Here is a 115,343-nt window from a genome sequence, read left to right on the forward strand (position 1 = left end):
CGGATCGAGCAGCTCCCGCCTCTCGACCCACGTCTGATCCAACGGCGACGGGCGGATGTACCGGCACGGCCCCGACCCACCCACCGGACGGCACCCGGAAACGCGAGCGCACCCGCACCCGCACCACCCGCAACGCCCGGCGCGCAGCCGCCCGCAGACGGACCAATCGTCGGTTTCCGGGGTGATCCACCCTTAAATGGTCCGGTGACCACGCCCGCCGAAGACCCCGCACCCGCTCCACCCCGGCGCGCGGCCCTGCTCACGGGACTAGCGCTCACCGCAGGAACGCTCACCGCAGGAACCCTCACCGCAGGCTGCGCCGCCCCGGCGACCCCCGACGCCGCACGGGGCCGGCCCCACACGACGCCCCCCACACCCCCCGCCGCGCCGAGCGCGCCCGTCGTACCCCCCGCCCCCGCCCCCCGCCGGTTCCCCGCCCAGCCCTCCGAGATCACCCACGGCCCCCGCACGAACCCCCCGAAAGTCGCCCTCACCTTCCACGGCCAGGGCGACCCCGCCGTCGCCACGTCGGTGCTCGGCGAGGCCGAGAAGGCCGGCGTCCGCGTCACCGTCCTCGCCGTGGGCACCTGGCTCGACGAGCACCCCGGCATGGCCCGCCGCATCCTCGACGGCGGTCACGACCTCGGCAACCACACACTCCACCACCTCGACATCAACGCGATGTCGCAGACGGAGGCGGCCGCCGAGATCCGTGGCTGCGCGGACCGGCTGAAGCGGCTGACCGGCTCGATCGGCACCTGGTTCCGGCCCTCCCGCAGCCCGCGGGCCTCCGCCCTGGTCCAGCGCCTCGCGCAGGACGCCGGCTACCCGCACACCCTCTCCTACGACGTCGACTCCCTCGACTTCACGTCGCCGGGGGCCGCCGCGGTCACCCGGAACGTCCTGGCGACGGTCCGCCCCGGCTCCGTGGTGAGCCTGCACTTCGGCTACGCCGACACGGTCGCCGCCCTCCCCGACCTCCTGCACGAGCTCGACCGGCGCGGCCTGCGCCCGGTCACCACAACGGAGTTGCTGAGCTGATGCTGACGACGCCCCCCTCCCTCCCGCGCTCCCCCCTGCGCGCCCCCGTGCACTCCTCCCTGCGGGGCGTGCTGGCCGCCGGTGCCGCCCTCGCCGCGCTGGCCGCCCTCGCGGGCTGCGGCGCCTCCGGCGGGAAGCACGCCGACGAGGCCCTCGGCACGAAGGCCGCCGTCCAGCCCGCCCCGGTGAAGAAGAAGACGCCCGAGGGCCTGCCCGGCATGCCCCCGCTGCTGGACCCGACGGACGTCTACGCGGCGGACCGCCCGGGCCGGCTCTCCCCGGTGGTCAAGGACTTCCCGTCCCGGGTGTACGTGCCGAACACCGAGTCCAACACGGTCACGGTCATCGACCCCAAGACGTACGAGGTCATCGAGACGATCAAGGTCGGGGTCCAGCCCCAACACGTCGTCCCCTCCTGGGACATGAAGACCCTGTGGGTCAACAACGACAAGGGCAACAGCCTCACGCCCATCGACCCGAAGACGGGGAAGGCCGGCAAGCCGGTCGACGTGCACGACCCGTACAACCTGTACTTCACGCCCAACGGCAAGTACGCCATCGTGATGGCCTCGCTCGACCGCGAGCTGGTGTTCCGCGACGCGCACACGATGAAGCGCGTCAAGACGGAGCCGGTCAGCTGCTACGGCGTCAACCACGCCGACTTCTCCCCGGACGGCAGGTACTTCATCGTGTCCTGCGAGTTCAGCGGCGAACTGCTGAAGGTCGACACCGAGAAGATGAAGGTGGTCGCCCAGCAGAAGCTGCCGTTCCAGGGGGCGATGCCGCAGGACGTGAAGATCTCCCCCGACGGCAAGAAGTTCTACATCGCCGACATGATGGCCGACGGGGTCTGGGTCCTGGACGGCGACAAGTTCACCGAGCCGACGCTGCTGCACACCGGCAAGGGTGCCCACGGTCTCTACGTCAGCCGCGACTCCCGCGAGATGTACATCTCCAACCGCGGTGAGGGCACCATCTCGATCTTCGACTTCACCCAGAACCGGCTCACCAAGAAGTGGCGCCTGCCGGACGGCGGCAGCCCGGACATGGGCGGCGTCTCGGCGGACGGCAAGGTCCTGTGGCTCTCCGGCCGCTACAACGCCGAGGTGTACGCGATCGACACCCGCACCGGTGTGCAGCTCGCCCGCATCCCCGTCGGCAGCGGCCCGCACGGACTCGCCGTGTACCCCCAGCCCGGCCGCTACTCGCTCGGCCACACCGGCATCTTCCGCTAGAACGGCACCTGTTGATCCGCTTGAGCTGACACGCCGTCGTACGGGTGACGGTCCACGGCCCGCCCCCGCGGAACGGAGATCGTGCTCCCCATGATCATCCATCGCCCGCGGCGGCGGGCCGCCGCCGTCGTCCTGTCCCTCGGAGCCGTCCTCGCGACGACCGCCGCGACGCCCGCCGCCCCCGCCACCCGGGCCGCGGCCCCGAGCTGTCCCCAGTTCGCCGACCCGGTCAAGGCCGCCGCCGACCGGCGGGTGGACGTCGGGCGCATCACGCCGGAGCCGGTCTGGCGCAGGACCTGCGACACCCTGTACCGCAGCGACTCCCGGGGCCCGGCGACCGTCTTCGAGCAGGGCTTCTATCCGAAGGACGTCGTCGGCGGCCAGTACGACATCGAGCAGTACGCCCGCGCCGACCAGCCCTCGCCGTACGTGGCGGCGACGTACGACCACGATCTCTACAAGGCCGGGACCACGGCCGTCTTCAACTACTACATCGACGCTCCCGGCGGCGTCGACGTGAACAAGACCATCGGCGACACCCATCGCCGGGCCGGCCAGGACGAGGTGGCCTTCCCCGGCGGTATCGCCCGCCAGTACGTCGTCGGTGCCTGCCCGGTCGACAGGAGGACCCGGACCGAGATCATGAGCGACTGCCAGAGCAATCCGTACTACGAGCCCTGGCACTGACCCACGTCGTTCGGCACCGCCGGAACCGGCGCCCCCGCCCGGGTGCCCGCTCAGACCGCGGTGAGCAGGGCCTCCGCCCCGACGGGACGGAAACCGGCCGCCTGGAACGCCCGCAGACTGCGGGCGTTCCCTGCCGCCACCTGCGCCCACACCGGCTCGCCGGCGAGGTGCCGCGCCGCCGTCGCGAGCGCCCGCCCGAGCCCCCGGTGCCGTACGTCCTCGGCCACCTCGACCGAGGCCTCCAGACGGCCCCCGACGCCGTGTCCGAGGACGACCGTCCCACCGTCCGCCGCCCAGGCCCGCACGCCGTCCCTCCGTCCGAGCGCGGCGGCGACCCGTGGATGGCCGGAAGCAGACAGTTCCGTGAGGACGAGGGGCGGCGGGCCGGGCAGCGGGGCGGCGACGGACATCACGTCGACGGTGTCGTGCGCGCGTCCGGTCCGCTCCATGAACGCGGCGAGGAACCGGGGGTTCATGGCCGCGGCGAGCGGATCGCAGCCGACGGCGGCCAGCGTCGCGCGCACCCAGCCCTCGTCCTCGTCCGTGAAGACCACGGAGTGCGCGGTGAAGGCGAGCACCCCGGCGTCGCGCGCGCACTGCTGCCGTACGACCGTGACGGAGCCGTCGGGCGGTGGGAAGATCCCCCGTGCCGCGGCGTCCACGACGGTCCCCAGCCTGTGTGCGGTGCCGGCCACGACCGCCCCCTCGACGCTTGAGTCTCCACCCACTGGAAGGCCCAGACTCGCAGACATGACCGACGACGGCACCGGCCTTCTCACCATCGGCGCACTGTCCCGGAGCACGGGCCTGTCCGTCCGGACCATCCGCTACTGGTCGGACGAGGGCGCGCTGCCCCCGGTGGCCCGCTCCTCCGGCGGCTACCGGCTCTACGACGCCGGCTCCGTGGCCCGGCTGGAGCTGGTCCGCACCCTGCGCGAGCTCGGGCTCGGCCTGGACGACGTGCGGGCGGTGCTGGCCGGCGGGACCACGGTGGCGGAGGTGGCGGCCGCGCACGTGGCCGCGCTGGACGCGCAGATCAGGTCCCTGAAGGTGACCCGGGCGGTGCTGTCGACCGTGGCACGACGCGGCTCGACCGCGGAGGAGACGACACTCATGAACCGACTGGCCCGGCTCTCGGCCGCCGAACGCGGACGCATCGTGGACGACTTCATGGAGGAGACCTTCGGAGGCCTGGACACCGCGGACCCCGACATCAGGACCCGGCTGCGGTTCAGCGTCGGCGACCTGCCCGACGACCCCACGCCCGAGCAGGTGGACGCCTGGGTGGAGCTGGCGGAACTGATCCAGTCCCCGGCCTTTCGCGCCAGGATGCGCGAGACGGTCGAGTTCAACGCGGCCGACCGGGGCCCGGACGTGGCGCCGGGCACGTCCCTGTGGTTCATGAGCCGGCTCGTGCAGCTCGCGGGCGAGGCACGGGAGCGCGGTGTCGACCCCGCGTCCCCGGAGGCGGACGAGGTGCTCGGCGGGCTGCTCGGTGACGCGGACGGAGCCGTGCTGCTGGCCCGCGTCGAGTCCGCGGCGCACGCCGAGCTGGCCCGGTTCCGTGAGTTGTGCGCCCGGGTCCGCGGCCTGGAACCGCTGTCGGCGCACCGGGCGGAGTTCGCCTGGGTGGTCGCCGCACTACGGGCCCGCGCGGACCGTTAATCTGACCTCCGTACACAACGCAGTGACGCACGCAGTGATGCACGACGAAGGGGCGGACCGGGTGGCCGACATCGAGGAAGCACGCAAGCAGTTCGAGCGGATCGACACGGACAGTGATGGATTCATCACGGCGGCCGAGTTCAAGACCGCGCTCGCCCAGGGCGGCGACTGGAACGTCACCGAGTCGGTGGCCGAGGTCATCATCGCGGCCCGCGACCTCAACGGCGACAAGCTCCTCTCGTTCGACGAGTTCTGGGTCCACCTGAACAAGTGACGCTCCCCGAAGGGGCGCCCGCCGGTCGTCCCGGCGGGCGCCCCTTCGGCGTCACCCGCCCCGGCGGGCCGTCCTCCGGGCGGCCCGAAGCAGCCGGAGAGCGTGGTGTTCTCGGCCTCTTCACCCGGATGCCGCACAGCCCGGAATAGGGCATCCGTCCCCGGGGTTGCTGATCCCCATCAGGAGCATCAACTCCGGAAGGGTCTGTCTCTCATGAAGATCGGCATCATCGGCGCGGGCAACATCGGCGGCAACCTCACCCGGCGGTTCACCGCCGCCGGGCACGACGTCTCCGTCGCCAACTCCCGCGGCCCCCAGACGCTCACCGCGCTCGCCGAGGAGACCGGGGCGACCCCCGTCACGGTCGAGGAGGCGGCGCGCGACGCCGAGATCGTCGTCGTCACCGTTCCGCTCAAGGCGGTCCCCGACCTGCCCGACGGCATCCTGGACGGAGCCGCCGAGGGCGTCGCCGTCATCGACACGGGCAACTACTACCCCCAGCAGCGCGACGGCCGGATCGACGCGATCGAGGACGACGGTCTCACCGAGAGCCGCTGGACCGCGCAGCAGATCGGCCACACGGTCGTGAAGGCCTTCAACGGCACCTACGCCCAGGACATCCTGGACCGTGCCCGCCCGGCGGGCGCACCGGACCGCTTGGCGCTCCCGGTGGCCGGGGACGACGCCGCGGCCAAGCAGCGGGTGCGCGACCTGATCGACGAGATCGGCTTCGACACCGTCGACGCGGGCGGCCTGGACGACTCCTGGCGCCAGCAGCCCGGCACGCCCGTCTACGGCCTCCAGGAGGGCGTCGACGCCGTCACGAAGGCCCTGGCCGAGGCGCCCCGGGAGCGTCCGGCGGACTTCCGCGGCTGACCCGCGCCACGGCACGGCCCGGAGGTCAGACGATCTCCAGGGGCCGGTGCGGCCCGACCGGCAGCTCCACCGTCACGGAGTCGCCGGGCCGCACCGGCCCGCCGGTGAGGACGACGCTCATGATCCCCGCCTTGAAGCGGACCGTCCCGTCCTCGTCCCGCCCGACGACCTGCTTCATGAGGCCCTTTCGGAAGGTGTCGATCTGGGCGCAGGGATTGCGCAGCCCCGTCACTTCGACGACGGCCTCCGCCCCCAGGTGCAGCCGCGTTCCGGTGGGCAGGTTCAGCAGGTCGACGCCTCTGGTGGTGACGTTCTCCCCGAGCTGACCGGCGGTGACCTCGAAGCCCGCCGCGCGCACCTCGTCGAACAGCTCCTCGTGGATGAGGTGCACCTGGCGGAGGTTCACCTGCGACGGGTCCTTCAGCATCCGGAACCGGTGCTTGACCGTCGTCCCGGCGTGCACGTCGCCCTCCACGCCCAGCCCGGCGAGGAGCGTGACGCCCGTCCGGTTCGGCTTGGTGAAGGAATACGTCCCGTTGCTGCTGACCGCAGCGACCGTCCCGCCCATGTGTCCGCTCTTTCCTTCCGCTCGGCTACGCCCCGCCGGCCCAGGTGCGCAGCGCGGTCCTGCTCGCGAAGTCCGCCACATTCTTGTCCACCGGGTCGGACGTGTACTGGTGGAAGCGCCACTTCGCCTTGATACGGGGCTTTCCCGCGGAGACGTAGTCGGCGATCCAGAGACCGTCGCCGGCGTACGAGGTGGTGTCGATGTTCAGCCAGAAGTTCCGGTTCGTGTAGAGCACCACCCGGTGGTGCGGGCGCAGCTCCTTGACCTTGCGGATGAAGCGGTCCTTCTCCGCGTTGCTCGCGTGGGTGCCCTCGCCGGTGGTCTCCCAGTCGACGGCGAGCAGGTCGCCCGCCTTCTCGGGGGCCTTGCCGACGAAGTACTCGGCCTGGGCGGTGATGTCGCCGGGCCACAGGAAGTGGTAGAAGCCCACGACGCACCCGGCGTCGCGGGCCGTCTTCACCTGGGCGGCGAGCTTCGGGTTGACGTACGAGCGGCCTTCGGTCGCCTTGATGAAGACGAACGACAGTCCGTCGGTTCCGTACGCGGACGACTGGTAGGCGCTGACGTCGATGCCTCGCAGCATGGGGGGAGCCTCCGTGCAGGGGGCGGGCCACACAGAGTGGTGCCCGGGTTTCGTGGGGAACAACTGCCTTTCGAGTTCCCCGACTTCACCCGTGTCACCCTCGTACGGAGGAGCGACCCGCACCCGGCGTACGCGATCAGCACTCGATGATGTTCACCGCGAGGCCGCCCCGGGCCGTCTCCTTGTACTTCACGCTCATGTCGGCGCCGGTCTCCTTCATGGTCTTGATGACCTTGTCGAGGGAGACCTTGTGGGATCCGTCGCCGCGCATCGCCATCTTCGCGGCCGTCACGGCCTTCACGGCGGCCATGCCGTTGCGCTCGATGCAGGGGATCTGCACCAGACCGCCGACCGGGTCGCAGGTCAGGCCGAGGTTGTGCTCCATGCCGATCTCGGCCGCGTTCTCCACCTGCTCGGGGCTGCCGCCGAGCACCTCGGCGAGCGCGCCGGCCGCCATCGAGCAGGCCGAGCCGACCTCGCCCTGGCAGCCGACCTCGGCGCCGGAGATGGACGCGTTCTCCTTGAAGAGCATGCCGATGGCACCGGCCGCGAGGAGGAACCGCACGACGCCCTCCTCGTCCGCGCCCGGCACGAAGTTGATGTAGTAGTGCAGCACCGCCGGGATGATCCCGGCCGCGCCGTTGGTCGGGGCGGTCACCACCCGGCCGCCCGCGGCGTTCTCCTCGTTGACCGCCATCGCGTAGAGGGTGATCCACTCCATCGCGTGGGCCAGCGGATCGCCCTCGGCGCGCAGCTGGCGGGCCGAGTTGGCGGCGCGCCGGCGGACCTTGAGGCCGCCCGGCAGGATGCCCTCGCGGGCCATGCCGCGCGAGACGCACGCCTGCATCACGCGCCAGATGGCGAGGAGCCCCTCGCGGATCTCCTCCTCGGTGCGCCAGGCCCGCTCGTTCTCCAGCATCAGCGCGGAGATCGACAGGCCGGTCTCCTTCGTCAGCCGCAGCAGCTCGTCACCCGTGCGGAACGGGTACTTCAGGACGGTGTCGTCGAGCTTGATGCGGTCCTCGCCGACGGCGTCCTCGTCGACCACGAAGCCGCCGCCCACCGAGTAGTACGTCTTCTCCAGGACGAGGTCGCCCGCGGCGTCGTGGGCGAAGATCGTCATGCCGTTCGCGTGGTACGGCAGGGCCTTGCGGCGGTGCAGGATCAGGTCGTCGTCGAAGGAGAAGTCGATCTCGTGCTCGCCGAGCAGGCTGAGCCGGCCGGACGCCTTGATCTGCTCCACGCGGTCGTCGGCGCCCTCCACGTCGACCGTACGCGGCGAGGCGCCCTCCAGACCGAGCAGCACCGCCTTGGGGGTGCCGTGCCCGTGGCCGGTCGCGCCCAGCGAGCCGTACAGCTCGGCGCGTATCGAGGCCACCGGGGCCAGCAGCTCCTCGTTGCGCAGCCGCCGGGCGAACATGCGTGCGGCGCGCATCGGGCCCACCGTGTGGGAGCTGGACGGGCCGATACCGATCGAGAACAGGTCGAAGACCGAGATGGCCACGGGGAACTCCTTGGTGGTTTCGCCGGACGCCGTTGTCCGGCGGGGGTGGTGCGGGACTGCATGGGACGGGGCACCGCGCTGCTTCCAGTGTGCGCGGTGCCCCGGACGCTCGTACGGAACGAACCGTACGAACAAAAACCGTACGCCGTGAAAACGTACGAACAAAAACGTACGGCCTGAAGCGTACGAAACTACTTCAGGCCGGGGTACAGCGGGTGCTTGTCGGCCAGAGCGGACACCCGGGCCTTGAGGGCCTCGGCGTCGTAGGCCGGCTTCAGCGCCTCGGCGATGATGTCGGCGACCTCGGTGAAGTCCTCGGTCGTGAACCCGCGGGTGGCGAGCGCCGGCGTGCCGATGCGCAGGCCGGAGGTGACCATCGGGGGGCGCGGGTCGTTCGGGACGGCGTTGCGGTTGACCGTGATGCCGACCTCGTGGAGCCGGTCCTCGGCCTGCTGCCCGTCCAGCGCGGAGTTGCGCAGGTCGACGAGGACCAGGTGCACGTCGGTGCCGCCGGACAGCACGTCCACGCCCACGGCCTTCGCGTCGTCCTGGACCAGGCGCTCGGCCAGGATGCGCGCGCCGTCCAGCGTGCGCTGCTGGCGCTCCTTGAAGTCGTCGGTGGCGGCGACCTTGAAGGAGACGGCCTTGGCCGCGATCACGTGCTCCAGCGGACCGCCCTGCTGACCCGGGAAGACCGCGGAGTTGATCTTCTTGGCCAGCTCGGCCGTCGAGAGGATCACGCCGCCGCGGGGGCCGCCGAGGGTCTTGTGGGTGGTCGTCGTGACGACGTGGGCGTGCGGCACCGGGTTCGGGTGCAGGCCCGCGGCCACCAGACCCGCGAAGTGCGCCATGTCGACCATGAGGTACGCGCCGACCTCGTCGGCGATCCGGCGGAACTCCGCGAAGTCGAGCTGACGCGGGTACGCGGACCAGCCCGCGACGATCAGCTTCGGACGCGACTCCTTGGCGAGGCGCTCGACCTCGGCCATGTCGACCTGGCCGGTCTCGTCGTCCACGTGGTACGCGACCACGTCGTAGAGCTTGCCGGAGAAGTTGATCTTCATGCCGTGGGTGAGGTGCCCGCCGTGCGCGAGGTTCAGACCCATGATCGTGTCGCCCGGCTTGAGCAGCGCGAACATCGCCGCCGCGTTGGCCTGGGCGCCCGAGTGCGGCTGCACGTTGGCGTGCTCGGCGCCGAACAGCGCCTTCACCCGGTCGATGGCGATCTGCTCGACCACGTCGACGTGCTCGCAGCCACCGTAGTAGCGGCGGCCGGGATAGCCCTCGGCGTACTTGTTGGTCAGGACCGAGCCCTGGGCCTCCATGACCGCGACCGGAGCGAAGTTCTCCGAGGCGATCATCTCCAGGGTGGACTGCTGGCGGTGCAGTTCGGCGTCGACGGCGGCCGCGACGTCCGGGTCCAGCTCGTGCAGGGGGGTGTTCAGAAGCGACATGCGGTGACTCCTCAGCCGGCGGTGAAGGCGGCGTACTCGTCGGCGGACATCAGGTCCTCGGGCTCGTCGGCGACGCGGACCTTGAACAGCCAGCCACCCTCGAAGGGGGCCGAGTTCACCAGCGACGGGTCGTCCACCACGTCCTGGTTGGCCTCGACGACCTCGCCGCCCACGGGGGAGTACAGGTCGCTGACCGACTTGGTCGACTCCAGCTCGCCGCAGGACTCGCCCGCGGTCACCGTGTCACCGACCTCGGGAAGCTGGGCGTAGACGACATCGCCGAGCGCGTTGGCCGCGAACTCGGTGATGCCCACGGTCGCGACGCCGTCCTCGGCGACGGACAGCCACTCGTGCTCCTTGCTGTAGCGGAGCTGCTGGGGGTTGCTCATGGCCTGAATTCTCCTGTACGCGGGGGAGTGCTGATGAAAGGGGGAGTCCGTCACCCGGACGAGCCCGTCCGGGGGTGCCGTCCGGCGCCGCGGAGAGTCGCGGCGCCCGTGGTCCGTGCGGGCCGGTGTCACGGCCTGCCGGTGCGGACCAGTGTCACTTCCGGCGCTTGTAGAAGGGCAGCGCCACGACCTCGTAGGGCTCGTGGGTGCCCCGGATGTCCACACCGACACCGGTGGTGCCCGGCGCGGCGTGCGCGGCGTCGACGTACGCCATCGCGATCGGCTTGCCCAGCGTGGGCGACGGGGCGCCCGAGGTGATCTCTCCGACGACCTGGCCGCCGGAGACCACCGGGTACCCGGCGCGCGGCACGCGACGCCCCTCGGCGACGAGGCCGACCAGGACCCGCGGCGGGTTCTGCTCGGCGCGCTCGGCGGCCTCCTGGAGCGCGGCGCGCCCCACGAAGTCGCCCTCCTTCTCGAACTTCACGACCCGCCCGAGACCGGCGTCGAAGGGGGTCAGCGAGGTCGTCAGCTCGTGCCCGTACAGCGGCATGCCCGCCTCCAGGCGCAGCGTGTCGCGGCAGGACAGGCCGCACGGGATCAGCCCGACGGGGGTGCCCGCGTCGGTCAGTGCCTGCCACACCTTCTCGGCGTCGGCGGGCGCGACGAACAGTTCGAAACCGTCCTCGCCCGTGTAGCCGGTGCGGGCGATCAGCGCCGGCACGCCGGCGACGGTGCCCGGCAGTCCCGCGTAGTACTTCAGGCCGTCCAGGTCCGCGTCGGTGAGCGACGCGAGGATGCCGGGGGACTCGGGTCCCTGCACGGCGATCAGGGCGTACGCGTCACGGTCGTCGCGCACGACCGCGTCGAAACCGGCGGCGCGTGCGGTCAGCGCGTCCAGCACCACCTGCGCGTTGGAGGCGTTCGCCACGACCATGAACTCGTGCTCGGCGAGCCGGTAGACGATCAGGTCGTCCAGGATGCCGCCGTCCTCCTGGCAGATCATCGTGTAGCGGGCACGGCCGACGCCCACGGTGGCGATGTTGCCGACCAGTGCGAAGGCGAGGAGGTCGGCGGCCTGTGGGCCGGTGACGGTGATCTCGCCCATGTGCGAGAGGTCGAAGAGGCCGGCCTTCGTGCGGACGGCGAGGTGCTCGTCGCGCTCCGAGCCGTAGCGCAGCGGCATGTCCCAGCCGGCGAAGTCGGTCATCGTCGCGCCCAGCGAGCGGTGCAGGGCGTCGAGCGCGGTGAGGCGGGGGGTGGTGCTGCTCATCGGTGGGGCTCCCAAGGCATGACGGCGAGGTCGTTCCTCCCCATCTGTCATCGGAACCTGAGAGGTTCATCACGACCCCGCGAAACGGTGGTCCTGATTTGCACCTTGGGTGGAGCCACGGAGAGCGGCCCGCTTTTCAGATGTGCCTCGCCCGCGCGGTAACGGGGCCTGAGAGATTCAAGGGAGGGACTTGCTCCTTCGGCGCCCGGGTACACGTACCCAGGACTCTCCCGCGCGGATTCAAGCGGCCGGTATGCAGTTGGCGCGGCCATCATTGCACGCCCCGTCCGATCAGGGCAGTCCGCATCTGTAACCGTGCTGTGGCAGTCCGCGCACCGAAACGGGAAGCGCCGCGCATTACCTTCTCTTTACACTCGACGGGGATGGGACTCCACATCCAAGGGGAGGACGGCCACGGTGAACAGGACCACGGTGTACGCGACGACCTCGGGTCTCGCGCTGCCCGAGCAGACCGGCGCACCGGCCCGGGAGGCGTGCGGCCCGCTCCCGGCGGCCGTCGTCCGTGACCTGAGGGACCGTGCCGGGCACAGCCCGCACGGTCTGCGCTTCGGCAGCCGCGACCTCGTCGTGGTCACCGGACTGCCGGGCAGCGGCAAGTCGACCCTCATGCGGCGGGCGGTCGAGGGCACGCGCGTCGACTCGCAGGACACCCGCGACCGTTGGGACGGCCGGATGGCCCGCCTGCTGCCGTACGCGGTCTACCGCCCCCTGGTCCGCCTCGCGCACTACGCGGGCCTGCGCCGGGCACTGCGCGGCGACGGCGGAGTCGTCGTGCACGACTGCGGCACCCAGGCCTGGGTGCGCCGCTGGCTCGGCCGCGCGGCACGCCGCCGGGGCGGCGCCCTGCACCTGCTGCTGCTCGACGTCACGCCGGACACCGCGCTGGACGGCCAGCGCGAGCGCGGCCGGGGCGTCTCGCGCTACGCGTTCGCCCGCCACCGCGGCGCGGTCGCCCGGCTGCTGCGCTCCGTGGAGCGCGGCGACGTGCCCGAGGGGTGCGGTTCCGCGGTCCTCATCGACCGGGAGGCGGCGGACGTGCTGCGCAGGATCGACTTCGGCCACTGACCGGCCGTGTCGCCCCATTAACCTTTCCAGCCGGAACAGTGGTTCGAAGCAGGCGGTAGAGACAGATGGACTTCCCGGCACAGGCACACCCCCACCCGCACGGCGGCTGGCCCGGCAACGAGCTGGAGGAGGTGCTGTCCGCGGCCCTCGGCATGGGCGGAGCCGCCTCGGCGGGCGCCCGCATCGTCGAGGTGCTCGGCCGCAGCTTCGTCTGGGTGCCGCTGCCCAGCGGCGGCGGCCCCGACAGCGGCCCGCTCGACCTGCCCACGATGGAGCTCGAAGGCCAGGTGTACGTGCCCGTCTTCAGCTCGGAGGAGCAGTTCCGGCAGGTCACCGGCGGCCACATGTCGTTCACCATCGCGCCCGCCGCGGAGTTCGCCCGCGGACTCCCGCCGCAGGTCGGCATCGCGGTGAACCCGGACGGCGTGGTCGGCGTGCCCCTGCCGCCGATCGCCGTCGCCGAACTCTGCCGGGCCGGGCGGACCCCGCTGGACGGACCGGCGAGCGGCGGCCGGGTGCGGCTGTTCGAACCGGACTGGCAGGAGGACCCGGTGGACTTCCTCGCCGCGGCCTCCGCCGAGTTCGCCGGCACCGGCGTCGTGCTGAGCGCCCGCCGCTGCCTGGCCAGCATCGAGGGCGACGCCCCGGTCATGTTCATCGGCGTCGAACTCTCCCTGTGGGAGGGCGAGGCCCGCACCCTCCCCCTCGACGCCCTCGGCCGGGCCCTCGGCCGCGTCCCGATGAACATCCCGGTGAACCTGGTCCTCCTCGACGTGACCCAGGACCCGGTGGGCGACTGGATGCGCGCCCAGGTCCGGCCCTTCTACCAGGCAGGTCACTGAACGGCCGGCCGTCGTGACGGAAAGGAGCACGCGACGGCGTCCCCCGGCGGAGGACGTTCGCCGCATAAGCTGGTTTCATGGCCCGGTCGAGGTGTTGACGCACGTTCTCACCGACGCCTGAGGCGTATTGGATGAGTTCGTCGTGATTTGTTCGCGAAGGGGCGGTTGAAGGGTGAGCGCGTCGGGCACGGCCGCGGCCGGGCAGGTCGAGCACATGCTGCGCCAGGTGACGCCCGGGCGTTACGACGCCTACGAGGCGCTCCTTCGCGCGCTCGCGACCCCCTCGTCCGGCCAGGTGTGGATGCTCCTCTGGCACGGCCAGTCCGGCTCCCCGGACGCCCAGTACGGCAACATGCAGGTGGACGGCTTCGGTTACGCCCCCTGCGTCACCTCCGCCCAGGAGCTGTCGGCCAGCGGCTGGAACCGCTCGTACGAGGTCGTCGACGGCCTGGACGTGGCCCGCACCCTGTACCCCGACCACTTCGGTCTCTGGCTGAATCCGCACGCTCCCGGCGGCGGCCTCGGCATCCCCTGGCTCGACCTGCGCCGGATCGCCACCGGCCTGGAACGCCAGCCCGCGGGCCCGCTCCGGCTCTCCGAACCCGGCATCGAGATCCCGCAGTTCTACGCCCTGATCACCCAGAACGCGCATCTCACCCCGGCCGTGCGCTCGCTGCGCCGGGCCTGGGTGCAGCCCGCGCTCGGGGCGCCGTACCTCGCCATCGGCCTCGACGTGTACGACACCTCGCCGCCCGCCGTCGACTCGGTGCGGGCGATGATGCAGCAGTCGATCGGGGCCGTCCCCGAGGGGCTGCCCGTCTCGACGGTCGCGATGTCCGACGCGTTCGACCCGGTCGCGATGTGGCTGCGCGCCAACGCCCGGCCGTTCTACGACCGCGAGGCCCACGCGGCCCCCGCGCAGGCCCCGGTGGCGGGCGGCTACGGCTATCCGCCGGCCCGCGGCGGCTACTGAGACCGTCCCGCATCGCGGACCGGTCGTACGATCGTGCGAGTGCTGCTGGCATCATGACCTCGCGCACGGCCTTCCATTGCCGTACGCACGATGGTGCTGACCTGCGGGGGAGCAGGCGCATGGGGTGGTTGTCCCGGTTCGGGACCGTTTGAGGCCAAAAGGATCAGCGTGGACCCTTCACGCCCAACTGCCCCTCGTCCGGCTCGCGTTACCCACTGTTCGGATAACGGAATCCCCCTACAAGCATCACGGTTGCGCATACTTTCTCCATGAGACCTGGCACGTGATCGTGGCGGCACTGAAGACTCGCCCATCAGACACGGGGTCATCGATTCCGTGAGCGAGTGCAAGTCGAACGATCAGCCGGGTCATCGGGCCGCATCATCTGCGGCCGGCTTCCCGGCGAGCAAGTGAACCAAGCCGCAGACAGCGGCAGGCGTAGGCCGGTCACCACCGGCGAGAAGGGTCGGGTCACTGTGACCGCACCGATCGAGACCACCGGGGCGGCGACGGAAGTTCAGCCAGAGGCTGTACTCGCCGGAGTCGACAAGGGGCAGATCGAGGGTCGTTCCCTGGGACAGATCGCCTGGACGCGCTTCAAGCGCGACAGAGTGGCGGTCGCCGGCGGTGTCATCGTCGTGCTGCTCATCCTGCTGGCCGTGCTCGCCCGGCCCGTCCAGGCGATGTTCGGGCTGGACCCGAACGCCTTCCACCAGGACCTGATCGACCCCAACACCTCGCTGCCCAAGGGCGGGTTCGGCGGAATGAGCTGGGATCACCCGCTCGGCGTCGACCCGAAGTTCGGGCGCGACATCGCCACCCGTGTCCTCGAGGGCTCCTGGGTCTCCCTGGTGGTCGCCTTCGGCGCCACCATCCTGTCGAACGTGATCGGCGCGATCCTCGGCGTCGTCGCGGGCTACTACGGCGGGCGCGTCGACGCGGTCATCAGCCGCCTGATGGACACGTTCCTCGCCTTCCCCCTCCTGCTCTTCGCGATCGCCATCTCCGCCACCCTGCAGGGCGGCGCGTTCGGCCTCGAAGGGCTCCCGCTCCACCTGAGCGTGCTGATCTTCGTGATCGGCTTCTTCAACTGGCCCTACCTGGGCCGTATCGTCCGAGGCCAGACGCTCGCCCTGCGTGAGCGGGAGTTCGTGGACGCCTCCCGGGGCATGGGGGCCAGGGGCCCGTACATCCTGTTCCGGGAACTGCTGCCCAACCTGGTCGGCCCGATCATCGTCTACTCGACGCTGCTCATCCCGACCAACATCCTCTTCGAGGCGTCCCTGAGCTTCCTCGGGGTCGGCATCCAGCCCCCGCAGGCGTCCTGGGGCGGCATGCTCCGTGAAGCGGTCACCTATTACGAGGTCGACCCGCAGTTCATGATCGTGCCCGGCCTCGCCATCTTCGTGACCGTCCTCGCCTTCAACCTGCTGGGCGACGGTCTCCGCGACGCTCTCGACCCGCGCAGTCGCTGATGCCTGACGCGCACCGAGAGATCCACAAGTTTCCGACAATGGAGGGGAACCCGCCCATCATGCGAAGGTCAGCGCTGGCCGCAATTGCGGCCATCGGCTCCGCGAGTCTGCTCGTTGCAGGCTGCAGCAAGGCCGATGACAACAAGAACAACGACAACACGAAGTCAGCTGGGGCCAACGCAGCGACCACGGACGTCGTCAACGCCTCCACCCAGAAGGGGGGCACGGTCACGTACGAGTACTCCGACGTGCCGGACTCCTTCGACCCGGGCAACACGTACTACGCGTACATGTACAACCTCTCGCGTCTGTACGCCCGTCCGCTGATGACGTTCCAGCCCGGCGCCGGCGAGAAGGGCAACACCCTTGTCCCCGACCTCGCCGCGAGCAAGGGTGTCCCGAGCGACGGCGGCAAGACCTGGACGTACAAGCTGCGTTCGGGCCTGAAGTACCAGGACGGCACCGCCATCACGTCCAAGGACGTGAAGTACGCCGTCGAGCGCTCGAACTTCGCGCGTGACGTCCTCTCCCTCGGCCCGAACTACTTCCAGCAGTTCCTCGTGGGCGGCGACAAGTACAAGGGTCCCTACAAGGACAAGAGCGGCAAGGGTCTCTCCTCCATCGAGACCCCGGACGACACCACCGTCGTCTTCCACCTGAAGACCGCGTTCCAGGAGTTCGACTACCTGGTCGCCTCGCCGCAGACCGCTCCGGTCCCGCAGGCGAAGGACAACGGCGTCGACTACGTCAAGAACATCGTGTCCTCGGGCTCGTACAAGTTCCAGAGCTACTCGGACGGCAAGCAGGCCGTCCTCGTGCGCAACGAGAACTGGGACGCGAAGACCGACCCGCTGCGCAAGCAGTACCCCGAGAAGATCGTCGTCAACCTGAAGGTCAACGCCGAGACGATCGACAAGGACGTCCTCGCGGGCGACGCGATCGACCTCGGTGGCGGTGGCGTCCAGGCCGCGACCCAGGCGCAGCTGCTCAGCTCGGCCGACAAGAAGGCCGGCACGGACAACACCTACGGTGGCCGACTCGTCTACATGGCGATCAACACCAAGGTGAAGCCGTTCGACAAGGTCGAGTGCCGCAAGGCCGTGCAGTTCGCGATCGACAAGGTCTCGGTGCAGACCGCCGAGGGCGGCCCGGTCCGTGGCGACATCGCCTCCACGGTCCTTCCGCCGGACATCCCGGGCTACAGCAAGTCGGACGTCTACGCGTCCGCGGGCAACAAGGGTGACGCGGCCAAGGCCAAGGACCAGCTCAAGGCCTGTGGCAAGACGTCGATCAACACGAACATCTCCGCGCGCAGCGACCGCCCGCAGGAGATCGACGCGGCCACCGCGATCATCAACTCGCTGAAGAAGGTCGGCATCAACGCCAGCCTGAAGCAGTACCCGTCGGGCAAGTACTTCACCGACTACGCGGGTGTCCCGAAGTTCACCGAGAAGAACAACATCGGTCTGATCATGATGCAGTGGGGTGCCGACTGGCCCTCCGGCTACGGCTTCCAGCAGCAGATCCTGAACGGCAGCGCGATCGGCGCCTCGGGTAACACCAACCTGTCGCAGTACGACAACAAGGACGTCAACGCGCTGCTCGAGAAGGCCATCGGCACGCAGGACGACACCGCGCGCAACAGCATCTACACCGAGATCGACAAGAAGACCATGGACGACGCCGTCCTCGTCCCGCTGACGTACTTCAAGGTGCTCCTGGCCCGCCCGAAGTACGCCACGAACCTGGTCTCCACGGCTGCCTTCAGCGGCCAGTACGACTACCTCAACATCGGCACCACGAAGAAGTAGTAGCCCCGGAAGGCAGGTGAAGGCATTGGTGCCCGCGGGCTCAGCCCGCGGGCACCAGCGCCGATCCCCGTGATCTCGTACATCCTCCGTCGGACGGCAGCGGCAGCGATCCTGCTCCTGGTCGTCTCCGCGGTCACCTTCGCCATCTTCTTCCTGCTCCCCAGACTGGCCGGTCAGACCCCCGACCAGCTGGCTCAGCAGTACATCGGGAAGAGCCCGTCGAAGGCCGACATTCTCGCGGTCAAGCACAACCTCGGTCTGGACCAGCCCGTCTACGTCCAGTACTGGCACTTCATCAAGGGGATCGTCAGCGGCGCTACCTATGACCTCGGCCCCACCACGGCACACTGCAGCGCGCCGTGCTTCGGGTACTCCTTCAAGACCCACCAGGCGGTCTGGCCGGAGCTGACCTCCCGCCTTCCGATCACGCTTTCCCTCGCCGGCGGCGCCGCGGTGCTGTGGCTGGTGTCCGGTGTGGCCATCGGCGTGATCTCCGCGCTGAAGCCCCGCTCGATCTTCGACCGCACCTTCATGGGCGTCGCGCTCGCCGGTGTCTCGCTGCCCATGTTCTTCACGGGCAACCTGGCGCTGCTGCTCTTCGCCTACCAGTGGCCGATCTTCGGCACCACGTACGTGCCGCTCACCGAGAACCCGGCGCAGTGGGCCAACACCCTCTTCCCGGCGTGGTGTTCACTCGCTCTGCTGTACTCCGCCATCTACGCCCGGCTCACCCGCTCGGGCATGCTGGAGACGATGAACGAGGACTTCATCCGCACGGCCCGTGCCAAGGGTCTGCGCGAGGGCAGGGTCGTGGTCCGGCACGGACTGCGCGCCGCCCTCACCCCGATCATCACCGTCTTCGGCATGGACCTCGGTCTGCTGCTCGGCGGTGCCGTGATCACCGAGACCGTGTTCTCGCTGCACGGTGTCGGGCAGTACGCGGTGCAGGGCATCACCGACAACGACCTGCCGAAGATCCTCGGCGTGACGCTCCTCGCCGCCTTCTTCGTCGTCATTGCAAATCTCCTGGTGGACCTGCTGTACGCAGCCGCCGACCCGCGGGTGAGGCTCTCGTGACCGAACTGTCCAAGACCGGCGCCGCGGTCGGCGAGCCCGTCTCCTCCCCCTCGAACGCCCCGCGCTCCTTCCTCGAAGTGCGCGACCTCAAGGTGCACTTCCCGACCGACGACGGTCTGGTCAAGTCCGTCGACGGCCTGACCTTCTCGGTGGAGAAGGGCAAGACCCTCTCCATCGTGGGCGAGTCCGGCTCCGGCAAGTCCGTCACCTCGCTGGCGATCATGGGCCTGCACCGGCTCGGCGCACGCGGCAAGAACGTCCAGATGTCCGGCGAGATCTGGCTGGACGGCAAGGAACTGGTCAACGCCGACCCGGACGAGGTGCGCAAGCTCCGCGGCCGCGAGATGGCGATGATCTTCCAGGACCCGCTGTCCGCGATGCACCCGTACTACACGATCGGCAACCAGATCGTGGAGGCGTACCGCGTCCACCACAAGGTCGACAAGAAGACCGCCCGCAGGCGGGCGATCGAGATGCTCGACCGCGTGGGCATCCCCGAGCCGGCCAAGCGCGCCGACAGCTACCCGCACGAGTTCTCCGGCGGTATGCGGCAGCGCGCGATGATCGCCATGGCGCTCGTCAACAACCCCGAGCTGCTCATAGCGGACGAGCCGACGACCGCCCTCGACGTCACCGTCCAGGCGCAGATCCTCGACCTCATCCGCGATCTGCAGAAGGAGTTCGGCTCCGCGGTCGTCCTCATCACCCACGACCTCGGCGTGGTCGCCGAGATCGCCGACGAGGTGCTGGTGATGTACGGCGGCCGCTGCGTGGAGCGCGGCACCGTCGAGCGGATCTTCGAGCAGCCGCAGCACCCCTACACCTGGGGTCTGCTCGGCTCGATGCCGCGGATCGACCGCGAGACCTCCGACCGGCTCATCCCGGTCAAGGGCCAGCCGCCGAGCCTCATCAACGTCCCGTCGGGCTGCGCCTTCCACCCGCGCTGCCCGTACGCGGACCTGCCCAAGGGCGATGTCACCCGTACCGTGCGCCCCGAACTGCAGCTGATCGGCAGCGGCCACTACACCGCCTGCCACCTCTCGCAGGAGGACCGCACGCGGATCTGGACCGAAGAGATTGCGCCGAAGCTGTGAGTGAGACGAAGAAGACGGACGCCGCCGACGCGGTGATCCCGCAGCAGGCAGCGGCGTCCGACGACCGCGCGGCCTCCGCGAAGTCGCTGGACGACCGCGAGGTCCTGCTGCGGGTCCAGGGCCTGAAGAAGCACTTCCCCATCCGCAAGGGTGTTCTTCAGCGCCAGGTCGCCGCGGTCAAGGCGGTCGACGGCATCGACTTCGAGGTCCGCAAGGGCGAGACGCTCGGCGTCGTCGGCGAGTCCGGCTGCGGCAAGTCGACCATGGGCCGGGTCATCACCCGCCTCCAGGACCCGACCGGCGGCAGCATCGAGTTCGAGGGCCAGGACATCACCCGGCTCAAGGCCTCGGGGATGCGTCCGCTGCGCCGCGACATCCAGATGATCTTCCAGGACCCGTACGGGTCGCTGAACCCCCGCCACACCATCGGCTCGATCGTCTCGGCGCCCTTCCGGCTGCAGAGCGTCACGCCCGAGGGCGGTGTGAAGCGCGAGGTCCAGCGGCTCCTGGAGCTGGTGGGTCTGAGTCCCGAGCACTACAACCGCTACCCGCACGAGTTCTCCGGCGGCCAGCGCCAGCGCATCGGCATCGCCCGCGCGCTCGCCCTGAAGCCGAAGCTGGTCGTGGCGGACGAGCCGGTCTCGGCCCTCGACGTGTCGATCCAGGCGCAGGTCGTGAACCTGATGGACGACCTGCAGTCCGAGCTCGGTCTCACGTACGTGATCATCGCGCACGACCTCTCCGTCGTCCGCCATGTCTCGGACCGCATCGCGGTGATGTACCTGGGCAAGATCGTGGAACTCGCCGACCGCACCTCGCTGTACGAGGCGCCGATGCACCCGTACACCAAGGCCCTGATGTCGGCCGTGCCGGTGCCGGACCCCAAGCGCCGGGGCGCCAAGAGCGAGCGGATCCTGCTCAAGGGCGACGTTCCCTCGCCGATCTCGCCGCCGAGCGGCTGCCGCTTCCACACCCGGTGCTGGAAGGCCACGGAGATCTGCAAGACGACCGAGCCGCCGCTCATCGAGCTGAAGCCCGGTCAGCAGGTCGCCTGCCACCACCCGGAGAACTTCGAGGACCAGGCTCCTCAGGACACCGTGCTGCTGTCGGCGGCGCGGGAGGCTGTCGAGCTCGTGGGCGAGGCGGTGCTCGGGGAGCAGGCCGCGGCGCCCGTCGCCGTGGCGGAGCCCGAGCCCGTGGTGGAGCCCGAGCCCGTGGTGGAGCCCGAGCCCGTGGCGGTCCCCGCCGCGACGTCCGTGAAGCCCGCGCAGGACGACACGGTCACCGAGGCGCCCGAGGCGGCTGCGGTGTCCGAGCCGGCCGACGCGGCGGAGGACGACAAGAAGTAGCGTCCTCGGCTGTCAGGAGTCACGGGCCCCCAGCCCGTGACGACTTGGCAAAGTCATGAACATGCCCGAACGGGAGAGTGCAGAGTCCTGCGTGTCCGTCTGATCGAATCTGATCGGCACACGTACGAAAGGGACGCGAAATGGCACTCTCCCGTTCGGCACGTTTAGGGGCCCTCGCCACCGCGGCGGCCTCCTTCTTCCTCGTCGCCGCCTCCTCCGCCCCCACCCCGGGCGCCGACGGCATCGGCGACACCTACTTCCCCCAGCTCGGCAACGGCGGTTTCGACGCCCGCCACTACGCCCTCGACGTGGCGTACGACCCGGCCACCGACCGCCTCGACGGCCGGACCACCCTCACCGCCCGCGCCACCCAGAACCTCTCCTCCTTCGACCTCGACCTCCAGAAGCTGGACGTCACCAAGGTCGAGGTGAACGGCAGACGCGCCCACTTCACGCGGTCGGGCGACGAGATCCGCGTCACCCCGCGCGGCCCGCTGGCCAAGGGCCGGACCTTCACGGTCACCGTCACCTACGGCGGAGTCCCCGAGGCGCTCAGCGGCCCGATCGTGTTCGGGTCCGACTACGGGTGGATGAAGACCCCCGACGGTGTCTTCGTCGCCTGCGAACCCAACGCCGCCTCCACCTGGTTCCCCTCCAGCGACCACCCGTCCGACAAGGCGACCTACGACATACGCATCACCGCGCCCAAGGGCCTGACCGGCGTCTCCAACGGACGTCTGGTCTCGACCCGCGACCGGGGCGGCCGCACGGTCACGCACTGGCGCGAGAGCCGGCCCATGGCCACCTACCTGGCGACCGCGACCATCGGGAAGTTCGACGTGCGGACGGGCAGGACGCCCGCCGGCACACCGATCTACGTCGCCATCGACCCGGTCCTCGCGAACAGCAACAGCGTCGACGTGTACGCCGTCACCGCAGCGGCCACCGACTACTGGTCCCAGGTCTTCGGCCCGTACCCGTTCGAGGAGACCGGCGCGATCGTCGACGACATGCCGCAGGCCGGGTTCTCGCTGGAGGTCCAGTCGAAGCCCGCGTACTCGGCGGTGCGCTCCGAGTCGACGATCGTGCACGAGCTGGCCCACCAGTGGTTCGGCGACTCCGTCTCGGTCGCCCACTGGAAGGACATCTGGCTGAACGAGGGCTTCGCCACCTACGCGCAGTGGCTGTGGTCGGAGCACCAGGGCGTCCGCTCCGCGCACGACTCGTTCGTCGCCGGCTACGACTCCCGGCCCGCGGACTCCTCCTTCTGGCAGACCACCGTCGGCGACCCGCAGCGGGACACGATGTTCGCCTCCGCCGTCTACCAGCGGGGCGCGATGACCCTCCAGATGCTGCGCGAACGCATCGGCGACACCGCGTTCTTCAAGCTGCTGCCCGCGTGGACGAAGCTGCACCGCTACGGCAACGCGAGCACCGCCGACTTCATCTCCCTCGCGGAGCGGATCTCCGGCCGGCAGCTCGACGACCTCTTCCAGACCTGGCTCTTCACCTCAGGCAAGCCCGCCGTCTAGACCTTTCTACGTAAGGCGCACACCCCGCGACAGGTGAGAATGTGGGGGTGCTCCTGCAACTCTTCAGCCCCTCCGTCCAGCACACGCTCGACCTGATCGGCATTTTCGTCTTCGCGATCTCCGGCGCGCTGCTGGCCGTCCGCAAGAACTTCGACGTCTTCGGCATAGCCGTTCTCGCGGAGATCACCGCGCTGGGCGGAGGGCTGCTGCGCGACATCGTCATCGGCGCCGTGCCCCCGGCCGCCTTCACCGACCTGGGGTACTTCACCACGCCACTGGTCGCCGCCCTGCTCGTGTTCTTCCTGCACCCCCAGGTGGAGCGCATCCAGGTCGGCGTGAACGTCTTCGACGCGGCCGGACTCGGACTGTTCTGCGTCACCGGCACCGTGAAGGCGTACGACTACGGGCTCGGCCTCACGGCCTCGGCCGCCCTCGGCCTCGGGACCGCGGTCGGCGGCGGTGTGCTGCGCGACGTCCTCGCCAACGAGGTGCCCTCACTGCTGCGCTGGGACCGCGACCTCTACGCCGTTCCCGCGATCGTCGGCGCCACGATGGTGGCGCTCTGCATCCGCTACGACGCGCTCACCCCCTTCACCAGCGGCCTCGCCGTCGTCACGGCCTTCGTGCTGCGGCTCCTCGCGATGCGGTTCCACTGGCGTGCTCCGCGGGCCTGGAACCGCCGGTCGACGGTCAGCGAGGACGAGACCCCCTGACCCGGCCGACCCCGACGACGTCCAGGGAACGCCCCGTGTCGCCGGTCTCCACCAGGGTGCCGGTGCCGCCGGGGCCGCGCACCCCGTCCCCGCCCGCCGCCCCGGGAGCGCCCGGCGCGACGGCGGTCCGCGCCCGGAAGCGGTCCGTCAGCCAGCGGAACACCTCCGGCAGCTGCGGCCGCCACAGGCCCATGTCGTGGCCGCCCGCGCTCCGCGGCAGCAGCACCACGTCCACCCGTGTCGGCGCCTTCGCGATCCGCTGGATCGCCGCGCCCGCCTCGTAGCCGTCGCCGGACTCGCCGGAGAAGTAGAGCGCGACCGGCGGCGGGACACGGTCGGCACGGAGCCGGACGGAGGGGTCGTTCCGCAGCCGCAGCTCCGGGTTGCGGCCGGCGAGCGAACTGCGTTCCTCGCGCGGGTCGTTGTACCCGGACATGCTCACCGCGGCCCGGTAGCGGTCGGGGTGGGCGACGGCCAGCTTGGTCGCGCAGTGCGCCCCTGCCGAGTACCCGGCGGTCGCCCAGCCGTCCGGCGCGGCCTCGGCGCGGAAGTTGTCCCTGACCATCCTCGGCACGTCGACACTGAGCCAGCTCTCCGCGTTGACCGTGCCGGGGACGTTCGCGCAGCCCGTGTCCGCCCTGGCCAGCAGATTGGTACGCGGCGCGACGAGGATGAAGGGCGCCACGCGTCCGTCGCGCATCAGCGGCTCCAGCTGCCGGTGCACCTTCAGCGAACCGAACCAGGCCCGCGCGGAGCCCGGATAGCCCGGCAGCAGCTCCACGACGGGGAACGAGTGGCGGCGGAAGGCGGGTTCGTCGTACTGCGGCGGCAGCCAGACGTAGACCTCGGCGTTCACACCGGAGACCCGTCCGCGCAGCTCGGTGACGCGTACCCCGCCCGCCTCGCGCATGCCCGGCCCGACGGCCCGCTCGAAGGTCTGCCGCACCCGGGGAAGGCTCTCCGGCGCGATCCCGCCGGTGCCGTCCGCGCCGAGGTCGGCGGCCCGTGCGACGTGGTCGCCGGTACCGAGGAGGTCGGCCCAGTCGTCGTACAGGCTGTTGGCGTCGTTCACCAGGACGAAGACCACGCTGATCGCGGTGGCCTGCGCGAACAGCAGCATCAGCAGCCGCGCCGTGCCGCGCACCGGTCCCGGTCCGGGAACCCGGGACCACAGGGCCAGCGGCAGCACGAGGGCGACGGCACACAGCGCGATCGTCGTCAGGAGGAACGGCGTCCCGGTGAGACTCATGTCCTGTCAGAGGAGCACCCGGACCGATCGGTCACGGGTGATTCCGGACACATGCCGAGAAAATGGCGAAGGAATCACCCACCTGGTCGGGTTGTACGGGCGGCCGCCGGCCCGGGACGGCCGGGGCGGCCCGTGACCGGGAGGGGGCGGGTCCTGGCCGTCGCGTGTTCATCCTCGCGCAACAATAAAAGCTACCGCTTAGTAATTTCCTGTTGTACCGTTCAGGCATGCCAGAAGCAGCTTCGGTACAGGCCGCACGGGCCACGATCGGCGACAGCGAGTTCGACCGCGACACCGCGGTCACCCGGCGCGCCCCCGGCGTCTACGACGTGGACCTCTCCGCCGGGTGGACGATCATCACCGCCGTCAACGGCGGCTATCTGCTGGCCGTCCTCGGCCGCGCGCTCGCCGACGCCCTGCCGCACTCCGACCCCTTCACGGTCTCCGCGCACTACCTCACCGCGTCCCAGCCGGGCCCCGCCGTCGTCCGTACGGACGTCGTCCGCACCGGCCGGACCCTGTCGACGGGCCAGGCGTCGCTCTTCCAGTACGACGACGAGGGCCGCGAGGTCGAGCGGATCCGCGTCCTCGCCTCGTACGGCGACCTGGACGCGCTGCCCGACGACGTCCGGACGACCGCGCGGCCCCCCGCGATCCCGCCCCTGGACCAGTGTTTCGGCCCTCAGGACGCGCCCGCGCCGATCCCCGGCAGCTCGGCGATCACCGACCGGCTGTTCCTCAAGCTCGATCCCGCGACCCTCGGCTGGGCGCTCGGCGCCCCCTCCGGGAAGGGCGAGATGCGGGCGTGGTTCGGGCTCGCCGACGGCCGCGACGCGGACCCGCTCTCGCTGCTCCTCGCCGTCGACGCGCTGCCGCCGACCGCGTTCGAGATCGGGCTGTCCGGCTGGGTGCCGACCGTCGAACTCACCGTGCACGTGCGCTGCCGTCCGGCCCCCGGCCCGCTGCGGGTGTCGATCACCACCCGCAACCTCGCCGGCGGCTTCCTGGAGGAGGACGCGGAGGTGTGGGACAGCGCGGACCGGCTGGTCGCCCAGTCCCGCCAGCTCGCGCGCGCACGGCTCGGCTGACCGGGACTTCCGTCGGGGGGACGACCCGGCCGAGCCGGGCCCCGGTCGGGGGGCCCGGCTCGACCGTTCCCGGTCGCCGGCGGGGCGAGCCGGACGGAGCGACGGCGGTCTCAGTGCGGGAGCCCGGGCTCGGCCGGGTGCCCCGACCGGCGCCCGCTGTCGTCGCCGGCGACCGCTTCCGGTGTGCGCGGCCCCCGGGGCCCGTTCGGGTTCCGGTTCGGTGGCGTGCGTCCCCCTCGGGACAGGTCCCGTGACGCGCGGCCTTCCAGCGGTCCGTCCGGTCGCGTGTGACGTCGGGCCGGGCGGTACGGCTCCGCCCGGTCCGGCGTCCGGTCACGCGGTGACGAACGCCCGGCGGCCCGTCCAGGCCGCCAGCCGGCCGTAGGCGTCGGCCCCCTCGGGGGCCGGGAGGGCCGGGCCGAACGGCAGCTCGGGGTCCTCACGCCCCTCCTCGGGCAGCACCCGACCGGCGATCATGAGCGCGAACTCGGCGAGTTCGGGGTCGAGTTCGAGCGGCCGGCCGAGCGCCTCGGACAGGTCCCAGGTGTGGACGACGGCCTCCATGACATACCCGGCGAGAGCCTGGCGCCCGGGAGCCTCGCCCCACGGCACGCGCACGAGCGCGTCCAGGCGGGCGTCGTCGGCCCACGCCGCCCGTACCTCCGCCCGGGCCTCGTCGTACGCGGCGACCCAGCCGTCGTCCGGGACGCCGTCGACGAACGGCCGTACCGCGAGCCCGTCACCACCCGCCCCGATCACCGCGATCCGCCGGGCGCCTCCGGCCAGGTGCGACAGCAGCACGCGGACGTCGAAGCCGGCGCACGGAGTGGCGCCGGAGAGCTGATCCGGCCGGACGGTGCCGATGAGTTCGGCGATCCGGCCGGCGGCGCGCGTGTACAGGGGGCGGGGGTCCATGGCGTTCATGAGCGACCTCTTCCGTGTCTCGGTGTGCCCTCACTGTCGACGCATAACCTGACAGCCCCCGTCAGCATTTGCCGAGTGCTCCGGTGAGCGCGATCCTGGGCCCGTGAAGTCCGACCGCCTGCTCTCGATCCTGCTGCTGCTCCAGACCCGGGGCCGGGTTCCGGCCCATGAACTCGCCGACCGCCTGGAGGTGTCGGTGCGCACCATCTACCGGGACGTCGAGGCACTCTCCACCTCCGGCGTCCCGGTCTACGCCGAACGCGGCCGGCACGGCGGGATCGAACTGCTCGCGGGATTCCGTACGGACGTCACCGGACTGACCGCCGACGAGTCCCGTGCGCTGTTCGTCCTGGCCGCGCAGGGCGCGCACGCCGCGCTCGGTCTGGACGCGGCACTCGACTCCGCGCTGCGCAAGGTGATGGCCGCGCTGCCCGCGCCGTTCCGCCCGGCCGCCGAGGTCACCGGCAGACGCATCCTCGTCGACGCCACGCGGTGGAAGGGCGGGGCCCAACGAGCCGTCGACCTGGACGTGTTGCAGGACGCCGTGTTCACCGACCGAAGGCTGCGGCTGCGCTACCGGCACGGCGGGGAGGCCGAACCCCGGACGTACACCGTCGACCCGTACGGGCTCGTCTCCAAGGCCGGTGTCTGGTACCTCGTCGCCGACCGGCGCGGCGCCCCGCGGCTGTTCCGCGCGGACCGGATCGGCGCGGCCACGCTCCTTCCGGACCCGGTCCGCCGCCGCCCCGGAGTGGAACTCGCCCACGCCTGGGAGGTGTTGCGCCGCCAGGTCGAGGAGCGGCCGGGAGACGTCGAGGTCACGGTCAGGGTGCGCCGCTCGCACCTGGACATGTTCGTGCGCCTCAACGCCGCCGTCCTCGCCGAACCTCCCGAGGACGACGGCACCGACGAGTGGGTGATCGCGCGGCTCTCCCACGGTTCCGTGCGCGAGGCCCGGACCCTGCTGGCCTTCGGGGACGCGGTGGAGGTCCTCGCCCCGGCCGCGGCCCGTGCGGAGCTGGCCGCGACGGCCTCGGCCATCGGCGCGCTGTACGCGGGGGATTAGCGCGTCCAACCCGCTGCGAGGCGTGTCCGGCGACCCTTCCCGCATGCCGGGGGGCGCCCCCCGAGGGCGGCGGGGCGGGGGTCAGCCGAGCCAGTGGCGGCGGCCGATGCTGATCAGGCGCATCTGGCGGCTCGCCACCCGGGCCACCCGCTCACGCTCCGTCTCGGGGGCGTCCAGCGCCTCCAGGAACGCCGAGGCCGCCATCAGCATGTGGTCGACGTAGAGACCCGCCAGCATGAGCAGGTCGTCGTCGCTCCACCCCCGTGACTCGGGGTGTTCGGCGAGCGCGTCCCGCACCTCCTCGGCGAACCGGGCCAGTTGCTCGCGGATCGCGTCCCGCACCGGCTGCACCCCGCCGTGCCGCTCGCGGGCGATGAAGCGGACGTGTGCAGGGTGGGCCTCGACATGATGGGCGATCAGTTCCACGGCGCGGGCGATGCGTTCGTCGCTGTCCCCGGCCGCGGAGACCGTGTCCTCGATCATCGGGTGCAGGCTGCCCAGCGCCTCCTCGACCAGGGCCACCCCGAGATCCGCCGTCGAGCGGAAGTGCCGGTAGAAGGCGGTCGGAGCGACTCCCACGGCACGGGTGACCTCGCGCAGACCCAGGCTGCTCAGGCTCTGGTCCTCCAGCAGCAGCAACGCGGCGTCCAGGAGCGCCTGCCGGGTCTTCTGCTTCTGCGCCTGCCGGATGCCGAGAGTGTGACTCATGCCATGCAGTTAACAACTGTTCTCTGGAATTTCAAAGCCCTCGGGCGCGCTAGACTCAAGAGTCAGTGAACAAGTGTTACTACAACCGTTCACTGAGCCGTCAAGTCCCGGAAACAATCGGGCCTCACCGTCGAGGCACGGGTGGTCCGGGACCGGACCACGAGACTTCTTCGAGAGGCATCCCATGCTGTTCCTCGTCGCCGCACTCCTGCTGCTCGGCGTCGTCATGGGCACCGTGGCGCACGCGCCGCTGCCCGTCACCCTGGTCGCCGCGGCCGTCATCGGCATCTGGCTGGTCGTCTTCGCGCTGCGTGAGCGCGGCGCCCGCCGCCGGCACACCACCGCCGGCTGACCCCCCACCCTCGCCGACCGGCCCGTGGTCCCCTTCCTTCACCAACCGACCGTTGGGAGCTGACGTACGTCATGGCCCTCACCACTCACACCGCCGGCACCACCCGATCCGCCGGCGCCACCAGCAGCGCCGACACCACCCGCGGCGCCGACACCGACGTTGACACCGCTCACGGCACCGAGCCGGCCCGCGGCACGGACGCCGCCCCCGGCGCGCGGACCGTGCGCACCGAGAGCGACGCCCGCCCCACCGAACCCGTCCGCCCGGCGACGACCGCGCGCACCGCCCTCGGGCGCCGCGTCCGGGACGCCGACGGCATGGCCGTGGCCGCCTTCATCCTCGGGCTGGTGGGCCTCCTGGTCCTCAACGTCTTCCTCGGCCCCATCGCCGTCGTCCTCGCCTCCGTCGCCCTGTGGCGCGGGACCACCCGCCGCGGACGCGCGTTCCTCGGTCTCGGCCTGGGCATCGCCGACCTGGTCGTCCTGATCGCCTTCATGCACGTCGACAGCACGGTGTCCTGGAGCTTCTGACGGGGGCCCGCTGAGCGGCGCACGGCGAACGGAGTCCGCTGAAGCGCCCGTTCCGGTCCGGGGAGGACGCCTCGGCCGGTCCGCGCGCGGTCCGCGGCGACGGCCGAGCCGGTGGGGGCAGCGTCGGGGGAACGAAGGGCCCGTAGAATCGGGCCCACCATGGCTTACCTCGACCACGCCGCGACCACCCCCATGCTCCCCGAGGCGGTAGAGGCACTGACCGCCCAGCTGAGCGTCACGGGCAACGCCTCCTCCCTCCACGCCGCCGGCCGCCGCGCCCGCAGGACGGTCGAGGAGTCCCGCGAGACCCTGGCGGACGCCCTCGGCGCCCGTCCCAGCGAGGTGGTCCTCACCTCCGGCGGCACCGAGGCCGACAACCTCGCGGTGAAGGGCCTCTACTGGTCCCGCCGCGACGCCGACCCCGCCCGCACCCGCGTCCTGTCGAGCCCGGTCGAGCACCATGCCGTCCTCGACGCGGTCCACTGGCTCGGCGAGCACGAGGGCGCCACGGTCGAGTACCTGCCCGTCGACGCGTACGGCCGGGTCCACCCCGACGCCCTGCGCGAGGCCATCGCCCGCAACCCCGACGACGTGGCCCTCGCCACGGTCATGTGGGCCAACAACGAGATCGGCACGCTCATGCCGGTCCGTGAACTGGCCGACGTGGCCGCAGAGTTCGGCATCCCGCTGCACGCCGACGCCGTCCAGGCCTTCGGTCAGGTCCCCGTCGACTTCGGCACGTCCGGCCTCGCCGCGATGACGGTCTCCGGCCACAAGATCGGCGGCCCGTACGGGATCGGCGCGCTGCTGCTGGGCCGCGAGCACACCCCCGTGCCCGTGCTGCACGGCGGCGGCCAGGAGCGGCACGTGCGCTCCGGCACCCTCGACGTGCCCGCCATCGCCTCCTTCGCGGTCGCCGGGCGGCTGGCCGCCGAGCAGCGCGAGTGGTTCGCCCGCGAGATCGGCACCCTGCGCGACGACCTCGTCGACGCCGTCCGCAAGGCGGTGCCCGACGCGATCCTCGGCGGCGACCCCGCTCCCGGCGGCCGGCTGCCCGCCAACGCCCACTTCACCTTCCCGGGCTGCGAGGGCGACTCGCTGCTCCTGCTGCTCGACGCGCAGGGCATCGAGTGCTCCACCGGCTCCGCCTGCACGGCGGGCGTGGCCCAGCCCAGCCACGTCCTCCTCGCCACCGGCACCGACCCGGACCTCGCGCGCGGCACCCTCCGCTTCTCGCTCGGCCACACCTCCACGGAGGCCGACGTCGCCGCGGTGGCCCGGGCGATCGCCCCCGCCGTGGAACGAGCGCGCACCGCCGGCCTCACCTGACGGCCCGGCCCGGCCCGGAGCGCGCCCTGGGCCCGCGTCCCGGCCCGAGGCCTGCCCCCGGGGGCGACCGGCCTTCAGGCCGCGCTCACACCGCCGCCGTCCGTGCCCGCCGTACGAGGCGCAGGTACCGGTCCCAGTCCCAGTACCGCCCGGGGTCGGTGTGGTCGGTGCCCGGCACCTCCACGTGGCCGATGATGTGCTCGCGGTCCACCGGGATGTCGTACCGCCCGCATATCCCGGCCGTCAGACGCGCCGACGCCTCGTACATCGCGTCCGTGAACGACGACGCGCGGTCCACGAAGCCCTCGTGCTCGATGCCGACACTGCGCTCGTTGTACGCGCGGTTGCCCGCGTGGAACGCCACGTCCAGCTCGCGGATCATCTGGGTGACGTGACCGTCCTTACGGACGATGTAGTGCGCCGCCGCCCCGTGCCCCGGGTCCTGGAAGACCCGCACCGCGCTCGCGAAGCTGCCCTGGGTGACATGGATGACCACCCGGTCTATCGAGTAGTCGTCGGGACGGTCCGCCCGCCGCCAGTTCGCCGTCGACGCCGCCACCCACTGCGCGCCCCGGGAGTCCACCGCTCCCACGACCCGCTCCTTCTCGACGCCGGGCAGCCGCCACCACAGATGCGTCAGCACGTCCCGGGCGATCGCGGCCGTGCCCACCGCGGCCGCCACACCGCCGACGAGCAGCACCCGGCGACCGACCGCCGCGTCCGCGTCCTTGGCCGCCGCCTTGCCGCCGCGGCCCTTCGGCTTCCCCTTTTTCTCCCCCATGCGATCTTCAACGGATACTCGCGGGATCCGGTTCCCGTCGCCCCGTACTCTGGAGGGGTTATGACTGACACCTCGCAGCGCCCCCTCCGCGTCCTCGCCGCCATGTCGGGCGGCGTTGACTCCGCCGTAGCCGCCGCCCGTGCCGCCGAGGCCGGGCACGACGTGACGGGCGTGCACCTCGCCCTCTCGGCGAATCCCCAATCGTTCCGGACCGGCGCGCGGGGCTGCTGCACCATCGAGGACTCGCGCGACGCCCGCCGCGCGGCCGACGTCATCGGCATCCCCTTCTACGTCTGGGACCTCGCCGAGCGGTTCCGCGAGGACGTGGTCGAGGACTTCGTCGCCGAGTACGAGGCCGGCCGCACCCCGAACCCCTGCCTGCGCTGCAACGAGAAGATCAAGTTCGCCGCCCTCCTCGACAAGGCGCTCGCGCTGGGCTTCGACGCGGTCTGCACCGGTCACTACGCGCAGGTGATCGTCCGCGAGGACGGCACGCGCGAGCTGCACCGCGCCTCCGACATGGCCAAGGACCAGTCCTACGTCCTCGGGGTCCTCGACGACCGCCAGCTCGCCCACGCCCTGTTCCCGCTCGGCGACACCGTCACCACCAAGGACGAGATCCGGGCCGAGGCCGAGCGCCGGGGACTCGCCGTCGCCAAGAAGCCGGACTCGCACGACATCTGCTTCATCGCCGACGGAGACACCCAGGGCTTCCTGGCGAACCGCCTGGGCAAGGCGGAGGGCGACATCGTGGACGAGGCCGGAGCGGTCGTCGGATCCCACGACGGCGCGTTCGGCTTCACGATCGGCCAGCGCAAGGGACTGCGCATCGGCACCCCGGCCCCGGACGGCAAGCCGCGCTACGTCCTCGACATCTCGCCGGTGGACAACACGGTGACGGTGGGCCCGGCCGCGTCCCTGGACGTGTCCGCGCTGACCGCCCTCAAGCCCCGCTGGTGCGGCGCCGCCCCCACCGGCCCCGGCACGTACACCGCCCAGCTGCGCGCCCACGGCGGCGAGACGGAGGTGGCGGCCGAGCTGGTCGACGGCTCCCTCCGTGTCACCTTCACCGAGCCGGTCCGCGGGGTCGCCCCCGGCCAGGCGATCGTCCTGTACGACGGCACACGCGTGGTGGGCTCGGCGACGATCGCGACGACCACGCGCGCGACGGCCGGCGTCTGACCCGACGGCCGCCTCGCGCGGCCGTGCACGGCGACGCCGGACCGGGCGCGACAGCGGTCCGGGGCGGCTAGCGCCGGTCGTCCGGGTCGAAGAACTGGGCCAGCACCGGGGCGAGCACGGCGGAGTCGACCATGTGGGTCTGACCCTCCAGGGTGCGGTACGAGCCGGTGGGCGCCGTGTCCGCGACGACACGGGCCGCCTCGCGCATCCAGCCCGGGCTGGCGTCGCCCGCGATCGACAGCAGCGGCACGGACACGGCGGCGAGGCGTTCGCGGGGCACCGTCCCGTCGCCGAGCGCGGCGTTGTCGTACGCCAGGGTCGGAGCGATGGCCTCCATGCCGGCCCACGCGTGGGACAGACGGATACCGGCGATCGTCTCCGGCGGCGTGCCGACCCGGGACAGGAACAGTTCGACGGCGTCCCCCCGACGGTCCCGCGCGAGCAGTTCCGTCAGCCGCTCGGTGTACTCCGCCCGCTCCTTGCCGCCGCGGTCGTCGAGGGCGAAGGGCGTCTCGTAGACCGCGACTTCGCGCACGGGCAGCCCGCTCGCCACCGCCCTGAGGGCGAGCGCGCCGCCCGACGAGATGCCGTAGAGCGCCGCGCTGCCCCCGGACGCCTCGATCAGCGCCGCGATGTCCTCGACCTCACGATCGACCGCGAAGGGCCCGGTGTCACCGCTTCCACCGCGGCCCCGGCGGTCGTAGGTGACGGCCCCGAAACGGTCGGACAGGGCCTCGGCGAGGGGCGCCAGTGTGGCGCCCGTGCACATGGCCCCGCCGACCAGGACGACCGCCGGGCCGTCACCGAAACGCTGGTACGCGATGGGGGTCCCGTCGCGCGAGATGGTCTTCTTGTCCATGCCTGGGAAGACTGCCCGGCGGCCCGGAACTCATCGAGTCGCCACGCCCGCGTGGACGGTCAGGACACGTCCTGCTCGTAGAAGCAGAGGTGGTCCTTGATCCCGGCGACGTCGGGCTTGGGGTCGGGGTAGGCCCACACGAGGTCCGCCGCGTCCGGGCGCGACCAGTACGACGCGGTGCCCTTGAAGGGGCAGTACGTGTGGGTGTCGGAGGGCGTCAGCAGGTCGAGACGGACGTCCTCGGGCGGGAGGTAATAGCGCACCGGACAGCCGGTCTCGCGCAGCACCAGGGGGCGGTCGCTCTCCGCCAGGACCTGGTCGCCGTGCACGACGCGGACGTGCTGGGTGCCCTGCTCGATGGTGATCGTGTGTCCTTCAGCCATACCCGGAAAGCGCTCACGGGCCCCGATTCGTTCCCGCGTACCGTGAAGACATGAACATCTGCGTCTTCCTCTCCGCCGCCGACCTCGACGACCGCTACACACGCCCCGCGCGGGAGTTCGCCGAACTCCTCGGCAAGGGCGGCCACACGCTGGTGTGGGGCGGCTCCGACGTCGGGCTGATGAAGGTCGTCGCCGACGGTGTCCAGGAGGCGGGCGGACGGCTCGTCGGCGTCTCCGTGGACTTCCTGGCCGCCAAGGCCCGCCCCGGCGCCGACGAGATGGTCGTCGCCCGTGACCTGGCCGAGCGCAAGGCGCTCCTCCTGGCGAAGGCGGACGCAGTCGTCGTCATGGTCGGCGGCACCGGAACCCTCGACGAGGCGACGGAGATCCTGGAGCTGAAGAAGCACGGCAAGACCGAGAAGCCGGTGGTCCTGCTCAACACGGCCGGGTTCTACGACGGCCTCAAGGAGCAGTTCCGCCGCATGGACGCCGAAGGCTTCCTGCCCCGCCCGCTGACCGACCTGGTCTTCTTCGCGGAGGAGCCCGTGGGCGCCGTCGCCTACCTGGAGGAGAGCCTCGGCACCCAGTGAGGTGCGCTCCGCGGCCGGGACGCCGGCACGCGGCGACGTGCGCCCTGCCGCGTATCCGGACCTGGTGCGGGACCGGCGGCCGGTGATGCGAGCATGGCGTCCATGGCTACACATGTGATCACCGGGGCCGGTTCCGGCATCGGCGCGGCCGTCGCCCGCCGTCTGCACGCGCGCGGGGACGACCTCGTGCTCCACGCGCGCGACGCGGGCCGCGCGAAGGAACTCGCCGCCGCGTACCCCGGGGCGAAGACCCTGGTCGGCGACCTGGCGGACCCCGACAAGCTCTCCTGGGCGTTCTCCCACCAGACCCTCCCCGACAGCGTCGACTCCCTGCTGCACATCGCCGGCGTCGTCGACCTCGGCCCGGTCGGCGACCTGACCCCGAAGTCCTGGCGCCACCAGCTCAACGTCAACCTCATCGCCCCCGCCGAGCTGACCCGCCACTTCCTGCCCCAGCTCCGCGTCGCCCAGGGGCACGTGCTGTTCGTGAACTCGGGCGCGGGCCTCAGCGCGCACGCCGACTGGTCGGCCTACGCCGCCTCCAAGCACGGCCTGAAGGCCCTCGCGGACTCCCTGCGCCACGAGGAGCACGCCGCCGGCGTCCGGGTGACCTCCGTCTACCCCGGCCGCACCGCCAGCCCCATGCAGGCGAAGGTCCACCAGCAGGAGGGCAAGGACTACGACGCCGCACGCTGGATCGACCCCGAATCGGTCGCGACCACCATCGTCATGGCACTCGACCTGCCGCGCGACGCCGAGGTGAACGACCTGACGGTGCGCCCGGGGCGCTGACCTCCCCCCGGCATTCCGTACGCTTCCGGGGTGAGCGAAAACAGCGTGTTCAGCTTCGGTGCGGCCACCGGGGTCGGGTCCATGCCGGGCGGCGACGCCCGGGAGGCCGCGAAGACCGTCACCGGTTCCGTGGAGGACTTCCCCCACCTCGCCGAACTCCCCGCGCGCGGGCCGGGCGCCGACATGATCGGCCGGACCGCCGGGATGCTCGTCGAGCTGTACGCGCGCGTGGAACCCAGCGGCTGGCGGATCGGCGACCGGCCGGGCCGGGACACCAGACGGGCCCGGTCCTGGCTGGGGGAGGACCTCGACGCCCTGGAGGAGTTCACCCAGGGCTACACGGGCCCGCTGAAGGTGCAGGCGGTCGGCCCCTGGACGCTGGCCGCCGCCCTGGAGCTGCGGAACGGCGAGTCGGCCCTGTCCGACCCGGGCGCCTGCCGCGACCTGGCCGGCTCGCTCGCGGAGGGACTGCGCGTCCACCTCGCCGACGTACACGCCCGGATCCCCGGCGCCCAGATCGTCCTCCAGCTCGACGAACCCTCCCTCATCTCCGTGCTGCGCGGACAGGTACGCACCGCCAGCGGCTACCGCACCCACCGCGCCGTGGACCGCCAACTCGTCGAGGGCACCCTCCGCGACGTCCTCGGCGCCCACGCGGGCGGACCCGTCGTGGTCCACTCCTGCGCCCCGGACGTCCCCTTCGCCCTGCTCCGCCGGGCGGGCGCGACGGCGATCTCCTTCGACTTCTCGCTGCTCACCGAGCGTGACGACGACGCGATCGGAGAAGCCGCCGAGAGCGGGACACGTCTGTTCGCCGGTGTCGTCCCCGGCGTGGACGGTCCGTTGTCGGACCCTGCCGGTAGCGTCATGGGTGTCAGGACGCTGTGGCGCAGGCTGGGGCTGCGGCCGGGGCTGCTCGCGGAGGCCGTCACGCTCACTCCGTCGTGCGGACTCGCGGGGGCTTCCCCCGAGTACGCGCGCAAGGCGCTCGCCCACTGCGTCCGGGCGGCGAGATCCCTCGCGGACAACCCTGAGTAACGGGAGGACACAACGGTGGCCGGCGAAAAGCACGCAGAGCCCACATCGGTACCCGCCGAGGCACGGGAGAAGCACGCGCAGCTCGCTGAGCAGATCGAGGAGCACCGCTTCCGGTACTACGTGAACGACGCGCCGGTCGTCAGCGACGCCGAGTTCGACAAGCTGCTGCGCTCCCTGGAAGCCCTGGAGGAGGAGCACCCCGAGCTGCGCACCCCCGACTCGCCGACCCAGAAGGTCGCGGGCGCGTACGCCACGGAGTTCACCTCGGTCCAGCACCGCCAGCGGATGCTCTCCCTGGACAACGCCTTCTCCGACCTGGAGCTGGCCGCCTGGGCCGAGCGCGTCGCCAAGGACGTGGGCACCACCGACCACCACTTCCTGTGCGAGCTGAAGGTGGACGGCCTCGCGGTCAACCTGACGTACGAGCGGGGCCGCCTCACGCGCGCGGCGACCCGCGGCGACGGCCGGACCGGCGAGGACATCACGCCCAACGTCCGCACGATCGCGGAGATCCCCGACCGCCTGACCGGCGACCGCGTCCCGGACCTCGTGGAGATCCGCGGCGAGGTCTACTTCCCGATGGAGAAGTTCGAGGAGCTCAACGCCCGTCTGGTGGAGGCCGGCGACAAGCCCTTCGCCAACCCGCGCAACGCGGCGGCCGGTTCACTGCGCCAGAAGGACCCGCGCGTCACCGCGACCCGCCCGCTGCACATGGTCGTCCACGGCATCGGCGCCCTGGAGGGCTTCGACGGCCTCGGCCGCCTGTCCGAGGCCTACGACCTGCTGCACTCGTGGGGCCTGCCCACCACGCGGTACGCCAAGGTGGTCGACGACCTCGACGGCGTACGGGAGTTCATCGCGTACTACGGGGAGAACCGCCACTCCGTGGAGCACGAGATCGACGGCGTGGTCGTCAAGCTCGACGAGATCCCCCTCCAGGGACGGCTCGGCTCCACCTCGCGGGCGCCGCGCTGGGCGATCGCCTGGAAGTACGCGCCCGAGGAGGTCAACACCAAGCTCCTCAACATCCGCGTGGGCGTGGGCCGCACAGGCCGCGTCACTCCGTACGCGCAGGTCGAGCCGGTCACGGTCGCGGGCTCCGAGGTCGAGTTCGCCACCCTGCACAACCAGGACGTGGTCAAGGCCAAGGGCGTCCTGATCGGGGACACGGTGGTGCTGCGCAAGGCCGGTGACGTCATCCCGGAGATCCTCGGCCCGGTCGCCGACCTGCGGGACGGCAGCGAGCGGGAGTTCGTGATGCCGGCCGAGTGCCCCGAGTGCGGTACGCCGCTGCGCCCCATGAAGGAGGCCGACGTCGACCTGCGCTGCCCGAACGCACGCAGCTGCCCGGCCCAGTTGCGCGAGCGGCTGTTCTACCTCGCGGGCCGCAAGGCCCTGGACATCGACCACTTCGGGTACGTCGCCGCCACCGCCCTCACCAGGCCGCTGGAACCGGCCGAGCCGCCGCTGACCGACGAGGGCGACCTCTTCGACCTCACCATCGACCGGCTGCTGCCCATCAAGGCGTACGTCCTCGACCAGGACAGCGGGCTGCCCAAGCGCGACCCGAAGAGCGGCGAGGAGAAGATCGCCACGGTCTTCGCCAACCAGCAGGGCGAGCCCAGGAAGAACGCGCTTGCCATGCTCGACACCATCGCCGCCGCCAAGGACCGCCCGCTTGCCCGCGTCCTCACGGGCCTGTCGATCCGTCACGTCGGCCCCGTCGCGGCCGAGGCGCTGGCCCGCGAGTTCCGCTCCGTCGACCGGATCGAGCAGGCGACCGAGGAGGAGCTGGCCATCACCGACGGGGTGGGGCCGATCATCGCCGCCTCGCTCAAGGAGTGGTTCGCCGAGGACTGGCACCGCGAGATCATCCGCAAGTGGCGGGCCGCCGGGGTCCGGATGGAGGACGAGGGTGCGGGCGAGGACCAGGGACCGCGCCCGCTCGAAGGCCTCACCGTCGTCGTCACCGGCACGCTGGAGCACCACACGCGGGACGGCGCCAAGGAGCAACTCCAGAGCCGCGGAGCGAAAGTGACCGGTTCTGTTTCGAAGAAGACGTCATTCGTCGTGGTCGGTGACAATCCTGGTTCGAAGTACGACAAGGCGATGCAGTTGAAGGTTCCGGTTCTGAACGAGGACGGCTTCGCGGTCCTGCTCGAACAAGGACCCGAAGCGGCGGCGGACGTCGCACTTCCGATCGAGGAGTAGCGGTTGAAGGCCACCCGTTCGGCGCATATCAGATGCATACGGGTGGCCGGGTCGCATTCGGGCAACCGTAGACGACCGCTGCCCGTGGAAGCCCTCCGCGGCCTACTGTTGACGTGTGCGCCCACCGTGCCCAGTTGCGGCCGGCGCACCCCCTGTTCCTCGGGAGCCGGGGGAAGGGTTTTCCGACGTGGCTCCGTTGGCAGTTGTCGCCGGCGACGGACCGCGTGGCGTGGGCACCGCCGGCTGTGAGAGGGACGGGAATGGAACCGACCGAGAGCGCCGCCCCGGACTCCCGGCTGCGACTGAGCCGGATGACCGGCGCGTGGCTGGCGGGAATGCGGACCGGACGGTCCGCGCAGCGTCCCGCGCCCAGCGGCCTCGGTGCCGCACCGCTCGGCGCTTCCGCCCCGTCCGGCGCCGGCCCGCACACCCCCGGCCGCGGCACCGGTCTGCCCGGCCAGGACCCCGAACGCCGCGCGGCCTGGCCCGCACTGCCCGCGGCGGTCGTCGGCGCGGCCGGCATCGTCCTGGGCGCCGGTTTCTACCGGGCGTTCAGCGACCACCACGCGCTCTTCCCGTGCGGCACCGTCGGCTGGGCCCTCGCCCTGCTGACCGGCATCATCGTCGGCCACCTCGTCGCCCTCGGCCGCGCCCGCTGGTGGGGCGGCACCGGCTCCGGCGGGGCGCTCATCCTCGCGGTCCTGCTGCTCCACGGCTGGGTCCCGGCCGCCATGGTCAGCCTCACCGTCGTCGTCCTGGTCGGCACGGCCCGCCGCAACCGCTGGCGCCAAGGCGTGCTGCACGGCGCGGTCGACATCCTCGGCATCGGGGCCGGAGCGCTCGTCCTCGCCGCGTTCGGGCGGTTCCCGAGCGTCGAGACCCCCTGGAACGCCACGACCTGGACGCTGTACGCGGCTCCCCAGGTGGTCCTGGTCGCGTGCACCTACCTGGCCGTCACCCGGGGCCTGCTCTGGTGTCTGCACGCCCGGCGAGGCGGCGGACTGCGTACCGTCGCCCGGACGGCCCTGGTCAGACAGGGACTCGTCGCCGTCGCCGTGCTCGGTATCGCGCCGCTCGTGTGCGTCGTCGCGATGTCCCAGCCGATGCTGCTGCCCCTCTTCTCGATCCCGCTGATCGCCCTCGACTCCACCCTCTGGATAGCCCGCGCGCGGGCCGAGGAACAGCTCCGTGACCCGCTCACCGGACTGCCCAACCGACAGTGGCTGCTGGAGCGCACCTGGACGGCCCTGGACGACGCCGAGCGCATCGGCGCACGGTCCGCGCTCATGCTGATCGACCTCGACCGGTTCCGGTCGGTGAACGACACGTTGGGGCACCTCGCCGGTGACCGGCTCCTCCTCCAGATCGCCGACCGGCTACGGCTCGCCCTGCCGCGCGGGGCGGAGGCCGCACGACTCGGCGGGGACGAGTTCGCCGTGTTACTGCCCGTCGCGGATTCCACCACGTCGGCCACCCGCGTCGCCCGCAACCTCGTCGCCGCTCTCGGCTCGCCGCTCGACCTCGACGGACTCACCCTCGTCCTGGAGGCCAGCGCCGGGCTCGCCGTCTTCCCCGACCACGCCCTCGACGCCGAGGGGCTGCTGCGCCGGGCTGACGTCGCGATGTACCAGGCCAAGCGCGACCGCACCGGCGTCGAGGTCTACGAGTCCAAGCGGGACTCCAACACCCCCGACCGACTCGGCCTGCTGGGCGACCTGCGCCGCGCGCTGGACGCCGGTGACGTCGAACTGCACTATCAGCCCAAGGTCCGCTTCGACGGCCAGGTGGCCGGCCTGGAGGCGCTCGTCCGCTGGGTGCACCCCGAGCGGGGCAAGGTGCCGCCGGACGAGTTCATCGCGATCGCCGAGTCGTCCGGGCTGATGCCCCACCTCACCGAGTACGTCCTGGAGACCGCCCTCGCGCAGGTCGCCCGCTGGCGCGTCCAGGGCCTGTTCGTACCCGTCGCGGTCAACGTCTCGCCCCGCGACGTCCACACCCCCGGCTTCGCCGGCTCCGTCGCCGCGCGCCTCGCCCGGCACGGCGTCCCCGCGGGAGCGCTCCAACTGGAGATCACCGAGCACGTGCTCCTGGAGGATCCGCAGCGGGCCGCCGACACCCTGGCGGCGCTCACCGGGCACGGCGTGAAGATGTCGCTGGACGACTTCGGCACCGGGTACTCCTCCCTCGTGCATCTGCGCAGGCTCCCCGTCAGCGAGCTGAAGATCGACCGGTCGTTCGTCGCGCGGCTCGCCGTCGACACCGAGGACGCCGAGATCGTGCGCTGCACCGTCGATCTCGCGCACTCGCTCGGACTGCTCGTCGTCGCGGAGGGCGTCGAGGACGACGAGACGTGGGAGCGGTTGCGGGATCTGGGGTGCGACGCGGTGCAGGGGTGGCTGGTGGCGGCGGCGATGCCTCCGGAGGAGGCCACGGCGTGGTTGCTGGCGCGGGGGTCTCGGGGGTGGCAGCGGCCCCGCGCCGCGTTGCCCGCGGCGGAGTAGTCCCCCTTTCCGGGTGGGATCCTGCCCACCCCGCACGCCCGTGACTGCCTCCCGAGAGGCTGGTCTCGCCGGTGGTGTCTCGTCGCCGTGGGCGTCTGCCTGCCGGGGGTGGTGGTTTTCCCACCCCGCACGCCCGTGACCGCTTCCCGAGAGGCTGGTCTCGCCGGTGGTGTCTCGTCGCCGTGGGCGTCTGCTCGTCGTGGGGTGGTGGTTTTCCCACCCGCGCACCGCCCGTTGGGGGTCTTCCGAGAAGCTGGGCTCGCCCCCGGCGCCTGCTCGCCGTCGGCGTCCGCCCGCTGCTGGGCGGGTCTCCCGCCCAGCAGCGGGCGGACGCGAGGTGGGCGGAGGGGCGGACGCCGACGGCGGGAAAGCCGTGCGGGAGGGCTGGGCCTGGTGGTTGGGGGTCATGGGCGGTGCGTGGGTGGGGGAGTTTCCGGCCGGAGGCCGGTCTCCGGTGGGGTGGGCGCCGACGGTGGGAGGCCCGTGGGGGAGGGCTGTGCTTGGTGGCTGAGGGTTATGGGTGGTGCGGGGGCGGGGGATCGTCCGGCCGGAGGCCGGCGGGGGCCGACCGCCGAGGGGAGAGAGCGGCGCGGGAGATTGCGGGCTCCGGCCGGAGGTCCGGGAGTCGTCCGTGGCAAACCCGGGCGCGGGCACTGGCGCGGGACCCATAGGATTGGGCCAAACCACACACACTCACCCCAGAGGATCGCTGCATGCCTGGCATCACGCGCGAGGAGGTCGCCCACCTCGCACGGCTGGCGCGTCTGGAGCTGAAGGGCGAAGAGCTCGACCACTTCGCCGGCCAGCTCGACGACATCATCGGCGCGGTCGCCCGCGTCAGCGAGGTCGCCGACCAAGACGTACCGCCGACCTCTCATCCGCTGCCGCTGACGAACGTCATGCGCGCGGACGAGGTCCGTCCGTCGCTCACCCCCGAGCAGGCGCTCTCCGGCGCCCCGGCCCAGGAGCAGCAGCGTTTCAAGGTGCCGCAGATCCTGGGGGAGGACTAATCACCATGACGGACACCAACGTCAACATCATCAAGCTCACCGCCGCCGAGATCGCCGAGAAGATCGCGGCGGGCGAGCTGACGGCCGTCGAGGTCACCGAGGCCCACCTCGCCCGGATCGGCGCCGTCGACGAGAAGGTGCACGCCTTCCTGCACGTCGACCGCGAGGGCGCCCTCGCGCAGGCCCGCGCCGTGGACGCCAAGCGCGCCGCCGGCGAGAAGCTCGGCCCGCTCGCCGGTGTGCCGCTCGCGCTGAAGGACATCTTCACCACCGAGGGCATCCCGACCACGGTCGGTTCCAAGATCCTCGAAGGCTGGATCCCGCCGTACGACGCGACCCTCACCAAGCGGCTGAAGGCCGCCGACGTCATCATCCTCGGCAAGACCAACATGGACGAGTTCGCCATGGGGTCCTCCACCGAGAACAGCGCGTACGGCCCGACCGGCAACCCGTGGGACCTCACCCGCATCCCCGGCGGCTCCGGCGGCGGCTCGTCCGCGGCCCTCGCCTCCTACCAGGCGCCGCTCGCGATCGGCACCGACACCGGCGGTTCCATCCGCCAGCCCGCCGCCGTCACCGGCACGGTCGGCGTCAAGCCGACGTACGGCGCCGTGTCGCGGTACGGCATGGTCGCCTTCTCCAGCTCCCTCGACCAGGGCGGCCCCTGTGCCCGTACGGTCCTGGACGCGGCCCTGCTCCACGAGGTCATCGCCGGCCACGACCCGATGGACTCGACGTCCATCGACGCGCCGGTCCCGCCGGTCGTCGAGGCCGCCCGCAACGGCAGTGTCGCCGGCATGCGCGTCGGCGTCGTCAAGCAGTTCCGCGGCGAGGGCTACCAGGCCGGCGTGGTGCAGCGCTTCGACGAGGCCGTCACCATGCTCAAGGAGCTGGGCGCCGAGATCGTCGAGCTGGACTGCCCGTCCTTCGACCTGGCGCTCTCCGCGTACTACCTGATCGCCCCCTCCGAGTGTTCGAGCAACCTCGCCCGCTTCGACGGCCTCCGCTACGGCGCGCGCGTCGGCGACGACGGCACCCACTCCGCCGAGGAGGTCACCGCCCTCACCCGTGAGGCCGGCTTCGGCCCCGAGGTGAAGCGCCGCATCATGCTCGGCACGTACGCGCTCAGCTCCGGCTACTACGACGCGTACTACGGCAGCGCCCAGAAGGTCCGTACGCTCATCACGCGTGACTTCGAGAAGGCGTTCGAGCAGGTCGACGTGATCGTCTCCCCGACCACGCCCACCACCGCCTTCCCGATCGGCGAGCGCGCCGACGACCCGATGGCGATGTACCTCGCGGACCTTTGCACCATTCCGACCAACCTGGCCGGCAACTCCGCCATGTCGCTGCCCTGCGGTCTCGCGCCGGAAGACAATCTCCCGGTCGGTCTGCAGATCATCGCCCCCGCTCTCAAGGACGACCGGCTGTACAAGGTCGGCGCCGCCGTCGAGGCCGCCTTCGTGGAAAAGTGGGGGCACCCGCTGCTTGAGGAGGCTCCGTCGCTGTGAGCAAGGCAATGTCCAAGGCCAAGGGTTTCAAGAAGTCCAAGTCCGGCACGTACCTGTCCATGGCCGGCACGGCCTTCGGTGCGCTCGGTGTCGCCAAGCAGGTCAAGAAGGCCCGCTCGGAGAACGACACGCTGCGCCTGCTCGACGCGGCCGTGTCCGCCGCCGCCATCGTCACCGGCCTCGCCATCCTCTACCGGGAGCTCAAGCGCCTGGGCGACGACGACGTCCTGCTGGGCTGAGAGGGAAGTTTTCACCGTGACCACCACGACCGACGAGTTGGTGTCGTACGAGGACGCCCTGGCGACCTACGACCCCGTCATGGGCCTCGAGGTCCATGTCGAACTCGGCACCAAGACGAAGATGTTCTGCGGCTGTTCGACCGAGCTGGGCGCCGAGCCCAACGCGCAGACGTGCCCGACCTGCCTCGGCATGCCCGGCGCGCTGCCGGTCGTCAACGCGATCGGCGTCGAGTCCGCCATCAAGATCGGCCTCGCGCTGCACTGCGAGATCGCCGAGTGGTGCCGCTTCGCCCGGAAGAACTACTTCTATCCGGACATGCCGAAGAACTTCCAGACCTCCCAGTACGACGAGCCGATCGCCTTCAACGGCTATCTGGACGTCCAGCTGGAGGACGGCGAGGTCTTCCGCGTGCAGATCGAGCGCGCCCACATGGAGGAGGACACCGGCAAGTCGCTGCACGTCGGCGGTGCCACCGGCCGCATCCACGGCGCCTCGCACTCGCTGCTCGACTACAACCGCGCGGGCATCCCCCTCATCGAGATCGTCACCAAGCCGATCGAGGGCGCGGGCGAGCGTGCACCGGAGGTCGCCAAGGCGTACGTCGCCGAGCTGCGCGAGCTCATCAAGGCGCTCGGTGTCTCCGAGGCCCGGATGGAGCAGGGCCAGATGCGCTGCGACGTGAACCTCTCGCTGCGCCCGCACGGCCGCGAGAAGTTCGGCACGCGCTCCGAGACGAAGAACGTCAACTCCCTGCGTTCCGTGGAGCGTGCCGCCCGCTTCGAGATCCAGCGCCACGCCGCGGTGCTGAACTCCGGCGGCACGATCATCCAGGAGACCCGCCACTTCCACGAGGACACCGGGTCCACGACCTCGGGCCGCGTGAAGGAGGAGGCCGAGGACTACCGGTACTTCCCGGAGCCCGACCTCGTCCCCGTCGCCCCCTCCCGTGACTGGGTGGAGGAGCTGCGCGCCGGGCTGCCCGAGCAGCCGCTGGCCCGCCGCAACCGGCTGCGCGAGGAGTGGGGCGTCAACGCCCACGACATGCAGTCGATGCTCAACGCGGGTGCCATCGACCCGATCGTCGCGACGATCGAGGCCGGTGCCGACGCCGCGTCCGCCCGCAAGTGGTGGATGGGCGAGCTGGCGCGCAGCGCCAACGAGTCGGGCAAGGCGCTGGAGGATCTGCCGATCACCCCGGCGCAGGTCGCCCGGGTGACCGAGCTGGTCACGGCCGGCGATCTGAACGACAAGCTGGCCCGCCAGGTCATCGAGGGCGTCCTCGCCGGCGAGGGCACTCCGGACGAGGTCGTCGAGAAGCGCGGTCTGAAGGTCGTCTCGGACGAGGGCGCGCTGACCGCCGCCGTCGACGAGGCCATCGCCGGGAACCCGGGCATCGCCGACAAGATCCGCGGCGGCAAGGTCCAGGCCGTGGGCGCGCTCGTCGGCGCGGTCATGAAGGCCACCCGCGGCCAGGCCGACGCGGCCCGCGTCAAGGAGCTCATCCTGGAGAAGCTGGGCGTCGGCGAGAGCTGAGGTCACGGTGTTTCCACGCCCTGGGGGCGCATCGCTGTCGATGCGCCCCCAGTGGCCTGTCCGGGCCCGCTCCGGAACCGTCGTGACACGCGGGGAGCGGGGGCGTTCACGCGAATGCCCTGTGACAGGAGTGCAGATCTGTGAGTAAGCCCACGAATGCGACAAAGGATCATTTCCGGCTGTAAGAGTGATGGCGCATGAGTCATGCGTTCTTTGCGGGCATTTCCCGATAAAGATCCTCAAATCCCCCAGGGAGCTCGTTCGTGGCAGCCCTCGCACGTTGGTGTGTCCAGCACCGCCTCGTTGCCGTACTGCTCTGGCTGGTCGCCTTCGGCGGCGTGACCGCTGCCGCCGTCGTGACGGGCTCCTCGTACTCGAACGACTACGAGGCCCCGGGAACCGAATCCGGCCGCGCCACCCAGCTCCTCGGCGCAGGCTTCCCCGGCCTCGGCGGCGACAGCGACACGGTCGTCTGGCACACCGGCCACGGCGGCAGCGTGCGTTCCCCCGCCGTCGAGCAGTCCATGACCCGCACCCTGGACAAGATCGCCGAACTCCCCGGAGTCGCGTCCGTCGACAGCCCCTACGGCCGCGGCGGCGCCGACCGGATCAGCGACGACAACCGCACCGCGTACGCGAACATCACCTTCGCCGACCGTGTCGAGACCATCGACAAGGGCGAGGTCCGCGCCGTCGTCGACACCGCGAAGGAGGCCGGGACCGACGGACTCGACGTGGAACTGGGCGGCAGCGCCGTCGCCCTCACCCAGTCGTCCGGCGGGCACCTCGCCGAGATCGTCGGCGTGGTCGTCGCCGCCGTCGTCCTCTTCCTCGCCTTCGGCTCCCTCGCCGCCTCCATGCTGCCCATCGCCACCGCCCTGATCGGCGTGGGCACGGCGTACTTCGGGATCGTCCTCCTCGGACACGTCATGACCGTCGCCGACTTCGCCCCCATGCTCGGCATGCTGATCGGCCTCGGCGTCGGCATCGACTACGCGCTGTTCATCGTGACGCGACACCGGCGCGGACTGAAACGCGGGCTGCCCGTGGCCGAGGCCGCGCAGAACGCCGTCGCCACCACGGGCCGCGCCGTCGTCTTCGCCGGCGCCACCGTCTGCATCGCCCTCCTCGGCATGCTCATCCTGCGGCTCGGCTTCCTCAACGGCGTCGCCATCGCCGCCTCCCTCACCGTCGTCCTCACCGTCGCGGCCTCCGTCACGCTGCTGCCCGCGCTGCTCTCCTTCATCGGACCCCGCGCGCTGAGCCGCCGCGAACGGCGCCGCCTGGACGAACACGGACCGGAACCGGAGATGCCCACCGGGTTCGCCGCCCGCTGGTCCGCCTTCGTCGAACGGCACCCCAAGGTGCTCGGCGGCGTCGCCGTCGTCGTGATGGCCCTGCTCGCCCTGCCGACGTTCTCCCTCCACCTCGGAACCTCCGACCAGGGCAACGACCCGCGGACGACCACCACCCGGCAGGCCTACGACCTCATCGGCGAGGGCTTCGGACCCGGCGTGAACGGGCCCCTGACCCTCGTCACCAAGGTCGGCGGCGCCGAGGACCGCCTCGCGCTCGACAACCTGGACCTGTCGCTGCGGCTCACCCACGGCGTCGCCTCGGCGACCCCGGTCACCTACAACACCGCGGGCGACACCGCCTACCTCACCGTCGTGCCGTCCTCCGCCCCGCAGTCGAAGGACACCAGCGATCTCGTCGACCGGCTGCGCACCGAGGTCCTGCCGCGCGCGGAGGCCGGCACCTCCCTCGACCTGCACGTGGGCGGGGTGACGGCGAGCTACGACGACTTCGCCGACGTCATCGTCGGCAAACTGCCGCTCTTCGTCGGCGTCGTGATCAGCCTCGGCTGCGTCCTGCTGCTCCTCGCGTTCCGCTCGATCGGCATCCCGCTCAAGGCGGCCGTGATGAACATCGCCGCGGTCGCCGCCGCCTTCGGGGTCGTCGTCGCGATCTTCCAGTGGGGCTGGGGGAGCGACCTGCTCGGCCTCGGCCGCGCGGGGCCGATCGAGCCCTTCCTCCCCGTGATCATGGTGTCGGTGCTCTTCGGGCTCTCGATGGACTACCAGGTGTTCCTGGTCAGCCGCATGTACGAGGAGTGGCTGGAGACCGGTGACAACCGGCGGGCGGTCCGGGTCGGGCTGGCCGAGACGAGCCGGGTGATCAACTCGGCGGCCGTCATCATGATCTCGGTGTTCCTCGCCTTCGTGCTCAGCGGCGACCGCGTCATCGCGATGTTCGGCATCGCCCTGGCCGCCGCCGTCGCCCTCGACGCGTTCGTCCTGCGGACGCTCCTGGTCCCCGCCCTCATGCACCTGCTGGGCGGCGCGAACTGGTGGCTGCCCGGCTGGCTCGACCGCCGGCTCCCCCGCGTCAGCATCGAGGCACCGGAGTGCCGTGCCGCGCATGAGAGGCTGGCCGAGGCGACGGACGCCGGTGTGGCGGACGTCCTGGACGCCGCCGACGCGGCGGACATGAGGGTGAAGGAGCGGTAGCGGATGTACGCGATATCCCTGGGTGACGACGGGGCGCAGCTGCGGCCCCTGGAGCCGTGGCACGCGGAGGAGTTCCTCGCGCACCTGGACCGCGGCCGCGAGTTCATCGGACAGTTCATCCCCTTCGGATCCCAGTCCACGGACGTGCCGTCCACACGGGCCCACCTCCAGCGGTACGCGGACATGCGCGCTGCGGACACCGGCTCCCTGCACGGTCTGTGGCTCGACGGCAAGCTCGTCGGCGGCGTGCTCTTCCTGAACTTCGACGCCGAGCAGGGCAACTGCGAGGTCGGCTGCTGGCTGGAACCCGCCGCCTCCGGGCGCGGTCTCGTCACCCGCGCGATGCGCGTGCTCATCGACTGGGCCGTCGAGGGCCGCGGGATCCACCGGATCGAGTGGGTCGCCGCCGCGGGCAACGTGCCGAGCCTCAACGTGGCCCGTCGTCTGGGCATGACCCAGGACGCCGTCCTGCGCGAGAAGCACCCCTACCGCGGGGTCCGGCACGACCTGGAGGTGTGGTCCGTGCTCGCGCCCGACTGGCGCGCCGCACGAGCCCACGAGGCGCACAAGGATCATTAAGGAACTTCTCAGACAGCGTCCGTACGGTGCGGTGCATGGGAACCAAGACAGTTGACGAAGCCGGGGCCGAGTCCGGCGCCGAGGCACAGCGCGACGAGCAGACCGTGGACGTCACCAAGACCGACGCGACCACGGACGACGTGACCGGCACCGAGGCGGAGGGCGTCCGGGCCGAGGAGCAGGACGAGGCCGCCACGGACCTCGTGGACGGCCACGACACCACCGTGGACGGGCAGGCGACCGGAGTCGGCCAGGGTGCCGCCGCCGTGGTGTCCGCCGGACTGGGCATCGTGTCGCTGACCGGCAGCTGGGTCTCCACCGTCGCCGCCGCCCGCGAGACGCTCGTCGGCCAGCTCCGGACCTCGCAGAGCGCGAGCGTCGCCCAGCAGGTCAAGGAGGTCTACGGCGACGCATGGGCGACCACCGCGCTGATCGGCGGCCTCTTCGCGCTGGCCGCGCTGATCGTCGGCGTCGTCGTCCTCGTCCGCCCCGCGTTCGGCGCCCCCGGCAGGCCCCAGGCCCCCTGGATCAAGTCCGTCGCCTGGGCCGGCGTCTCGCTCGGCGTCGTCGGGCTGATCCTCGCCGTCGCCAAGTACTCCGACCTGCTTCTCGGACTGCCCTCCACCAGCTGAGAACCGACCACTCTGAGGGGCCTTAGGGCCGGCGCCGTACGACGAGCGCCGCCCTAAGGCCCTTCGCGTGCGCAAGATGCGGAACTCTCCCGATGTGGCGCACCCCCCTCGGAGACGAAGGTTAAGACATCGCAGACAGCGAGGCCGAGACCGACTCTTCACCAGGGGTACGAGATGTTCGAGTACGAGCTTCACCACATCCGGACCGCGGAACTGATCCGCGAGGCACAGAACCACCGGCTCGCCCAGGAGGCCCTCCGCGGCCGCCGGGCCGCCCGCCGCGCGGCCCGCCGCGAGTCCGTACAGCACGACACGGAGGGGCGGGCCCATAGCCGCCGTCCCCGCCGGTATCCGTTCACCCGCGCCGCGTGAACGCCACGGCACCCGGCGCCGGCCGTACCGCGTACGACCGGCTGCCGGGTGGGCGGGAGGGCGGCCGTACAGGGGGCGGCCGCCTCCTGCCGGACACGACACGTCCCGCCGGGGCACCGACGGCCCACCGGATAACCGGTGCCGCGCCGTCGGTGCCCTGTGCGATGCTCGGGCCCGTGGAGACCAGGTCCGTGAGCCCCGTGTTCGTCGGACGCACCGCCGAACTGGGGGTGTTGAACGACGCACTCTCCCGTGCCGCCACGGGAGAGCCACAGGCGTTGCTGCTCGGCGGAGAGGCCGGCGTCGGCAAGACCCGCCTCCTGGAGGAGTTCTCCGTCGCCGCAGCCCGCGAGGCCGCCGTCGTCGCCTGCGGCGGCTGCGTCGAGATCGGCGCCGACGGCCTCCCCTTCGCCCCGTTCTCCACGGCCTTGCGCGCCCTGCGCCGCATCCTGCCCGACGAACTCGTCGCCGCGGCCGCCGGACAGGAGGAGGAACTCGCCCGCCTCCTGCCCGAACTCGCGGAAGCGACCCCCGGGCGGCGCTACGACGAAGAGGGCATGGCCCGCCTCTTCGAGCTCACCGCCCGCCTCCTGGAACGCGTCGCCGCGGACCGCACGGTCGTCGTCGTACTGGAGGACCTGCACTGGGCCGACGCCTCCACCCGCCACCTGCTCGCCTACCTGTTCCGCACCCTGCGCAGCGGCCGGCTCGTCGTGATCGCCACCTACCGCGCCGACGACATCCACCGCCGCCACCCGCTGCGCCCCCTGCTCGCCGAACTCGACCGCCTCCGCACGGTCCGACGTCTCGAACTGGGCCGCTTCAGCCGCGCCGAGGTCGGCCGTCAGATAGCCGGAATCCTCGCCCGCGAGCCCGACCCCGCCCAGGTCGACGAGATCTTCGCCCGCTCCGACGGCAACGCCTTCTTCGTCGAGGAACTCGCCGTCGCCGCCCACGAGGGCTGCCGCACCGGACTCACGGACTCCCTGCGCGACCTGCTCCTGGTCCGCGTCGAACGACTCCCGGAGAGCGCCCAGCGGATCGCCCGGATCGTCGCCGAGGGCGGCTCCACCGTCGAGTACGCGCTGCTCGCCTCCGTCGCCGGACTCGCCGAGGACGACCTCATCGAAGCCCTGCGGGCCTGCGTCGGCGCCAACATCCTGCTCGCCTCGCCCGCCGGGGACGGCTACCGCTTCCGCCACTCCCTGGTCCGCGAGGCCGTCAGCGACGACCTGCTGCCCGGCGAGCGCTCCCGCTTCAACCGCCGCTACGCCGAGGCCCTGGAGGCCGACCCGGCACTCGTCCCGGCCGACGAACGCGTCACCCGGCTGGCCAGCTACTGGTACCACGCCCACGACGCCGCCAAGGCGCTGCCCGCCGTCCTCGACGCCTCCGTCGAGGCCCGGCGCCGACACGCCCACTCCGAGCAACTCCGGCTCCTGGAACGGGCGATGGAGCTGTGGGAGGTCGCCCCCGACACCGTGCGCGCCGCGCTGCGGCCCGTCGACTACGTGGAGGCCTACCCGGCCTGCGGCTGCGACCCCACGACGGCCCCGCTCAGCTACCTCGACCTGATGGCCGAGGCAGCCGTCGCCGGGCGGCTGTGCGGAGAGCGCGAGCGCGCCCTGAAGACGACCCGGCGCGCACTGCACCTCCTGGAGAACACCGGCGATCCGCTGCGCGCCGCCTGGTTCTGGCTCCAGCGCTCCCGACTCGTCCAGGCCCAGGTCCGCGGCGACGGCTGGGAGGAACTCGCCACCGCCCAGGAGCTGGTGCGCGGCCTGCCGCCCTCCGAGGTGCACGCCGAGGTGCTGTCCATGGTCGCCGCCTGGTGCATGCTCCACGAACCGGGCCACGGCGCTCTCTCCGCGGCCGAACGCGCCGTGGAGTACGCGCGCATGGTGGGCGCCCGGGACGTCGAACTCAACGCCCGGCTCACCCTCGGCGGCCTCATGGTCGACTCGGGCGACGTCGAGGCCGGACTCGCCGCGATGTACCAGGTCAAGGAGTCGGCACACCAGCACGGCGCCGCCTACGTCGTCGGCCGGCTGCACATCAACCTGCCCTCCCACCTGGAGTCCGTCGGGCGCTCCCGCGAGGCCGTGGCGATCCTGCGCGAGGGCGTCGAACTCGCCCGTGGAAACGGTCTGTTGGACACACTCGCCTGGGTCTGGGGCAACCTGTCCGAGTCGCTGTACGCCCTCGGCCAGTGGGACGAGGCCGTCGAGGCCGCCCGGAACGCGCTCGGCGTGGGGCTCAGCGGCAAGGCCTCCGGGGTGGGCGCCGCCCGTCTCGCGCCCGTCGCCCTCGCCCGCGGCGACCTCGCCGAGGCGACTCGCCAACTGACCGCCGCCCGAGGTCACTTCGGAACCCACGATCCGATGCCCCAGCACTCCCTTCCCCTGCTCGGCACCACCATCGGCATCGCCGCCGGCGAGGGCCGCCTCCTCGACGCCCGCACCGCCCTGGAACAGGCCCTGGACACGGGCTTCCCGCCCGGCACCCAGCGCTACGGCTGGCTGCTGCTGCTCGCCGCCGCCACCGCGGAGGCCGACGCCCGTGGCCTGCCCGTCGCCGCACCGGGCCGCGCCCCGACCGTCGAGCGCATCCGCGTGGCCGCCAAGTCACTGGCGGTGGGGGCGCCCGTCTGGCTCGTCCACGCCGAATGGGTCCGCGCCGAACTCGACCGTGCCGAGGGCATGAGCACCACGGACCAGTGGTCCGACGTGGTCACCGCCCTCGAACCCCTGGAGCGCCCCTACGACCTGGCGCGGGTCCGCCTCCGCCTCGCCGAGGCCCTGCTCGTCTCCGGCACGGACGACGACCGCGCCCGGGCCACGGAACTCCTCCGGCTGGCCCGCGCCGCTGCCGACCACCTCGGCGCCCGCCCGCTCACCGACGCCGTCGCCCTCCTCGCCCAGCGCGCCCGCCTCCCCCTGGAGCACGCCCCCGAGCGGCCGGCGGTACCCGCGGACCCCGCGTCGGCCCTCGGGCTCACCGGCCGCGAGCGTGACGTGCTCCGGCTCGTCGCCGCCGGCCGCACCAACCGCCAGATCGCCGAGGAACTCTTCATCTCCCCGAAGACGGCCAGCGTCCACGTCTCGAACATCCTGGCCAAGCTGGACGTCTCGGGACGCGGCGAGGCGGCGGCGCTGGCCCACCGGCTGCGGCTCTTCCCGCCGGAGCCCTCCGCGGTCCCGGCCGCGGACCGGGGTCTACGCTGAAAGGGATTCGGGCCGAGGGAGGCGCCGTGTTCAACATGTTCGAGGAACTCTTCGCACCGGGCCGCAAGCACACCAACGACGAACGCAAGCGGCTGGAGCTGAGCCGCGTGGACCTGAACGACGGCGACCCGGGCCGCGGCCCGATAGACCTCACCTCGGGCAAGGTGGTCGTACGCGCACCGCGGCACGACGAGGACGCCGAGACGGACACGGCCCAGGACCAGGAAGCCGCCATCTCGAAGGACGCGGCCCAGGACCAGAGCACCGACCCGGGCCCGGACCGGGATGCCGCCTCGGAGGATCCCGGCCCCCCCGCAGGCGTCGTAGCCCGCACGACCGTCTCGGCCCCGCCGCCCCGCGGCCCCCGCTCCCGCCGCAGGCTCCCGCTACTTCACCTCGATCTCGAGGAGCCGGTCGTCGCCCTTCCCCGGGCTGCCGCGGCCGTCGGTCTCGCTCGTCATCAGCCACAGCTTGTCGCCGCCCGCGGAGGCGACCGTGCGCAGCCGGCCGTACTTCCCCTTGAGGAAGGCTTCGGGATCGGCGGAGGTCTTCGTGCCGTTCAACGGGATGCGCCACAGCCGCTCGCCCTTGAGGCCGGCCATCCATATGGATCCCTCGGCATACGAGATCCCGCTCGGGGAGGCGTCGTCCGTGTGCCACTGGGCGACCGGGTTGTGGTACTTCGCGTCCTTGCCGATGCCCTCGACCACCGGCCAGCCGTAGTTGTCACCGGGCTTGATCTGATTCAGCTCGTCCCAGGTGTCCTGGCCGAACTCGGAGGCCCACAAGCGCTGTTTGTCGTCCCAGGCGAGACCCTGGACATTGCGGTGACCGTACGAGTAGACGACCGAGCCGGGGAACGGGTTGCCGGGTGCCGGCTCGCCGTCCGGGGTCATCCGCAGGATCTTGCCGCCGAGCGCCTTCTTGTCCTGCGCCTGGCCCCGGTCGCCCGTCTCGCCCGCACCCGCGTAGAGCATCTTGTCAGGGCCGAACGCGATCCGCCCGCCGTTGTGGATGATCCCCTTGGGGATGCCCTTGAAGATCGTGTCCGGTGCTCCGAGCTGCTCGCCGGCGGGCTTCTTCGCGTCGTACAGCATGCGGACGATGCGGTTGTCGGAGGCCGTGGTCACGTACGCGTAGATCATGTGGTCCGCGGCGTAGTCCGGGGAGAGCGCTATGCCCAGCAGGCCGCCCTCGCCGGCCGGTGCCACCCCGGGGACATCGCCCAGCACGGTCTTCTTGCCGGTCTTCTCGTCGATCCGGGTGATCGTCCCCTTGTCCCGCGAGGACACCAGCAGGCCGCCCTCCGACAGGGGTGCGAGCCCCCAGGGACTGTCGAGATCCTCGGTGACGGTGCGGACGACCTTCACCGAGCCCTTGGCCGGAGGTGTCGGCTCGGCCGCGGCGCCGGAGGACGACGACGCGGGGGAGGGGCTGCTCCCGAGGCCGGGGAACGCTCCTCCGTCGTCCGAGCCGCCTCCGCCGCCGGAGGAACAGCCCGCCGTCACGAGAAAGGCGGCCGTGACCAACACGGCTGTCACTGCTCGACGTTGCACCATCTGTGTCCCTTCGACGCGGCGGTTCCACTGTTGATACACCGCTCGCGTTCCGCAGGTTCCCGATCACGGGCCGGCGAATCCGGACTCCGGCCCGCGGACGTGCCTCACTCCCAGGATCCCAGGGCCCCCGGCAGACCCGCCACCTCCGCCAGATCCTCCGCCGTCAGCCGCAGCTCCGCGGCCCCCGCGTTCTCGGTCACCCAGCGTTCCCGCTTGGCCCCCGGGACCGGAACCACGTGCGGCCCCTGCGCCAGCACCCAGGCCAGTGCCACCTGCGCGGGTGTCACCGGACGGCCCGGCTCCGAGTGCCGCCGGGCGATGCGCCGCAGACCGACCACGATGGGCTGGTTCGCGGCCATCATCTCGGCGGTGAAACGGGGATGCCGGGCGCGTACGTCGTCCGGCTCGAAGCCCTCGCCGGGGGTCAGCGTCCCGGTCAGGAAGCCGTTGCCCAGCGGCATCGCGGCGAGAAGACCGACCCCGCGCGCCGCGCACCACGGCAGCAGCGCGTCCAGCGCCTCCGCCGACCACACCGACAGCTCGGCCTGAACGGCGCTCACCGGGAACACCTGCTGCACCCGCTCCAGCTGCCGGATCGTTCCGTCGTGCAGCCGCGCACCCGGGCGCCGGCCGGACCGGGCCCCCAGCGCGCACAGCCCGAGCGAGCGCACCTTCCCCGCCGACACCAGCTCGGCCATCGCGCCCCAGGTCTCCTCGACCGGCACCTCCGGATCCGCCCGGTGCAGCTGGTAGAGATCGATCACATCCGTCTGGAGCCGGCGCAGCGAGGCGTCGCACGCCCGCTTCACATACCCGGGGCGGCCGTTGGCCACGATGTGCTGCTCGCCCACCAGCAGACCGACCTTGGTCGACAGGAAGGCCTCCGAGCGGCGCTGCCGCAGCGCCCGACCGAGGAGAAGCTCGTTGGTGAAGGGGCCGTACATGTCGGCCGTGTCGAGCAGCGTCGACCCCCGGTCGAGCGCCGCGTGCACCGCGCGCAGCGACTCCTCGCCGCGTTGTCGCGAACCGGTGTAGGCCCAGCTCATCGGCATGCACCCGAGTCCGACCGCCCCGACATCGAGCGCCGCGGCCCCGATCGTTCTGCGCTCCACCTGGTCGTGATCCTCCTTGTGCCGGCACCCCAACCTAACCTCTGCGCGCACGGGCGCCTGGCATAGCCTCCTGACCATGACTTCCGATGTGTGGCTCCCGTTTCACGCCGACGAGATCGAGGGGCTCCCAGAAGGCCCCGCATACCGCTTCTGGGACGGCGACCAGGACTTTCCCGCCGACCCGGCGGACTGCGCGTTCTACGTCGTCCCCTACATGAAGCCGCCCGCCGTGTCGCAGCGTCCGCTGCCGGCGATGACGTCGGTCCGGGCCGTGCAGACGCTCTCCGCGGGCGTCGACCACGTCCTGCCGAGCCTCAAGTCGCTGCGCCCCGGCGTGATGTTGTGCAACGCCCGCGGTGTCCACGAGGCGAGCACAGCGGAGTTGACCCTCACCCTCATCCTCGCCTCGCTGCGCGGGATCCCCGACTTCGTCCGCGGGCAGGACAACGAGGAGTGGCGTTCGGGCTTCCGGCCCTCGCTGGCCGACAAGTCCGTCCTCATCGTGGGGTACGGCTCGATCGGGTCCGCCATCGAGGACCGGCTCGCGCCGTTCGAGCTCGCGCGGGTGGCGCGCGTCGCGCGCTCCGCCCGCACCACGGAGCGCGGCCCCGTGCGCCCACTCACGGAACTCCCCTCACTGCTCCCCGAATCCGACGTCGTCGTGCTGTCCACCCCGCTCACGGAGAGCACCCGAGGGCTGGTGGACGCCGAGTTCCTGTCCCGCATGAAGGACGGCGCCCTGCTGGTCAACGTGGCGCGCGGTCCCGTCGTCGACACCAAGGCGCTGCTCGCCGAACTGGAGAGCGGCCGCATCACCGCGGCCCTCGACGTGACCGACCCCGAACCGCTGCCGGCGGGCCATCCGCTGTGGCACGCGCCCGGCGTGCTCATCAGCCCCCATGTCGGCGGCCCCACCTCGGCGTTCTGGCCGCGCGCCAAGCGGCTGCTCGCGCAACAGCTGACGCTTTTCGTGAACCGGGAGCCGCTGCGGAACGTGGTTCTCACCACCGGCACCTGAGCACCGCCCCGGTCGCCCTCCGACCGCCTCGAACACCCTCCGCAGTTCCCCGAACGCGGGCAGTTCCGGCATAGTCCCTGGTCGTCACGGAGCGTAGAGGAACTATGTCCCTGAGTGACGAGACTGGTGTATCGTCCCGACAGGGGCTGCGCCGCGCACCGTTCGGCGCCGGGGACGGACATTGAGACTGCGAGGGGGGCGACGGGCGATGCACGGCCTATGGACCGACGATCCGACGCGGCGGGGCCGCCGCCGACGACCCTGGCGCGCGACCGCACGAGGACGCGGCCACGGCTGCCATCACCACCGCAGGCATCCGGGCCGCCGCAGGCATGCCCATCCGGCGCACCGGGACCAGTTGGACCCGGGAGCTCGGACCCGGTGGTCCCGGTGAGCTCCCCCGGAGCGCTGTTGGCCCGCCGTCCGGTCTTCGACGGCGGGACGGGCCTGTTCTCGCAGCTCGTCCTCGCCCTGGTGTGCGCGGGGTACGCCGTCGGTTCCGCGCTCGGCTGGGGCTCCCCGAGTCTCGCGCTGGTCATGGGCGACTTCGGCCTGAGCATCGCGGCGGGCACCGCGGCCGTCTCGTGCTTCCTCTACGCCCGTAGCCGGAGCAGCCGTTTTCGACCCGCCTGGCTGCTGTTCTCCCTCTCCTCGGCCATGGCCTCCCTCGGCAACCTGGTCTGGGGATGGTACGAGGTCGTCCTCGAACGCCCGGTGCCCAGCCCGAGCTACGCCGACCTGTTCTTCCTCTGCTTCGCGCCGCCCGCCATCGTCGGCCTGCTGGTGCTCGCCAAGAGGCCCGTCACCAGGGCGGGTTGGGTGTGCCTCGCCCTCGACTCGTGGCTGATCGGCGGATCACTGCTCACGCTGTCCTGGTCGCTGGCGCTCGCCCAGGCGGCCAAGTTCGACGGACCGAGCGTCGCCCACACCGCGTTGTCGCTGGCGTACCCGCTGCTGGACATCGCGCTGGTCAGCATGGTCCTCGCGCTGCACTTCCGGCGCTCCTCGGTGAACCGTTCGGCGGTGAACACCGCGATCGGGGCGCTCGCCCTGACCGTGATGTGCGACGCCCTGTTCACCTCGCCCCTCCTGCACAACAACTACCACTCGGGCCAGCTCCTCGACGCGGGCTGGTTCGCCGGCTCCCTGCTCCTCGCGTACGCGCCCTGGGCCGCCACCCGGCACGGGCACCCGGAGGCGGAGGCGGAGGACCACGGCCCGCAGGAGCACGTCCCGGACGGGCCCGTGCTCCGGGTGCGCGAGCACATCCCCGGCCAGCGCCGGGAGGGCCGCTTCGGTCCACCGGGCTCCGACGGGCGGCGCGGACCGCGGGGTGGGCACGAGCCCTCCCGACCGGGAACCCCCCGCGGCTCCGGAGAGCACGAGCGCCGGGGCGGGCCCGGCGCGCAGGAGCACGCGTACGAGCGGGAGCAGGACGGACACCCGCGGCCCGCCCCGCAGGCCCCGGGGCACGGCCGGTACCCGGTGACGCGTCCGATCGCCGGTTCGCTCGCCGCGCTCACGCCCTATCTCGCCGCCGCCGTCTGCACGCTGGGCATCCTCTACAACATCCTGAACGGGCGCAGGGTGGACCGCGTGGTGCTCCTCACCGCCGGTCTCGTCGTCCTCGCCCTCGTGGTGCGCCAGGGCATCATGCTGCTGGACAACATCACCCTCACCCAGGAGCTGGCGCAGAAGGAGAACCACTTCCGCTCCCTGGTGCAGGGCTCCAGCGACGTCATCATGATCGCCGCTCCGAACGGCATCCTGCGGTACGTGAGCCCGGCCGCCGCCGGGGTCTACGGGCGGGACGCGGAGGAACTCGTCGGCTCCGAGCTCGCCTCACTGATCCACCCCGAGGACCTCGGCTGCGTGGTCCACGAGGTGCGGCGGTTCCTCGCGGCCAGTCACGTCGAGGAGCCGACCACCCGGATCGAGTGCCGCTTCCGGTCCGGCGACGGCGGCTGGCTGAACGTCGAGTCCACCGTCAACCGTCACCACGGCGGACTCATCTTCAACAGCCGCGACGTGACCGAACGCGTCCGCCTCCAGGCGCAGTTGCAGCACAACGCCGAGCACGACCCGCTCACCGACCTGCCGAACCGCGCCCTGTTCACCCGGCGCGTCCAGCAGGCCCTGTCCGGGCGCCGCTCCTCCGACCGGGGCACCGCCGTGCTCTTCATCGACCTCGACGGCTTCAAGGCCGTGAACGACACGATCGGGCACCAGGCGGGCGACGAACTGCTCGTCCAGGCCGCCCGTCGCCTCCAGGACTCCGTACGGCACGGCGACACCGCCGCCCGCCTCGGCGGGGACGAGTTCGCGGCACTCATCGTCGGCGACGGCGGCCGCGACCGCACGGCCCGCGAGCAGCAGATAATGGAACTGGCCGACCGACTGCGGATCCGGCTCTCCCAGCCCTACTGCATCGACGGCAACGATGTCCGCGTCGCCGCGTCCATCGGTGTCGGCTTCGCCGAACCGGGCCTGGGCGCGGGTGAGTTGCTGCGCAACGCCGACCTCGCCATGTACCGCGCCAAGGCGGCGGGCAAGGGGCGCGTCGAGCTGTACGCGCCGCAGATGCAACAGGACGTGGTCCGCAAGGCGGAGCTGGCGACCCGGCTGCGCTCGGCCCTCCAGGACGGCGAGTTCGCGCTGCTGCACCAGCCCGTGGTGTCGCTGGAGAGCGGCCGGATCTCGTCGGTCACCGCACAGGCGCGCTGGCGTTCCTCCCAGGGGGTGCTCTTCACGCCGGCCGAGTTCCTGCGCGTGGCCGAGGACAGCGATCGCACCGCCGAGCTGAGCCGCTGGATGCTGGACGAGGCCGTCGGGCAGGCGGCCGAGCGCACCGCCGCGGGCATCGCGGTACCGGTCGCCGTCCGGATGACCGCCCGGCGGCTGCTGGACCGCTCCATGCCCCTCGGCTCCGTCGAATCCCTCCTCACCCGGCACGGGCTCGCGTCCGGCGGGCTCGTCATCGAGCTGTCGGACACCGACCCACGGGTCCCTCTGGACGAGCTGGAGCGCCGCCTGAACGCCCTCAGGCGCCTCGGGGTCCGGATCGCCCTGGACGGCTTCGGCAGCGGCTACGCGGCGATCACAGCGCTCCGCCGGCTCCCCGTCGACATCCTGCGGCTCGACCGCAGTCTGATCGAAGGGGTGGTCGAGTCCGCCCGGCTGCACAAGATCACCAGCGGGCTGCTGCGGATCGCCACCGACCTGGGGCTCCAGTCCGTGGCGGACGGGGTGGATCTCCCGGAGCAGGTGATCGCGCTGCGCGCCATGGGCTGCACCCACGGGCAGGGCATGGCGTTCTCCGGGCCGCTCGACGAGTACCGGCTGCGCCGCGCGCTCTCCTCCGGCCACTTCCCCGTACCGAACGGGCCGGTCGAGCCGGTTTTCGCCGGCGGGGGAGCGGGGGTGTACACCGGGGGTGTGCCCGCCGTTCTCGGGGGCGGAACGGCCCTCCGCTCACATAATGAGACTCCCGTCCCACCTACTTGACAGTCAGTGCGTGCCGGGGGGAGGGTCAATGCCATGCGCACCCGAATTCTCGTACTTGGAAAGCGCGTCGGCTGAAGCTAGGTGGTCACCGGAGGATCCGGAACACCCAGCGACCGCACCCGGCGCGCTCCCCTCGCTTGCCTCACGGCACGAGGGGTTTTTTGTTGCACAGGCGCCTTTCGATCAGCAAACGCACACCGCACAAAAGTCGCAAAAACCCTCAGCATCGAGAAGAGAATGCCGATGACCGAGCAGGCCACCGGGGCCCACCATCCGCAGCCGCGGCCCCGTTCCGGAGGACAGCAGTCCGCCCCCGTCGAGCACGTCACGGGTGCGAAGTCCCTCATTCGCTCGCTCGAGGAGGTCGGGGCCGACACCGTATTCGGCATCCCCGGTGGGACGATCCTTCCGGCGTACGACCCGATGATGGACTCGAGCAGGCTGCGCCACGTGCTCGTCCGTCATGAGCAGGGTGCGGGTCACGCGGCCACCGGCTACGCGCAGGCCACCGGCAAGGTCGGCGTCTGCATGGCCACGTCCGGCCCGGGTGCGACGAACCTGGTGACGCCGATCGCGGACGCCATGATGGACTCCGTGCCGCTGGTCGCCATCACCGGCCAGGTCGTCACCAAGGCGATCGGCACGGACGCCTTCCAGGAGGCGGACATCGTCGGCATCACGATGCCGATCACCAAGCACAGCTTCCTGGTCACCAAGGCCGAGGACATCCCGAAGGCGATCGCCGAGGCGTTCCACATCGCCTCGACCGGCCGCCCGGGCCCGGTCCTCGTGGACATCCCGAAGGACGTGCTGCAGGCCCAGACGACGTTCTCGTGGCCGCCGCAGAGCGACCTGCCGGGGTACCGCCCGGTGACCAAGCCGCACGCCAAGCAGATCCGCGAGGCCGCCAGGCTGATCACGAGCGCGAAGCGGCCCGTCCTGTACGTGGGTGGCGGCGTCATCAAGGCGCACGCCACCGCCGAGCTCAAGGTTCTCGCCGAGCTCACCGGAGCGCCCGTCACCACCACCCTGATGGCGCTCGGCGCGTTCCCCGACAGCCACCCGCTGCACGTGGGAATGCCGGGCATGCACGGTGCGGTCACCGCCGTCACCGCGCTGCAGAAGGCCGACCTGATCGTCGCCCTCGGAGCCCGTTTCGACGACCGTGTCACCGGAAAGCTGGACAGCTTCGCTCCCTTCGCGAAGATCGTCCACGCCGACATCGACCCGGCCGAGATCGGCAAGAACCGCGCCGCCGACGTGCCGATCGTCGGAGACGCCCGCGAGGTCATCGCCGACCTGGTCCAGGCCGTGCAGAAGGAGCACAGCGACGGCAGCACCGGCGACTACAGCGCCTGGTGGAAGGACCTCAACCGCTGGCGCGAGACCTACCCGCTCGGCTACGAGCAGCCCGACAACGGCTCGCTGTCGCCGCAGCAGGTGATCGAGCGCATCGGCCGACTCGCCCCCGAGGGAACGATCTTCGCGGCGGGCGTCGGCCAGCACCAGATGTGGGCCGCGCACTACATCCAGTACGAACAGCCCGCGACCTGGCTGAACTCGGGCGGCGCCGGAACGATGGGCTACGCGGTCCCGGCCGCGATGGGCGCCAAGGCGGGACAGCCCGACCGCACGGTCTGGGCGGTCGACGGCGACGGCTGCTTCCAGATGACCAACCAGGAACTCACCACCTGCGCCCTGAACAACATCCCGATCAAGGTCGCCATCATCAACAACGGCGCCCTCGGGATGGTCCGCCAGTGGCAGACCCTCTTCTACAACCAGCGCTACTCCAACACCGTGCTGCACAGCGGCCCGGACGCGGACGGCAAGCAGCCGAGCGCCGGCACCCGCGTCCCCGACTTCGTCAAGCTGTCGGAGGCCATGGGCTGTCACGCGATCCGCTGCGAGTCCCCGGACGACCTCGACAAGGTGATCGAGGAGGCGAACTCGATCAACGACCGCCCGGTCGTGGTCGACTTCATCGTCCACGAGGACGCGATGGTGTGGCCGATGGTCGCCGCCGGCACCTCCAACGACGAGGTCATGTTCGCCCGGGACGTCCGCCCCGACTTCGGCGACAACGAAGACGACTGAGAGAGAGCCGAGTCAGAACCATGAGCAAGCACACCCTCTCCGTCCTCGTCGAGAACAAGCCCGGTGTCCTCGCCCGGATCACCGCCCTGTTCTCCCGGCGCGGCTTCAACATCGACTCCCTCGCCGTCGGTGTCACCGAGCACCCGGAGATCTCCCGCATCACCATCGTGGTGAACGTGATCGAGGCACTCCCACTCGAACAGGTCACCAAGCAGCTCAACAAGCTCGTCAACGTCCTGAAGATCGTCGAGCTGGAGCCCGGCGCGGCCGTTCAGCGCGAACTCGTTCTGGTGAAGGTGCGCGCCGACAACGAGACGCGCTCCCAGATCGTCGAGATCGTCCAGCTGTTCCGCGCCAAGACCGTCGACGTCTCCCCGGAGGCCGTCACCATCGAGGCCACCGGCGGCGCCGACAAGCTGGAGGCCATGCTCAAGATGCTGGAGCCCTTCGGCATCAAGGAGCTCGTCCAGTCCGGCACCATCGCGATCGGACGCGGGGCGCGTTCGATCACCGACCGGTCTCTGCGCGCGCTCGACCGCTCGGCCTGAGCACCGACGGACGACACCGGTACACGGGCGGGCGCCACCCGCGGCCCGCCCGTATACCGAGACCCGAGAACTTCCCTTCCCCCGCCCGCCGTACGGTGGGACGCAACACCGGCAATACCGGATAACAAGGAGAACCCCAGTGGCCGAGCTGTTCTACGACGACGACGCCGACCTGTCCATCATCCAGGGCCGCAAGGTCGCGGTCATCGGCTACGGCAGCCAGGGCCACGCCCACGCGCTGTCGCTGCGCGACTCGGGTGTCGACGTCCGCGTCGGTCTGCACGAGGGCTCCAAGTCCAAGGCGAAGGCCGAGGAGCAGGGCCTGCGCGTGGTGACGCCGTCGGAGGCCGCGGCCGAGGCCGACGTCATCATGATCCTGGTGCCGGACCCGATCCAGGCCCAGGTCTACGAGGAGTCCATCAAGGACAACCTCAAGGACGGCGACGCGCTGTTCTTCGGCCACGGCCTGAACATCCGCTACGGCTTCATCAAGCCCCCGGCCGGCATCGACGTCTGCATGGTCGCGCCCAAGGGCCCGGGCCACCTCGTGCGCCGTCAGTACGAGGAGGGTCGCGGCGTCCCCTGCATCGCGGCCGTCGAGCAGGACGCGACCGGCAACGGCTTCGAGCTCGCCCTCTCGTACGCCAAGGGCATCGGCGGCACCCGCGCCGGCGTCATCAAGACGACCTTCACCGAGGAGACCGAGACCGACCTGTTCGGTGAGCAGGCCGTCCTCTGCGGTGGCACCGCCGCCCTGGTCAAGGCCGGTTTCGAGACGCTGACCGAGGCCGGGTACCAGCCGGAGATCGCGTACTTCGAGTGCCTCCACGAGCTGAAGCTCATCGTCGACCTCATGTACGAGGGCGGCCTGGAGAAGATGCGCTGGTCGGTCTCCGAGACCGCCGAGTGGGGCGACTACGTCACCGGCCCGCGCATCATCACGGACGCCACCAAGGCCGAGATGAAGCAGATCCTCGCCGAGATCCAGGACGGCACCTTCGCCAAGAACTGGATGGACGAGTACCACTCGGGCCTGAAGAAGTACAACGAGTACAAGAGCCAGGACGAGAAGAGCCTGCTGGAGACCACCGGCAAGGAGCTGCGCAAGCTCATGTCGTGGGTGAACGACGACGAGGCGTAAGCCCGCGTGACGAGGGGCCGGGGCGGCACGCTCCGGCCCCTTCGTCGAACCCCGGGTAACCCTCGGGGCGCGATGTTGTCCATCCCGTCCAGCCACGGACGGGTGATCCTTCCGCACAGGCGCAGGACGACCGCTTCGGCGCCACTACACTGCTGCACATCACCAACGCGTCAGGCCCACAGCGTCGTGCGTCTTCCACGCGGCTCGAGCGACCCCCCAGAAGTGCAGGCACGCCCCGGGGCCGCAACAAAACCCTCCACCGCCTGCGGCCGTCGGGACGGCCGTCCGCATTGGACTTGTGAGGACTCACGTGAGCTCGAAACCTGTCGTACTCATCGCTGAAGAGCTGTCGCCCGCGACCGTAGACGCCCTGGGCCCGGACTTCGAGATCCGGCACGCGAACGGCGCGGACCGCGCCGAGCTGCTGCCCGCCATCGCCGACGTCGACGCCATCCTGATCCGTTCGGCCACCAAGGTCGACGCCGAGGCCGTCGCCGCCGCCAAGAAGCTGAAGGTCGTCGCACGAGCCGGCGTCGGCCTGGACAACGTCGACGTCTCCGCCGCCACCAAGGCCGGCGTGATGGTCGTCAACGCCCCCACCTCGAACATCGTGACCGCGGCCGAGCTGGCCTGCGGTCTCCTCCTCGCCACCGCGCGCCACATCCCGCAGGCCAACACCGCGCTGAAGAACGGCGAGTGGAAGCGCAGCAAGTACACCGGCGTCGAGCTCGCCGAGAAGACCCTCGGTGTCGTCGGCCTCGGCCGCATCGGCGCGCTCGTCGCGCAGCGCATGTCGGCGTTCGGCATGAAGGTCGTCGCCTACGACCCGTACGTGCAGCCCGCGCGGGCCGCGCAGATGGGCGTGAAGGTCCTCACCCTCGACGAGCTGCTCGAGGTCTCGGACTTCATCACCGTGCACCTTCCGAAGACGCCCGAGACCCTCGGTCTCATCGGCGACGAGGCGCTCCACAAGGTCAAGCCGACGGTGCGCATCGTCAACGCCGCGCGCGGCGGGATCGTCGACGAGGAAGCGCTGTACGCGGCGCTCAAGGAGGGCCGCGTCGCCGGCGCCGGCCTCGACGTGTACGCGAAGGAGCCCTGCACGGACTCCCCGCTCTTCGAGCTCGACGAGGTCGTCTGCACCCCGCACCTCGGCGCGTCCACGGACGAGGCCCAGGAGAAGGCCGGTATCTCCGTCGCCCGCTCGGTGCGCCTCGCCCTCGCCGGTGAGCTGGTCCCGGACGCGGTCAACGTCCAGGGCGGCGTGATCGCCGAGGACGTCAAGCCGGGTCTGCCGCTCGCCGAGAAGCTCGGCCGCATCTTCACCGCCCTCGCGGGCGAGGTCGCGGTCCGTCTCGACGTCGAGGTGTACGGCGAGATCACCCAGCACGACGTCAAGGTGCTCGAACTCTCCGCGCTCAAGGGCGTGTTCGAGGACGTCGTCGACGAGACCGTGAGCTACGTCAACGCCCCGCTGTTCGCGCAGGAGCGCGGCGTCGAAGTCCGTCTGACCACCAGCTCCGAGTCGCCCGACCACCGCAACGTGGTCACCGTCCGCGGCACCCTCGGTGACGGCCAGGAGGTCTCGGTCTCCGGCACGCTCGCCGGCCCCAAGCACCTCCAGAAGATCGTCGCCGTCGGCGAGTACGACGTGGACCTCGCGCTGGCCGACCACATGGTCGTGCTGAGCTACGAGGACCGTCCCGGTGTCGTCGGCACCGTCGGCCGCATCCTCGGCGAGTCCGGCATCAACATCGGCGGCATGCAGGTCGCCCGCGCGGCCGTCGGCGGGGAGGCCCTCGCGGTCCTCACCGTCGACGACACGGTGCCGCAGAACGTGCTGACCGAGGTCGCCGAGGAGATCGGCGCCACCTCGGCGCGGTCCGTCAACCTCGTCTGAGGTCGCGGGCGGCCTGAAGAAGGCCTGTCCGCAGGGGCGTTCGCCAAGCGGCCGAGGGCCGGGTCACCCGAGGGTGGCCCGGCCCTCGCGCGTCGCCCCGGCCGCCCGTACGGCGCCGGCACACCGCTGTCGTCGTTCAGGTGGAGGCGGTCGTCTCCGGCTCGATCAGGCCCTCGCGGTAGGCGATCGCCACGGCCTCGGTGCGGCTCGCGGCGCCCAGCTTGGCGAGGATGTTCGACACGTGGACACTCGCCGTCTTGCCGCTGATGAACAGCTCCTCGCCGATCTGCCGGTTGGTGCGCCCCCGGCCGAGCAGCCGCAGCACATCGCTCTCCCGGGCGGTGAGGGCCGCGATGCGGTCCCCGGGGGCCGGCGTGTCGACGAGACGCCCCCGCCGGACCAGGGCGTCCACCGCCTCGCGCAGCGGCACCGCGCCCAGCCGCACGGCGGTGTCCCGGGCCGCGTGGGCCTGCTCGGCGGCCTCCTCGCGGCGGTCGGCGGTGAGGAGCGCCTCCGCGAGCCGCCTGCGGCACCGGGCCAGCTCGTACGGATCGCCGTAGCCGAACGCCGTCACGGCCCGGTCCCAGGCGTCGACGTCCGGACCGGTGGCCGCGCGCACGCCCTCGGCCTCGGCGCGGGCCAGCCAGGCCAGTCCCTCGGGCCCCTGCTCGGTGCCGTCCTCGCCGCGCGCGGCGGTGCTCCGGGCCAGTTCCAGCAGGTCCGCGGCGGTCTCCACGCAGCGCTTCGCGGCCGTCGCGTCACCCGACAGGCGGGACTCCTCCGCCGCGTCCGCGACCGCCGCCAGCGTGAGGGCCGCGAGTCGTACCACCACGTCGGGCCGCTCGGAGACCGAGGCGTCCGTGAGCGCCTCGACCGACGCGGTCATCCGGCGGACGGCTTCCTCCGCGTCACCGCGCAGTGCCGCGGCGTCGGTCAGCACCACGCTCGCGACGAGCGTCGCCATCCAGTCGAAGGGGCGGTCCAGCAGGGCGCGGGCCCCGGTCGTGGCGGCGTCCAGCTCGCCGCGCGCCAGGGCGACGTACAACGCGGGTCCGGTCGCGAACCCGCCCGCGGACGGCAGGAGTTCGGCGTCCTCGGCGGCCGCTCGCGCGCACTCGTCCCAGCGACCCAGCGTGTACAGCACCAGGGACTCCAGGTAGCGCAGCTCCAGGGCGTACGGCGAGGAGAGCAGCCCGGCCCGGCGGGCGCGGTCGAGGCCGTCGCCGACCCAGGTCAGGCACTCGTCCAGGACGCCGGACTCGTAGCACCCGATGGCCAGGTTGAACAGCGCGCGCATCTCCACCGGGAGGTTCCCGGCGGTGCGGGCCAGCTCACGGGCCCGGCGCAGCCGGTCCCGGCCCGGTGCGGTCCGCCGGTTGTGCGCCTCCATGCCGACCAGCGAGATGATCAAGTCGGCCTGGGCGTCGCCCAGTCGGAGCCGCTCGGCGATCTCCAGGGCCTGCCGGGCGACCCGCTCGGCGTCCTCTTCGCGCCCCACCTGCCGGGCGGCCATGACGTGGGTCGCCGCCGCCCACACCCAGGTGTACGAGGGCGGTTCGGCGGGGATCAGCGCGAGGGCCTCGCTGCTGTACGTGAACGCGTCGTTCAGGCTGTCGATCCGGATCAGGTTGCCCGCGAGGGTGTAGCGCACCCGCGCGGCCAGTTCGGAGTCGGTGTCCGCGCCGGCCCGGGCCAGCGCGGCGCGGGTGAGCTGGACCGCGCGATGGGGTTCACCGGCGCGGGCGGCGGCGGCCGAGGCGCGCAGCGTGAGCGTGACCGTGTCGTGGCTCTCGGGACGGGCGGCGGCGTCCACCACCGCCCACAGTTCGAGCGCGGTCTCCAGGTGGCGCAGTTCCTCGGCGGGCGCCCCGACGAGCTGGGCGTGGTCGGCGGCTTCGAGGGAGGCGGCCAGCGCGTCGGCCAGGTCGTGGCTCTCGCGCGAGTGATGGGCCCGCTCCGCCGCGCTCTTCGCCGAGCGGCCCTCCTCCGCGAGGAGCCGGGCGAACAGCCCGTGCAGCCGGACCCGCTCGCCGGGCAGCAGGTCCGCGTACACGGCCTCGCGGGTGAGGGCGTGCCGGAACGAGTACGTCGCGTCGTCGCCGGGCAGCAGCAGCTGGCGTCCGACCGCCTCGCGCAGCGCCGACTCCAGCTCCTCCTCCGGCAGTTGTACGGCGTCACGCAGCAGGTCGTGTCCGACGCGGCGCCCGGCGACGGCCGCCGTGCGCAGCACCTGCTGGGCGGTCTCGGAGAGTTGCTCGATCCGGATGAGCAGCACGTCCGCGAGGCTGCCCAGGCCGCCGGGCACGCCGGAGGAGTCGGGGGTGCCGTCGCCGGGCAGTGCGGCGAGCAACTCCTCGGCGTAGAAGGCGTTTCCCTCGGCGCGGTCGACGATGCGGCGGACCGTGCCGTCGGAGACGGGGCCGGTGCGCAGGGCCCGCACGAGCCGCGCCACGTCCGCGTCGGCCATCGGGCGCAGCTCCAGCCGGTCGACGGCGGGCAGCCGGATCAGCTCGGCGAGCAGCGGCCGCAGGGGGTGGCGGCGGTGGAGGTCGTCCGCGCGGTAGGAGGCGAAGACGGCGAGGCGCCGGGGCGGGCCGCCGGGGGAGGGGCGCTGGAGGACGCCCCGGCTGAGCAGGAAGCGGAGCAGGTCGCGGGAGGACTGGTCCGCCCAGTGCAGGTCTTCGAGGACGAGCAGGAGGGGGGTCAGGCCGGCCAGATCGGCGAGGAGGCCCGCGATGCCCTCGAAGAGCTGGAGGCGGCCGCCGGGGTCGGGTGTGCCGCCGGTCCCGGACGCCGTGCCGATGAGGCGGTCCACGGCGGGATGGGCGGTGAAGGCCGGGGCGAGCCGCTCGTCGGCGGCGGCCGCGCCGAGGATCTCCGTGAACGGGAGATAGGGCAGGCCCACGTCACCGAGGTCCACGCAGTGCCCGGTCAGGACGGTCATGCCGGTGGAGGCCGCGTGCGCGGCGGCCTCCGTGAGGGTGCGGGTCTTGCCGACGCCGGCGTCCCCGGCCAGCAGGACGGCGCGCGGGTCGCCGGCCGCGGCCCGCTCCAGCACGCCGGTGAGCCGGGCGAGTTCGTCCTCCCGGCCGATGAACGGCGTACCGAATGTCTGTGCCACGTGCCCATCCTGGCACGCCCGGCCGACAACACCCGGTGGGTTTCCCGAGCCTCCGGTCGGGGGCGCGGCGACGCCGGGCGGGGCCGGAGTGCTCCGGCCCCGCCCGACGGCTGGGTGGTGTCCGGCACGGGGCCGGCGCGGAGAGGTCAGACGGTCACCTCCCCGGCCGTCTTCTCGGGGGCCGGGAGCGCGGGTGCCGCCCCCTCGGTCGCGGTGGTGGCCGCACCGACCGCGACCTTGCGGAGGGTGGCCTCGGCGAGGAGGGCGGCCGCCACCAGCAGGACCGCGCCGGCCACCGCCGCCGCCTGCATGCCGTGGGTGAAGGCCTCCCGCGCGGCGGCCGTCAGGGCCCGGCCGGCGTCGCCCGGCAGCTGTCCGGCGACGGCCAGCGCGCCGCCCAGCGTCTCGTGGGCCGCGGCGGGGGCGTCGGCCGGGATGTCGTGGCGGTAGACCGCGGTGCCGACGGAGCCGAGGACGGCCATGCCGAGGGCGCCACCGAACTCGGCGCCCGTCTCCAGCAGGGAGGCGGCGGAGCCCGAGTTGCCGAGCGGGACAGTGCCGAGGGCCAGGTCCATCATCTGGGACATCACGGTGACGATGCCCGAGGCGAGGACGCCGGCGCCGGCCAGGACCAGCCAGAGCGAGTCGGTGCCGGCGAGGGCGAGGAGGGCGTATCCGCAGGCGGCGACGGCGAAGCCACCGGCGACGACATGGGCGCGGTGCACGCCCTTCTCGACCAGTCGGGCGGCGACGGGCGCGGCCACGCCGACCAGGACGGTGGGCAGCAGCGACCAGAGGGCGGCCGACATGGAGCTCTTGCCGAGCACGGACTGGAGGTACTGCGTGGTGAAGAAGGCCGAGCCCATCATGCCGAACGAGGAGACGAGGTTGAGGACGACGGCGGGCGCGAATCCCCGGCCGCGGAAGAGAGCGGGGGAGATGAGCGGGGACCTCGCGGTGCGCTGACGGTGGACGAACAGGGCGGTGAAGAGCAGCCCCACGGCGATCGAGACGACGTACCGCACGTTCCAGCCCTCGGAGGGGATCTCCTTGACGCCGTAGATCACCGGCAGGACCGCCGCCATCGACAGCGGAACGCTGAGCAGGTCGAAACGGCCGGGCTCCGGGTTCCTGGACTCCGGCAGCAGGAACGGGCCGAGAACCAGCAGCAGCACCATCGCGGGCAGGTTGACCAGGAACACCGAACCCCACCAGAAGTACTGGACGAGGACGCCGCTCATGACCGAACCGAGCGCGATACCGCCGGTCATGACGCCCGACCACAGCCCGATCGCCTTCGCGCGCTGCCCGGGGTCGGTGAACATCGTGCGGACGATCGCCATGGTGGACGGCATCAGGGTGGCGCCGCCGACCCCGAGGAGCGCGCGGGCCGCGATGAGGGTCTCGGCGCTGTCCGCGTAGGCGGCCAGGGCGGAGGCGGTGCCGAAGGCGGCGGCGCCGATCAGCAGCAGCTTGCGGCGCCCTATGCGGTCGCCCAGCGAGCCCATGGTCATCAGCAGGCCGGCGAGCACGAACGCGTAGATGTCGAAGATCCAGAGCTGCTGGGTGCCGCTCGGCTCCAGGTCCGCGCTGATCGCGGGGATCGCGAAGTACAGCACGGAGACGTCCATGGAGACCAGGAGGAGCGGAAGCATCAGGACGCCGAGGGCGGTCCACTCGCGGCGGCCGGCCAGGGCGCCCGGGGCGCCGGGGACCGGAGTCGTGCTCGTCGGGTTCGTCATGGCAGGGACTGTACGGACGTCATAAACGCTTGTCTAGTACGCCTGTATAAGACGTTCGTTTTGTACGTCGGTATAGGACGGTTGTCTGAATCGCGGTACGCTGGCCGGCATGGGACACCGTGAGGATCTGCTCGAAGGCGCCAAGCGCTGCCTGCTGGCCAAGGGGTTCGTGCGCACCACCGCGCGCGACATCGTTAAGGAGTCGGGGACGAACCTGGCGTCCATCGGCTATCACTACGGCTCGAAGGACGCGTTGCTCGCCACGGCGTACGTGGATCTCATCGCCAACGTCGGTGACACCTTCGGCGCGTTCGCGACGACCGACACCGCGAGCGCGCCCGGTTCCCTGGAGCGCTTCCAGGAGGCCTGGGAGAGCATCACCCGGTCGTTCGTCAAGGAGCGGCCCATCTGGATGCTCACCTTCGAGGTGATCACCAACTCCGACCGGCTGCCCACCGTCCGCGAACACCTGGCGAAGGCCTCGGACGAGGGCCGCCGCGGACTCGTCCCGCTACTGGCCGGCGGAGCGGAGGCCGACGTGGACGACACCACGCTGCGCTCGCTCGGCGGCTTCTACCAGGTGCTGCTCAACGGCCTCAGCGTGCAGTGGCTCTTCGATCCGGACTCGGCGACGAACGCGGCCGAACTGACCGAGGGGCTGCGCCGTGTCATCGACGGGGTGGCGAAGTCCGGGAGCTGATCGCGCCCTACAGCCGCGCCCCCTTCAGTGCCATGTGCAGCAGCAGGCGGTCCTCGCCGTCGTCCAGGTCGAGGCCGGTGAGCTGCTCGACGCGGGACAGGCGGTAGTAGAGGGTCTGGCGGTGGATGCCCAACTCGGCGGCCGTACGCCCCGCCTGGCCCGCGAGGTCGAGGAACACCTCTGCGGTGCGGGCGAGTTCACGATGGGCCGGAGCCAACAGGGCCTGTACGACGGGGTCGTGGGCCGCATCCGGAGGCAGGGCGGTGAGCAGTCGGTAGGGTCCGATGGCGTTCCACTGGGCGACCGGTCCGAGCCGCGGTTCGGCCAGCGCGGCCCGCGCCGCGGAAGCCGCCTCCTGCCAGGCGGCCCCCAGTTCGCCGAGCCCCACCCGCGCCCCGGAGACCCCGGCGGCGGCCCGCCCGCCCGCGCCGCCCGGTCCGGCGCCGGCCGCGTCCTCGCCCCGCCCGCCCTCCGCCTCCCGTACGAAGCGGGTGGCCGCGGTCAGCGCCGGCGTCAGGACGTCGGCGGAGCGCAGCCGCACCAGCAGCGCGAGACTCTGGCCGGTGGTGCCCCACGGGACGGTGCACAGCGCGGTCGCGCCGGGCACCGTGCGGGCCGAGGGGGCGTCGTCCGGGTCCGCCGAGGGCCACGGCGCCACGCACAGCACCGCGTGCAGGCCCTCACCGCGCGGCCCGAGCGCCGTCCGCAGCTCGGCCACCGCCATGTCGCGCTGCCAGCCGCGCTCGGCGGTCAGGACGGCGCGCAGCTCACGGGTGAGGTCGGCGCCCGCCTGGGCCTCGTCCGCCAGGAGGGCACCGATGCGCGAGGTCACCTGCATGGCCGCGGCCAGCTGGGCGTCCGTGGGTCCCGGGTCGTCGTCGAGCAGCCAGACGTACCCGAGCACGACACTCCGATGGCGTACCGGAAGGCAGATCCGGCCCCGGTAGACGCCCGCCTCCGGGGTCGGGGGGATACGGACGGGGCCGGAGGCGCGGGTGATGCCGAAGCCCTCGAACCAGGTGCGCACCGCGGTGGTGGAGCGGCGCGTGAGGATCGAGCGGGTGCGCACCGGGTCGAGCGCCGACGGGTCGAGGTCGCCCTCGCTGTCGTACGCGCCGAAGGCGATCAGCTCGAAGTCGCGGTTCTCCAGCGTCGCGGGGACGCCGAGGAGCGCCGAGATCTCGTCGACCAGCTCCTGGTAGTCGCCTCTGTATTCACCGCTCACCCGGGCATTCTCCCGCATTTCAGCGAGCCCTTCATACATTTGTCTGAGATCCGGGGAACGGATGCGTGACAGGTGTCGATGGCCCAGGATCGAAGAGATCCCTAGGTTTCACGGTGGTTCTCCGTGCCGTACCCGAATCGTCGGGATTCGGCCTCCTGCTGGCCTTGTTGTGGAGGTGCCCCGTGCTGGGTCCCGTGATTCTCGCCGCTTCGCGCAGCGACAAGATGCGCCGTCTGATCTCGGCCGCCCCGGTGACCAAGCCGGTCGTCGACCGCTTCATCCCCGGCGAGACCGTCGACCAGGTCGTCCCGATCATCAAGGACCTGACGGCCAAGGGCCTGGAACTCACCATGGACGTCGTCGGTGAGGACATCACGACGCCCGAGCAGGCCGCCGCCGCGCGCGACGCCTACCTGGCGCTCGTCGACCACCTGAAGGAGCTGGACCTCGGCACCCGCGCCGAGATGTCCGTCAAGCTCTCCATGTTCGGCCAGGCGCTGGAGGGCGGCCACGAGCTGGCCCTCGCCAACGTCCGCCCCGTCGTCGAGGCCGCCGCCGCCATCGGCACCACCGTCACGCTGGACGCCGAGGACCACACCACCCTCGACTCGATGTTCGCCATCCACGAGGAGCTGCGGAAGGACTTCCCGCAGACCGGCTGCGTGATCCAGGCCTACCTGTTCCGCACCGAGGCCGACGCCCGCCGCCTCGCCGAGAGCGGCAGCCGGGTCCGCGTGGTGAAGGGCGCCTACAAGGAGCCCGCAGAGGTCGCCTACCAGCAGAAGGCCGAGACCGACAAGGCGTACGTCCGGATCCTGAAGATCCTCATGGAGGGCGAGGGCTACCCGATGATCGGGTCCCACGACCCCCGGATCATCTCCATCGCGCAGGAGCTCGCCCGCAAGGCCGGGCGCAAGCTGGACGAGTACGAGTTCCAGATGCTGTACGGCATCCGCAGCGACGAGCACCTGCGGCTCGCCGCCGAGGGCCACCGCATGCGCGTCTACACGGCGTACGGCACCGACTGGTACGGCTACTTCATGCGTCGCCTCGCGGAGAAGCCGGCCAACCTCGTGTTCTTCCTGCGCAGCATGATCACACGTGGCTGATCCCACCTGGCTGTGCACCGGCTCCGGCCGGGAGTCCGGGGATTGCCCTCCGGACAGGCACGGCACCCGCTCGATCCTCACCAAGGGCTGAGACCGAAACACCCGCTCGACTCAAGGAGTTACGGAACCCATGGACGCTGTGACCCAGGTCCCCACCCCCGTCAACGAGCCGGTGCACGGCTACGCCCCCGGTTCGCCCGAGCGTGCACGGCTGGAGGCCAAGCTCAAGGAGCTGGCCGAGAACCCGATCGAGCTGTCGATGACCATCGGCGGCGAGAAGCGGCTCGGCGGCGGTGAGCGCTTCGAGGTCGTGCAGCCGCACAACCACAAGGCCGTCATCGGCACCGGCGCGCACGCCACCGCCCAGGACGCCCAGGACGCCGTCGACGCCGCCCTCGCCGCCGCCCCGGCCTGGCGCGCGATGGCCTTCGACGACCGCGCCGCGATCATCCTGCGTGCCGCCGAGCTGCTGTCCGGCCCCTGGCGCGAGACGCTGGCCGCCTCCACCATGCTCGGCCAGTCGAAGACCGCCCAGCAGGCCGAGATCGACACCCCCTGCGAACTCGTCGACTTCTGGCGCTTCAACGTGAAGTACGCCCGCGACCTGCTCGCCGAGCAGCCCCCGGCCAACTCGCCCGGCGTCTGGAACCGCCTCGACCACCGTCCGCTGGAGGGCTTCGTCTACGCGATCACGCCCTTCAACTTCACGGCGATCGCGGGCAACCTGCCCACCGCTCCGGCGCTCATGGGCAACGTCGTCGTCTGGAAGCCGTCCCCGACGCAGACCCACGCCGCCGTGCTGCTCATGCAGCTCCTGGAGGAGGCCGGCCTGCCCAAGGGCGTCATCAACCTCGTCACCGGTGACGGCATCGAGGTCTCCAAGGTCGCCCTGGAGCACCGCGACCTCGCGGGCATCCACTTCACCGGCTCGACCAAGACCTTCCAGTACCTGTGGAAGACGGTCGGCAACAACATCGAGAAGTACCGCGCGTACCCGCGTCTCGTCGGCGAGACCGGCGGCAAGGACTTCCTCGTCGCCCACCCGTCGGCCGACCGCGCCGTCCTCAAGACCGCCCTGACCCGCGGTTCCTTCGAGTACCAGGGCCAGAAGTGCTCGGCGACGTCCCGCGCCTACATCCCGGCCTCCATCTGGAACTCCGGTTTCAAGGAGGAGTTCGCGGCCGAGGTCGACTACCTGACCATGGGTGACGTCACGGACCTGTCGAACTTCATGGGCGCGGTCATCGACGAGCGCGCGTTCGCCAAGAACAAGGCGGCCATCGACCGCGCCAAGTCCGACCCGACCTGCACGATCGTCGCGGGCGGCTCGTACGACGACTCCGTCGGCTACTTCGTGCGCCCGACCGTCGTCGAGTGCTCGGACCCGGAGAACGAGGTCTTCAAGACCGAGTACTTCGGCCCCTTCCTCGCCGTGCACGTCTACGAGGACGACGCCTACGACGCGATGCTGACCCAGATGGAGTCGGCGTCCGACTACGCGCTCACCGGCTCGGTCGTCGCGGGTGACCGCGCCGCGGCCGCGTACACGATGGAGAAGCTCCGCTACGCGGCGGGCAACTTCTACATCAACGACAAGTCGACCGGCGCCGTCGTCGGCCAGCAGCCCTTCGGCGGCGGCCGCGCCTCCGGCACCAACGACAAGGCTGGCGCCCCGCAGAACCTGATGCGCTGGACGCTGACCCGCGCCATCAAGGAGACGCTGGTCGCCCCCACCGACTACGGCTACCCGCACATGGGCTGACACCCGTCACCGACTCCGCCCCCGCCCACGGTCTCCCCCGTCCGTGGACGGGGGCGGTTCCATGTCCGCACGCGGCGGCACAGTGACACGGTGACGTCGTGAAGTCCGGGGCGAGGGGGGTCCGATCGCCGTCCGCCGTGGGAATACTGGCCGCATGGCCATCCGACTGAGGACCGCTCACACCGCGGACCTCGCCCCCGCCGAACTCCGCGCCGCGCGCACCCTCCTGGAGGACGCCTTCGACGGCGACTTCCGCGACGAGGACTGGGACCACGGACTCGGCGGCCTGCATGTCCTCGTCCACGACGAACGGGGCCTCGCCGCGCACGGCTCGGTGATCCAGCGGCGCGTCCTGCACGCCGGACGGTCGCTGCGCGTCGGCTACGTGGAGGCGGTCGGCGTCCGCGCGGATGTGCGCCGCACGGGGCTCGGCGGTCGTGTGATGGCCGAACTGGAGCGGATCATCGAGGGCGCCCACCCGCTCGGCGCGCTCTCCGCCAGCGAGGACGGCGCCGCCCTGTACACGGCACGCGGCTGGCAGCTCTGGCCCGGACGGGTCTGCGCCCTCGCCCCGGACGGTGTCGTCCGCCTCCCCGACGAGGAGGGCACCACCTTCGTCCGCCCCGGCGCCGCCCTCGGCCCCCTCGACCCGGCACACGACCTGGTCTTCGACTGGCGCGACGGCGACGTGCTCTGACCGGCACGGACGCTGACACCCGCACCCGGCTCCCGGAGACGCGAACGGTCGTCCCTGGTCGGAGCGGTGCGACCCGGTCCGCCGTCTCAGATAGTAGGAAGTCCGAGTAATTGTAGAGACAGATGCCCGGTCCTCACCTAGTTTTGTAGGAGCCGAACGTCTCGCTTGACCAAGCGAATGGCGGTCGTGAGCCGGAGCCCCTGGCAGGCAACCCCTGCGGCCCCGCTCCCCGCCCCTTCCGGCGTCTCGTAAAGACCTCACCGCACTTCCGGGCGTCCCCGTGCGGGCACCGCCGGAAGGTAAGGAGTCGATTCATCATGGCCGAGACGACCGTCCGCCGAGTCCGTCACCACTCTCGTTCGAGCAGCGAGTCCGACCGCAAGAACGCCGCCGCAGCGCTCCAGCGCGCCCTGGACCGCAGGGACAACGGCGGTGAGACGGGCCACTGAGGCCCGCAGCCCCCTCAGCCGGGAGCCGCCCGCAGAGGTGCGGCGCGAGGCGAACGCCCCGCGCCGCACTTCGGGGCGCCGTGCGCGCCCGCGGTCGATCGGGCCGTCACCGGCCTCCCGGAGCGGCCGTGGCGCTCCCTTGCCGCGGCACGTTCCCGCCCAGCCCCGCCCTCACTTCCCGCGCCGCACCACGAAGTGGTCGATCCGTTCGCCGTTCTGCGCCAGCGCCGACACCGTGAGCCGCGGTGAGGGGCCGGTCTCCGCCTCCACCGAGAGGAAGGAGTAACCGGTGTACCGCACCCGCGACCACGTGACGGTGTCCGGCTTCTGCTTCTTCGACTTCGTCCAGTGGAAGGTCTCCACGGACTCGCGGTCCCTCACCTTGCCCTCGTAGCTGTCCTTCACCCCGATGGGGAACCGGTACAGGCTCTTGCCCGCCCCGCCCGCCGTGACGTAGACGATGCCGTCACGCGTCGGGTCGGTCGACGCGCCCACCGGCACCCGCCGGCCCACCGCGCCGCCCTTGATCGCGTCGGTCCGCTCGTAGACGTGGTTGTGTCCGTTGATCACCAGGTCCACCTGGTGCTTGGCGAACAGCGGCACCCACGCGTCCCGCACCCCGCCGTCGGAGGCGTGCGTGGAGGTCGAGTACGCGCAGTGGTGGAAGAACACCACGACGAAGTCGACCTGCCCGCGCAGCTCCCCGAGCCGCCGGTCCAGCCAGGCGGTCTGCCGGCCGTCCGAGTAGCCCTTGTTGGCGGGGATCTCGTACGACACGTCGTTGGCGTCCAGCGCGACGATGCCGACGTTGCCGTAGACGAAGGAGTAGACGCCCGGCGCCCGCTTCGCGTCGAAGCCGTTCTCCGGGAGCGACCAGCGCGCGGACTGGCCGCCGTAGCCGTTCGGCGAGTACCAGGCCTCCATGTCGTGGTTGCCGGTCGTCACCATCCACGGCACGGACCCGGCCACCGTCTCCGTCTGCTTCAGGAACAGGTCCCAGGCGCCCGGGTCGTAGATGTCCGACGCCTCGCCGTGGCCGATGCCGTCCGCGTAGCAGATGTCCCCGGCGTGCAGGTGGAACGCCGGGCCCCGGCCGAGCAGCACCTTGTCGTTGGCGAGGGCGTCCGGGGTCACGCCCTGGTCGCCGAAGGCGGTGAACACGAACTTCTCCGGACGCGCGGGCGCGGTACGGAAGTGGCCGATCGTCGCGTGCCGTTCCTTGCCCGCCGGGTCGAAGCCCTCGTGGCCGACGCCGTAGTAGTACGTCGTCCCGGGACGCAGCCGGTCGAGGGCCGCGTGCAGGTAGTACTGGTCGAGCGCCCCCCGCTGCCCGGCGAGACCCGGCGTGTGCAGGGCGCGGACCTCGGCCTCGATCCGCCGGCTCAGCGCCCAGGGCGTCACCCCCACCCGGACGAACGGCTTGCGGACCGCCGACGGCACCTGCCAGGAGATCCGCATCTGGGTCCTGGGGTCCGCGCCGAAGGCGAGATGGCGTCCGAACGGCGTGACGGCGGAGCCCGGCACCCGGCTGGTGGCCGGGTTCGGCGTCGAGCCGGCCGCCCGCGTGCCCCTCCCGCCGCCAGGCCCCGCGCAGCCGGCGAGCAGCCCGCCGCCCGCGAACGCGCTCGCCGACACCAGCGCGCGGCGCCGGGTGAGCTTCGTCCGCAGGTACTCGTACTGCTCCGCCATGCTCATGGTGTCCACGAGCTCGCGCGGAACGCCGACGTCGGGGACGGGGAGCCCGGGAGGAGTCACCCTGGAAGAAGCGGTCATGTCTGGAAAGTTCCCAGCGTGCGCCAACGGCCGTCGTACATACGGGTGAACGCCGGTCGAAGGGTGGGCGTGCTCCGGGACTCGCGTGTCCGCATGGCGGACATCGTGTGTCATCCCATGGGACAAGGAGTACGGTGCCGCTATGTCTCGCAGCATCGATCTCGCAGTGATCCCCGGTGACGGCATCGGCCAGGAAGTCGTGGCCCAGGGGCTCAAAGTCCTCTCCGCCGTCCTTCCGCAGGACGTGAAGCTGGAGACCAAGGATTTCGACTTCGGCGCCCGGCGCTACCACGCCACCGGTGAGACCCTCACCGACGCCGACCTCGACGCGCTGAAGCAGCACGACGCCATCCTCCTCGGCGCGATCGGCGACCCCTCGGTCCCGTCCGGCGTCCTGGAGCGCGGTTTCCTGCTCAAGCTCCGCTTCGCCTTCGACCACCACGTCAACCTGCGTCCGTCGAAGCTCCTGCCGGGTGTCGAGACCCCGCTCGCCGGTCAGCCCGCGATCGACTTCGTCGTGGTCCGCGAGGGCACCGAGGGCCCGTACACGGGCAATGGCGGCACCATCCGCAAGGGCACCCCGCACGAGGTCGCCACCGAGGTCTCCGTGAACACGGCGTTCGGTGTCGAGCGCGTCGTCCGTGACGCCTTCGCCCGCGCCCAGGCCCGCCCCCGCAAGAAGCTGACGCTGGTCCACAAGAACAACGTGCTGACCTTCGCGGGCCACCTCTGGACGAACATCTTCAACCAGGTGGCCACCGAGTTCCCCGAGGTCACCACCGACTACATCCACGTCGACGCGGCGACGATCTACCTCGTCACCCAGCCCGAGCGCTTCGACGTCATCGTCACCGACAACCTCTTCGGCGACATCATCACCGACCTCGCCGCGGCCGTCTCCGGCGGCATCGGCGTCGCCGCCTCCGGCAACATCAACCCGAGCGGCGAGTTCCCCTCGATGTTCGAGCCCGTGCACGGCTCGGCGCCCGACATCGCGGGCCAGGGCAAGGCAGACCCCAGCGCCACCGTCCTGTCCGTCGCCCTCCTGCTGCGCCACCTCGGCTACGAGGCCGAGGCCGCCCGCATCGAGGACGCCGTCTCCGCCGACCTCGCCGAGCGCGTCGGCAAGCCCGCCCGCAGCACCGAGGAAATCGGCGACGCGCTGGCCGCACGAGTAGCCGGCTGACCCGCCGCACGTCTACGTCTCGTAGCAGCCGCCGGGTCGCATCCGCACCCGGCGGCTTTGCTGTGCCCTCGCCGGGTGCCACCATCAATCCCTGGGCCTCCCCCCGGGCCGCATACACGCCGTTTTCTCCCACGGTCCTCCGCTGGGCGATAATCGAACGCGGAGCCGCGGAATGAGGGAATGCTCGGACGTCCTACCACTGGCCACTGGCAGTGCGGGCGTGAGCGCGGCCCGTCACATCCAACCGGTGAAGGACAAACCACTCATGACGCAGCCCACGATCGAGCTCAAGCCCTCCGCCAGCCCGCTCTCCGCCGCCGAGCGCGAGGCGATCCTGGTCAACCCGGGGTTCGGCCGCCACTTCACCGACCACATGGTGACGATCAAGTGGACGGAGGGCCGCGGCTGGCACGACGGGCAGCTCGTTCCGTACGGACCGCTCTCCCTCGACCCGGCGAACATGACCCTGCACTACGCGCAGGAGATCTTCGAGGGACTCAAGGCCTACCGCCAGCCCGACGGCTCCGTCGCCACGTTCCGCCCCGACAAGAACGCCCGCCGCTTCCAGGCCTCCGCCCGCCGGCTCGGCATGCCGGAGCTGCCCGTGGAGACCTTCGTCGAGGCCTGTGACGCGCTCGTCCAGCAGGACCGCGACTGGGTGCCCGCGCACGGCGGCGAGGAGTCCCTCTACCTGCGTCCGTTCATGATCGCGACCGAGGTGGGCCTCGGGGTGAAGCCGGCCAACGAGTACCTCTTCCTCGTCATCGCCTCGCCCGCCGGCGCCTACTTCGCGGGAGGTGTGAAGCCCGTCTCGATCTGGCTCTCCGAGGACCGCGTGCGCGCCGTCCCCGGCGGCATGGGCGACGCGAAGACGGGCGGCAACTACGCCGCGTCGCTGCTCGCCCAGGCCGAGGCCGCCGCCAAGGGCTGCGACCAGGTCTGCTACCTCGACGCGGTCGAGCACCAGTGGATCGAGGAGCTCGGCGGCATGAACCTGTACTTCGTGTACGGGGACCGGATCGTCACCCCCACCCTCACCGGCTCGATCCTGGAGGGCGTCACCCGCGACTCCCTGCTGACCGTGGCCCGGGACCTCGGCTACACCGCCGAGGAGGGCCGCGTCTCGATCGACCAGTGGCAGACCGACGCCGAGAACGGCAGCCTCACCGAGGTCTTCGCCTGCGGCACCGCCGCGGTGATCACCCCGGTCGGCACCGTCAAGCGCACCGGCGCCGAGTGGAAGCAGTCGGGCGGCGAGCCCGGCACCGTCACCCTCAAGCTCCGTGAGGCCCTGCTCGACATCCAGCGCGGCATCACCGAGGACACCCACGGCTGGATGCACCGCCTGGGCTGACCGCCCGGCCGGTCCGCCGCCGTCCGGACCGCCTCGCGTCGACCCCGAGTCCCCGCCATGTCCCCGCGCGAGCGGGTGACCGGGCGGGGACCGGCGTCTTCCGGGGCACAGGCGTCCCGATCGCAACTCCCGTTCCCTACAACCCTTCAGGCTCGTCGAAGGTCATCTCTGAGCCGTATGTACGTCCTGGAGGGGAACCCATGTCCGAGTACCGTCGTCATCGCTCCCGGCGATCCGTCGCCCTGGCCGCCACCGCCGTCGCGACCGTCCTGGCCGGTGGCCTGCTGATCACCCTGCCCGGCGCGGCGAGTGCCGCCCCGTCGGGCCTGGGGGACGACTTCAACGGCGACGGCTACCGCGATCTGGCGACCGGCGCCCCGGGCGCCGTCGCGGCCGGGAAGGCCAAGACGGGCGCCGTGGTCGTGAACTACGGCTCGGCGAGCGGGATCAGCGCCGCGCGCCACAAGACCACGTCGCAGAGCTCCTCCGGCGTGCCGGGCGCCTCGGAGACCTCGGACCGCTTCGGCACCGAACTCGCGCACGGCGACCTCAACCGCGACGGCTACGGCGATCTCGTCGTCGGCACCCCGCAGGAGGACGTCAGCGGTGACGTCGACGGCGGCTCCGTCACCGTCCTGTGGGGCGGCGCGTCCGGCCTGTCGGGCGGTACGACGATCAGCGACCCGAACCCGTCGGGCCACGACCGGTTCGGCCAGTCCCTGGCGGTCGGCGACTTCACCGGCGACGGGAAGACCGATCTGGCGGTCGGCTCCACCGGCAAGGACGTGTGGATCTTCAAGGGCGGCTTCACCAAGTCCGGCGGCGCGGCCGGCAAGCTGCGCCTCGACGCCTCGATCGAGTCGGGCGCGTACCCCGAGGGGGCCGTCCAGCTCGCCGCCGGGGACTTCGACGACGACGGCACGGACGACGTGGTGGTGGGCTCCTTCGCGGGCAACTTCGTCTACCGGGGCACCCCGGCGGGACCCACGTTCCAGACCAAGGCCGGCGAGCAGTTCGCGGGCGCGTACGCCGTCGCCGACTTCGACCGGGACGGGCATGACGACCTGGTCGTCGGCACCGACTTCGTCGACTTCCTGAACTCTCCCGCCAAGGGCGGCTACGCCACCGTCTACTACGGCGGCACGACCGGCGTCGACACCACGCGCAGCGCCGCCTTCAGCCAGGACACCGCGGGCGTGCCGGGAACGGACGAGTCCGACGACTGGTTCGGAGGCTCGCTCGCGGCGGGCGACGTCAACGGCGACAAGTACCCGGACCTCGCCGTCGGCGCGGACAACGAGTCCGTCGGCTCGACGGACGGCGTCGGCAACGTCTGGGTGCTGCGCGGCGGCCCCTCCGGCCTGACGGGGAGCGGCGCCCAGTCCTTCAACCAGGGCACCGCGGGCGTCCCGGGTGCCAACGAGCAGTCGGACATGTTCGGCGACGCCGTCCACCTCGCCGACCACGACAAGGACGGCCGGGCCGACCTCGCGGTGGGCGCGGCCGGCGAGAACAGCGACGACGGCGCGGTCTGGGTCCTGCGCGGCTCCACCGGCGGCGTCACGGCCACCGGCGCGGTCAGCTTCGGCGCCTCCTCCGTGGGCATCGGCACGTCAGGCGACGACCCCATGTTCGGAGGCGTCATGTCCGGTTCCTGAGCGGCACGCGGGGACGGACGGCCGCGCGCCGACGGCCGGAGGGGGCGGCACCGGACGATTCCGGGGCCGCCCCCGCCGCATGTCGACGTGCGCCGACGGGTGCCGCCCCCGCGCGCCCGACCCGGGAGGCGTCTAGAGCCCGGTCCTCGCGGGGGCGAGTTCCTCCACGGCGGGTGCCGGCGACGGCGCCTGCCGTGCGGTGAGCGCGTAGTAGAGCACACCGCCCACCAGCCCCGACAGCAGGAAGCTGCAGTCCACCCCGCCGGTCAGCTTCAGCAGCGGGCCCTCGTACGAGGGCAGTGAGACCGCGAGCAGCCCGGCGCACGCGCCGATCGCCCAGGCCACGGTGGCCTGGACGTTCCAGCCGGCCCGGTACCAGTAGACGCCGCCCTTCGAGCGCCGGTTGAAGACCTGGAGGGCGTCCGGGTCGTAGACACCCCGGCAGCGCACGAAGCCGATCAGCGTGATGACCGCCCACGGAGTGCCGATCGCGGTCAGCAGCAGGACGAACGACGTCATCGCGGACTGCGCGTTCCAGGCGTAGTGGCCGACGAAGACGCAGAGCATGGCGACGACGGCGACCGAGCAGGTGGCGCGCGCCCGGGAGGCGCGCGGCAGGATCGCGTCCAGGTCGAGGCCCATCGAGTAGAGCATCAGCCCGGCGTTGCCGACCGAGCCGGCGGAGGCCGCCAGCAGCAGCGGGACCAGGTACCAGCCAGGTGCGGCGGACACCAGCGGACCCGCGTAGTCGAGGGCCGCGTGGGCCGCGTACGCCGTGAAGGTGCCGAAGAGCTGGGGGACCAGCAGGCCCGCGATCAGGCCGAGCCAGGTGGAGTGCAGGACGGTGCGCGAGGTGTGGCGCGCGGGGGAGATGTAGCGGGTGTAGTCGCCGAGCAGGGTGATGAACGCGATCGGGCCCGAGAGTCCGGCCGCCACCGCCGCCAGCAGCCAGGTGGGCCAGAACGAGCCGAGCAGGTAGCCGCCGGTCTCCGGGATGGCCGCGGTGGAGAAGTGCGGGGCGTACGCGATCACACCGACCGCCAGCAGGGCGGTCATGCCGATCGCGAGGGCGCGGGACATGGTGAGCAGGACGCGGTAGCCGTAGACCGCGCCCGCGACGGTGGCCGCGGCGAGCACGACGTACACGACGGCGTACGCGGTGCCGCTGGGCTCCAGGCCGAAGAGCCGGCCGAGGACGCTCACCATCACGTCGCCGCCGATCCACACGGTCAGCGCGGTGTAGCCGAGGGCCAGCAGGAGACCGACGACCGAGCCGACCAGCCGCCCGCGCACGCCGAACTGGGCGCCGGAGGAGGTGGACAGGTTCGTTCCGGTCCGCAGCGAGACCAGGGCCAGCGGCGCGGTGAGCGCGGTGCCGACCACGGTGCCTGCCACGATCGCGCTGACCGAGGACCACCAGCCGAGCCCGAAGGAGGGCGGCAGCCAACCGAAGATGATCACGCCCAGGCAGAGGTTGGAGCCGAGCAGGATCGACATGAGGTCGCGCGGACCGCTGGTGCGTTCCTCGTCGGGGATCGTGTCGACTCCGCGCTGTTCAATCGGCATGGCTGGTCTCCTTCGACGGCCGCCCGGGGGTGGTGCTGGTCGCATCCAAAAATTAGAGCGACGTTCAATGTGTCGTCTTCAACGCTCGTCCGTCAATGTTTCCCTTCCATGAAATCCACGTTTAGAGTGATGCTCTAACCGGAGGAACGCAAGGAGGTGTCGTGGCGTGAGACTGACCCCCACGGAACGTGACCGGCTGCTGCTGTTCTCGGCCGCCGAGCTGGCCCGCGCCCGCAGGGCCCGCGGACTGCGGCTCAACGTGCCGGAGGCCACCGCCCTGATCGCGGACACCGTCTGCGAGACCGCCCGCGACGGCGGCCGGCTGGCCGAGGCGATCGAGGCGGCCCGGTCCGTCCTCGGCCCCGACGACGTGCTGCCCGGCGTCGCGGACGTGGTCACCGAGGTGCACGTCGAGGCCGTCTTCGACGACGGCTCCCGGCTCGCGGTCGTCTCCGACCCCATCGGCGGCGGACTCGGCGACCTGGCCCCCGGCGCGCTGCTGCCGGCGCCCGCGCACACCGAGCCCCCCGCGGTCCTGCGGCTGACGGTCACCAACACCGCCACCGTGCCCGTCTCCGTCACCTCCCACTTCCACTTCTTCGAGGCCAACCCGCGGCTCGACTTCGACCGCGCGGCCACCTACGGGATGCGGCTGGCCGTGCCCGCCGGATCCTCCGTCCGCTTCGGCCCCGGCGAGAGCGCCGAGGTCGGTTTCGTGCCGATCGGCGGCGAGCGGATCGCCATCGGCTTCGCCGGTCTGGTCGACGGGCCCTTGGACGCGCCCGGAGCGAAGCAGGAAGCCCTGCGCCGCGCCGCCGCCTGCGGCTACCTCGGCGTACCGGACACCCGTGACAAGGAGGCCGGCCGATGAGCCGTCCCGGAGGCCACCCCGCGGAACCCCGCCGCCTCTCCCCGTACGAGTACGCCGCCACCCACGGACCCCGGGCCGGCGACCGGGTCCGGCTCGGCGACTCCGGACTGACCGTCCGCGTCGAGTCCGACTCCCAGCTCCCGGGGGACGAGTTCCTCGCCGGATTCGGCAAGACCGCCCGCGACGGGCTGCACCTGAAGGCCGCCGCCGTCCGGGACACCTGCGACGTCGTCATCAGCAACGTGGTGGTGATCGACGCCGTCCAGGGGATCCGCAAGGTCTCCATCGGCATCCGCGAGGGCCGGATCTGCTCGATCGGACGGGCCGGCAACCCCGACACCCTCGACGGCGTCGACGTCGTGGTCGGCACCGGCACGTCCATCGTCTCCGGCGAGGGCCTCATCGCCACCGCCGGAGCCGTCGACACCCACGTCCACCTGCTCTCGCCGCGCATCATGGAGGCCTCGCTGGCCTCCGGCGTGACGACGATCATCGGCCAGGAGTTCGGCCCCGTCTGGGGCGTCGGCGTCAACTCCCCCTGGGCCCTGCGCCACGCGTTCAACGCCTTCGACGCCTGGCCCGTCAACATCGGCTTCCTGGGCCGGGGTTCGTCCTCCGACGGCGCCCCGCTCGTCGAGGCGCTCGCCGAGGGCGGTGCCAGCGGCTTCAAGGTCCACGAGGACATGGGCGCCCACACCCGCGCCCTCGACACCGCGCTGCGCGTCGCCGAGGAGCACGACGTCCAGGTCGCCCTGCACAGCGACGGCCTGAACGAGTGCCTGTCGGTCGAGGACACCCTGAAGGTGCTCGACGGACGCACCATCCACGCCTTCCACATCGAGGGCTGCGGCGGCGGACACGTCCCGAACGTCCTGAAGATGGCGGGCGTCCCGAACGTCATCGGGTCGTCCACCAACCCGACCCTGCCCTTCGGCCGGGACGCGGTCGCCGAGCACTACGGCATGATCGTCTCCGTCCACGACCTGAAGACCGACCTGCCCGGCGACGCCGCGATGGCCCGCGACCGCATCCGCGCCGGGACGATGGGTGCCGAGGACGTGCTGCACGACCTGGGCGCGATCGGCATCACCTCCTCCGACGCCCAGGGCATGGGCCGCGCCGGGGAGACCGTCCGCCGCACCTTCGCCATGGCCGGGAAGATGAAGGCCCAGTTCGGAGCGCCCGAGAGCGACGACAACGAACGCGTCCTGCGCTACATGGCCAAGCTGACGATCAACCCGGCCGTCGCGCACGGCCTCGCCCACGAGGTCGGCTCCATCGAGACCGGCAAGCTCGCCGACATCGTGCTCTGGCGCCCCGAGTACTTCGGCGCCAAACCGCAGCTCGTCCTGAAGTCCGGCTTCCCCGCCTACGGAGTCGTCGGCGACCCGAACGCCGCCACCGACACCTGCGAACCCCTCGTCCTCGGGCCGCAGTTCGGGGCGCACGGCGCGACGCCCGCCGAGATCTCCGTGGCGTTCGTCGCGCAGGCCGCGCTCGACCAGGGCAACGACACCATGCCGACCCGGCGCCGCCGCGTCGCCGTCCGCGGCACCCGCGGCATCGGCCCGGCCGACCTGCGCCTCAACTCCCGTACCGGAGCGGTCGACGTCGACCAGCGCACCGGCCTCGTCACCCTCGACGGCGACCCGCTGCGCTCCGAACCCGCCGACTCGGTCTCCCTCAACCGCCTGTACTTCCTGTGAACGACCACGCCTCTAAGGAACCCCCCATGTCTGCTGCCGCCGACGGCTTCCGGATGCCCGCCGAGTGGACCCCGCACGAGCGCACCTGGATGGCGTGGCCGGGCCCCAACCCGACCTTCGACAACCCCGACGACCTCGCCGGGTCGCGCGCGGCCTGGGCGGCCGTGGCCCGTGCCGTCCGCCGCTTCGAGCCGGTCACCGTGGTCTGCGGTCCCGGCCAGTCCGAGGCCGCCGCCGAACTCCTCGGCCCCGGCGTCGACACCGTGGAGCGGGAACTCGACGACGCCTGGATGCGCGACATCGGCCCCACCTTCCTCACCAACGGCGCAGGCGAACTCGCCGCCGTGGACTGGACGTTCAACGGTTGGGGCGCCCAGGAATGGGCCCGCTGGGAGCACGACTCCGTGATCGGCGCGCAGGTCGCCGAACTGGCCGGTGCGAAGACGTACGCCTCCCGGCTGGTCAACGAGGGCGGGGCGATCCACGTCGACGGCGAGGGCACCGTGCTCCTCACCGAGACCGTCCAGCTCGGCCCCGAGCGCAACCCCGGCTGGAGCCGCGAGGAGGTCGAGGCGGAGATCCACGCGCAGCTCGGCACCCGCAAAGCGATCTGGCTGCCGCGCGGTCTCACCGGCGACTACCCCCCGTACGGCTTCGGCACCCTCGGCCACGTCGACATCGTCGCCGCCTTCGCCCGGCCCGGCGTGATCGTCGCCCACTCCCAGCAGGACCCGGCCCACCCCGACCACGCGGTCAGCCAGGAGGTCATCGGGCTGCTCAGGGCCCAGACCGACGCCCGGGGCCGCAGCATCGAGGTCGTCGAGGTGCCCGCCCCGACGGTCCTGGAGGCCGACGGCCACTGGGCCGACTACTCGTACATCAACCACTACCTGTGCAACGGCGGCGTCGTGCTCTGCGGCTTCGACGACCCGCGCGACGAGATCGCGGCGGGCATCTTCCGCCGCCTCTTCCCGGAGCGGACGGTGACACTGGTGGACGCACGTACGATCTTCGCGGGCGGCGGTGGCATCCACTGCATCACCCAGCAGCAGCCGAAGGTCTGAACACGGGAGTCACGGATGGCCGGTGCGCGGAAGAACGCGCCGCCGCGCGAGGAGGTCCTCGCCGCCGCCATGGAGATGATCGCCGAGCGCGGTCTGGAGAAGCTCACCATGGCGGCGCTCGGCCGCGAGGTCGGCATGAGCAGCGGCCATCTCCTCTACTACTTCCGCACCAAGGACGAGCTGCTGCTGCGCACCCTGGAGTGGAGCGAGGGACGGCTCGGCACCGAGCGCGGCCGGCTGCTGGCCGCGCGCGGAACCGCCCGGGAGCGCCTCGACGCCTATGTCGACCTGTACGTCCCGGAGGGCCACCGCGATCCGCACTGGACGCTCTGGCTGGAGGTCTGGAACCGCTCGCAGAACGCCGCCGAGGACGCCCGGGAACGGCAGGTCGCCATCGAGGGCGCCTGGCACCGGGACCTCGTCGCGCTGCTCGCCGAGGGCATCTCGCGCGGCGAGTTCCGCGCCGTCGACCCCGACCGCCTCGCCGCCCGGCTGCGCGCCCTGCTCGACGGCTTCTCCATCCACGTGGCGATCGGCCTGCGCGGCACCGACCGCGAACGGGTGCTGTCCCACGTGCGGGAGTTCCTCGACGAGTCGCTGGGCTGACCCCGCCGCGGCGCAGCGGGGCACGCCCGCGCCGTCCGGAACGGTGCTCGCATCCTGAGACGCCCGTGAGAGGGCGCGTGCTCTGTGCCAGACTGCCCCCGTGCTCTCGTTCGCCACGATTATTGGCAGCAGGCGCGCCGGTCCGCAGTGACCGCCACGTACGACCAGGTACGGGCGGACACCGTCGTTCTCGACCCGCGCGCAGACCTCTCGCACCCGCGAGGGGTTTTTCGCTTTTCTGGCCCACCTTCAGCCGGGAGCGCAGCGCGAGGGATCATTGGGGGACGGTGGAGCCGGTCATTCCGGTAGACCGAGATTCAACACAGGAGCCTTGACACCATGACGGAAACCAGCGAACTGGACGACGCGTTCCACGTCTTCGACACGACGCTGCGCGACGGCGCGCAGCGCGAGGGCATCAACCTCACCGTGGCGGACAAGCTGGCCATCACGCGGCACCTGGACGACTTCGGAGTCGGCTTCATCGAGGGCGGCTGGCCCGGCGCCAACCCCCGCGACACCGAGTTCTTCGCCCGTGCCCAGCAGGAGATCGACTTCAAGCACGCGCAGCTCGTGGCCTTCGGAGCGACCCGCCGGGCAGGCGGCAAGGCCTCCGAGGACCCGCAGGTCAAGGCACTCCTGGACTCCGGCGCCCCGGTGATCACGCTGGTCGCCAAGTCCCACGACCGGCATGTCGAGCTCGCCCTGCGCACCACCCTGGAAGAGAACCTGGAGATGGTCCGCGACACCGTCTCGCACCTGCGTTCCCAGGGCCGCCGCGTCTTCGTCGACTGCGAGCACTTCTTCGACGGCTACCGCGCGAACCCGGGCTACGCCAAGGCGGTCGTCCGCGCGGCCGCGGAGGCCGGCGCCGACGTCGTGGTCCTGTGCGACACCAACGGCGGGATGCTCCCCGCGCAGGTCCAGGCCGTCGTCGCCACCGTCCTCGCGGACACCGGCGCCCGGCTCGGCATCCACGCCCAGGACGACACCGGCTGCGCGGTCGCCAACACCCTGGCCGCCGTCGACGCGGGCGCCACCCACGTCCAGTGCACGGCGAACGGCTACGGCGAGCGGGTCGGCAACTCCAACCTGTTCCCCGTCGTCGCCGCCCTGGAGCTGAAGTACGGCAAGAAGGTGCTGCCCGACGGCGCCCTGCGGGAGATGACCCGGATCTCGCACGCCATCGCCGAGGTGGTCAACCTGACCCCCTCCACCCATCAGCCCTACGTGGGGGTGTCGGCCTTCGCCCACAAGGCGGGCCTGCACGCCTCCGCGATCAAGGTCGACCCCGACCTGTACCAGCACATCGACCCCGAGCAGGTCGGCAACACCATGCGGATGCTGGTCTCCGACATGGCGGGCCGCGCCTCGATCGAACTCAAGGGCAAGGAACTCGGCGTCGACATCAGCGGGGACCGCGAACTGGTCGCCCGCGTCGTCGCCCGCGTCAAGGAACGCGAGCTGGAGGGCTACACGTACGAGGCGGCCGACGCGAGTTTCGAGCTCCTGCTGCGCGCCGAGGCCGAGGGCCGGGCCCGGTCCTACTTCCAGGTCGAGTCCTGGCGTGCCATCGTCGAGGACCGCCCCGACGGCAGCCACGCCAACGAGGCCACGGTGAAGCTCTTCGCCAAGGGCGAGCGCATCGTCGCCACCGCCGAGGGCAACGGTCCGGTCAACGCCCTCGACCGTGCCCTGCGCGTGGCCCTGGAGACGATCTACCCCCAGCTGGCCAAGCTGGAACTGGTCGACTACAAGGTCCGCATCCTGGAGGGCAAGCACGGCACGTCCTCCACCACCCGCGTCCTGATCGCCACCTCCGACGGCACGGGGGAGTGGTCCACGGTCGGTGTGGCCGAGAACGTCATCGCCGCGTCCTGGCAGGCGCTGGAGGACGCGTACACCTACGGCCTGCTGCGCGCCGGGGTCGAGCCGGCCGCGTAACGCGCCGAACGCCGGAGGGGCTAAGGCCCCTCCGGCGCTCATCCCTGTGGGGGGGGGCTTACTGGAGGTGCCATTTCTGGTTGGCGGCACCCGTGCACGACCAGATCTGCGCCCGGGCCCCGTTCGCCGACGAGTTGTCCGTGACGTCGAGGCACTTGTTCGCCGCCGTGTTGACCACGTCGCCGGTCGAGGCGCTGTACGACCAGCGCTGGGCGGCCGAGCCGTTGCAGTCGTAGAGCTGGACCTTCGCGCCGTTCGCCGTCGAGGCCGAGGTGACGTCGAGGCACTTGCCGAGCGAGCGCACCGAACCGTCGGCCTGCACGCTCCAGGACTGCGCGGTCGAGCCGTTGCAGTCGTAGAGCTGGACCGCCGTGCCGTTGGCGCTCGAACCGCCCGCCACGTCCAGGCACTTGCCGGCCAGTCCGACGAACGCCCCCGACTGCGCGCCGCCGCCCGACTGTGTCCCGGACCAGGTGAACGTCGCCGACGTCTTGCCCGGCAGTGAGTAAGTGGCGTGCTGGGAGCCCCAGTTGATGGTGACGGTCTTGGCGGCCGAGCCGTCGTTGTAGGCGATCAGGGCCTTCGAGCCGTCCGGGTTGCGCCAGGCGACGTTCGGGACCGCCGACGACGCGGTGGAGGCGATCCGCTGGGCGCCGGGACGGACGAACTTCGTCAGATGGCCCATCGTGTAGTACTCGACCGTGTAGTCGACGCTCCCGCTCGCCCCGTCGCCGTTGTGCACGGTGATCAGGCCGGTGCAGGTGCCGCACCCGCCGTTGTGCGGGCCCATGTTCTGGTCCACCGCCAGCGACCACTTGGTCACCGACTTCGCCCAGTTGCGGGTGTAGTCGACGATGTTGAGCATGTCCTCGCGCTGCTGGTTCGCGATCCAGGTGCCGCCGGAGTGTTCGGTGCCGAACGCGTCGAGGTTCGGGTACTGGTTGTGCACGCTCGTCTGCTTGCCGACGTCGCCGCCGTACCCGTGCCAGGCGATCCCGCCGAAGTTCGGGTGCGAGCGGACCGCCGCGTCGTCCACGGTCTGCGCCGCGTAGGAGTCGTACACGTCCCAGTTCCAGTCGTGCGCGAGCACCTTGGTCGACAGCCCGGCCGCCTGGAGCTTGGGCAGCAGCTCGCTCTTGGTGAAGTAGGCGAGCCCCGAGGCGTTCCAGCTCATCGAGGGATAGCCCGAGCAGCAGGTCGGTTCGTTCTGCGCGGTGACGTACGAGACGGGGACACCCTGGTCCCGGTACGCCTGGAGGTACTTCACGAAGTACGAGGCGTAGGCGCCGTAGTCCTCGGATTTCAGCCATCCGCCGTTCAGTGAACCGCTGTCCTTCATCCAGGCCGGCGCCGTCCACGGCGAGGCCATCACCGTGAGGGACGGGTTGAGCTGGAGCGCCTGCCTGGTCAGCGGCACCACGTCGGCCAGGTCGTGCGCGATGGAGAACTTCGTCAGGTTCGGATCGGTCTGCCCGGCCGGCACGTCGTCGTAGCTGTAGCCGAATCGGGCCAGGTCGGAGGCGCCCATGGGGTTGCGCAGGAAGGACAGCCCGATGCCGTCGGTGGGGGAGAAGAGCTTGCGCATCGTCGCGTCGCGCGTGCTCTGCGACAGCGCCCCGCTGCTGTTCATCAGCCACGCCGCCGTGTCGGTGAAGGAGGCCCCTCCGCCGGTGAACGTCTGGTACCGGGTGTTCTCGTCGACGGTGATGTTCTCGCCACCGCCGCCGCTTCCCGACTGGAACGCGAACGGTGCCTGGGCCTGAAGACCGCGCACGACATGGCGGCCGCCGGAGTCGTCCGTCGTCGTGAGCCAGGCGGTGACCTGCTCGCCCGCGGCGTGCGCCGTGACGGGCGCGGCCGCCGTGAATCCCGCGGTGGTGAGCAGCCCGGCGACGATCAGCCGTACCGCCCGAGTGGATCTCCTGATGGATCTCCGCATGGAGCGCCGCCCTTCTGGAGGTGGGGGGTGGGGAGGCGTGCGAGGCGTGAGTAAATGACGGCTCGGGAGCCGCGTCAAGGGGTCGCGCGTTCACATTCTGAAGGAACAACTGCTCTGATCCGGCCGTGACTTGGGTGTGTACCGGTTCTGACGTGAAGCCTTGACGGGTTCCCGTGACGCCAGTTAACTCACGCCCTGATCTAAGTCGTGAGAAGAACGTGAGAGTCGAAAGGGAACCCATGACAGGGCTCGATCGGAACTCCGTACGAAGAACCGCCGTGCTGGCCGGCGCCGCACTGATCGTCGGCCTGCTCCCGTTGGCGTCGGCGGGGACGGCGGCGGCCGCCGATCCCGACCCCGTCCCGGTCGACCGCTTCGAGGGCGAGGTGCCCTTCGCGAGCCAGCCGGCCGAAGGTCTCTTCACCTGGGGCGGCGACGCCGACGACCCGCCCCGACTGAGCCTGGCCGAGCGGTCCGACGCGCCCGAGGGGGCCAAGGTCCTCGCCGGCGACTACGACATCAGCGGCTATGGCGGCTTCACCCACGACTACGCCGCGGACCAGCCGGGCCACGACTGGTCCGCGCACAAGGGCATCCGCTTCTGGTGGGACGGCCAGAACAACGGCAAGAAGACCGCCTTCGAGATCAAGGACGGCGGCGCGAACGGCGAGGCCTCCGAGCTGTGGACGACCTCCTTCACGGACGACTTCACCGGCTGGAAACAGATCGAGATCCCCTTCGGCGACTTCACCTACCGCACGGACTACCAGCCCGTCGGCGGCATCGACCAGGTGCTCGGCCTGACACAGATGTGGGGCTACGCCGTCACCCTCCCCGTCGGTGCCGCGGGCCGCTTCGCCATGGACGACGTCGAGCTGTACGGCAAGGCCGACCAGTCGCTGCGCGCCTCCGTCACCACCGACGCGGCGGTCTACCCGGTGAAGGAGGGCGGCACCGCGAGCGTCAAGGTCTCCGTCGCCACCACCGGCTCCGCCCCGATCGACGAGCCGGTGACCGTCGCCTACGAGAGCGCCGGCGGCACCGCAGAGTCCGGCAGGGACTACACCCCGGTCAAGGGGGAGATCACCTTCCCGGCGGGCACGGAGTCCGGCGCGAGCCGCACGGTCCGGGTCCCGACCCTGCGCGACCGCACCGGTGAAGCCGCCGAGACGGTCCCGCTCAAGCTCACGGTGACCGGCGCCAAGGCCCCCGCCGAGACCCCGCAGGTCGTCATCGACGCCCACGGACTCCCGTACCTGGACGCGAAGCTCCCCGTGAAGAAGCGGGTCGCCGACCTCCTCTCCCGGATGTCCCTCGCGGAGAAGGCCGGGCAGATGACCCAGGCGGAGCGCGGCGCGATCGGCGCGGGCGGTGACATCGCCGCGTACGACCTCGGATCGCTGCTCTCCGGCGGCGGCTCCACGCCGACCCCCAACACCCCCGCGGCCTGGGCGAAGATGATCGACGGCTACCAGCTCCGGGCGCAGGCCACCCGTTTCCAGATCCCGCTGATCTACGGCGTGGACGCGGTGCACGGCCACAACAACCTCGCCGGCGCGACCGTGATGCCCCACAACATCGGCATCGGCGCCACCCGCGACCCCGCCCTCGCGGAACGGACGGGAGCCGTGACCGCGGCCGAGGTCCGCGCCACCGGCGTCCCGTGGGACTTCGCGCCCTGCCTGTGCGTGACCCGCGACGAACGCTGGGGCCGCTCCTACGAGTCCTTCGGTGAGGACCCGGCGCTCGTCGAGTCCATGGAGACGGTCGTCCAGGGCCTCCAGGGCGACCGCAGCGGCAAGGACCTGAAGGACGACGACAGGGTCCTCGCCACCGCCAAGCACTTCGTCGGCGACGGCGGCACCGCCTACGGCTCCTCCACCACCGGCAGTTACACCGTCGACCAGGGCGTCACCAAGGTCAGCCGCCAGGAGCTGGAGGCCGTGCACCTGGCCCCGTTCCAGGAAGCGGTGGACCGCGGCGTCGGCACGGTCATGCCCTCCTACTCGTCGCTCGACCTCGGCGACGGCCAGGGCCCGGTGAAGATGCACGCCCGCGGCGACATGATCAACGGCGTGCTCAAGGACCGGATGGGCTTCGACGGCTTCGTCATCAGCGACTGGAACGCCATCGACCAGCTCCCGGGCGACTACGCCGCGCACGTCCGCACCTCGGTCAACGCGGGCGTCGACATGATGATGGTCCCCTACAGCTACAAGGAGTTCAGCGCGACCCTGATCGACGAGGCGAAGGCCGGACGGGTCACCGACCGGCGGATCGACGACGCCGTCGCGCGGATCCTCGCGCAGAAGTTCCGCCTCGGCCTCTTCGAGAAGCCGTACGCGGACACCAGCGGAGCCTCCGCGATCGGCTCGACGGCGCACCGCGCGGTGGCCCGGCAGGCGGCGGCGGAGTCCCAGGTCCTGCTCAAGAACGCCGGGTCCGTCCTGCCGCTGAAGAAGTCCCAGAAGGTCTACGTCGCCGGGTCCAACGCCGACGACATCGGCAACCAGACCGGTGGCTGGACCATCACCTGGCAGGGCTCGTCCGGGAACATCACCCCGGGCACGACGATCCTCCAGGGCATGCGCAAGGCGGGCGGCGACATCACGTACTCCAAGGACGCCTCGGCCTCCACCGACGGATACGACGTCGGGGTGGTCGTGGTCGGCGAGACCCCGTACGCCGAGGGCGTGGGTGACGTCGGCAACGGCAACGACCTGGAGCTGACCGCGGCCGACAAGGCCGCCGTCGACAAGGTGTGCGCGGCCATGAAGTGCGCCGTGCTCATCGTGTCGGGCCGCCCGCAGCTCATCGGTGACCGCCTCGGGGACGTCGACGCGCTCGTGGCCTCCTGGCTGCCGGGCACGGAGGGCGACGGCGTCGCCGACGTCCTCTACGGCCGGCGCGCCTTCACCGGACAGCTCCCGGTCACCTGGCCGAAGAGCGAGTCGCAGCTGCCGATCAACGTCGGTGACACGTCGTACGACCCGCAGTTCCCGTACGGGTGGGGTCTGACGACGCTCACGAACGTGCCGGGCGGCGGCACCGCGAGCCTCAGGGCCCTCGCCCTGGTCGCCGCGGCGGCGGAGCGCGCGGGTGCCGACACGGTGGCCCGCACGGCCGTCACCAAGGCCCGTCTGCTGGTCCAGCAGAAGATCGGCACGGCGGTCACGGCGGCCTCCGCGAAACCCTTCGCGGACGCCGACCACCTGCTCCTGACCGGGCACTACGCGGACGCGGTGGCCAAGCTGACGCAGGCGTATCGCGCCGGGTGACACCACGCGTGAAGGCGCCGGCCGGGGCTGGACACCAGCTCCGGCCGGCGCCTTTCGCCGTCCCGGGCCCTCACGGCGCGGTCGCCGGCGCGCGCTGAGCTGCCTGGCCGCCTCGCGGGGAGGGCCTTGACCGGGCGGCACGGACGGCTGGCGCGACGGACCACGGCCGCGGACGCCCGGCACGTGGCGCCCGTCGCACGGGCGTCAGCACCGTCGGGACGTCAGGGCGTCACGGCTTCGCGACCACGGCCCCCGATGCCCGGTTCTGCTCCGGTTCGGGTAGCTTCGAAGACATGAGGGCCGCACCCACCCGAGGGATTCCGGGCCTGTTGGTCGCACTGACACTCGCGGCCCTGGCCATGCTGTCGTTCGCGCCCGGAGCCCACGCGGCCACCAGCGTCTCCACCGTCGCCGCCGCCCTGCGCGAGAGTCCCGTCTACGTGGACCCGGCCGCCGCCGACCAGCTGTCCGCCGCGCAGGCGTCCGCGCTCGCCGAGAAGATCGAGAAGGCGGACAAGCCCGTCCTCGTCGCCGTGCTCCCCGCCGGCTTCCCGACCCAGGACCTCTTCCGGAACCTGCGCACCTCCACGGGTGTCACGGGCCTGTACGCGATCCGGCTCGGCGACCGCTTCGACGCCCGCGCCGACGCCGCGGTGCTGCCCGGCAACGCCGTGCGGAACCTCGTCACGAGCGTCCAGGGAGAGCGGGACGCGAACACCCAGCTGAACGACTTCACGGACAGCGCGCTCGCCAACATCCGGGGATCGGCGCCCGCCGGCTGGAGCGGCGGCGACGACGGGGGAGGCGTCTCCTCCGGCGCGCTGATCGCGGTCGGCGCGGTGCTCGTGATCGGTGGTGCGGGCGCCTACACGGTCGTGCGGCGCAAGCGGCAGCGCCGGGAGGCGGAGCAGCGGGCGGCGCTCGAACGGCTCCGTGTCGTGGTGGACGAGGACATCACCGCCTTCGGCGAGGAGCTGGACCGCCTCGACTTCCACCCCGCCGAGGCGGGCGCCGACGACACCATGCGCGCGGACTACGAGCGCGCCCTCGACGCCTACGAACGGGCGAAGTCGTCCATGGCGGCCGCTCGGCGCCCCGAGGACGTGCGGCCCGTGACCGAGGCGCTGGAGGACGGCCGGTTCTCGCTCGCGGTGCTGGCCGCACGCCGCGAGGGCCGGCCGGTGCCCGAGCGCCGCGCCCCCTGCTTCTTCGACCCCCGGCACGGCCCCTCGGTCGCCGACGCCCGGTGGACTCCGGCCGGCGGCGCCGCGCGCGAGGTCCCGGTGTGCGCGGCGGACCGGGCGCGGCTGGCCGACGGCACCGACCCTGCGGTCCGTGAGGTGGACACGGAGCACGGCCGTCGTCCGTACTGGGACGCGGGCCCGGCGTACGGCCCGTGGGCGGGCGGCTACTTCGGCGGCGGCCTGCTGCCCGGCCTGCTCGTCGGCACCGTGCTCGGCAGCTGGATGGCGAGCCCCGCCTACGCCGCCGACTACGGCTCCGGCTACGGCGACTTCGGCGGCGGCGACGTCTCCGGCGCCGACTACGACTCGGGCGACTTCGGAGGCGGCTTCGGGGACGGCGGAGGCGGTTTCGGGGACGGTGGAGGCGGCGGCGACTTCGGTGGCGGAGGAGACTTCGGCGGGGGCTTCTGACGCCCGCCGCGGGGTGGGACTGCCGGTTGGGACCGCCGGTCCCTACGCGTCCGGCAGCGCCAGCCAGTCGCTCCAGGACAGGTCCCGGCCGATGAACCGGGGCCGGCTGAAGGGCCACGCCTCGGCGATCCACCGCGGGACGAGCAGGTCGAGCTCCCGCTCCAGGTCCGTACCGACGCTGTCGTCCACCACCCACCAGGAGATGTCCGCGTCGGCGCCCGCCTTCTCCGGCGGGTCGATGTAGACGCAGCCGAACTCGGTCGTCCCGGCGGCGTCGAACAGCACGTAGTTGAAGGACTCGTGGGCGGCGATCTCCCGCTCGTGCCGCTCCAGGTCCTTCAGGTTCGCGTCGTACGTCATGGTCGCGGCGGGCCAGCCCCACGCCTCCCCGAAGATCGACCAGAGCCGCTCGCGCGACCCCATGACGGTCGGGTAGTCGACGGCGGCGTCGTCCCCGGTGATGGGCCGCAGATGGCACCCGCCGGGCACCTCGACGCGCGACGGGTGGACGAAATCAGGGGGAAGCCAGCTCATACCCGGAGGCTAACGACCGCGGGGGCAGGGCGCATCGGGTTAATCCCGGGCGCCGTGGACGCGAGGACACCGAGCCGCGGCGCGCGGGCCATCCGGTGTCCCGCAAGCCGGTCGACGCTGCCGTACGCGCCACGGGCGGCGTGCCGCGGGCCCACGTTCCCCTTTGGCCCGTTCCGTCGGGACCGAGGACACGGCAGGCGTCGAGACCTTCGCGGACGTGGCGGCGACGGACGCGTGGCACACCGCCCACGCCGGACTCGGCACCGGTGTCCGGTGAAGGTCGCGAAGAAGAGGGCCGGGCTCGTCTCCGTCGGCGCCGCGGACGTCAACGACGTGGCGCTGTGCCCGGCTGGATCACGGGCCGTCGCAAGGGGTACGACGACGCGTGGTTCCTCCCGCGGATCACGCCGGCGACCGAGGTGAGAGCGGCCCCCGAACGCCGGAGCGCCCGTCCCCCGTCCACGGAGGGACGGGGGTACGGGCGCGCTCGGGTACCGCGTGAACGGACTGCCCGGCCGGTTGATCACCGGCGGGAGCCGGTCGTTCAGTCGGCGTTGCGGATCGCCGAGATGTCGAAGTTCAGCTTGATCTTGTCGGAGACGAGGACGCCACCGGTCTCCAGGGCGGCGTTCCAGGTGATGCCCCACTCGGAGCGCAGGATCTCGGCCTTGCCCTCGAAGCCCACGCGCTCGTTGCCGAAGGGGTCCTTCGCGGCGCCGTTGAACTCCAGGTCGATGCTGATCTCCTTGGTGGTGCCGAGGATCTCCAGGTCACCGGTGATGCGGTAGTCGTCGCCGCCGAGGGCCTCGGCCCTGGTGGAACGGAAGGTCATCGTCGGGAACTCGTCGATCTTGAAGAAGTCGGCGCTCTTCAGGTGACCGTCGCGGTCCGCGGAACCGGTGTCGATGCTCGCCATCTTGATGTCCAGGGTGGCCGTCGACTTGGCCGGGTCGCCGCCGTCCAGGTGCAGGCTGCCCTCGAAGTCCTTGAACGAGCCCTTGACGTTGGTGACCATCGCGTGGCGCGCGACGAAGCCGATCGTCGAGTGCGCCGGGTCGATCGTGTAGTCGCCGGTCAGCGCGGAGAGCTCCGGGCTGACGGGAGTCGTGGCGGAGGCCGGCGACTCGGCGGCGTCGGTGGACTTGCGGCCGAAGATACCCATGACGTGCTCCTTGAGGGGACGGGCCACGGTTCGGTACGGAGCCGTAGCGTTGTTCTGTTGAATCTTCAACGAGGTCAACAGAGGGAACCGTAGACCTATTCCGTTCAAGTTTCAACATCATCCGCAATGTGTCTGTGGCGTCACGTTATGTCATCTACCACCGCCCTCTGGCGAACGCGCGTAGAACTCGGGCACCATCTGCGTGCACCCCCTGCACAGCCGCCCCACAGGAAGCACGGCCGTACGCCGTACGGCCGCCGACGGTCCCCCGCAGGAAAGGTCCCCCCAGATGAAGTTCAGGTCAGCGCTGACCGCCCTCGCGCTCGTCGTCGCCCCCGGTGTCGCCGTCCTCGGCACCTCGACCGACGCCTTCGCCGCCACCAAGATCAGCCACGCCACCGCGACCTCGATGTTCCGCCAGGTCGGTATCACCTGGTCCTCCTCCGGTGGTTGCTCCGACCGCAACAACTCCACCTGTACGTCCTTCGACCAGCTGAACCTGGCCACTGCGCAGGGCGCCCAGACTCTCAAGGGGGCGAGCGGCTGCGCGCTCAACATCACCGGCGGCACCGAGACCGGCCACGCGAGCGGCACCTACTCGCACTGGAACGGCTACAAGCTCGACTACGCCAAGAACACCTGCGTCACCGGCTACATCAAGAACACGTTCACCTACATAGGGCTGCGCGGTGACGGCGCCCCCCAGTACAAGTCCGGCTCCGGCAACATCTACGCCGACGAGGGCAACCACTGGGACGTCCTCTACTACAACTGTGGCGGCTGCTGAGCCCTCGCGCGAGGTGACGCGGACCGCCGTCCGGGGGTCCGCGTCACTCCGGGGATGGCATGTGCTCCTCATGAATGTGAGGTGGCTCTCAGCGGAAGCCTTTGTTCGACCCCTACAAGCAGATGCCCCCCTGAGCAGTCCGATTGCCTGCATGAGGTGGTGGTTCTGTTCAGGGTTACCAGGAAAACGGGCCGGAGACTGTGCAGAGTCGACGGGCCCCTTTCCTTGGTGGACTTCGTATGGTCACTACATGACCGTTTTGGACGAGGCCGGCTCCGCAGGCTCCACGAGCTCCACAGGTGAACCGACGGACGCGCGCGGGCGTGTGGCGGAGCTGCACGCGATCCGTGCCGAGGCTCTGCGCGGACCCAGCGAGAAGGCGACCGAGGCACAGCACGCCAAGGGCAAGCTGACCGCCCGGGAGCGCATCGAGCTGCTGCTGGACGCGGGCTCGTTCCAGGAGGTCGAGCAGCTGCGCCGGCACCGGGCGACCGGATTCGGCCTGGAGGCGAAGAAGCCGTACACGGACGGTGTCATCACCGGCTGGGGCACGGTCGAGGGCCGCACGGTCTTCGTCTACGCCCACGACTTCCGCATCTTCGGCGGCGCCCTCGGCGAGGCGCACGCCACGAAGATCCACAAGATCATGGACATGGCCATCGCGGCCGGTGCGCCGCTGGTCTCCCTGAACGACGGCGCCGGCGCCCGTATCCAGGAGGGCGTCTCCGCGCTCGCCGGCTACGGCGGCATCTTCCAGCGCAACACCAAGGCCTCCGGTGTCATCCCGCAGATCTCGGTGATGCTCGGCCCCTGCGCCGGCGGCGCGGCCTACTCGCCCGCGCTCACGGACTTCGTCTTCATGGTCCGCGAGACCTCGCAGATGTTCATCACCGGCCCGGACGTGGTCAAGGCGGTGACGGGCGAGGAGATCACCCAGAACGGCCTGGGCGGCGCCGACGTCCACGCGGAGACCAGCGGCGTCTGCCACTTCGCGTACGACGACGAGGAGACCTGCATCGCCGAGGTGCGCTACCTCCTGTCGATGCTTCCGCAGAACAACCGCGAGAACCCGCCGCGCGCCGACTCGGACGACCCGTCCGACCGCCGCAGCGAGGTGCTGCTGGACCTGGTCCCGGCCGACGGCAACCGTCCGTACGACATGACCAAGGTCATCGAGGAGCTCGTCGACGACGGCGACTACCTGGAGGTCCACGAGCGCTGGGCCCGCAACATCATCTGCGCGCTGGCCCGTCTCGACGGCCAGGTCGTCGGCATCGTGGCCAACCAGCCGCAGAGCCTCGCGGGAGTCCTCGACATCGAGGCCTCCGAAAAAGCTGCACGCTTTGTCCAGATGTGTGACGCTTTCAATATCCCGATCATCACGTTGCTGGATGTCCCTGGATTCCTTCCGGGTGTCGACCAGGAGCACGGCGGGATCATCCGGCACGGCGCGAAGCTGCTGTACGCGTACTGCAACGCGACGGTGCCGCGGATCTCCCTGATCCTGCGCAAGGCGTACGGAGGCGCCTACATCGTCATGGACAGCCAGTCCATCGGGGCCGACCTCACCTACGCCTGGCCCACGAACGAGATCGCCGTGATGGGCGCCGAGGGCGCCGCCAACGTCATCTTCCGCCGCCAGATCGCCGAGGCCGCCGACCCCGAGGCCATGCGTGTCCGCATGGTCAAGGAGTACAAGGCCGAGCTGATGCACCCCTACTACGCCGCCGAGCGCGGTCTGGTCGACGACGTGATCGACCCCGCCGAGACTCGCGAGGTCCTGATCAGGTCGCTCGCGATGCTCCACACCAAGCACGCGGACCTGCCCTCCCGCAAGCACGGCAACCCCCCGCAGTAACCCTGCGGATCCTCCGCGGTACCGCCGCGGAAACCTCTCTCATGGAGACTGAGACCTATGAGCACCCCTGACATCCGCGTCGAGAAGGGCCACGCCGAGCCCGAGGAGGTCGCCGCCATCACGGCGATCCTGCTGGCCCGTGCCGCCGCCGCTCCCACCGATGCCGCTCCGGCCCACCGTGCCCGCCCGCGGGCCGGCTGGCGCCGCCTGGAGCGCGAGGGCGGCTTCCGCGCCCCGCACAGCTGGCACTGAGCGTCCTGACGACCGGCAGCCCCGCCCCTCCGAACCGGAGGAGCGGGGCTGCGGCGTTCTCCGGCCCCGCCGGCCCGCCGACCGGCCCCGGGTGCCGCCAGGGCCGACGAGGCCGCGCAACGCGCCCTCACGGGCTCCGAGTTCGGATGCCCGCACGGACAACGGCCCCCGCTTCTCCGTGGGGAGAAGCGAGGGCCGTTGCCTCGGAGGTGGGGGAGGGCTAGCGGAGCCGCGCCATGAGGGCGTGCTCCACCAGCGTGATCAGCGCCGACTTGGCGTCCGCGCGGTGGCGGGCGTCCGTCGTGATGATCGGGGTGTCCGGACCGATCTGCAGGGCCTCGCGGACCTCGTCCGGGTTGTACGGCTGGCTGCCGTCGAAGCCGTTGAGGGCGATGACGAACGGCAGGCCGCTGTTCTCGAAGTAGTCGACCGCGGGGAAGCAGTCGGCGAGACGCCGGGTGTCGACCAGGACGATCGCGCCGATGGCGCCGCGCACCAGGTCGTCCCACATGAACCAGAACCGGTCCTGGCCGGGGGTGCCGAACAGGTACAGGATCAGGTCCTGGTCCAGGGTGATGCGGCCGAAGTCCATGGCGACGGTCGTCGTCGTCTTGTCTCCGGTGTGCGTGAGGTCGTCGATGCCCGCGGAAGCGGACGTCATGACGGCCTCGGTGCGCAGCGGGTTGATCTCCGAGACGGCGCCGACGAACGTGGTCTTGCCCACGCCGAAGCCGCCCGCCACCACGATCTTCGCGGACGTGGTGGAGCGGGAAGGCCCTCCGCTAGAGCTTGCGAAGTCCACTGAGCACCCTTTCGAGCAATGTCACGGCTGGCTGGCCGCCGGCGCTCTCGTCGCCGCCCGGCTGATGAATGGCGACCAGGCCCGCTTCCGCCAAGTCGGCGACGAGGATCCTGGCGACACCGAGAGGGATGGTCAGCAGGGCCGAGATCTCGGCCACCGACTTGATCTCCCGGCAGAGGTTGCAGATGCGCTGATGCTCGGGCAACTGGCCCTGCATCTGGTGCGGCTGTGCGGTGGTGTGCACCAGCGCCTCGATGGCGAGCTGGTAGCGGGGCCTGGTGCGGCCGCCCGTCATGGCGTACGGACGCACCAGAGGGTTGGACGCCCCGGTGGGCGACGGCTCGGGCGAGCGCCGCTGCGGCTGCACGGGCTGGATGCGCGGCGCCGCCGGCTGGTCGTACGGAGACGGCCCGGGGCCCTGGGGACCCTGCGGGTACGGCTGCTGACGCCGCTGGCTGGGCGCGGAGGGAAAGTTGTACCGGTTCGGGTTCTGCGAACCGTCGCCCTGGCCGCCCTGCCCCTGGCCGGGGCCGTACGACCAGTTGCCCGAAGACGAACCGCCTGGGGGTGTCACCACTTTCTCCTCCTCCGACTGTGCCGGGAACCCGTCACTGTGGGTCCGCGTCCCGAAACCTTACGGCCACAAGACGCCAATACGCACCGTCTGTCTGTTAGTTGAGAAGGCTGCCCTGGAGCTCCGCACGGAGATCCGGGGTCAGGACCGTGCCCGCACGGTCCACCAGAAGCGCCATCTCGTACCCAATGAGACCGATGTCCGCCTCAGGGTGTGCAAGGACCGCGAGCGACGAACCATCGGAAACGGACATGATGAAGAGGAATCCTCGCTCCATCTCCACAACCGTCTGGTTCACATGACCGCCCTCGAAGATGCGGGACGCGCCCGCGGTCAGCGAGGTCAGACCGGACGCGACGGCGGCCAGCTGGTCGGCGCGGTCACGGGGAAAGCCTTCGGACATGGCCAGAAGGAGTCCGTCGGCGGAGACCACCACCGTGTGCGACACCCCGGGGGTGTTGTCCACGAAATTGGTGATCAACCAGTTCAGGTTCTGTGCCGCCTGGCTCATCGGGCTCACACTAACGCTCCTGGTTGTAGGTGCTGTCAGAGCCGAAGCCCTGACCGTTCGTGTCACTACCTGCATTGCGTCCCCGCTCGACACCCCGGCGCAGGTTGCTCAGCCTGCCCCGGACGTCCTCGGGAGCACGGGAGACCTGGGGGCCGCCCTGGGGGGTCGATTCCGCGGTGCCCTCGACCAGGTTGGCCTTGGGCACCCGCCGGGGCAGACCGGACGAGGTGACCCCGCCGGCCTTCGGCTTCTTCAGCTGCTCGGCGCGCTGCCACCGGTCGTCGTTGGACGAGCGCCAGTCGTCGCCCTTGCCGTCGGGAGCGGGCGGGGCCTGCTCCTTCTGGCGGTTCGCGGGGCTCTGGCCGTTGCCGTTGACGTTGCCGCCGGCGGTGGATCCGCGGCGGGGCAGTCCGGCGTCGGTCATCGCGTGGGCGGCCGAGGGAGCCGGTCCCGGACGACTGAAGCCTACGCGGTCCTGCTCGGTGGCGTCAGCGGCCTGCGGTGATTCCGCTTGCGGAGCGTACTCGGAGCGGTAGCCGCCCTGGTACGCGTCCTGCTGCGGCCAGTCGTCCTGGTAGGACGGCTCTTCGAAGCCCGAATGCGTCTCCGGCGCGGAACCGCGCGCTCCGGCGTGCTCCTCCTGGACGGCCTCCGGATAGGAGGCCTCCGGGTAGCCGCCGGTGGACGGGAAGTACGCCTCGTCGTACGCAGCGCGCTGCGGCTCCTCGTACGACGTCTGCTGGTCGTACGTCGTCTGCTGCTCCTCGTGCACACCCTGGGCGCCGTCGTACGCCGGAGCGCCGTTGTAGGGCGGCTGTCCGTTGTCGTAGGGCTGCCGGGTGTCGAAGCCCTCGGTGTACCCCTGCGGGCCCTCGATGGCTTCCATGCCCTGCGCCTGTGCCTCCAGGGCCGCCCGGCGCTCCTCGCGCATCAGGGAGCGGCCCACCGGGTCGAGGTCGCGGATGTCGTCCGGGACCTCGTAGCGGCTGTCGTCGAAGCCGAGGTCCGCCGCGGTGAGCAGCGGCTGCTGGCCCCCGAAGTTCTCGCCCGGGAAGGACGGCTGCTGCTGTTCCGGGATGATCTGGGAGACGGTGAACTCGTCGCGCATCGGCTGCTCGCCGCCACCACCGTGGGTGATGGCGTCGGGGAGCATGACCAGCGAGGTGGTGCCGGCCTGCTCGCCCGAGGGGCGGAGCTGGACGCGGATGCCGTGCCGGTCGGACAGCCGGCCGACCACGAACAGGCCCATGCGCTGGGAGATCGCGGCGTCCACGGTCGGCGGGTTGGCCAGCTTGTGGTTGATGTCCGCGAAGTCCTCGGCGGTGAGGCCGATGCCCTTGTCGTGGATCTCGACCATGATGCGGCCGTCCGGGAGACGGGTCGCGGTGACACGCACCTTGGTCTGCGGGGAGGAGAACGTGGTGGCGTTCTCCAGGAGCTCGGCGAGCAGGTGCACGAGGTCGGTCACGGCGCGGCCGTGGATCTCGGCCTCCGGGACACCCGAGAGCTCGATGCGCTCGTACTGCTCCACCTCGGAGGAGGCGGCGCGCAGCACGTCCACCAGCGGGACCGGCTGGTCCCAGCGGCGGCCGGGCTCCTCGCCGGCGAGGACCAGGAGGTTCTCGCCGTTGCGGCGCATACGGGTCGCGAGGTGGTCCAGGCGGAAGAGGCTCTCCAGCTGGTCCGGGTCGGCCTCGTTGTTCTCCAGCTCGGTGATCAGGGTCAGCTGGCCCTCGATCAGCGACTGGTTGCGCCGCGACAGGTTGGTGAAGATCGCGTTGATGTTGCCGCGCAGGAGGGCCTGCTCGGCGGCCAGTCGGACCGCCTCGCGGTGGACCTGGTCGAAGGCGCGGGCGACCTCGCCGATCTCGTCCGTGGTGGTGATCGGGATCGGCTGGACGCGGGTGTCGACGCGGCCGGGGTCGGTGCGCGAGAGCTGGTCGACCAGCATCGGCAGACGCTGCTCGGCGACGTTGAAGGCCGCGTTGCGCAGCTGGCGCATCGAGCGGCTCATCTGGCGGGCCACCATGCCGGCCAGGATGAACGCGGCGAGCAGGGCGATCACGACGGCCGCGCCGGTGATGATGGCGTCGGTCTTGGCGCTGGCGGAGATGTCCGCCGCCTCGGCCACGGCCTTGTCGGAGAGGTCCGACTCGATCTGGCGGTAGGCGTTGTACTTGGCGGTGTTGACCGCCCACCAGTTCTGCGCGGTGATGCCCTTGACCGCCAGGGCGGCGCGGTCGGCCGGCAGCGTGGACGCGAGCTGCGCGAGCTGCGTGACCATCTCGGTCGGGTCGGACGGCGGCTTCACGTAGTTCGGGTCGGCGGCCGCGGCCTGCTTCCCCTGCTCGGTCAGTTCCGCCTTGATCTTCGCCTGGGCGGCGGAGAGCTTGTCCGCGTCGGCCTGGGTGCCACCGCCGAGGTACTCCTCGACGGCGATGCCCTCGAGGTAGGCGTACGAGGAGAGGGCGACGCGCTGGCTGGCGAGACTGCTCACGCCCGGGCCCGGCTGGACCAGCATGTGCATACCGATGGACCGCTCCAGCGACAGGGCCGCCTTGGAGAGGGAGATCGCGTAGACCGTACGGCCGTAGCTGGTGATGTTTCCGGTGCCCAGACCGAGTTCGTTGGCGAACTCCATCAGCGGGTGCTGGATCTGGAGGTAGCCCTCCTCGGTCTTCACCCCGGGGAGCTTGGAGGTGTACGCGACCTTCCGCAGGGAGTCCAGACCGGGCTCGACCTTGCGGAAGATGGCGAGACGCCGCTCCAGACCGGCCGTCTTCGGCATGTTCTGGGCTGCCGCGTCGAAGGCGTCGGCCGCGGTGTCGGTGTCCTTGCGGACGGCCGCGACGGCCGCCTTGTCCTTGGCGCTGGCCTGGCTGCCCTGGAGCAGCGGGGCCGCGCTGACGTCACGCTCGACGAACAGCTTGTCGCCGTAGTTCAGCGCCGCCTGCACCAGACGCGCCGTCTTCTCGGCGTCCTGGGCCTGCTGCCAGGTGTCGATCGAGCTCCGTACCTGGAAGCCGCCCATGACAAGGCCGACCACCACGGGTATGAGCAGGATCGCGTTCAGCCTGGCCGGCACTCGCCAGTTGCGCGGGGAGAAACGGCCGCCGCTCGGCGCGGGGGCCGGGACGGGCTCCGGGCCAGGCATGTGTGCGGGCGCCGCTCCGCGCGGCGGCGGGGTGAAGTTGCCCCGTGCCGACGGCTCGGGACCGTTCGTGCTTCGCCTCACTCGACCAACAACCTCTCGGCGTCGGCACCTACGTTGTGCCGCGGTATCTCCAGCGCCCGTGACTTAGCTACTGGGCAGTTCAGCGCATTCCAGCACGTCAGGGAGCGCCCTTCCAAACACTCGGAACCTGTGATTCCGGGTGGCACAGGCCTCAGATAAAACGGTCATAAAGAGCGAGCCCCGCCAAAAGGCGGGGCTTTCGTGAGCGCAGCGGTACCGGGTGACCGCGAACCGTGTCGGAGCCGGTGGAATTCTCTGTCGAAACGTTATGAACACTGTGGCCGACCGTGTCAAACGACACAGCCGGCTCCAGTTCGTCTACGACAACTTCCCTATGGACCTGTCGACTTGGCTGCTACCGCAGCCGAGCCATCAGAGCGTGCTCGACCAGCGTGATGAGAGCGCTCTTCGCATCCGCACGGTGCCGGGCGTCCGTCGTGATGATCGGAGCGTCCGGACCGATCTGCAGGGCCTCGCGCACTTCCTCGGGGTTGTACGGCTGGTGTCCGTCGAAGCCGTTGAGGGCGATGACGAACGGCAGGCCGCTGTTCTCGAAGTAGTCGACCGCGGGGAAGCAGTCGGCGAGACGCCGGGTGTCGACCAGGACCACCGCGCCGATGGCGCCGCGGACCAGGTCGTCCCACATGAACCAGAACCGGTCCTGACCCGGGGTACCGAACAGGTACAGGATCAGGTCCTGGTCCAGGGTGATGCGGCCGAAGTCCATGGCCACCGTGGTGGTGGTCTTGTCCCCGGTGTGGGTGAGGTCGTCGATGCCCGCGGAAGCGGACGTCATGACGGCCTCGGTGCGCAGCGGGTTGATCTCGGAGACGGCACCCACGAACGTGGTCTTGCCGACACCGAAGCCACCCGCCACGACGATCTTCGCGGAGGTGGTCGCCCGGCCTCCGTCAGAGCTTGCGAAGTCCACTGAGCACCCTTTCGAGCAAAGTCACGTCCGGCGCGCCGCCGTTGTTCTCATCGCCGCCAGGCTGGTGAATGGCGACCAGTCCGGCCTCCGCGAGGTCCGCGACGAGGATCCTGGCCACACCGAGAGGCATGGACAGGAGCGCCGAGACCTCGGCCACCGACTTCACTTCCCGGCACAGGTGGCAGATGCGCTGGTGTTCGGGGAGCAGCCCCATCAGCTGCGCCGGGTCGGCCGTGGTGCTGATCAGCGCCTCTATGGCGAGTTGGTACCGCGGCCGGGTCCGGCCGCCGGTCATCGCGTACGGACGTACCAGCGGCTGGTCGCCCTCGTCCCCGTACGGCTCAGCGTACGGATCATGAGAGGCGGTGGGCGGGGTCATGAATCCTCCGGGCGGGACAGCAGGTCGGTCAGTCGTGCCGTCTGTTGAGGCCGGTGGGGGGATTGTGGCGGCCGGACGGTGATTTCGTGCGGTGTCTGGATCCGGGGGCGGTCAGTGAAGCAGACTGCCTTGTAGTTCGGCACGCAGGTCCGGCGTGAGGACAGCGCCCGCACGGTCGACGAGCAGTGCCATCTCGTAGCCGACGAGACCGATGTCGCACTCCGGGTGGGAGAGGACCGCGAGGGACGATCCGTCCGAGACGGACATCAGGAAGAGGAAGCCGCGCTCCATCTCCACGACCGTCTGGGCCACCGTCCCGCCCTCGAAGATCCGGGATGCCCCGGCGGTCAGCGAGGTCAGTCCGGAGGCGACGGCCGCCAGTTGGTCCGCGCGGTCGCGGGGGAAGCCTTCGGACATGGCCAGAAGGAGTCCGTCGGCGGACACGACGACGGTGTGGGACACCCCAGGGGTGTTGTCCACGAAGTTGGTGATCAACCAGTTGAGGTTCTGTGCCGCCTGGCTCATCGGGCTCAACTAACGCTCCTGCTGGTGAGTGGGGCTGGGGAAGCTGCCGGTCTGGCCGTTGGGAGCGGCCTGTCGACCTTGCTGAATGCCCCTACGGAGGTTGGTCAGCCGGCCGCGTACGTCATCAGGCGCACGGGAGACCTGCGGACCGCTTTGGTGCTGTTGCTGCTGTGCCGTGCCCGCGACGAGGTTGGCGCGCGGGACGCGGCGCGGCAGGCCGGAGGTGGTGACCCCGCCCGCCGACGGTTGACGGACGCGCTCTGCCTGCCGGACGAGATCGTCGTTCGGAGAGCTGCGCCACGAAGCAGAGGCCGGCGCGGCGGCGGGCCGCTGCTGCGGCGCCGAGGAACCCTGCGGCTGCTGGGGGGCAACCTGTGCGGATCCCTGGGAACCGTTGGTCTGGTGAGCGCCGTCCGCACCGGCACCGTTCGCCTGACCGTGGAACCAGTTGGTCTCCAGGGTGTCGAACAGCGGCGTGCGGCCGTCACCGGGGCCCGCGGGCGGAAGCGCCTCGGGCTCCTGCGGACGGACGGGCGGCTGCGGGGCCGCCGGCCGCTCGAACTGTCCGGTGGACGACGAGTCCTGCCGGTTGCCGTAGCCGGGTGCGGCGAACTGCCCGGTGGACGCGGGGTCCTGGGAGGCTCCGTAACCGGGGCGGGCGAACTGGCCGGTGGACGAAGGGTCCTGGGAGGCGCCGTAGCCCTGCGGGGCGAACTGCCCCGTGGAGGCCGGGTTCTGGCCGACGGGCGAGACGCCACCGGAGCCGTACACGTCCGGGCGGTTGTACTGCCCGGTGTTCTGGCCTCCGTTGACCTGGCCGTTGCCGCCCTGGCCGTTGACGTTCTGGCCGCCGTTGCCCGGGCCGCCGTTGTTGAGACCGGTGTACTGCGGAGCACCGGCGCCGGGGCGCGGGGCGTCGAAGTCGGGGCGGGCGAACTCCGAGGTGGACGCGGGGCCCTGGTGGTCCTCGATCCGCGGCATGCGGGAGGTGGCCTCGGGGTCCTCGTGGCCGCGCGGGGCGTCGAGGGAAGCGCGCGGCACGGGCGGCTGCGCGTTGTCGTCGCTCCAACTCGGCGTACGGGAAGCGTTGTTGCCGCCGGGCAGTTCGGCGCGAGCGCCACCGCGACCCGGAAGCTGCGGCCGGCGACGGCTGCCCTTGCCGGCCTGCGGAGGCTGCGGGGCCTGCGGCGGCGTGGCGGCGGGGGCGCTGTCGCCGAAGCCGTTCTGCTGCCGGGCACCGGAGCCGTTGGAGGCGCCGAACGCGTTCTGCCGGCCACCGGAGGTGTCACCGAAGGCGTTCGCGGAGCCCGGACCGTCGCCGAAGCCCTGCTGGTTGCCGTTGCCTGCCTGGAGACCCTGCGGGGCGCCCTGCGCGTTCTGCCCGAAGACACCCGCGCCGGCACCGGCCGGAGCCGGCCTGTTCTGCTGTCCGGCACCCGGTCCCTGGGGACCGCGCGCACCACCGGGAGCACCGGGGAAACCGCCCTGGTTGCTGCCGGGCAGCGCGGCCCGCGGACCCTGGCCGGCGCCGACCTGTCCGCGCTGCGGCGGGGCGCCGAGGGAGCCGCCGGCGGCCGCGGGGGCACCGGCGCCGAGCGAGGGACCGCCCTGCGAGCCGTTGCCGCGACGGGCCGCGGCCAGTCCGGCCGAGGCCTGCGCGGCGGCGGGTCCGCCACCCTGCATGCCCTGGCCGGGCTTGCCCGGAACGGGCTTCTTGCCGCCCTGGGCGACGTCGACGGGCAGCATGACCAGCGCGGTCGTACCACCGGAGTCGGACGGACGCAGCTGGATGCGGATGCCGTGGCGCTGCGACAGACGGCCGACCACGAAGAGGCCCATGCGGCGGGAGACGGAGACGTCCACGGTGGGCGGTGCGGCGAGCCGCTCGTTGATCGCGGCCAGGTCCTCGGGGGACAGGCCGATACCGGTGTCGTGGATCTCGATCAGCACCCGGCCGTCGGGCAGGGCGTGACCGGTGACCTTGACCTTGGTCTGCGGCGAGGAGAACGAGGTGGCGTTCTCCAGAAGCTCGGCGAGCAGGTGCACGAGGTCGTTGACCACGCGGCCGGCCACTTCGGTGGTCGGCACGGAGGCCAGCTCGATGCGCTCGTACTGCTCCACCTCGGAGGCGGCGGCGCGGAGCACGTCGACCAGCGGGACCGGGCGGGTCCAGCGGCGGCCGGGCTCTTCACCGGCGAGGACGAGGAGGTTCTCGCCGTTACGGCGCATGCGGGTCGCGAGGTGGTCGAGCTTGAACAGCGAGGAGAGCTGGTCGGGGTCGGCCTCACGCGACTCCAGCTCGGATATGAGCGAGAGCTGGCGCTGGATGAGGCCCTGCGAGCGACGCGAGAGGTTGGTGAACATCGCGTTGACGTTGCCTCGCAGGAGGGCCTGCTCGGCGGCGAGGCGGACGGCCTCGCGGTGCACGTCGTCGAAGGCCGCGGCGACCTGGCCGATCTCGTCCCGGGAGTGCACACCGACGGACTCGACGGAGGTGTCGACGTCCTGCGGGTCCGACTCCGAGAGCTGCTTGACCAGCTCGGGCAGACGGTCCTGGGCGACCCGGGTCGCGGTGTCCTGCAGGCGGCGCAGCGAGCGGATCATGGACCGGGCCACCACGAAGGCGCCGACGAGCGAGACACCGAGCACGAGCAGGATCAGCGCACCCGAGATGATCGCTTCGCTCTCGGACTCGTTGCGCAGCTGACGGGCCTTCTGCTCCATCTCGCCGAGCAGCGTGGTCTCGATCGTCGACATCTTGTCGATCTTGGCGGTGTCGTCGTCGACCCAGTCCTTGTAGGACCGCTTGGCCTGCGTCTTCAGACCGTCGGGGCCCGCGAGGACACGCCGGGCGTAGGTGTCGGCCTGTTCGATGGTGGGGTTGCTGCCCTCGATGGGCTTCAGGAGCTCCGCGTAACCGTTGCCGTAGATGCTCTTGAAACTCGTGAGTTCCGAAGCCTGGCTCTGCTGAGCGGAGAGCGCGTACTGCTGGTCGTTCTTGGAGAGGACTCCGAAGGTCTTCGGCTGCTCCGGCAGCGCGGCGGCGATGACGGCCCGCTGGACGGAGGCGTACTCCTTGGCGGAGGAGAAGGCCGACAGCGCGCGGGTCCGCTGGATCATCTCCGGGTTGCTGGTCGCCTCGGCCATGTCCTGCGAGAGCGCGAGGAGCTGGGTGACCAGGCGGTGGTACGCCTCGACGGTCTGGGTGGCGTTGTCCGTGTCGTTGTACGCCCCGTTGCGGATGTCGGCGAGCTTGTTCAGCTCGCCCGCGACGCCGACGAGGCTGTCGCGGACACCGGAGAGCTGGCCCTTGGCCGTCGCGTCCTCGATGTCCTGCGTGCCCTCGAGGAAGTGCTGTTTCGCGACGTCCGTCGCGTCACGCACACCCTTGACCGTGTAGTCGCTGGACGTGGCGCCGTGTGCCAGCGGGCCGGCCGAGAGGTCGCGTTCCTTCTGGAGCGCGACGGAGAGCTCGGTCGCCTGCTTGGTCATCTCGGTCAGCAGCTTCATGTTGTCGAGCTGCTGGATGTCGTCCATCGACTGGTTGATGCGCAGCGCGCCCAGCGAGGTCGCGGCGACCACGGGGAGCGCGAGCAGTGAGACCAGTCGCGTCGAGATGCGCCAGTTGCGCAGGGCGACGCGCGGGCCGGGGCCCGGGTTGCTCGGCGGCGTGGCGGCCGTCGTGGTGGTGGGAGCCTTGGGCTTCGCGCCGGAGCGAGCGGACTGATCACCGCTGCCGCCGACCTCTGCCGGTCCCGGGTTCTGGGCGTGCTGGGGCGAGGAACCGCGGTCGGTCCCGCCGCGCGGCTCCGGCTCCGCCGAAGCGCTGCCATCCCTCTTGAAACGTCCCTGCACTAGCGTCGCAACCTCTGGACCAGGCGCCCCTCCGCGCGAACGGCGGGACGGTGTCGGCGTCGTACAAAGGCGCAGATGCGCCTCATGGTGTGGTCGTGAGTGACCGGCGCAGGCTCCCCTTTCCCGCCGCCACTCGGCGCTGCGTTGCGCCCCTGCGCGCCGGTTCGTATCCCGCGGCGGTCCGTGGAATTCCAGCACAGTGCAGGATCTCCAACAAGGGCCGAGTACCAGGCTGTGACCTCCGTGACAGCTTGTGAGGGCCGCGTCACGAGATGTGCAAAGCGATCTCGTACATACCGGGCGTATGCCCACGAGCCGTTGACCAGCGCCCCCTGTCCCAGTCGCCATGATCAGGAGCGGAATGACTGCTTCAGTGGAGCAATGTCCGTTTGGTCGCCCGGAGTTGGGGGTCTCAATTGACCGCTTTGCCCCCGGGTGAGTGAGCAAACTCACACTGCGATCATGGCGTCTTCACGGCTTCGCCCGGGAATTGCATGTTTAGCCTGACGCTTTACAGGGATGGCGAATCCGACAACCCGCGCCTATACGGGGCTCTTCGCCCCCGGCGCCCAGGACGACGAGGTCGAGTACAACGGTGAAGACGACGATGATGTTCCGCAACATTGCCAACCCGCGACGCACCACGCTGGCGCACCTCGACGACGCCGGCGCCCTCGGGACCGCGGAACTGCCGGAGCACTCGCTCGACCTCCCGGGCCAGACCGCCAACCCCCGCCGCACCGTCCTCATGGAGGTCCCGGTCTCCGCGACCGCCGCCGAGTGAACCGGCCGGCGGCCACGGCCACCGCCCCGGCGGGCATACGCGAAGTCCGCACCCCTTGCCGCGTTAGCCTGGAGCGTCAGACTCCAGCCAGCTCAGTGAGGGGCGCAAGGATCCCGTGCGCATCGCCAGATTCTCCATCGACGGCAACGTCGCTTTCGGCGCGGTCGAGGGCGACAAGCCGGACGAGTTCGTCCTCGACATCATCAAGGGCATCCCGTTCGCGGACTTCGAGCTCTCCGGTACGAAGGTCCCGCTGAACAAGGTGCGCCTGCTGCCGCCGGTGCTCCCCAACAAGGTCGTGGCCTTCGGCCGCAACTACGCGGAGCACGCCAGGGAACTCGGCAACGAGGTGCCGGACGCCCCGTTCGCCTTCTTCAAGCCGTCGACCTCGGTGATCGGCTCCGGCGACCCGATCCAGTACCCCTCCTTCACCAGCGACCTCCACCATGAGGCGGAGCTCGCCGTGGTGATCGGCCGCATGTGCCGTGAGGTCCCGCGCGAGCGCGTCAAGGACGTCATCCTCGGCTACACCTGCGCCAACGACATCACCGCGCGCGACGTCCAGAAGCGCGAGAAGCAGTGGGCGCGGGCCAAGGGCTTCGACAGCTCCTGCCCGCTCGGCCCCTGGGTGGAGACGGACGTGGACCCCGCCGACCTCACCATCCAGTGCACGGTCAACGGCCAGCAGCGACAGCTCGGCCGCACCAGCGAGATGATCCACTCCGTCGAGGACCTGATCGTCAACATCACCGAGGCCATGACGCTGCTCCCGGGAGACGTCATCCTCACCGGCACCCCGGCCGGGGTCGGCCCCCTGAACGTCGGCGACGAGGTCGCCGTCACCATCGAAGGCATCGGCACTCTCACCAACAAGGTGATCAAGCGTGGCTAACGTCCGTGTACGTTTCTGTCCCTCCCCGACCGGCAACCCCCACGTCGGGCTGGTCCGCACCGCCCTGTTCAACTGGGCGTTCGCCCGGCACAACGAGGGCACCCTGGTCTTCCGCATCGAGGACACCGACGCGGCCCGCGACTCCGAGGAGTCGTACGACCAGCTCCTCGACTCGATGCGCTGGCTCGGCTTCGACTGGGACGAGGGCCCGGAGATCGGCGGCCCGCACGCGCCGTACCGCCAGTCGCAGCGCATGGACATCTACCAGGACGTCGCCGCCAAGCTGCTGGAGGCGGGACACGCCTACCCCTGCTACTGCTCGACCGAGGAGCTGGACGCCCGCCGCGACGCCGCCCGCGCCGCCGGCAGGCCCTCCGGCTACGACGGCCACTGCCGCGACCTCTCCGCCGAGCAGAAGGCCGCCTACGAGGCCGAGGGCCGCAAGCCCATCGTCCGCTTCCGGATGCCCGACGAGGCGATCACCTTCGACGACCTGGTGCGCGGCGAGATCACGTACCTCCCGGAGAACGTCCCGGACTTCGGCATCGTCCGGGCCAACGGCGCGCCGCTGTACACGCTGGTCAACCCGGTCGACGACGCGCTGATGGAGATCACCCACGTCCTGCGCGGCGAGGACCTGCTCTCCTCCACCCCCCGGCAGATCGCCCTCTACAAGGCGCTGACCGAGCTGGGCATCGCCAAGAGCACCCCGGCCTTCGGCCACCTCCCCTACGTCATGGGGGAGGGCAACAAGAAGCTCTCCAAGCGCGACCCGGAGTCCTCGCTCAACCTCTACCGGGAGCGCGGGTTCCTCCCCGAGGGCCTGCTGAACTACCTCTCCCTGCTGGGCTGGTCGCTCGCGGCCGACCGCGACATCTTCTCCATCGAGGAGATGGTCGCCGCGTTCGACGTCACGGACGTGAACCCGAACCCGGCGCGCTTCGACCTGAAGAAGTGCGAGGCGATCAACGCCGACCACATCCGCCTGCTCGACGTGAAGGACTTCACCGAGCGCTGCGCGCCCTGGCTGCGTGCGCCGTTCGCGCCCTGGGCGCCGGAGGACTTCGACGACGCCAAGTGGCAGGCGATCGCCCCGCACGCCCAGTCGCGGATGAAGGTCCTCTCCGAGATCACGGACAACGTCGACTTCCTGTTCCTGCCGGAGCCGGTCTTCGACGAGGCCTCCTGGACGAAGGCCATGAAGGAGGGCAGCGACGCCCTGCTCCGCACGGCCCGCGAGAAGCTCGACGCCGCCGACTGGTCGTCCCCGGAGTCCCTCAAGG

94 protein-coding genes, 1 pseudogene and 1 riboswitch (1 of these 96 only partly in view) are annotated in these 115,343 nt (G+C 71.3%); of the genes and pseudogenes, 64 read left to right on the forward strand and 31 right to left on the reverse strand.

The window, feature by feature from the left end:
- Positions 1-204: 204 nt before the first annotated feature.
- The 3 genes from B0675_RS16235 (at position 205) to B0675_RS16245 (ending at position 2,963) form a co-directional block, all read left to right on the forward strand.
- A complete protein-coding gene (locus B0675_RS16235; RefSeq protein ID WP_241539796.1) occupies positions 205-1,041 on the forward strand; it encodes a polysaccharide deacetylase family protein in 837 nt (278 codons plus the stop codon).
- A complete protein-coding gene (locus B0675_RS16240; RefSeq protein WP_107482641.1) occupies positions 1,041-2,276 on the forward strand; it encodes a YncE family protein in 1,236 nt (411 codons plus the stop codon). The genes B0675_RS16235 and B0675_RS16240 overlap by 1 nt, the downstream gene beginning before the upstream one ends.
- Positions 2,277-2,366: 90 nt before the next feature.
- A complete protein-coding gene (locus tag B0675_RS16245; protein WP_081219535.1) occupies positions 2,367-2,963 on the forward strand; it encodes an ADP-ribosyltransferase in 597 nt (198 codons plus the stop codon).
- 50 nt (positions 2,964-3,013) lie between these two features.
- Here the strand turns inward: B0675_RS16245 and B0675_RS16250 are convergent, their stop codons facing one another.
- On the reverse strand, positions 3,014-3,658 hold the full coding sequence (locus B0675_RS16250; protein ID WP_241539797.1) for a GNAT family N-acetyltransferase: 645 nt from the start codon (positions 3,656-3,658) through the stop codon (positions 3,014-3,016).
- Positions 3,659-3,713: 55 nt separating this feature from the next.
- Between B0675_RS16250 and B0675_RS16255 the strand changes: the two genes are divergently transcribed.
- The 3 genes from B0675_RS16255 (at position 3,714) to B0675_RS16265 (ending at position 5,778) form a co-directional block, all read left to right on the forward strand.
- Positions 3,714-4,628 (forward strand): MerR family transcriptional regulator, encoded by a 915-nt coding sequence (locus tag B0675_RS16255; RefSeq protein WP_081219536.1) that lies wholly within the window; start codon positions 3,714-3,716, stop codon positions 4,626-4,628.
- A 61-nt stretch (positions 4,629-4,689) separates the two neighbouring features.
- The gene (locus B0675_RS16260; protein WP_081221829.1) at positions 4,690-4,902 is read left to right on the forward strand and encodes an EF-hand domain-containing protein; all 213 of its coding nucleotides are present in this window, start codon (positions 4,690-4,692) and stop codon (positions 4,900-4,902) included.
- Positions 4,903-5,007: 105 nt separating this feature from the next.
- Positions 5,008-5,778: an NAD(P)-binding domain-containing protein gene (locus B0675_RS16265; RefSeq protein ID WP_277625249.1), complete on the forward strand. Its 771-nt coding sequence runs from the start codon at positions 5,008-5,010 to the stop codon at positions 5,776-5,778.
- A 25-nt stretch (positions 5,779-5,803) separates the two neighbouring features.
- Here the strand turns inward: B0675_RS16265 and B0675_RS16270 are convergent, their stop codons facing one another.
- The 6 genes from B0675_RS16270 to gcvT form a co-directional block, all read right to left on the reverse strand.
- Positions 5,804-6,346: an MOSC domain-containing protein gene (locus B0675_RS16270; protein ID WP_081219538.1), complete on the reverse strand. Its 543-nt coding sequence runs from the start codon at positions 6,344-6,346 to the stop codon at positions 5,804-5,806.
- Between the two features lie 25 nt (positions 6,347-6,371).
- On the reverse strand, positions 6,372-6,929 hold the full coding sequence (locus B0675_RS16275; protein ID WP_081219539.1) for a glycoside hydrolase family 25 protein: 558 nt from the start codon (positions 6,927-6,929) through the stop codon (positions 6,372-6,374).
- Positions 6,930-7,065: 136 nt separating this feature from the next.
- Entirely contained in the window at positions 7,066-8,433 is a 1,368-nt protein-coding gene (locus B0675_RS16280) for an L-serine ammonia-lyase (protein WP_081219540.1), read from the reverse strand.
- Between the two features lie 191 nt (positions 8,434-8,624).
- Positions 8,625-9,887: a serine hydroxymethyltransferase gene (glyA, locus tag B0675_RS16285; protein ID WP_081219541.1), complete on the reverse strand. Its 1,263-nt coding sequence runs from the start codon at positions 9,885-9,887 to the stop codon at positions 8,625-8,627.
- An 11-nt stretch (positions 9,888-9,898) separates the two neighbouring features.
- Positions 9,899-10,276, reverse strand: coding sequence for a glycine cleavage system protein GcvH (gcvH, locus tag B0675_RS16290; RefSeq protein WP_081219542.1), 378 nt, complete (start codon positions 10,274-10,276; stop codon positions 9,899-9,901).
- Between the two features lie 154 nt (positions 10,277-10,430).
- Positions 10,431-11,549 carry a glycine cleavage system aminomethyltransferase GcvT gene (gcvT, locus tag B0675_RS16295; protein ID WP_081219543.1) on the reverse strand — a complete coding sequence of 373 codons (1,119 nt, stop codon included), beginning with the start codon at positions 11,547-11,549 and terminating at the stop codon, positions 10,431-10,433.
- 146 nt (positions 11,550-11,695) lie between these two features.
- Positions 11,696-11,792: riboswitch (glycine riboswitch) on the reverse strand.
- A 174-nt stretch (positions 11,793-11,966) separates the two neighbouring features.
- On the opposite strand from gcvT, the gene B0675_RS16300 reads away from it, so the two are divergent.
- From B0675_RS16300 to B0675_RS16345, 10 genes are all read left to right on the forward strand, one after another.
- A complete protein-coding gene (locus B0675_RS16300; RefSeq protein WP_081219544.1) occupies positions 11,967-12,635 on the forward strand; it encodes an AAA family ATPase in 669 nt (222 codons plus the stop codon).
- 65 nt (positions 12,636-12,700) lie between these two features.
- The gene (locus B0675_RS16305) at positions 12,701-13,477 is read left to right on the forward strand and encodes an enhanced serine sensitivity protein SseB (protein WP_081219545.1); all 777 of its coding nucleotides are present in this window, start codon (positions 12,701-12,703) and stop codon (positions 13,475-13,477) included.
- 172 nt (positions 13,478-13,649) lie between these two features.
- Positions 13,650-14,450 carry an enhanced serine sensitivity protein SseB C-terminal domain-containing protein gene (locus tag B0675_RS16310; RefSeq protein WP_081219546.1) on the forward strand — a complete coding sequence of 267 codons (801 nt, stop codon included), beginning with the start codon at positions 13,650-13,652 and terminating at the stop codon, positions 14,448-14,450.
- 476 nt (positions 14,451-14,926) lie between these two features.
- The gene (locus tag B0675_RS16315) at positions 14,927-15,925 is read left to right on the forward strand and encodes an ABC transporter permease (protein WP_081219547.1); all 999 of its coding nucleotides are present in this window, start codon (positions 14,927-14,929) and stop codon (positions 15,923-15,925) included.
- A 59-nt stretch (positions 15,926-15,984) separates the two neighbouring features.
- Positions 15,985-17,736, forward strand: a complete 1,752-nt coding sequence (locus tag B0675_RS16320; protein ID WP_241539798.1) for an ABC transporter substrate-binding protein — start codon at positions 15,985-15,987, stop codon at positions 17,734-17,736.
- 69 nt (positions 17,737-17,805) lie between these two features.
- Entirely contained in the window at positions 17,806-18,813 is a 1,008-nt protein-coding gene (locus tag B0675_RS16325) for an ABC transporter permease (RefSeq protein ID WP_081219549.1), read from the forward strand.
- Complete coding sequence (locus B0675_RS16330) at positions 18,810-19,907, forward strand: ABC transporter ATP-binding protein (protein WP_081219550.1); 1,098 nt, start codon at positions 18,810-18,812, stop codon at positions 19,905-19,907. Before B0675_RS16325 ends, B0675_RS16330 begins: the two co-directional genes overlap by 4 nt.
- On the forward strand, positions 19,904-21,256 hold the full coding sequence (locus B0675_RS16335) for a dipeptide ABC transporter ATP-binding protein (RefSeq protein ID WP_081219551.1): 1,353 nt from the start codon (positions 19,904-19,906) through the stop codon (positions 21,254-21,256). The genes B0675_RS16330 and B0675_RS16335 overlap by 4 nt, the downstream gene beginning before the upstream one ends.
- A 140-nt stretch (positions 21,257-21,396) precedes the next feature.
- Positions 21,397-22,788 (forward strand): M1 family metallopeptidase, encoded by a 1,392-nt coding sequence (locus B0675_RS16340; protein ID WP_081219552.1) that lies wholly within the window; start codon positions 21,397-21,399, stop codon positions 22,786-22,788.
- Positions 22,789-22,835: 47 nt separating this feature from the next.
- Positions 22,836-23,501, forward strand: a complete 666-nt coding sequence (locus B0675_RS16345; protein ID WP_081219553.1) for a trimeric intracellular cation channel family protein — start codon at positions 22,836-22,838, stop codon at positions 23,499-23,501.
- Here B0675_RS16345 and B0675_RS16350 read toward each other — a convergent pair.
- Entirely contained in the window at positions 23,479-24,750 is a 1,272-nt protein-coding gene (locus tag B0675_RS16350; protein ID WP_081219554.1) for an alpha/beta hydrolase-fold protein, read from the reverse strand. The two genes, B0675_RS16345 and B0675_RS16350, sit on opposite strands and share 23 nt — an antisense overlap.
- 227 nt (positions 24,751-24,977) lie before the next feature.
- Between B0675_RS16350 and B0675_RS16355 the strand changes: the two genes are divergently transcribed.
- Positions 24,978-25,838 (forward strand): thioesterase family protein, encoded by an 861-nt coding sequence (locus tag B0675_RS16355; RefSeq protein ID WP_081219555.1) that lies wholly within the window; start codon positions 24,978-24,980, stop codon positions 25,836-25,838.
- Positions 25,839-26,171: 333 nt separating this feature from the next.
- Here B0675_RS16355 and B0675_RS16360 read toward each other — a convergent pair whose 3' ends face one another.
- On the reverse strand, positions 26,172-26,762 hold the full coding sequence (locus tag B0675_RS16360) for a TIGR03086 family metal-binding protein (RefSeq protein ID WP_081219556.1): 591 nt from the start codon (positions 26,760-26,762) through the stop codon (positions 26,172-26,174).
- Between the two features lie 103 nt (positions 26,763-26,865).
- On the opposite strand from B0675_RS16360, the gene B0675_RS16365 reads away from it, so the two are divergent.
- On the forward strand, positions 26,866-27,828 hold the full coding sequence (locus B0675_RS16365) for a YafY family protein (protein ID WP_081219557.1): 963 nt from the start codon (positions 26,866-26,868) through the stop codon (positions 27,826-27,828).
- Positions 27,829-27,909: 81 nt separating this feature from the next.
- Here B0675_RS16365 and B0675_RS16370 read toward each other — a convergent pair whose 3' ends face one another.
- Positions 27,910-28,536, reverse strand: coding sequence for a TetR family transcriptional regulator (locus B0675_RS16370; RefSeq protein WP_081219558.1), 627 nt, complete (start codon positions 28,534-28,536; stop codon positions 27,910-27,912).
- A gap of 184 nt (positions 28,537-28,720) precedes the next feature.
- Here B0675_RS16370 and B0675_RS41385 point away from each other — a divergent pair, with 184 nt between their 5' ends.
- The 3 genes from B0675_RS41385 to B0675_RS16380 all read left to right on the forward strand — a co-directional run bounded on the left by B0675_RS41385 (position 28,721) and on the right by B0675_RS16380 (position 30,747).
- Positions 28,721-28,888, forward strand: a complete 168-nt coding sequence (locus B0675_RS41385) for a hypothetical protein (RefSeq protein ID WP_179165310.1) — start codon at positions 28,721-28,723, stop codon at positions 28,886-28,888.
- 317 nt (positions 28,889-29,205) lie between these two features.
- Positions 29,206-29,418, forward strand: coding sequence for a DUF4190 domain-containing protein (locus B0675_RS16375; protein ID WP_107482801.1), 213 nt, complete (start codon positions 29,206-29,208; stop codon positions 29,416-29,418).
- Positions 29,419-29,577: 159 nt separating this feature from the next.
- Complete coding sequence (locus tag B0675_RS16380) at positions 29,578-30,747, forward strand: cysteine desulfurase family protein (protein WP_081219559.1); 1,170 nt, start codon at positions 29,578-29,580, stop codon at positions 30,745-30,747.
- A gap of 85 nt (positions 30,748-30,832) precedes the next feature.
- Here the strand turns inward: B0675_RS16380 and B0675_RS16385 are convergent, their stop codons facing one another.
- Positions 30,833-31,528, reverse strand: coding sequence for an N-acetylmuramoyl-L-alanine amidase (locus B0675_RS16385; RefSeq protein WP_081219560.1), 696 nt, complete (start codon positions 31,526-31,528; stop codon positions 30,833-30,835).
- A 60-nt stretch (positions 31,529-31,588) separates the two neighbouring features.
- Here B0675_RS16385 and mnmA point away from each other — a divergent pair, with 60 nt between their 5' ends.
- The gene (mnmA, locus tag B0675_RS16390; protein WP_081219561.1) at positions 31,589-32,710 is read left to right on the forward strand and encodes a tRNA 2-thiouridine(34) synthase MnmA; all 1,122 of its coding nucleotides are present in this window, start codon (positions 31,589-31,591) and stop codon (positions 32,708-32,710) included.
- 67 nt (positions 32,711-32,777) lie between these two features.
- On the opposite strand, the gene B0675_RS16395 is transcribed toward mnmA, so the two are convergent.
- Positions 32,778-33,569 carry an alpha/beta hydrolase gene (locus tag B0675_RS16395; RefSeq protein WP_081219562.1) on the reverse strand — a complete coding sequence of 264 codons (792 nt, stop codon included), beginning with the start codon at positions 33,567-33,569 and terminating at the stop codon, positions 32,778-32,780.
- A gap of 59 nt (positions 33,570-33,628) precedes the next feature.
- The gene (locus B0675_RS16400; RefSeq protein WP_081219563.1) at positions 33,629-33,952 is read right to left on the reverse strand and encodes a DUF427 domain-containing protein; all 324 of its coding nucleotides are present in this window, start codon (positions 33,950-33,952) and stop codon (positions 33,629-33,631) included.
- 50 nt (positions 33,953-34,002) lie between these two features.
- On the opposite strand from B0675_RS16400, the gene B0675_RS16405 reads away from it, so the two are divergent.
- The 15 genes and pseudogenes from B0675_RS16405 to B0675_RS41975 all read left to right on the forward strand — a co-directional run.
- Positions 34,003-34,542 carry a TIGR00730 family Rossman fold protein gene (locus B0675_RS16405; protein WP_081219564.1) on the forward strand — a complete coding sequence of 180 codons (540 nt, stop codon included), beginning with the start codon at positions 34,003-34,005 and terminating at the stop codon, positions 34,540-34,542.
- 93 nt (positions 34,543-34,635) lie between these two features.
- Positions 34,636-35,334: an SDR family oxidoreductase gene (locus B0675_RS16410; protein ID WP_081219565.1), complete on the forward strand. Its 699-nt coding sequence runs from the start codon at positions 34,636-34,638 to the stop codon at positions 35,332-35,334.
- Between the two features lie 30 nt (positions 35,335-35,364).
- On the forward strand, positions 35,365-36,372 hold the full coding sequence (locus B0675_RS16415; protein ID WP_081219566.1) for a methionine synthase: 1,008 nt from the start codon (positions 35,365-35,367) through the stop codon (positions 36,370-36,372).
- A 15-nt stretch (positions 36,373-36,387) separates the two neighbouring features.
- Positions 36,388-38,583 (forward strand): NAD-dependent DNA ligase LigA, encoded by a 2,196-nt coding sequence (gene ligA, locus B0675_RS16420; protein WP_081219567.1) that lies wholly within the window; start codon positions 36,388-36,390, stop codon positions 38,581-38,583.
- 260 nt (positions 38,584-38,843) lie between these two features.
- The gene (locus tag B0675_RS16425) at positions 38,844-41,084 is read left to right on the forward strand and encodes an EAL domain-containing protein (protein WP_081219568.1); all 2,241 of its coding nucleotides are present in this window, start codon (positions 38,844-38,846) and stop codon (positions 41,082-41,084) included.
- Positions 41,085-41,797: 713 nt separating this feature from the next.
- Positions 41,798-42,094: an Asp-tRNA(Asn)/Glu-tRNA(Gln) amidotransferase subunit GatC gene (gene gatC / locus B0675_RS16430; protein ID WP_015036350.1), complete on the forward strand. Its 297-nt coding sequence runs from the start codon at positions 41,798-41,800 to the stop codon at positions 42,092-42,094.
- 5 nt (positions 42,095-42,099) lie between these two features.
- Complete coding sequence (gatA, locus tag B0675_RS16435; protein WP_081219569.1) at positions 42,100-43,605, forward strand: Asp-tRNA(Asn)/Glu-tRNA(Gln) amidotransferase subunit GatA; 1,506 nt, start codon at positions 42,100-42,102, stop codon at positions 43,603-43,605.
- Positions 43,606-43,613: 8 nt separating this feature from the next.
- On the forward strand, positions 43,614-43,844 hold the full coding sequence (locus tag B0675_RS16440; RefSeq protein WP_081219570.1) for a hypothetical protein: 231 nt from the start codon (positions 43,614-43,616) through the stop codon (positions 43,842-43,844).
- Between the two features lie 16 nt (positions 43,845-43,860).
- Positions 43,861-45,378, forward strand: coding sequence for an Asp-tRNA(Asn)/Glu-tRNA(Gln) amidotransferase subunit GatB (gene gatB, locus B0675_RS16445; protein WP_081219571.1), 1,518 nt, complete (start codon positions 43,861-43,863; stop codon positions 45,376-45,378).
- Between the two features lie 263 nt (positions 45,379-45,641).
- A complete protein-coding gene (locus B0675_RS16450) occupies positions 45,642-47,888 on the forward strand; it encodes an MMPL family transporter (RefSeq protein ID WP_081219572.1) in 2,247 nt (748 codons plus the stop codon).
- Positions 47,889-47,891: 3 nt separating this feature from the next.
- Positions 47,892-48,467: a GNAT family protein gene (locus tag B0675_RS16455; protein ID WP_081219573.1), complete on the forward strand. Its 576-nt coding sequence runs from the start codon at positions 47,892-47,894 to the stop codon at positions 48,465-48,467.
- Between the two features lie 35 nt (positions 48,468-48,502).
- Positions 48,503-49,099, forward strand: a complete 597-nt coding sequence (locus B0675_RS16460) for a hypothetical protein (RefSeq protein WP_081219574.1) — start codon at positions 48,503-48,505, stop codon at positions 49,097-49,099.
- A 174-nt stretch (positions 49,100-49,273) separates the two neighbouring features.
- Positions 49,274-49,471: a hypothetical protein gene (locus B0675_RS16465; RefSeq protein ID WP_081219575.1), complete on the forward strand. Its 198-nt coding sequence runs from the start codon at positions 49,274-49,276 to the stop codon at positions 49,469-49,471.
- A 164-nt stretch (positions 49,472-49,635) separates the two neighbouring features.
- Complete coding sequence (locus B0675_RS42430; protein WP_081219576.1) at positions 49,636-52,695, forward strand: AAA family ATPase; 3,060 nt, start codon at positions 49,636-49,638, stop codon at positions 52,693-52,695.
- A 26-nt stretch (positions 52,696-52,721) separates the two neighbouring features.
- Positions 52,722-52,877, forward strand: a pseudogene (locus B0675_RS41975) (DUF6191 domain-containing protein); the annotation flags it as partial.
- Positions 52,878-53,081: 204 nt separating this feature from the next.
- Here B0675_RS41975 and B0675_RS16475 read toward each other — a convergent pair.
- Together B0675_RS16475 and B0675_RS16480 are read right to left on the reverse strand one after the other, a co-directional pair.
- Positions 53,082-54,254: a PQQ-dependent sugar dehydrogenase gene (locus B0675_RS16475; RefSeq protein WP_081219577.1), complete on the reverse strand. Its 1,173-nt coding sequence runs from the start codon at positions 54,252-54,254 to the stop codon at positions 53,082-53,084.
- 104 nt (positions 54,255-54,358) lie between these two features.
- Positions 54,359-55,366 (reverse strand): aldo/keto reductase, encoded by a 1,008-nt coding sequence (locus B0675_RS16480; RefSeq protein WP_081219578.1) that lies wholly within the window; start codon positions 55,364-55,366, stop codon positions 54,359-54,361.
- Between the two features lie 76 nt (positions 55,367-55,442).
- Here B0675_RS16480 and B0675_RS16485 point away from each other — a divergent pair, with 76 nt between their 5' ends.
- From B0675_RS16485 to serA, 6 genes are all read left to right on the forward strand, one after another.
- A complete protein-coding gene (locus B0675_RS16485) occupies positions 55,443-56,384 on the forward strand; it encodes a 2-hydroxyacid dehydrogenase (RefSeq protein ID WP_081219579.1) in 942 nt (313 codons plus the stop codon).
- A 390-nt stretch (positions 56,385-56,774) separates the two neighbouring features.
- The gene (locus B0675_RS16495) at positions 56,775-59,888 is read left to right on the forward strand and encodes an EAL domain-containing protein (RefSeq protein ID WP_241539799.1); all 3,114 of its coding nucleotides are present in this window, start codon (positions 56,775-56,777) and stop codon (positions 59,886-59,888) included.
- A gap of 243 nt (positions 59,889-60,131) precedes the next feature.
- Positions 60,132-61,985, forward strand: coding sequence for an acetolactate synthase large subunit (locus B0675_RS16500; RefSeq protein ID WP_179165311.1), 1,854 nt, complete (start codon positions 60,132-60,134; stop codon positions 61,983-61,985).
- 20 nt (positions 61,986-62,005) lie between these two features.
- Entirely contained in the window at positions 62,006-62,533 is a 528-nt protein-coding gene (gene ilvN / locus B0675_RS16505; protein WP_081219582.1) for an acetolactate synthase small subunit, read from the forward strand.
- 139 nt (positions 62,534-62,672) lie between these two features.
- The gene (gene ilvC, locus B0675_RS16510; protein WP_081219583.1) at positions 62,673-63,674 is read left to right on the forward strand and encodes a ketol-acid reductoisomerase; all 1,002 of its coding nucleotides are present in this window, start codon (positions 62,673-62,675) and stop codon (positions 63,672-63,674) included.
- Between the two features lie 310 nt (positions 63,675-63,984).
- Positions 63,985-65,574 carry a phosphoglycerate dehydrogenase gene (gene serA, locus B0675_RS16515; RefSeq protein WP_081219584.1) on the forward strand — a complete coding sequence of 530 codons (1,590 nt, stop codon included), beginning with the start codon at positions 63,985-63,987 and terminating at the stop codon, positions 65,572-65,574.
- 136 nt (positions 65,575-65,710) lie between these two features.
- Here the strand turns inward: serA and B0675_RS16520 are convergent, their stop codons facing one another.
- Positions 65,711-68,695 carry a helix-turn-helix transcriptional regulator gene (locus B0675_RS16520; RefSeq protein ID WP_081219585.1) on the reverse strand — a complete coding sequence of 995 codons (2,985 nt, stop codon included), beginning with the start codon at positions 68,693-68,695 and terminating at the stop codon, positions 65,711-65,713.
- Positions 68,696-68,841: 146 nt separating this feature from the next.
- Positions 68,842-70,437, reverse strand: a complete 1,596-nt coding sequence (locus tag B0675_RS16525) for an MFS transporter (RefSeq protein ID WP_081219586.1) — start codon at positions 70,435-70,437, stop codon at positions 68,842-68,844.
- A 109-nt stretch (positions 70,438-70,546) separates the two neighbouring features.
- Between B0675_RS16525 and B0675_RS16530 the strand changes: the two genes are divergently transcribed.
- Positions 70,547-71,137, forward strand: a complete 591-nt coding sequence (locus B0675_RS16530) for a TetR/AcrR family transcriptional regulator (RefSeq protein ID WP_081219587.1) — start codon at positions 70,547-70,549, stop codon at positions 71,135-71,137.
- A 7-nt stretch (positions 71,138-71,144) separates the two neighbouring features.
- Here the strand turns inward: B0675_RS16530 and B0675_RS16535 are convergent, their stop codons facing one another.
- On the reverse strand, positions 71,145-72,380 hold the full coding sequence (locus tag B0675_RS16535) for a helix-turn-helix domain-containing protein (protein WP_179165312.1): 1,236 nt from the start codon (positions 72,378-72,380) through the stop codon (positions 71,145-71,147).
- A 164-nt stretch (positions 72,381-72,544) separates the two neighbouring features.
- Here B0675_RS16535 and B0675_RS16540 point away from each other — a divergent pair, with 164 nt between their 5' ends.
- The 4 genes from B0675_RS16540 (at position 72,545) to B0675_RS42435 (ending at position 76,379) form a co-directional block, all read left to right on the forward strand.
- Entirely contained in the window at positions 72,545-73,471 is a 927-nt protein-coding gene (locus B0675_RS16540) for a proline dehydrogenase family protein (protein WP_081219589.1), read from the forward strand.
- Between the two features lie 130 nt (positions 73,472-73,601).
- Entirely contained in the window at positions 73,602-75,233 is a 1,632-nt protein-coding gene (gene pruA / locus B0675_RS16545; RefSeq protein WP_081219590.1) for an L-glutamate gamma-semialdehyde dehydrogenase, read from the forward strand.
- Between the two features lie 154 nt (positions 75,234-75,387).
- Positions 75,388-75,930, forward strand: coding sequence for a GNAT family N-acetyltransferase (locus B0675_RS16550; protein ID WP_081219591.1), 543 nt, complete (start codon positions 75,388-75,390; stop codon positions 75,928-75,930).
- Between the two features lie 317 nt (positions 75,931-76,247).
- Complete coding sequence (locus B0675_RS42435; RefSeq protein ID WP_266616822.1) at positions 76,248-76,379, forward strand: hypothetical protein; 132 nt, start codon at positions 76,248-76,250, stop codon at positions 76,377-76,379.
- A 171-nt stretch (positions 76,380-76,550) separates the two neighbouring features.
- Here B0675_RS42435 and B0675_RS16555 read toward each other — a convergent pair whose 3' ends face one another.
- Positions 76,551-78,152 carry a metallophosphoesterase family protein gene (locus tag B0675_RS16555; RefSeq protein WP_081219592.1) on the reverse strand — a complete coding sequence of 534 codons (1,602 nt, stop codon included), beginning with the start codon at positions 78,150-78,152 and terminating at the stop codon, positions 76,551-76,553.
- A 142-nt stretch (positions 78,153-78,294) separates the two neighbouring features.
- Between B0675_RS16555 and B0675_RS16560 the strand changes: the two genes are divergently transcribed.
- From B0675_RS16560 to B0675_RS16570, 3 genes are all read left to right on the forward strand, one after another.
- A complete protein-coding gene (locus B0675_RS16560) occupies positions 78,295-79,338 on the forward strand; it encodes a 3-isopropylmalate dehydrogenase (protein ID WP_081219593.1) in 1,044 nt (347 codons plus the stop codon).
- 265 nt (positions 79,339-79,603) lie between these two features.
- Positions 79,604-80,692 carry a branched-chain amino acid aminotransferase gene (locus B0675_RS16565; protein WP_081219594.1) on the forward strand — a complete coding sequence of 363 codons (1,089 nt, stop codon included), beginning with the start codon at positions 79,604-79,606 and terminating at the stop codon, positions 80,690-80,692.
- A gap of 200 nt (positions 80,693-80,892) precedes the next feature.
- Positions 80,893-82,350 (forward strand): FG-GAP and VCBS repeat-containing protein, encoded by a 1,458-nt coding sequence (locus tag B0675_RS16570; protein WP_081219595.1) that lies wholly within the window; start codon positions 80,893-80,895, stop codon positions 82,348-82,350.
- Positions 82,351-82,482: 132 nt separating this feature from the next.
- Here the strand turns inward: B0675_RS16570 and B0675_RS16575 are convergent, their stop codons facing one another.
- Positions 82,483-83,916 carry a cytosine permease gene (locus B0675_RS16575; RefSeq protein ID WP_081219596.1) on the reverse strand — a complete coding sequence of 478 codons (1,434 nt, stop codon included), beginning with the start codon at positions 83,914-83,916 and terminating at the stop codon, positions 82,483-82,485.
- 166 nt (positions 83,917-84,082) lie between these two features.
- Here B0675_RS16575 and ureA point away from each other — a divergent pair, with 166 nt between their 5' ends.
- The 5 genes from ureA to cimA all read left to right on the forward strand — a co-directional run bounded on the left by ureA (position 84,083) and on the right by cimA (position 90,107).
- Complete coding sequence (gene ureA / locus B0675_RS16580) at positions 84,083-84,787, forward strand: urease subunit gamma (RefSeq protein ID WP_081219597.1); 705 nt, start codon at positions 84,083-84,085, stop codon at positions 84,785-84,787.
- Positions 84,784-86,493: an urease subunit alpha gene (locus B0675_RS16585; RefSeq protein WP_081219598.1), complete on the forward strand. Its 1,710-nt coding sequence runs from the start codon at positions 84,784-84,786 to the stop codon at positions 86,491-86,493. Before ureA ends, B0675_RS16585 begins: the two co-directional genes overlap by 4 nt.
- 26 nt (positions 86,494-86,519) lie before the next feature.
- Positions 86,520-87,557: an agmatine deiminase family protein gene (locus B0675_RS16590; RefSeq protein ID WP_081219599.1), complete on the forward strand. Its 1,038-nt coding sequence runs from the start codon at positions 86,520-86,522 to the stop codon at positions 87,555-87,557.
- Between the two features lie 15 nt (positions 87,558-87,572).
- Complete coding sequence (locus B0675_RS16595; protein WP_081219600.1) at positions 87,573-88,163, forward strand: TetR/AcrR family transcriptional regulator; 591 nt, start codon at positions 87,573-87,575, stop codon at positions 88,161-88,163.
- 339 nt (positions 88,164-88,502) lie between these two features.
- A complete protein-coding gene (cimA, locus tag B0675_RS16600; RefSeq protein ID WP_081219601.1) occupies positions 88,503-90,107 on the forward strand; it encodes a citramalate synthase in 1,605 nt (534 codons plus the stop codon).
- 58 nt (positions 90,108-90,165) lie between these two features.
- Here the strand turns inward: cimA and B0675_RS16605 are convergent, their stop codons facing one another.
- Positions 90,166-92,046: a ricin-type beta-trefoil lectin domain protein gene (locus B0675_RS16605; RefSeq protein ID WP_081219602.1), complete on the reverse strand. Its 1,881-nt coding sequence runs from the start codon at positions 92,044-92,046 to the stop codon at positions 90,166-90,168.
- 239 nt (positions 92,047-92,285) lie between these two features.
- Between B0675_RS16605 and B0675_RS16610 the strand changes: the two genes are divergently transcribed.
- The gene (locus B0675_RS16610; RefSeq protein WP_081219603.1) at positions 92,286-95,324 is read left to right on the forward strand and encodes a glycoside hydrolase family 3 N-terminal domain-containing protein; all 3,039 of its coding nucleotides are present in this window, start codon (positions 92,286-92,288) and stop codon (positions 95,322-95,324) included.
- Positions 95,325-95,617: 293 nt separating this feature from the next.
- Positions 95,618-96,979: a hypothetical protein gene (locus B0675_RS16615; protein WP_081219604.1), complete on the forward strand. Its 1,362-nt coding sequence runs from the start codon at positions 95,618-95,620 to the stop codon at positions 96,977-96,979.
- Positions 96,980-97,021: 42 nt separating this feature from the next.
- Here the strand turns inward: B0675_RS16615 and B0675_RS16620 are convergent, their stop codons facing one another.
- Positions 97,022-97,513, reverse strand: a complete 492-nt coding sequence (locus B0675_RS16620; RefSeq protein ID WP_081219605.1) for a GNAT family N-acetyltransferase — start codon at positions 97,511-97,513, stop codon at positions 97,022-97,024.
- A 544-nt stretch (positions 97,514-98,057) separates the two neighbouring features.
- Positions 98,058-98,675 (reverse strand): YceI family protein, encoded by a 618-nt coding sequence (locus B0675_RS16625; RefSeq protein WP_081219606.1) that lies wholly within the window; start codon positions 98,673-98,675, stop codon positions 98,058-98,060.
- Positions 98,676-98,964: 289 nt separating this feature from the next.
- Here B0675_RS16625 and B0675_RS16630 point away from each other — a divergent pair, with 289 nt between their 5' ends.
- From B0675_RS16630 to B0675_RS16640, 3 genes are all read left to right on the forward strand, one after another.
- Entirely contained in the window at positions 98,965-99,462 is a 498-nt protein-coding gene (locus tag B0675_RS16630) for a hypothetical protein (protein ID WP_081219607.1), read from the forward strand.
- Positions 99,463-99,712: 250 nt separating this feature from the next.
- A complete protein-coding gene (locus B0675_RS16635) occupies positions 99,713-101,320 on the forward strand; it encodes an acyl-CoA carboxylase subunit beta (protein WP_081219608.1) in 1,608 nt (535 codons plus the stop codon).
- A gap of 57 nt (positions 101,321-101,377) precedes the next feature.
- A complete protein-coding gene (locus tag B0675_RS16640) occupies positions 101,378-101,572 on the forward strand; it encodes an acyl-CoA carboxylase subunit epsilon (RefSeq protein WP_081219609.1) in 195 nt (64 codons plus the stop codon).
- Between the two features lie 220 nt (positions 101,573-101,792).
- Here B0675_RS16640 and B0675_RS16645 read toward each other — a convergent pair whose 3' ends face one another.
- From B0675_RS16645 to B0675_RS16680, 8 genes are all read right to left on the reverse strand, one after another.
- Complete coding sequence (locus tag B0675_RS16645) at positions 101,793-102,374, reverse strand: ATP/GTP-binding protein (RefSeq protein ID WP_006375305.1); 582 nt, start codon at positions 102,372-102,374, stop codon at positions 101,793-101,795.
- A complete protein-coding gene (locus B0675_RS16650) occupies positions 102,355-102,951 on the reverse strand; it encodes a DUF742 domain-containing protein (RefSeq protein WP_081219610.1) in 597 nt (198 codons plus the stop codon). Before B0675_RS16650 ends, B0675_RS16645 begins: the two co-directional genes overlap by 20 nt.
- 94 nt (positions 102,952-103,045) lie before the next feature.
- Complete coding sequence (locus tag B0675_RS16655; RefSeq protein WP_054219305.1) at positions 103,046-103,459, reverse strand: roadblock/LC7 domain-containing protein; 414 nt, start codon at positions 103,457-103,459, stop codon at positions 103,046-103,048.
- Positions 103,460-103,469: 10 nt separating this feature from the next.
- Positions 103,470-106,694, reverse strand: coding sequence for a nitrate- and nitrite sensing domain-containing protein (locus tag B0675_RS16660; RefSeq protein WP_081219611.1), 3,225 nt, complete (start codon positions 106,692-106,694; stop codon positions 103,470-103,472).
- A 355-nt stretch (positions 106,695-107,049) separates the two neighbouring features.
- Positions 107,050-107,625 (reverse strand): ATP/GTP-binding protein, encoded by a 576-nt coding sequence (locus B0675_RS16665; protein WP_028802395.1) that lies wholly within the window; start codon positions 107,623-107,625, stop codon positions 107,050-107,052.
- On the reverse strand, positions 107,606-108,004 hold the full coding sequence (locus tag B0675_RS16670; protein WP_059131717.1) for a DUF742 domain-containing protein: 399 nt from the start codon (positions 108,002-108,004) through the stop codon (positions 107,606-107,608). The genes B0675_RS16665 and B0675_RS16670 overlap by 20 nt, the downstream gene beginning before the upstream one ends.
- Positions 108,005-108,115: 111 nt before the next feature.
- Positions 108,116-108,529: a roadblock/LC7 domain-containing protein gene (locus B0675_RS16675; RefSeq protein ID WP_010984127.1), complete on the reverse strand. Its 414-nt coding sequence runs from the start codon at positions 108,527-108,529 to the stop codon at positions 108,116-108,118.
- Between the two features lie 9 nt (positions 108,530-108,538).
- Entirely contained in the window at positions 108,539-112,384 is a 3,846-nt protein-coding gene (locus B0675_RS16680; protein WP_081219612.1) for a nitrate- and nitrite sensing domain-containing protein, read from the reverse strand.
- A gap of 595 nt (positions 112,385-112,979) precedes the next feature.
- Between B0675_RS16680 and B0675_RS16685 the strand changes: the two genes are divergently transcribed.
- The 3 genes from B0675_RS16685 to gltX all read left to right on the forward strand — a co-directional run.
- Positions 112,980-113,168 carry a hypothetical protein gene (locus tag B0675_RS16685; RefSeq protein ID WP_081219613.1) on the forward strand — a complete coding sequence of 63 codons (189 nt, stop codon included), beginning with the start codon at positions 112,980-112,982 and terminating at the stop codon, positions 113,166-113,168.
- Positions 113,169-113,283: 115 nt separating this feature from the next.
- The gene (locus tag B0675_RS16690) at positions 113,284-114,060 is read left to right on the forward strand and encodes a fumarylacetoacetate hydrolase family protein (protein WP_081219614.1); all 777 of its coding nucleotides are present in this window, start codon (positions 113,284-113,286) and stop codon (positions 114,058-114,060) included.
- Positions 114,053-115,343, forward strand: partial view of a glutamate--tRNA ligase gene (gene gltX, locus B0675_RS16695; protein WP_081219615.1) — the 5' portion only. The gene runs 179 nt beyond the window's last position; 1,291 of the gene's 1,470 nt are visible here — the first part of the coding sequence; it begins with the start codon at positions 114,053-114,055; the stop codon falls past the right edge of the window. The genes B0675_RS16690 and gltX overlap by 8 nt, the downstream gene beginning before the upstream one ends.

Origin of the sequence: Streptomyces sp. M41(2017) (assembly GCF_002078175.1) — a bacterium.
Classification (GTDB): domain Bacteria; phylum Actinomycetota; class Actinomycetes; order Streptomycetales; family Streptomycetaceae; genus Streptomyces.

What these genes read in the sequence shown, in the direction of transcription:
- B0675_RS16590 (WP_081219599.1), top strand. Translation starts at nt 86,520, where the DNA reads ATGTCTGCTGCCGCCGACGGCTTCCGGATGCCCGCCGAGTGGACCCCG.
- B0675_RS16555 (WP_081219592.1), bottom strand. Translation starts at nt 78,152, where the DNA reads ATGACCGCTTCTTCCAGGGTGACTCCTCCCGGGCTCCCCGTCCCCGAC.
- mnmA (WP_081219561.1), top strand. Translation starts at nt 31,589, where the DNA reads ATGACTGACACCTCGCAGCGCCCCCTCCGCGTCCTCGCCGCCATGTCG.
- B0675_RS16620 (WP_081219605.1), bottom strand. Translation starts at nt 97,513, where the DNA reads ATGAGCTGGCTTCCCCCTGATTTCGTCCACCCGTCGCGCGTCGAGGTG.
- B0675_RS16570 (WP_081219595.1), top strand. Translation starts at nt 80,893, where the DNA reads ATGTCCGAGTACCGTCGTCATCGCTCCCGGCGATCCGTCGCCCTGGCC.
- glyA (WP_081219541.1), bottom strand. Translation starts at nt 9,887, where the DNA reads ATGTCGCTTCTGAACACCCCCCTGCACGAGCTGGACCCGGACGTCGCG.
- B0675_RS16635 (WP_081219608.1), top strand. Translation starts at nt 99,713, where the DNA reads ATGACCGTTTTGGACGAGGCCGGCTCCGCAGGCTCCACGAGCTCCACA.
- gatA (WP_081219569.1), top strand. Translation starts at nt 42,100, where the DNA reads ATGACGGACACCAACGTCAACATCATCAAGCTCACCGCCGCCGAGATC.
- B0675_RS16465 (WP_081219575.1), top strand. Translation starts at nt 49,274, where the DNA reads ATGTTCGAGTACGAGCTTCACCACATCCGGACCGCGGAACTGATCCGC.
- B0675_RS16655 (WP_054219305.1), bottom strand. Translation starts at nt 103,459, where the DNA reads ATGAGCCAGGCGGCACAGAACCTGAACTGGTTGATCACCAATTTCGTG.
- B0675_RS16535 (WP_179165312.1), bottom strand. Translation starts at nt 72,380, where the DNA reads ATGCGGGAGAATGCCCGGGTGAGCGGTGAATACAGAGGCGACTACCAG.
- B0675_RS16530 (WP_081219587.1), top strand. Translation starts at nt 70,547, where the DNA reads ATGGGACACCGTGAGGATCTGCTCGAAGGCGCCAAGCGCTGCCTGCTG.
- gcvH (WP_081219542.1), bottom strand. Translation starts at nt 10,276, where the DNA reads ATGAGCAACCCCCAGCAGCTCCGCTACAGCAAGGAGCACGAGTGGCTG.
- B0675_RS16410 (WP_081219565.1), top strand. Translation starts at nt 34,636, where the DNA reads ATGGCGTCCATGGCTACACATGTGATCACCGGGGCCGGTTCCGGCATC.
- gatC (WP_015036350.1), top strand. Translation starts at nt 41,798, where the DNA reads ATGCCTGGCATCACGCGCGAGGAGGTCGCCCACCTCGCACGGCTGGCG.
- B0675_RS16385 (WP_081219560.1), bottom strand. Translation starts at nt 31,528, where the DNA reads ATGGGGGAGAAAAAGGGGAAGCCGAAGGGCCGCGGCGGCAAGGCGGCG.
- B0675_RS16245 (WP_081219535.1), top strand. Translation starts at nt 2,367, where the DNA reads ATGATCATCCATCGCCCGCGGCGGCGGGCCGCCGCCGTCGTCCTGTCC.
- B0675_RS42435 (WP_266616822.1), top strand. Translation starts at nt 76,248, where the DNA reads ATGGCCGAGACGACCGTCCGCCGAGTCCGTCACCACTCTCGTTCGAGC.
- B0675_RS16550 (WP_081219591.1), top strand. Translation starts at nt 75,388, where the DNA reads ATGGCCATCCGACTGAGGACCGCTCACACCGCGGACCTCGCCCCCGCC.
- cimA (WP_081219601.1), top strand. Translation starts at nt 88,503, where the DNA reads ATGACGGAAACCAGCGAACTGGACGACGCGTTCCACGTCTTCGACACG.
- pruA (WP_081219590.1), top strand. Translation starts at nt 73,602, where the DNA reads ATGGACGCTGTGACCCAGGTCCCCACCCCCGTCAACGAGCCGGTGCAC.
- B0675_RS16640 (WP_081219609.1), top strand. Translation starts at nt 101,378, where the DNA reads ATGAGCACCCCTGACATCCGCGTCGAGAAGGGCCACGCCGAGCCCGAG.
- B0675_RS16610 (WP_081219603.1), top strand. Translation starts at nt 92,286, where the DNA reads ATGACAGGGCTCGATCGGAACTCCGTACGAAGAACCGCCGTGCTGGCC.
- B0675_RS16615 (WP_081219604.1), top strand. Translation starts at nt 95,618, where the DNA reads ATGAGGGCCGCACCCACCCGAGGGATTCCGGGCCTGTTGGTCGCACTG.
- B0675_RS16560 (WP_081219593.1), top strand. Translation starts at nt 78,295, where the DNA reads ATGTCTCGCAGCATCGATCTCGCAGTGATCCCCGGTGACGGCATCGGC.
- B0675_RS16320 (WP_241539798.1), top strand. Translation starts at nt 15,985, where the DNA reads ATGCGAAGGTCAGCGCTGGCCGCAATTGCGGCCATCGGCTCCGCGAGT.
- B0675_RS41385 (WP_179165310.1), top strand. Translation starts at nt 28,721, where the DNA reads ATGCTGTTCCTCGTCGCCGCACTCCTGCTGCTCGGCGTCGTCATGGGC.
- B0675_RS16370 (WP_081219558.1), bottom strand. Translation starts at nt 28,536, where the DNA reads ATGAGTCACACTCTCGGCATCCGGCAGGCGCAGAAGCAGAAGACCCGG.
- B0675_RS16595 (WP_081219600.1), top strand. Translation starts at nt 87,573, where the DNA reads ATGGCCGGTGCGCGGAAGAACGCGCCGCCGCGCGAGGAGGTCCTCGCC.
- gcvT (WP_081219543.1), bottom strand. Translation starts at nt 11,549, where the DNA reads ATGAGCAGCACCACCCCCCGCCTCACCGCGCTCGACGCCCTGCACCGC.
- B0675_RS16575 (WP_081219596.1), bottom strand. Translation starts at nt 83,916, where the DNA reads ATGCCGATTGAACAGCGCGGAGTCGACACGATCCCCGACGAGGAACGC.
- B0675_RS16270 (WP_081219538.1), bottom strand. Translation starts at nt 6,346, where the DNA reads ATGGGCGGGACGGTCGCTGCGGTCAGCAGCAACGGGACGTATTCCTTC.
- B0675_RS16400 (WP_081219563.1), bottom strand. Translation starts at nt 33,952, where the DNA reads ATGGCTGAAGGACACACGATCACCATCGAGCAGGGCACCCAGCACGTC.
- B0675_RS16275 (WP_081219539.1), bottom strand. Translation starts at nt 6,929, where the DNA reads ATGCTGCGAGGCATCGACGTCAGCGCCTACCAGTCGTCCGCGTACGGA.
- B0675_RS16525 (WP_081219586.1), bottom strand. Translation starts at nt 70,437, where the DNA reads ATGACGAACCCGACGAGCACGACTCCGGTCCCCGGCGCCCCGGGCGCC.
- B0675_RS16305 (WP_081219545.1), top strand. Translation starts at nt 12,701, where the DNA reads ATGGACTTCCCGGCACAGGCACACCCCCACCCGCACGGCGGCTGGCCC.
- B0675_RS16340 (WP_081219552.1), top strand. Translation starts at nt 21,397, where the DNA reads ATGGCACTCTCCCGTTCGGCACGTTTAGGGGCCCTCGCCACCGCGGCG.
- B0675_RS16500 (WP_179165311.1), top strand. Translation starts at nt 60,132, where the DNA reads ATGACCGAGCAGGCCACCGGGGCCCACCATCCGCAGCCGCGGCCCCGT.
- B0675_RS16460 (WP_081219574.1), top strand. Translation starts at nt 48,503, where the DNA reads ATGGGAACCAAGACAGTTGACGAAGCCGGGGCCGAGTCCGGCGCCGAG.
- B0675_RS16675 (WP_010984127.1), bottom strand. Translation starts at nt 108,529, where the DNA reads ATGAGCCAGGCGGCACAGAACCTCAACTGGTTGATCACCAACTTCGTG.
- B0675_RS16350 (WP_081219554.1), bottom strand. Translation starts at nt 24,750, where the DNA reads ATGAGTCTCACCGGGACGCCGTTCCTCCTGACGACGATCGCGCTGTGT.
- B0675_RS16405 (WP_081219564.1), top strand. Translation starts at nt 34,003, where the DNA reads ATGAACATCTGCGTCTTCCTCTCCGCCGCCGACCTCGACGACCGCTAC.
- B0675_RS16395 (WP_081219562.1), bottom strand. Translation starts at nt 33,569, where the DNA reads ATGGACAAGAAGACCATCTCGCGCGACGGGACCCCCATCGCGTACCAG.
- B0675_RS16380 (WP_081219559.1), top strand. Translation starts at nt 29,578, where the DNA reads ATGGCTTACCTCGACCACGCCGCGACCACCCCCATGCTCCCCGAGGCG.
- B0675_RS16455 (WP_081219573.1), top strand. Translation starts at nt 47,892, where the DNA reads ATGTACGCGATATCCCTGGGTGACGACGGGGCGCAGCTGCGGCCCCTG.
- B0675_RS16440 (WP_081219570.1), top strand. Translation starts at nt 43,614, where the DNA reads ATGTCCAAGGCCAAGGGTTTCAAGAAGTCCAAGTCCGGCACGTACCTG.
- B0675_RS16625 (WP_081219606.1), bottom strand. Translation starts at nt 98,675, where the DNA reads ATGGGTATCTTCGGCCGCAAGTCCACCGACGCCGCCGAGTCGCCGGCC.
- B0675_RS16425 (WP_081219568.1), top strand. Translation starts at nt 38,844, where the DNA reads ATGGAACCGACCGAGAGCGCCGCCCCGGACTCCCGGCTGCGACTGAGC.
- B0675_RS16605 (WP_081219602.1), bottom strand. Translation starts at nt 92,046, where the DNA reads ATGCGGAGATCCATCAGGAGATCCACTCGGGCGGTACGGCTGATCGTC.
- B0675_RS16255 (WP_081219536.1), top strand. Translation starts at nt 3,714, where the DNA reads ATGACCGACGACGGCACCGGCCTTCTCACCATCGGCGCACTGTCCCGG.
- B0675_RS16355 (WP_081219555.1), top strand. Translation starts at nt 24,978, where the DNA reads ATGCCAGAAGCAGCTTCGGTACAGGCCGCACGGGCCACGATCGGCGAC.
- B0675_RS16360 (WP_081219556.1), bottom strand. Translation starts at nt 26,762, where the DNA reads ATGAACGCCATGGACCCCCGCCCCCTGTACACGCGCGCCGCCGGCCGG.
- B0675_RS42430 (WP_081219576.1), top strand. Translation starts at nt 49,636, where the DNA reads ATGCTCGGGCCCGTGGAGACCAGGTCCGTGAGCCCCGTGTTCGTCGGA.
- B0675_RS16565 (WP_081219594.1), top strand. Translation starts at nt 79,604, where the DNA reads ATGACGCAGCCCACGATCGAGCTCAAGCCCTCCGCCAGCCCGCTCTCC.
- B0675_RS16585 (WP_081219598.1), top strand. Translation starts at nt 84,784, where the DNA reads ATGAGCCGTCCCGGAGGCCACCCCGCGGAACCCCGCCGCCTCTCCCCG.
- B0675_RS16485 (WP_081219579.1), top strand. Translation starts at nt 55,443, where the DNA reads ATGACTTCCGATGTGTGGCTCCCGTTTCACGCCGACGAGATCGAGGGG.
- B0675_RS16375 (WP_107482801.1), top strand. Translation starts at nt 29,206, where the DNA reads ATGGCCGTGGCCGCCTTCATCCTCGGGCTGGTGGGCCTCCTGGTCCTC.
- B0675_RS16475 (WP_081219577.1), bottom strand. Translation starts at nt 54,254, where the DNA reads ATGGTGCAACGTCGAGCAGTGACAGCCGTGTTGGTCACGGCCGCCTTT.
- ilvN (WP_081219582.1), top strand. Translation starts at nt 62,006, where the DNA reads ATGAGCAAGCACACCCTCTCCGTCCTCGTCGAGAACAAGCCCGGTGTC.
- B0675_RS16240 (WP_107482641.1), top strand. Translation starts at nt 1,041, where the DNA reads ATGCTGACGACGCCCCCCTCCCTCCCGCGCTCCCCCCTGCGCGCCCCC.
- B0675_RS16630 (WP_081219607.1), top strand. Translation starts at nt 98,965, where the DNA reads ATGAAGTTCAGGTCAGCGCTGACCGCCCTCGCGCTCGTCGTCGCCCCC.
- B0675_RS16670 (WP_059131717.1), bottom strand. Translation starts at nt 108,004, where the DNA reads ATGACCCCGCCCACCGCCTCTCATGATCCGTACGCTGAGCCGTACGGG.